At 72.1% G+C, this 111,872-nt stretch carries 111 protein-coding genes and 1 riboswitch (2 of these 112 only partly in view); of the genes, 48 read left to right on the forward strand and 63 right to left on the reverse strand.

The window, feature by feature from the left end:
• The 3 genes from OG509_RS09935 to OG509_RS09945 all read left to right on the forward strand — a co-directional run.
• On the forward strand, positions 1-601 hold the 3' portion of the coding sequence (locus tag OG509_RS09935; RefSeq protein ID WP_406181795.1) for a sporulation protein. The gene continues 182 nt to the left of window position 1, outside the view; the window shows 601 of its 783 coding nt (coding positions 183-783); its start codon lies off the left edge, out of view; it ends in the stop codon at positions 599-601.
• Positions 602-646: 45 nt separating this feature from the next.
• Positions 647-1,180: a YbhB/YbcL family Raf kinase inhibitor-like protein gene (locus OG509_RS09940; RefSeq protein WP_406181797.1), complete on the forward strand. Its 534-nt coding sequence runs from the start codon at positions 647-649 to the stop codon at positions 1,178-1,180.
• A gap of 149 nt (positions 1,181-1,329) precedes the next feature.
• Positions 1,330-1,833: an HNH endonuclease gene (locus tag OG509_RS09945; protein ID WP_030162330.1), complete on the forward strand. Its 504-nt coding sequence runs from the start codon at positions 1,330-1,332 to the stop codon at positions 1,831-1,833.
• Between the two features lie 51 nt (positions 1,834-1,884).
• Here the strand turns inward: OG509_RS09945 and OG509_RS09950 are convergent, their stop codons facing one another.
• From OG509_RS09950 to OG509_RS09965, 4 genes are all read right to left on the reverse strand, one after another.
• Positions 1,885-2,655 (reverse strand): sulfite exporter TauE/SafE family protein, encoded by a 771-nt coding sequence (locus OG509_RS09950; protein WP_406187521.1) that lies wholly within the window; start codon positions 2,653-2,655, stop codon positions 1,885-1,887.
• Between the two features lie 105 nt (positions 2,656-2,760).
• Positions 2,761-3,747 carry an SPFH domain-containing protein gene (locus tag OG509_RS09955; RefSeq protein ID WP_387292444.1) on the reverse strand — a complete coding sequence of 329 codons (987 nt, stop codon included), beginning with the start codon at positions 3,745-3,747 and terminating at the stop codon, positions 2,761-2,763.
• 101 nt (positions 3,748-3,848) lie between these two features.
• Positions 3,849-4,277 carry an NfeD family protein gene (locus tag OG509_RS09960; protein ID WP_385591360.1) on the reverse strand — a complete coding sequence of 143 codons (429 nt, stop codon included), beginning with the start codon at positions 4,275-4,277 and terminating at the stop codon, positions 3,849-3,851.
• A 105-nt stretch (positions 4,278-4,382) separates the two neighbouring features.
• Complete coding sequence (locus tag OG509_RS09965; RefSeq protein WP_030162321.1) at positions 4,383-5,183, reverse strand: ABC transporter ATP-binding protein; 801 nt, start codon at positions 5,181-5,183, stop codon at positions 4,383-4,385.
• A gap of 145 nt (positions 5,184-5,328) precedes the next feature.
• Between OG509_RS09965 and OG509_RS09970 the strand changes: the two genes are divergently transcribed.
• Entirely contained in the window at positions 5,329-6,111 is a 783-nt protein-coding gene (locus OG509_RS09970; protein WP_385591363.1) for a hypothetical protein, read from the forward strand.
• 76 nt (positions 6,112-6,187) lie between these two features.
• Here OG509_RS09970 and OG509_RS09975 read toward each other — a convergent pair whose 3' ends face one another.
• The 3 genes from OG509_RS09975 to OG509_RS09985 all read right to left on the reverse strand — a co-directional run bounded on the left by OG509_RS09975 (position 6,188) and on the right by OG509_RS09985 (position 8,349).
• The gene (locus OG509_RS09975; protein WP_406181801.1) at positions 6,188-6,433 is read right to left on the reverse strand and encodes a chaplin; all 246 of its coding nucleotides are present in this window, start codon (positions 6,431-6,433) and stop codon (positions 6,188-6,190) included.
• 151 nt (positions 6,434-6,584) lie between these two features.
• Positions 6,585-7,226, reverse strand: a complete 642-nt coding sequence (locus OG509_RS09980) for a response regulator (protein WP_406181803.1) — start codon at positions 7,224-7,226, stop codon at positions 6,585-6,587.
• A complete protein-coding gene (locus tag OG509_RS09985) occupies positions 7,219-8,349 on the reverse strand; it encodes a GAF domain-containing sensor histidine kinase (RefSeq protein ID WP_406187522.1) in 1,131 nt (376 codons plus the stop codon). Before OG509_RS09985 ends, OG509_RS09980 begins: the two co-directional genes overlap by 8 nt.
• Positions 8,350-8,836: 487 nt before the next feature.
• Here OG509_RS09985 and OG509_RS09990 point away from each other — a divergent pair, with 487 nt between their 5' ends.
• Positions 8,837-9,550, forward strand: coding sequence for a transglycosylase SLT domain-containing protein (locus tag OG509_RS09990; RefSeq protein WP_406181805.1), 714 nt, complete (start codon positions 8,837-8,839; stop codon positions 9,548-9,550).
• A 107-nt stretch (positions 9,551-9,657) separates the two neighbouring features.
• Here the strand turns inward: OG509_RS09990 and OG509_RS09995 are convergent, their stop codons facing one another.
• Complete coding sequence (locus OG509_RS09995; protein ID WP_406181807.1) at positions 9,658-12,174, reverse strand: FHA domain-containing protein; 2,517 nt, start codon at positions 12,172-12,174, stop codon at positions 9,658-9,660.
• A 253-nt stretch (positions 12,175-12,427) separates the two neighbouring features.
• On the opposite strand from OG509_RS09995, the gene OG509_RS10000 reads away from it, so the two are divergent.
• Positions 12,428-13,951: a streptophobe family protein gene (locus tag OG509_RS10000; protein ID WP_406181809.1), complete on the forward strand. Its 1,524-nt coding sequence runs from the start codon at positions 12,428-12,430 to the stop codon at positions 13,949-13,951.
• Between the two features lie 234 nt (positions 13,952-14,185).
• A complete protein-coding gene (gene serB, locus OG509_RS10005; RefSeq protein WP_406181811.1) occupies positions 14,186-15,385 on the forward strand; it encodes a phosphoserine phosphatase SerB in 1,200 nt (399 codons plus the stop codon).
• Between the two features lie 105 nt (positions 15,386-15,490).
• Here serB and OG509_RS10010 read toward each other — a convergent pair whose 3' ends face one another.
• The 4 genes from OG509_RS10010 to OG509_RS10025 all read right to left on the reverse strand — a co-directional run bounded on the left by OG509_RS10010 (position 15,491) and on the right by OG509_RS10025 (position 17,929).
• The gene (locus OG509_RS10010) at positions 15,491-16,012 is read right to left on the reverse strand and encodes a SixA phosphatase family protein (RefSeq protein ID WP_406181813.1); all 522 of its coding nucleotides are present in this window, start codon (positions 16,010-16,012) and stop codon (positions 15,491-15,493) included.
• A 114-nt stretch (positions 16,013-16,126) separates the two neighbouring features.
• Entirely contained in the window at positions 16,127-16,342 is a 216-nt protein-coding gene (locus OG509_RS10015; RefSeq protein WP_406181815.1) for a hypothetical protein, read from the reverse strand.
• A 148-nt stretch (positions 16,343-16,490) separates the two neighbouring features.
• Positions 16,491-16,610: an SGM_5486 family transporter-associated protein gene (locus OG509_RS10020; RefSeq protein ID WP_267880934.1), complete on the reverse strand. Its 120-nt coding sequence runs from the start codon at positions 16,608-16,610 to the stop codon at positions 16,491-16,493.
• A 5-nt stretch (positions 16,611-16,615) separates the two neighbouring features.
• Complete coding sequence (locus OG509_RS10025; protein ID WP_406181818.1) at positions 16,616-17,929, reverse strand: CynX/NimT family MFS transporter; 1,314 nt, start codon at positions 17,927-17,929, stop codon at positions 16,616-16,618.
• Between the two features lie 66 nt (positions 17,930-17,995).
• Between OG509_RS10025 and OG509_RS10030 the strand changes: the two genes are divergently transcribed.
• Positions 17,996-18,667 (forward strand): FadR/GntR family transcriptional regulator, encoded by a 672-nt coding sequence (locus OG509_RS10030; RefSeq protein WP_406181820.1) that lies wholly within the window; start codon positions 17,996-17,998, stop codon positions 18,665-18,667.
• Between the two features lie 22 nt (positions 18,668-18,689).
• On the opposite strand, the gene OG509_RS10035 is transcribed toward OG509_RS10030, so the two are convergent.
• The 3 genes from OG509_RS10035 to fabG all read right to left on the reverse strand — a co-directional run bounded on the left by OG509_RS10035 (position 18,690) and on the right by fabG (position 20,861).
• Positions 18,690-19,130: a hypothetical protein gene (locus OG509_RS10035; RefSeq protein WP_406181822.1), complete on the reverse strand. Its 441-nt coding sequence runs from the start codon at positions 19,128-19,130 to the stop codon at positions 18,690-18,692.
• A 235-nt stretch (positions 19,131-19,365) separates the two neighbouring features.
• Positions 19,366-20,136 carry an enoyl-ACP reductase FabI gene (fabI, locus tag OG509_RS10040; RefSeq protein ID WP_048476759.1) on the reverse strand — a complete coding sequence of 257 codons (771 nt, stop codon included), beginning with the start codon at positions 20,134-20,136 and terminating at the stop codon, positions 19,366-19,368.
• Between the two features lie 5 nt (positions 20,137-20,141).
• A complete protein-coding gene (fabG, locus tag OG509_RS10045; RefSeq protein ID WP_030300576.1) occupies positions 20,142-20,861 on the reverse strand; it encodes a 3-oxoacyl-[acyl-carrier-protein] reductase in 720 nt (239 codons plus the stop codon).
• 146 nt (positions 20,862-21,007) lie between these two features.
• Here fabG and OG509_RS10050 point away from each other — a divergent pair, with 146 nt between their 5' ends.
• From OG509_RS10050 to tyrS, 3 genes are read left to right on the forward strand one after another with little or no spacing between them, the layout of a single operon-like run.
• Complete coding sequence (locus OG509_RS10050; protein ID WP_406181824.1) at positions 21,008-22,570, forward strand: TldD/PmbA family protein; 1,563 nt, start codon at positions 21,008-21,010, stop codon at positions 22,568-22,570.
• Positions 22,567-23,970: a metallopeptidase TldD-related protein gene (locus tag OG509_RS10055; RefSeq protein WP_406181826.1), complete on the forward strand. Its 1,404-nt coding sequence runs from the start codon at positions 22,567-22,569 to the stop codon at positions 23,968-23,970. Before OG509_RS10050 ends, OG509_RS10055 begins: the two co-directional genes overlap by 4 nt.
• 57 nt (positions 23,971-24,027) lie before the next feature.
• Positions 24,028-25,293, forward strand: coding sequence for a tyrosine--tRNA ligase (gene tyrS / locus OG509_RS10060; protein ID WP_385591706.1), 1,266 nt, complete (start codon positions 24,028-24,030; stop codon positions 25,291-25,293).
• A gap of 81 nt (positions 25,294-25,374) precedes the next feature.
• Here the strand turns inward: tyrS and OG509_RS10065 are convergent, their stop codons facing one another.
• Positions 25,375-25,653 carry a GlsB/YeaQ/YmgE family stress response membrane protein gene (locus tag OG509_RS10065; protein ID WP_406181829.1) on the reverse strand — a complete coding sequence of 93 codons (279 nt, stop codon included), beginning with the start codon at positions 25,651-25,653 and terminating at the stop codon, positions 25,375-25,377.
• 234 nt (positions 25,654-25,887) lie between these two features.
• Here OG509_RS10065 and OG509_RS10070 point away from each other — a divergent pair, with 234 nt between their 5' ends.
• A complete protein-coding gene (locus tag OG509_RS10070) occupies positions 25,888-26,166 on the forward strand; it encodes a DUF3099 domain-containing protein (RefSeq protein WP_385591712.1) in 279 nt (92 codons plus the stop codon).
• A 146-nt stretch (positions 26,167-26,312) separates the two neighbouring features.
• Positions 26,313-26,567 carry a hypothetical protein gene (locus OG509_RS10075; protein WP_406181831.1) on the forward strand — a complete coding sequence of 85 codons (255 nt, stop codon included), beginning with the start codon at positions 26,313-26,315 and terminating at the stop codon, positions 26,565-26,567.
• 44 nt (positions 26,568-26,611) lie between these two features.
• Here the strand turns inward: OG509_RS10075 and moaA are convergent, their stop codons facing one another.
• From moaA to OG509_RS10090, 3 genes are all read right to left on the reverse strand, one after another.
• Positions 26,612-27,601, reverse strand: a complete 990-nt coding sequence (gene moaA, locus OG509_RS10080) for a GTP 3',8-cyclase MoaA (RefSeq protein WP_406181833.1) — start codon at positions 27,599-27,601, stop codon at positions 26,612-26,614.
• Positions 27,602-27,796: 195 nt separating this feature from the next.
• Entirely contained in the window at positions 27,797-29,434 is a 1,638-nt protein-coding gene (locus OG509_RS10085; RefSeq protein WP_406181835.1) for a cation acetate symporter, read from the reverse strand.
• Positions 29,431-29,808, reverse strand: a complete 378-nt coding sequence (locus tag OG509_RS10090; RefSeq protein ID WP_385591701.1) for a DUF485 domain-containing protein — start codon at positions 29,806-29,808, stop codon at positions 29,431-29,433. The genes OG509_RS10085 and OG509_RS10090 overlap by 4 nt, the downstream gene beginning before the upstream one ends.
• Positions 29,809-30,085: 277 nt before the next feature.
• On the opposite strand from OG509_RS10090, the gene OG509_RS10095 reads away from it, so the two are divergent.
• Positions 30,086-31,627 (forward strand): S8 family peptidase, encoded by a 1,542-nt coding sequence (locus OG509_RS10095; protein ID WP_406181837.1) that lies wholly within the window; start codon positions 30,086-30,088, stop codon positions 31,625-31,627.
• A gap of 76 nt (positions 31,628-31,703) precedes the next feature.
• Here the strand turns inward: OG509_RS10095 and OG509_RS10100 are convergent, their stop codons facing one another.
• The 7 genes from OG509_RS10100 to OG509_RS10130 all read right to left on the reverse strand — a co-directional run bounded on the left by OG509_RS10100 (position 31,704) and on the right by OG509_RS10130 (position 38,983).
• A complete protein-coding gene (locus OG509_RS10100; protein ID WP_406181839.1) occupies positions 31,704-32,747 on the reverse strand; it encodes a zinc-dependent alcohol dehydrogenase family protein in 1,044 nt (347 codons plus the stop codon).
• 19 nt (positions 32,748-32,766) lie between these two features.
• Entirely contained in the window at positions 32,767-33,477 is a 711-nt protein-coding gene (locus tag OG509_RS10105; protein WP_406181841.1) for a lysoplasmalogenase, read from the reverse strand.
• Entirely contained in the window at positions 33,474-34,376 is a 903-nt protein-coding gene (locus OG509_RS10110; RefSeq protein WP_406181843.1) for a sterol desaturase family protein, read from the reverse strand. Before OG509_RS10110 ends, OG509_RS10105 begins: the two co-directional genes overlap by 4 nt.
• A gap of 383 nt (positions 34,377-34,759) precedes the next feature.
• Entirely contained in the window at positions 34,760-35,983 is a 1,224-nt protein-coding gene (locus OG509_RS10115; RefSeq protein WP_406181844.1) for an amidohydrolase family protein, read from the reverse strand.
• Positions 35,980-37,287 carry an amidohydrolase family protein gene (locus OG509_RS10120; RefSeq protein ID WP_406181846.1) on the reverse strand — a complete coding sequence of 436 codons (1,308 nt, stop codon included), beginning with the start codon at positions 37,285-37,287 and terminating at the stop codon, positions 35,980-35,982. Before OG509_RS10120 ends, OG509_RS10115 begins: the two co-directional genes overlap by 4 nt.
• 12 nt (positions 37,288-37,299) lie before the next feature.
• Positions 37,300-38,184: an SDR family NAD(P)-dependent oxidoreductase gene (locus OG509_RS10125; RefSeq protein WP_406181848.1), complete on the reverse strand. Its 885-nt coding sequence runs from the start codon at positions 38,182-38,184 to the stop codon at positions 37,300-37,302.
• A gap of 1 nt (position 38,185) precedes the next feature.
• Positions 38,186-38,983 carry an acetoacetate decarboxylase family protein gene (locus tag OG509_RS10130; protein WP_406181850.1) on the reverse strand — a complete coding sequence of 266 codons (798 nt, stop codon included), beginning with the start codon at positions 38,981-38,983 and terminating at the stop codon, positions 38,186-38,188.
• A gap of 125 nt (positions 38,984-39,108) precedes the next feature.
• On the opposite strand from OG509_RS10130, the gene OG509_RS10135 reads away from it, so the two are divergent.
• The 5 genes from OG509_RS10135 to OG509_RS10155 all read left to right on the forward strand — a co-directional run bounded on the left by OG509_RS10135 (position 39,109) and on the right by OG509_RS10155 (position 42,751).
• On the forward strand, positions 39,109-39,744 hold the full coding sequence (locus tag OG509_RS10135; RefSeq protein WP_406181852.1) for a TetR/AcrR family transcriptional regulator: 636 nt from the start codon (positions 39,109-39,111) through the stop codon (positions 39,742-39,744).
• Positions 39,745-39,819: 75 nt separating this feature from the next.
• Complete coding sequence (locus tag OG509_RS10140) at positions 39,820-40,797, forward strand: DEDDh family exonuclease (protein WP_406187523.1); 978 nt, start codon at positions 39,820-39,822, stop codon at positions 40,795-40,797.
• A gap of 64 nt (positions 40,798-40,861) precedes the next feature.
• On the forward strand, positions 40,862-41,095 hold the full coding sequence (locus tag OG509_RS10145; RefSeq protein WP_385581426.1) for a hypothetical protein: 234 nt from the start codon (positions 40,862-40,864) through the stop codon (positions 41,093-41,095).
• A gap of 95 nt (positions 41,096-41,190) precedes the next feature.
• Positions 41,191-41,985 (forward strand): SURF1 family protein, encoded by a 795-nt coding sequence (locus OG509_RS10150; RefSeq protein ID WP_406181854.1) that lies wholly within the window; start codon positions 41,191-41,193, stop codon positions 41,983-41,985.
• Between the two features lie 10 nt (positions 41,986-41,995).
• Positions 41,996-42,751, forward strand: a complete 756-nt coding sequence (locus tag OG509_RS10155) for an SDR family oxidoreductase (protein ID WP_406181856.1) — start codon at positions 41,996-41,998, stop codon at positions 42,749-42,751.
• 6 nt (positions 42,752-42,757) lie between these two features.
• Here OG509_RS10155 and amaP read toward each other — a convergent pair whose 3' ends face one another.
• The 5 genes from amaP to OG509_RS10180 are packed head-to-tail and all read right to left on the reverse strand — an operon-like array spanning position 42,758 to position 44,998.
• Positions 42,758-43,333 carry an alkaline shock response membrane anchor protein AmaP gene (amaP, locus tag OG509_RS10160; protein WP_406181857.1) on the reverse strand — a complete coding sequence of 192 codons (576 nt, stop codon included), beginning with the start codon at positions 43,331-43,333 and terminating at the stop codon, positions 42,758-42,760.
• Between the two features lie 4 nt (positions 43,334-43,337).
• Positions 43,338-43,940: a DUF6286 domain-containing protein gene (locus OG509_RS10165; protein ID WP_406181859.1), complete on the reverse strand. Its 603-nt coding sequence runs from the start codon at positions 43,938-43,940 to the stop codon at positions 43,338-43,340.
• A complete protein-coding gene (locus OG509_RS10170; protein ID WP_406181861.1) occupies positions 43,937-44,362 on the reverse strand; it encodes a hypothetical protein in 426 nt (141 codons plus the stop codon). Before OG509_RS10170 ends, OG509_RS10165 begins: the two co-directional genes overlap by 4 nt.
• 7 nt (positions 44,363-44,369) lie before the next feature.
• Positions 44,370-44,552: a hypothetical protein gene (locus OG509_RS10175; RefSeq protein ID WP_406181863.1), complete on the reverse strand. Its 183-nt coding sequence runs from the start codon at positions 44,550-44,552 to the stop codon at positions 44,370-44,372.
• 14 nt (positions 44,553-44,566) lie between these two features.
• Entirely contained in the window at positions 44,567-44,998 is a 432-nt protein-coding gene (locus tag OG509_RS10180; RefSeq protein WP_327363112.1) for an Asp23/Gls24 family envelope stress response protein, read from the reverse strand.
• Positions 44,999-45,196: 198 nt separating this feature from the next.
• Between OG509_RS10180 and OG509_RS10185 the strand changes: the two genes are divergently transcribed.
• Complete coding sequence (locus OG509_RS10185; RefSeq protein ID WP_406181865.1) at positions 45,197-46,150, forward strand: zinc-binding dehydrogenase; 954 nt, start codon at positions 45,197-45,199, stop codon at positions 46,148-46,150.
• 44 nt (positions 46,151-46,194) lie between these two features.
• Here the strand turns inward: OG509_RS10185 and OG509_RS10190 are convergent, their stop codons facing one another.
• The 3 genes from OG509_RS10190 to OG509_RS10200 form a co-directional block, all read right to left on the reverse strand.
• Entirely contained in the window at positions 46,195-46,974 is a 780-nt protein-coding gene (locus tag OG509_RS10190) for an enoyl-CoA hydratase/isomerase family protein (RefSeq protein ID WP_053692585.1), read from the reverse strand.
• Positions 46,975-47,136: 162 nt separating this feature from the next.
• The gene (locus tag OG509_RS10195) at positions 47,137-47,358 is read right to left on the reverse strand and encodes a helix-turn-helix domain-containing protein (protein WP_030163146.1); all 222 of its coding nucleotides are present in this window, start codon (positions 47,356-47,358) and stop codon (positions 47,137-47,139) included.
• A gap of 352 nt (positions 47,359-47,710) precedes the next feature.
• Entirely contained in the window at positions 47,711-49,309 is a 1,599-nt protein-coding gene (locus OG509_RS10200; RefSeq protein ID WP_385581451.1) for an ABC-F family ATP-binding cassette domain-containing protein, read from the reverse strand.
• Positions 49,310-49,558: 249 nt separating this feature from the next.
• On the opposite strand from OG509_RS10200, the gene OG509_RS10205 reads away from it, so the two are divergent.
• Together OG509_RS10205 and OG509_RS10210 are read left to right on the forward strand one after the other, a co-directional pair.
• Positions 49,559-50,449 (forward strand): neutral zinc metallopeptidase, encoded by an 891-nt coding sequence (locus tag OG509_RS10205; RefSeq protein WP_406181868.1) that lies wholly within the window; start codon positions 49,559-49,561, stop codon positions 50,447-50,449.
• Between the two features lie 60 nt (positions 50,450-50,509).
• Complete coding sequence (locus tag OG509_RS10210) at positions 50,510-50,905, forward strand: VOC family protein (RefSeq protein WP_406181870.1); 396 nt, start codon at positions 50,510-50,512, stop codon at positions 50,903-50,905.
• 39 nt (positions 50,906-50,944) lie between these two features.
• On the opposite strand, the gene OG509_RS10215 is transcribed toward OG509_RS10210, so the two are convergent.
• Both OG509_RS10215 and OG509_RS10220 read right to left on the reverse strand, forming a co-directional pair.
• Positions 50,945-52,414, reverse strand: coding sequence for a hypothetical protein (locus OG509_RS10215; protein WP_406181872.1), 1,470 nt, complete (start codon positions 52,412-52,414; stop codon positions 50,945-50,947).
• Positions 52,415-52,531: 117 nt separating this feature from the next.
• Entirely contained in the window at positions 52,532-53,662 is a 1,131-nt protein-coding gene (locus OG509_RS10220; RefSeq protein WP_406181874.1) for an alpha/beta hydrolase family protein, read from the reverse strand.
• Between the two features lie 355 nt (positions 53,663-54,017).
• Between OG509_RS10220 and OG509_RS10225 the strand changes: the two genes are divergently transcribed.
• The 7 genes from OG509_RS10225 to OG509_RS10255 all read left to right on the forward strand — a co-directional run bounded on the left by OG509_RS10225 (position 54,018) and on the right by OG509_RS10255 (position 62,586).
• Complete coding sequence (locus tag OG509_RS10225; protein WP_406181876.1) at positions 54,018-55,310, forward strand: anion permease; 1,293 nt, start codon at positions 54,018-54,020, stop codon at positions 55,308-55,310.
• 28 nt (positions 55,311-55,338) lie between these two features.
• The gene (locus OG509_RS10230; protein WP_030163133.1) at positions 55,339-55,560 is read left to right on the forward strand and encodes a hypothetical protein; all 222 of its coding nucleotides are present in this window, start codon (positions 55,339-55,341) and stop codon (positions 55,558-55,560) included.
• 124 nt (positions 55,561-55,684) lie between these two features.
• A riboswitch (cobalamin riboswitch) is annotated at positions 55,685-55,843 on the forward strand.
• A gap of 37 nt (positions 55,844-55,880) precedes the next feature.
• Positions 55,881-56,840, forward strand: coding sequence for a cobalamin biosynthesis protein (locus OG509_RS10235; protein ID WP_406181878.1), 960 nt, complete (start codon positions 55,881-55,883; stop codon positions 56,838-56,840).
• A complete protein-coding gene (locus OG509_RS10240; protein ID WP_406181880.1) occupies positions 56,837-58,381 on the forward strand; it encodes a cobyric acid synthase in 1,545 nt (514 codons plus the stop codon). Before OG509_RS10235 ends, OG509_RS10240 begins: the two co-directional genes overlap by 4 nt.
• Positions 58,382-58,460: 79 nt before the next feature.
• A complete protein-coding gene (locus OG509_RS10245; RefSeq protein ID WP_406181882.1) occupies positions 58,461-60,584 on the forward strand; it encodes a putative cobaltochelatase in 2,124 nt (707 codons plus the stop codon).
• Positions 60,584-61,183 carry a cob(I)yrinic acid a,c-diamide adenosyltransferase gene (cobO, locus tag OG509_RS10250; protein WP_406181884.1) on the forward strand — a complete coding sequence of 200 codons (600 nt, stop codon included), beginning with the start codon at positions 60,584-60,586 and terminating at the stop codon, positions 61,181-61,183. Before OG509_RS10245 ends, cobO begins: the two co-directional genes overlap by 1 nt.
• Complete coding sequence (locus OG509_RS10255; RefSeq protein ID WP_406181886.1) at positions 61,177-62,586, forward strand: cobyrinate a,c-diamide synthase; 1,410 nt, start codon at positions 61,177-61,179, stop codon at positions 62,584-62,586. Before cobO ends, OG509_RS10255 begins: the two co-directional genes overlap by 7 nt.
• A gap of 2 nt (positions 62,587-62,588) precedes the next feature.
• Here OG509_RS10255 and OG509_RS10260 read toward each other — a convergent pair whose 3' ends face one another.
• A complete protein-coding gene (locus OG509_RS10260; protein ID WP_406181888.1) occupies positions 62,589-63,314 on the reverse strand; it encodes a ZIP family metal transporter in 726 nt (241 codons plus the stop codon).
• A gap of 86 nt (positions 63,315-63,400) precedes the next feature.
• Between OG509_RS10260 and cobC the strand changes: the two genes are divergently transcribed.
• Both cobC and OG509_RS10270 read left to right on the forward strand, forming a co-directional pair.
• Positions 63,401-64,831, forward strand: coding sequence for an Rv2231c family pyridoxal phosphate-dependent protein CobC (gene cobC, locus OG509_RS10265; RefSeq protein WP_406181890.1), 1,431 nt, complete (start codon positions 63,401-63,403; stop codon positions 64,829-64,831).
• 151 nt (positions 64,832-64,982) lie between these two features.
• Positions 64,983-66,221, forward strand: a complete 1,239-nt coding sequence (locus OG509_RS10270; protein WP_406181892.1) for a CapA family protein — start codon at positions 64,983-64,985, stop codon at positions 66,219-66,221.
• A gap of 52 nt (positions 66,222-66,273) precedes the next feature.
• Here the strand turns inward: OG509_RS10270 and OG509_RS10275 are convergent, their stop codons facing one another.
• Together OG509_RS10275 and OG509_RS10280 are read right to left on the reverse strand one after the other, a co-directional pair.
• A complete protein-coding gene (locus tag OG509_RS10275; protein WP_406181894.1) occupies positions 66,274-67,197 on the reverse strand; it encodes an SCO1860 family LAETG-anchored protein in 924 nt (307 codons plus the stop codon).
• 306 nt (positions 67,198-67,503) lie between these two features.
• Positions 67,504-68,592 (reverse strand): amidohydrolase family protein, encoded by a 1,089-nt coding sequence (locus OG509_RS10280; RefSeq protein ID WP_406181896.1) that lies wholly within the window; start codon positions 68,590-68,592, stop codon positions 67,504-67,506.
• A gap of 78 nt (positions 68,593-68,670) precedes the next feature.
• Here OG509_RS10280 and OG509_RS10285 point away from each other — a divergent pair, with 78 nt between their 5' ends.
• On the forward strand, positions 68,671-69,738 hold the full coding sequence (locus tag OG509_RS10285) for a pyridoxal-phosphate-dependent aminotransferase family protein (RefSeq protein ID WP_406181898.1): 1,068 nt from the start codon (positions 68,671-68,673) through the stop codon (positions 69,736-69,738).
• A gap of 54 nt (positions 69,739-69,792) precedes the next feature.
• On the opposite strand, the gene OG509_RS10290 is transcribed toward OG509_RS10285, so the two are convergent.
• The 7 genes from OG509_RS10290 to OG509_RS10320 all read right to left on the reverse strand — a co-directional run bounded on the left by OG509_RS10290 (position 69,793) and on the right by OG509_RS10320 (position 76,565).
• Positions 69,793-70,500 (reverse strand): DsbA family oxidoreductase, encoded by a 708-nt coding sequence (locus tag OG509_RS10290; protein WP_406181900.1) that lies wholly within the window; start codon positions 70,498-70,500, stop codon positions 69,793-69,795.
• A gap of 56 nt (positions 70,501-70,556) precedes the next feature.
• Positions 70,557-71,066, reverse strand: coding sequence for a GNAT family N-acetyltransferase (locus OG509_RS10295; RefSeq protein WP_406181901.1), 510 nt, complete (start codon positions 71,064-71,066; stop codon positions 70,557-70,559).
• Positions 71,067-71,128: 62 nt separating this feature from the next.
• Entirely contained in the window at positions 71,129-72,577 is a 1,449-nt protein-coding gene (locus OG509_RS10300; RefSeq protein WP_406181902.1) for a peptidoglycan D,D-transpeptidase FtsI family protein, read from the reverse strand.
• Positions 72,578-72,639: 62 nt separating this feature from the next.
• The gene (locus tag OG509_RS10305; RefSeq protein WP_406181904.1) at positions 72,640-73,311 is read right to left on the reverse strand and encodes a response regulator; all 672 of its coding nucleotides are present in this window, start codon (positions 73,309-73,311) and stop codon (positions 72,640-72,642) included.
• The gene (locus OG509_RS10310; protein WP_406181906.1) at positions 73,308-74,591 is read right to left on the reverse strand and encodes a sensor histidine kinase; all 1,284 of its coding nucleotides are present in this window, start codon (positions 74,589-74,591) and stop codon (positions 73,308-73,310) included. Before OG509_RS10310 ends, OG509_RS10305 begins: the two co-directional genes overlap by 4 nt.
• Positions 74,592-74,660: 69 nt before the next feature.
• The gene (locus OG509_RS10315; RefSeq protein WP_406181907.1) at positions 74,661-75,659 is read right to left on the reverse strand and encodes a hypothetical protein; all 999 of its coding nucleotides are present in this window, start codon (positions 75,657-75,659) and stop codon (positions 74,661-74,663) included.
• 93 nt (positions 75,660-75,752) lie between these two features.
• Positions 75,753-76,565, reverse strand: coding sequence for an IclR family transcriptional regulator (locus OG509_RS10320; RefSeq protein ID WP_406181909.1), 813 nt, complete (start codon positions 76,563-76,565; stop codon positions 75,753-75,755).
• 146 nt (positions 76,566-76,711) lie between these two features.
• On the opposite strand from OG509_RS10320, the gene OG509_RS10325 reads away from it, so the two are divergent.
• The 4 genes from OG509_RS10325 (at position 76,712) to OG509_RS10340 (ending at position 80,071) form a co-directional block, all read left to right on the forward strand.
• Positions 76,712-78,241 carry an aldehyde dehydrogenase (NADP(+)) gene (locus OG509_RS10325; RefSeq protein WP_406181911.1) on the forward strand — a complete coding sequence of 510 codons (1,530 nt, stop codon included), beginning with the start codon at positions 76,712-76,714 and terminating at the stop codon, positions 78,239-78,241.
• Positions 78,242-78,282: 41 nt separating this feature from the next.
• Positions 78,283-78,504, forward strand: a complete 222-nt coding sequence (locus tag OG509_RS10330) for a hypothetical protein (protein ID WP_406181912.1) — start codon at positions 78,283-78,285, stop codon at positions 78,502-78,504.
• Between the two features lie 53 nt (positions 78,505-78,557).
• Entirely contained in the window at positions 78,558-79,772 is a 1,215-nt protein-coding gene (locus OG509_RS10335; RefSeq protein ID WP_406181914.1) for a TerD family protein, read from the forward strand.
• 113 nt (positions 79,773-79,885) lie between these two features.
• Entirely contained in the window at positions 79,886-80,071 is a 186-nt protein-coding gene (locus OG509_RS10340; RefSeq protein WP_053688657.1) for a hypothetical protein, read from the forward strand.
• Between the two features lie 25 nt (positions 80,072-80,096).
• On the opposite strand, the gene OG509_RS10345 is transcribed toward OG509_RS10340, so the two are convergent.
• Both OG509_RS10345 and OG509_RS10350 read right to left on the reverse strand, forming a co-directional pair.
• Complete coding sequence (locus tag OG509_RS10345) at positions 80,097-81,536, reverse strand: alkaline phosphatase PhoX (RefSeq protein WP_406181916.1); 1,440 nt, start codon at positions 81,534-81,536, stop codon at positions 80,097-80,099.
• Between the two features lie 172 nt (positions 81,537-81,708).
• The gene (locus tag OG509_RS10350; RefSeq protein ID WP_406181918.1) at positions 81,709-83,223 is read right to left on the reverse strand and encodes a hypothetical protein; all 1,515 of its coding nucleotides are present in this window, start codon (positions 83,221-83,223) and stop codon (positions 81,709-81,711) included.
• A gap of 370 nt (positions 83,224-83,593) precedes the next feature.
• Between OG509_RS10350 and OG509_RS10355 the strand changes: the two genes are divergently transcribed.
• Both OG509_RS10355 and OG509_RS10360 read left to right on the forward strand, forming a co-directional pair.
• Positions 83,594-85,435 carry an endonuclease/exonuclease/phosphatase family protein gene (locus OG509_RS10355; RefSeq protein WP_406187524.1) on the forward strand — a complete coding sequence of 614 codons (1,842 nt, stop codon included), beginning with the start codon at positions 83,594-83,596 and terminating at the stop codon, positions 85,433-85,435.
• Positions 85,436-85,707: 272 nt separating this feature from the next.
• Positions 85,708-85,962: a hypothetical protein gene (locus OG509_RS10360; protein ID WP_406181920.1), complete on the forward strand. Its 255-nt coding sequence runs from the start codon at positions 85,708-85,710 to the stop codon at positions 85,960-85,962.
• 139 nt (positions 85,963-86,101) lie between these two features.
• Here the strand turns inward: OG509_RS10360 and dapD are convergent, their stop codons facing one another.
• Complete coding sequence (gene dapD / locus OG509_RS10365) at positions 86,102-87,082, reverse strand: 2,3,4,5-tetrahydropyridine-2,6-dicarboxylate N-succinyltransferase (RefSeq protein ID WP_030859004.1); 981 nt, start codon at positions 87,080-87,082, stop codon at positions 86,102-86,104.
• 9 nt (positions 87,083-87,091) lie between these two features.
• The gene (locus OG509_RS10370) at positions 87,092-88,366 is read right to left on the reverse strand and encodes an MFS transporter (RefSeq protein WP_406181921.1); all 1,275 of its coding nucleotides are present in this window, start codon (positions 88,364-88,366) and stop codon (positions 87,092-87,094) included.
• 85 nt (positions 88,367-88,451) lie between these two features.
• Between OG509_RS10370 and OG509_RS10375 the strand changes: the two genes are divergently transcribed.
• Positions 88,452-89,345 (forward strand): winged helix-turn-helix transcriptional regulator, encoded by an 894-nt coding sequence (locus OG509_RS10375; RefSeq protein WP_406181922.1) that lies wholly within the window; start codon positions 88,452-88,454, stop codon positions 89,343-89,345.
• Here the strand turns inward: OG509_RS10375 and OG509_RS10380 are convergent.
• From OG509_RS10380 to OG509_RS10420, 9 genes are all read right to left on the reverse strand, one after another.
• Positions 89,332-90,702, reverse strand: coding sequence for a DUF3616 domain-containing protein (locus OG509_RS10380; protein WP_406181924.1), 1,371 nt, complete (start codon positions 90,700-90,702; stop codon positions 89,332-89,334). The two genes, OG509_RS10375 and OG509_RS10380, sit on opposite strands and share 14 nt — an antisense overlap.
• A gap of 199 nt (positions 90,703-90,901) precedes the next feature.
• Positions 90,902-91,249 carry a metal-sulfur cluster assembly factor gene (locus tag OG509_RS10385; protein ID WP_385187655.1) on the reverse strand — a complete coding sequence of 116 codons (348 nt, stop codon included), beginning with the start codon at positions 91,247-91,249 and terminating at the stop codon, positions 90,902-90,904.
• Positions 91,246-91,710 carry a Fe-S cluster assembly sulfur transfer protein SufU gene (sufU, locus tag OG509_RS10390; protein WP_030160391.1) on the reverse strand — a complete coding sequence of 155 codons (465 nt, stop codon included), beginning with the start codon at positions 91,708-91,710 and terminating at the stop codon, positions 91,246-91,248. Before sufU ends, OG509_RS10385 begins: the two co-directional genes overlap by 4 nt.
• 22 nt (positions 91,711-91,732) lie before the next feature.
• Positions 91,733-92,989 (reverse strand): cysteine desulfurase, encoded by a 1,257-nt coding sequence (locus OG509_RS10395; RefSeq protein WP_030858993.1) that lies wholly within the window; start codon positions 92,987-92,989, stop codon positions 91,733-91,735.
• Complete coding sequence (gene sufC / locus OG509_RS10400) at positions 92,986-93,759, reverse strand: Fe-S cluster assembly ATPase SufC (protein ID WP_030160387.1); 774 nt, start codon at positions 93,757-93,759, stop codon at positions 92,986-92,988. Before sufC ends, OG509_RS10395 begins: the two co-directional genes overlap by 4 nt.
• Before the next feature lie 7 nt (positions 93,760-93,766).
• Complete coding sequence (locus OG509_RS10405) at positions 93,767-94,084, reverse strand: bifunctional 3-phenylpropionate/cinnamic acid dioxygenase ferredoxin subunit (protein WP_030858990.1); 318 nt, start codon at positions 94,082-94,084, stop codon at positions 93,767-93,769.
• Positions 94,084-95,262 (reverse strand): Fe-S cluster assembly protein SufD, encoded by a 1,179-nt coding sequence (sufD, locus tag OG509_RS10410; protein WP_406181927.1) that lies wholly within the window; start codon positions 95,260-95,262, stop codon positions 94,084-94,086. Before sufD ends, OG509_RS10405 begins: the two co-directional genes overlap by 1 nt.
• Positions 95,263-95,331: 69 nt before the next feature.
• Complete coding sequence (sufB, locus tag OG509_RS10415; RefSeq protein ID WP_134074939.1) at positions 95,332-96,747, reverse strand: Fe-S cluster assembly protein SufB; 1,416 nt, start codon at positions 96,745-96,747, stop codon at positions 95,332-95,334.
• Positions 96,744-97,487 carry a metalloregulator ArsR/SmtB family transcription factor gene (locus OG509_RS10420; RefSeq protein WP_030160379.1) on the reverse strand — a complete coding sequence of 248 codons (744 nt, stop codon included), beginning with the start codon at positions 97,485-97,487 and terminating at the stop codon, positions 96,744-96,746. The genes sufB and OG509_RS10420 overlap by 4 nt, the downstream gene beginning before the upstream one ends.
• Before the next feature lie 362 nt (positions 97,488-97,849).
• Between OG509_RS10420 and OG509_RS10425 the strand changes: the two genes are divergently transcribed.
• From OG509_RS10425 to OG509_RS10440, 4 genes are all read left to right on the forward strand, one after another.
• Entirely contained in the window at positions 97,850-98,776 is a 927-nt protein-coding gene (locus OG509_RS10425) for an ABC transporter ATP-binding protein (RefSeq protein WP_406181929.1), read from the forward strand.
• Positions 98,773-99,540, forward strand: coding sequence for an ABC transporter permease (locus tag OG509_RS10430; RefSeq protein WP_406181931.1), 768 nt, complete (start codon positions 98,773-98,775; stop codon positions 99,538-99,540). Before OG509_RS10425 ends, OG509_RS10430 begins: the two co-directional genes overlap by 4 nt.
• 84 nt (positions 99,541-99,624) lie before the next feature.
• Complete coding sequence (locus OG509_RS10435) at positions 99,625-100,773, forward strand: hypothetical protein (protein ID WP_406181933.1); 1,149 nt, start codon at positions 99,625-99,627, stop codon at positions 100,771-100,773.
• Positions 100,774-100,798: 25 nt separating this feature from the next.
• Entirely contained in the window at positions 100,799-101,767 is a 969-nt protein-coding gene (locus OG509_RS10440; protein ID WP_406187525.1) for a COX15/CtaA family protein, read from the forward strand.
• 27 nt (positions 101,768-101,794) lie between these two features.
• On the opposite strand, the gene OG509_RS10445 is transcribed toward OG509_RS10440, so the two are convergent.
• The 3 genes from OG509_RS10445 to OG509_RS10455 all read right to left on the reverse strand — a co-directional run bounded on the left by OG509_RS10445 (position 101,795) and on the right by OG509_RS10455 (position 104,373).
• A complete protein-coding gene (locus tag OG509_RS10445; RefSeq protein ID WP_406181935.1) occupies positions 101,795-102,922 on the reverse strand; it encodes an amidohydrolase family protein in 1,128 nt (375 codons plus the stop codon).
• A 119-nt stretch (positions 102,923-103,041) separates the two neighbouring features.
• On the reverse strand, positions 103,042-103,386 hold the full coding sequence (locus tag OG509_RS10450; protein ID WP_406181937.1) for a hypothetical protein: 345 nt from the start codon (positions 103,384-103,386) through the stop codon (positions 103,042-103,044).
• A gap of 39 nt (positions 103,387-103,425) precedes the next feature.
• Positions 103,426-104,373, reverse strand: a complete 948-nt coding sequence (locus OG509_RS10455; protein WP_406187527.1) for a heme o synthase — start codon at positions 104,371-104,373, stop codon at positions 103,426-103,428.
• A 255-nt stretch (positions 104,374-104,628) separates the two neighbouring features.
• Between OG509_RS10455 and tkt the strand changes: the two genes are divergently transcribed.
• The 5 genes from tkt to pgl all read left to right on the forward strand — a co-directional run bounded on the left by tkt (position 104,629) and on the right by pgl (position 111,320).
• Positions 104,629-106,734, forward strand: coding sequence for a transketolase (gene tkt, locus OG509_RS10460; RefSeq protein ID WP_406181939.1), 2,106 nt, complete (start codon positions 104,629-104,631; stop codon positions 106,732-106,734).
• 35 nt (positions 106,735-106,769) lie between these two features.
• Complete coding sequence (gene tal / locus OG509_RS10465) at positions 106,770-107,888, forward strand: transaldolase (protein ID WP_406181941.1); 1,119 nt, start codon at positions 106,770-106,772, stop codon at positions 107,886-107,888.
• Positions 107,889-107,893: 5 nt separating this feature from the next.
• The gene (gene zwf / locus OG509_RS10470) at positions 107,894-109,420 is read left to right on the forward strand and encodes a glucose-6-phosphate dehydrogenase (protein WP_328925079.1); all 1,527 of its coding nucleotides are present in this window, start codon (positions 107,894-107,896) and stop codon (positions 109,418-109,420) included.
• Positions 109,417-110,451 (forward strand): glucose-6-phosphate dehydrogenase assembly protein OpcA, encoded by a 1,035-nt coding sequence (opcA, locus tag OG509_RS10475; protein ID WP_406181943.1) that lies wholly within the window; start codon positions 109,417-109,419, stop codon positions 110,449-110,451. Before zwf ends, opcA begins: the two co-directional genes overlap by 4 nt.
• Positions 110,452-110,537: 86 nt before the next feature.
• Positions 110,538-111,320: a 6-phosphogluconolactonase gene (gene pgl / locus OG509_RS10480; RefSeq protein WP_406187528.1), complete on the forward strand. Its 783-nt coding sequence runs from the start codon at positions 110,538-110,540 to the stop codon at positions 111,318-111,320.
• A gap of 85 nt (positions 111,321-111,405) precedes the next feature.
• Here the strand turns inward: pgl and pgi are convergent, their stop codons facing one another.
• Positions 111,406-111,872, reverse strand: partial view of a glucose-6-phosphate isomerase gene (gene pgi / locus OG509_RS10485; RefSeq protein WP_406187529.1) — the end only. It continues 1,189 nt past the right edge of the window; 467 of the gene's 1,656 nt are visible here — the last part of the coding sequence; the start codon falls outside the window, past its right edge — the gene reads right to left on this strand; its stop codon occupies positions 111,406-111,408.

A 111,872-nucleotide genomic window follows, 5' to 3' on the forward strand; every position in this document is an offset into this window, starting at 1 on the left:
GGGCAACGACCAGGAGTACAAGCAGGACATCGTCTTCACCAAGCAGCGCCTCGGCGGTGCCTTCCAGGTGCAGCCGGGCGCCCTGCACGTGGTGCCGTTCGGCCTGGAGATCCCGTGGGAGACGCCGATCACCCACTTCGGGGGCCAGCACCTGCACGGCATGAACATCGGGGTCAGCACCGAGCTGGAGATCGCGCGCGCGGTGGACGCCGGCGACCTCGACCCGATCAACGTGCACCCGGTGCCGGCGCAGCAGGCGATCCTGGACGCCTTCCGTCAGCTCGGCTTCAGCTTCCGCAGCGCGGACATGGAGCGCGGGCACATCCGCGGGACCCGCCAGACGCTGCCGTTCTACCAGGAGATCGAGTTCCTGCCCCCGGCGCAGTACCGCGGGCTGAACCAGGTCGAGCTGACCTTCGTCTCGGACGGCCGCGAGATGGACGTCGTGCTGGAGATGGACAAGAAGTCGGGGCTGTTCTCCGAGGGCAGTGACACGTACCGCTGCTTCCAGGTGGGGCTGCAGTCGTACCAGGGGACCGATTGGGCGGCTTACCTCAACCAGTGGATCGCGTCCGTGGGTTCGCAGCGCAACTGGTTCTAGGCTCGGCCCGATACCGGTACTGGTTCGCGATCAGGAGGTTCAGCAGTGGCCGAGCAGAGCAGGGCGCCGCTTCCGCACGATTTCCACCCTCAGGTGCACGCGTTCTCGGTGGAGAGCGCGGATCTCGAGCCCGGTGGTGAGCTGGGCGACGCCCAGGTGCTGAAGGGCGGGAACGTCTCTCCGCAGCTGCGGTGGGAGGGGTTCCCGGAGGGGACGAAGAGCTTCGCCGTGACGTGCTTCGACCCGGATGCCCCGACGGGCAGCGGGTTCTGGCACTGGGTGCTCTTCGATCTGCCCGCTTCGGTCACCGAGCTGCCGGCCGGGGCGGCCAGCGGGAAGTTCGAGGGGCTGCCCGCCGGGGCCGTGCACGTACGGAACGACTACGGCACGAAGGACTTCGGCGGGGCGGCTCCGCCGGCCGGGGAGCGGCACCGCTACGTGTTCACCGTCTACGCGGTGGACCAGGAGAAGCTGGGCCCCGGTGCGGACGTCTCGCCGGCGGTCGTCGGATTCAACCTGCGGTTCCACTCGTTGGGACGGGCGCAGCTGATCGGTGAGTACGAGGGCCCCGCGAGCTGATCGTTCGCCGTGCGTTTGCCCGGTCCTGGTCTAAAGGCGGCCAGGACCGGGCATTTTTATTGCGTTGTCCCGCGTGGCGCGCGCGGCCAGAGTGGTTGCGGGCCCAGCCGCCGGTGTGGTCGCGGGCCTGCACACGGGAGGTGGGCGAGATGCGGGACACGCTGGTGCTGAATGCGAGCTTCGAGCCGCTGTCGACGGTGACGCTGAACCGGGCTGTGGTCCTGGTGCTCCAGGACAAGGCCGTGGTCGAGCAGTCGCACCCGGAACTGCGTGTGCGCGGTGCCTCCCTGGATCTTCCGCTGCCCCGGGTGATCAGGCTGTGCCGGTACGTACGGGTGCCGTTCCGAAGACATGCTCCCTGGTCGCGGAGGGGGGTGCTGGTCCGGGACCAGCACCGGTGCGCGTACTGCGGGAAGCGCGCGACGACCGTGGACCACGTGCTGCCGCGGGCCCAGGGCGGTGGGGACACGTGGTTGAACACGGTGGCCTCCTGCGCCGAGGACAATCACCGCAAGGCGGCCCGGACTCCGGAGGAGGCGGGGATGCCGCTCCTCCGGAAGCCCTTCGTACCGTCTCCGGCGGATGCCATGCTGCTGGCCCTGGGGGTGGGGGGCCGTGAGGCGCTGCCCGAGTGGCTGGAGCGTTCCGCCTAGTACGGCCGGATGACCGCAGGTGCGATGGGCGACGTATTTCCCGTACGTCGCTCAGCGCAGCAGCAGCTGGACGATGGCGAGCACGCCGACCACGACGATGACCCCGCGGAGCACGGTCGGGGAGAGGCGGCGGCCGACCTTGGCGCCGATCTGGCCGCCGAGGGTGGAGCCGACGGCGATCAGGACCACGGCCGTCCAGTCGAACTCGGCGACGAAGAGGAAGAAGACGGCCGCGATGCCGTTGACGAGGGCGGCGAGGACGTTCTTGACGGCGTTGATGCGCTGGAGGTCCTCGTGGAGCGACAGGCCCATCAAGCCGACGTAGAGCACGCCCTGGGCGGCGCCGAAGTAGCCCCCGTACGCGCTGGCGAACAGCATTCCGGTGAGCAGGACGGGGCCGCCGTCGGGGTGTCCGGGTTCGGTGCCGGCGGCTTCCTGACGCCTGCGCAGGGCCGCGGCGAGGCGGGGCTGGAGGACGACCAGCACGAGGGCGAGTCCGATGAGGACGGGCACGATCGTGTCGAAGGAGTCCGACGGCAGGGTGAGGAGCAGGACGGCGCCCGCGAGTCCCCCGACGAGACAGACGGAGCCGAGCCGCAGGATGCGGCCGCGCTGGCCCTGGAGCTCCTTGCGGTAGCCGATGGCTCCGCTGATGGAACCGGGCACCAGGCCGAGGGTGTTGGACACGTTGGCGGTGACCGGCGGGAGTCCGGTGGCGAGCAGCACCGGGAAGGTGATGAGGGTGCCGGAGCCGACGATGGTGTTGATCGTGCCGGCGCCGATGCCGGCCGCGAACACCGCGAGTGATTCCCAGGGGGACATCGAGAGCAGAGACATGGACTGAGCCATCCCCTTTGCATGAGTGAGTCGCCTCCCCGCCATGAAGGTCGAGGGGCCTCACTGATCATGCAGGAGGGGACGGGCCGGTCAGTCGATGGGGGGCTGTTCGCGGCGCTCGGCGGCGGCCTTGTCGGCCGCGCCGGCGCCGTTGCCGCCGTCCTTGCCGGAGTTCTGCGGGTTGAAGCCCGAACCTCCGCCCATGGGGCCGAAGTTGCCCATGGCTCCCGAGAGGCCCTTGAGGGCGTCTCCGATCTCGCTGGGCACGATCCAGAGCTTGTTGGCGTCGCCTTCGGCGATCTTCGGGAGCATCTGGAGGTACTGGTAGGCGAGGAGCTTCTGGTCCGCGTCTCCGGCGTGGATGGACTCGAAGACCGTACGGATGGCCTGCGCCTCGCCCTCGGCCTTCAGTGCGGCGGCCTTGGCCTCACCCTCGGCGCGCAGGATGGAGGACTGCTTCTCACCCTCGGCGCGCAGGATCTCGGACTGCCTGACGCCCTCGGCCTGGAGGATCGCGGCGCGCTTGTCGCGGTCGGCGCGCATCTGCTTCTCCATCGAGTCCTGGATGGAGGTCGGCGGCTCGATCGCCTTGAGCTCGACGCGGTTGACGCGGATGCCCCACTTGCCGGTGGCCTCGTCGAGGACTCCGCGCAGGGCGGCGTTGATCTCCTCGCGGGAGGTCAGGGTCCGCTCCAGGTCCATGCCGCCGATGATGTTGCGCAGGGTGGTGACGGTGAGCTGCTCGATGGCCTGGATGTAGCTGGCGACCTCGTACGTCGCGGCCCGCGCGTCGGTCACCTGGTAGTAGATGACCGTGTCGATGTTGACGACCAGGTTGTCCTGGGTGATGACCGGCTGCGGCGGGAACGGCACGACCTGTTCGCGCAGGTCGATGCGGTTGCGGATGGAGTCGATGAACGGGACGACGATGTTGAGGCCCGCGTTGAGGGTGCGCGTGTAGCGGCCGAAGCGTTCGACGATGGCGGCGCTGGCCTGCGGGATCACCTGGATCGTCTTGACCAGTGCGATGAAGACCAGAACCACCAGAATGATCAGGACGATGATGATCGATGACATGCGGTTCCCCGTGCCCTTCCGGCTGTCCGTGCTGCCCCGTTGATCGGAGTCTCGCAGACCCCGGGGCCGCGGGTCGGCTGCTTGGCTCAAGCTCGACAAGCTCACATGACGATCGCGGTGGCTCCGTCGATCTCCACGACGTCGACCTGCTGGCCCGGTTCGAAGATGCTGTCCGCGTCGAGGGTGCGGGCGGACCAGACCTCGCCGGCGAGTTTGATCCGGCCCCCACTGCCGTCGACGCGTTCGAGGACGAGCGCGCTTCTGCCCTTCAACGCGTCGATTCCGGTGCGGTGTTGGGGCCGCTGCTCACGGTGGTGGTTGGCGATCGAGCGGACGACGGCGATGAGCGCCACCGCGACGATCACGAAGACCAGGACCTGGGCGACCACTCCCCCGCCGAACGCCGCCGTGACGGCGGCGGCGACCGCGCCGACGGCGAACATGCCGAACTCGGGCATCGCCGTCAGGACGAGCGGAATGCCCAGTCCGACCGCGCCGATGAGCCACCAAAGCCACGCGTCGATGTTCACATGGTCATGGTAGGTCGGGCGGACGCGGTCGGGACAGGGTGCGACGGCGCACGGACGGGCAGTACGGGCGCGCCCGTACGAGCGGTGCCCGTACCGCCGGCCGTACTAGCGCAGCGGGAGGCCCTGGGCGGTCCAGCGGTCGCTGTCGTTGCGCTCAACGACCAGGGGCAGGCCGAAGCACAGCGAGAGGTTGCGCGAGGTCAGTTCGAGGTCGATCGGGCCCGCGGTGACGACCTTGCCCTGGCGGATCATCAGGACGTGGGTGAAGCCGGGGGCGATCTCCTCGACGTGGTGCGTGACCATCGCCATGGACGGCGCGAGCGGGTCGCGGGCGAGGCGGCCGAGGCGGCGTACGAGGTCCTCGCGGCCGCCGAGGTCGAGGCCGGCGGCGGGCTCGTCGAGGAGGAGCAGCTCGGGGTCGGTCATCAGGGCGCGGGCGATCAGGGTGCGCTTGCGCTCGCCCTCGGAGAGGGTGCCGAACTTCCGGTCGAGGTACTCCGTCATGCCGAGGCGGTCGAGGAAGGCGCGGGCGCGCTGCTCGTCGATCTCCTCGTACTCCTCCTGCCAGGTCGCCGTCATGCCGTACGCGGCGGTGAGGACGGTCTGCAGGACGGTCTGGCGCTTGGGGAGCTTGTCGGCCAGGGCGATCCCGGCGACGCCGATGCGCGGGCGCAGCTCGAAGACGTCGCTGCCGGGCTTGCCGAGGGTGCTGCCGAGGATGGTGGCGGCGCCCTTGGTGGGGAAGAGGTAGCTGGAGGCGAGGTTCAGCAGCGTGGTCTTGCCGGCGCCGTTGGGGCCGAGGATCACCCAGCGCTCCCCCTCCTTCACCGACCAGGAGACCTGGTCCACCAGAGCCCGGCCCTCGCGGACCACGGATACGTCCACCAGCTCCAGAACATCGCTCATGAGCGTGTTGTCTCCCCTTGCAGTCTCGGTTTCGTCTGTGCACCGGTAGGCGCAGCCCCAGGGGAAAACCTACGCCACTCGGCGAGGGGTCCGGGCGTCAGGTTGGCCGCGGGGGCCGATCCGGGGTGATCCGTAAAGTGGGGGAATGCTTTTCGAACCACGTTCAGGGCGGTTGGCCGCCTGGGGGAACGCACTGCTGGCCGGTTTGGTCTCGCCCGACGAGGCCGTGTTGTCGATCGTGGGCGAGGACGCCGTGCACCGGGTGGAAGGGTTGCCGGGCGAATCGGGTCCGGTGGGCCTGACGCTGGCGCTCGGCCGGATGCGGGCGCTGGGGGTGACCGGGCTGCGGGTGGCGCTGCCGGCGCCGGGGCATCCGCTGGGGCTGAGCGGGCCGGCCGAGTTCAACGCTCGGGCGCTGGAGGCGGAGGAGGCGGTGGTCGCGGTGGGCGCGGCGGTGGGTCTGGTGCCGGAGGTGGCCGAGGCCGGGCCGCGGGGGGACGTGCACGTCTCGGTGACGTGGCACTGCCTGCCCGTACGGGAGGCCCCGCCGGCGGACGTGCCGTCGCTCGGTGAGGCGGAGCGGGAGCTGGCGGAGGCGCTGCGCGAGGCGACGGTGGTGCTGACCCGGCTGGACGTGGCGGGGTCGGGGCCGGTGGCGGAGGCCGCGCTGTCGGCGTACCGGGCGCGGGCGGACGCGGGGCGGGAGGTGCTGGCGCCGGGGTATCCGCCGCGGGCGGTACGGGTGCTGGCGCTGGCGCAGCGGGTGGACCTGCTGGTGTCGCTGGCGTACGAGCACGGGCCGGGCGGCGCGGTGGCCGCCTCGGAGATGGCGGCGCGGGCGGAGGCGTTGCGGCCGGTGGAGCGGGTGGCGCGGCGTGCGCTGGTCGCGGCGTACAACTCGGCGGTCGAGGAGCGCGAGCGGGGCTAGCGCCGCTGTCCCGGATGCACCGCGGCCCCGCTTCCCGGGGAGAGGTGGGGGAAGCGGGGCCGGTGGGTGGGGCTGGTCAGGCGTTCACGCCGGTGTTGCCAAAGGCGCCGTTCAGCAGGCCGATCACCGAGACCGTGTTGCCGACCACGTTCACCGGGACGTGGACGGGGACCTGGAGCAGGTTTCCGGAGGCGACGCCGGGCGAGCCCACGGCCTGGCCCTCGGCCGACGCACCGCCGTGCGCCGAGGAGACACCGGCGGCCGCGGCAAGGAGGCCGCCCGCGATCACGGTGACGGCAGTGGCCTTCTTGATGTTCTTCACGTTCTTCGTCCTCCAGTACGTCTGCCGCGGCCAGCCGCCGCGGCACGTCATGAAGAACGGTCATCGGACGAACGGGATACGCCATGTGGGCGACATCCACCCGACAGTATGAATCTTCGAATCGGAGCTGGAGGGTCCGTTCCGGCCGGGTTCAGTCCGTGATTCCGTGCCTGACCGCCCACAACGCCGCCTGGGTGCGGTCCGCGAGGTCCAGCTTCATCAGGATGTTCGAGACGTGCGTCTTGACCGTCTTCTCCGACAGGACCAGCGCGCGGGCGATCTCCCGGTTGGACCGGCCGTCCGCGATCAGCGACAGCACCTCCTGTTCCCGTTCGGTCAGGGAGCCGGCCCGGCTCGACGACGGCGGTCCCTCCTGGGAGAGCAGGGCGTCCGCCACCTCCGGCTGGAGCAGTACGTGGCCGGCGTGGACGGAGCGGATGGCTCCGGCCAGGGCGTCGGGGTCGATGTCCTTGTAGACGTATCCGGCGGCGCCGCCCCGCAGGGCCGGGACCACCGTCCGCTGCTCGGTGAAGCTGGTGACGATCAGCACCCGCGCCGGGTTCGCGAGCGCGCGCAGTCTGCGCAGGGCCTCGATGCCGTCGGTGCCCGGCATCTTGATGTCCATCAGGATCACGTCGGGCCGCAGCTCCTCGGCGCGGGCCACGCCCTCCTCCCCGTCGGCGGCCTCCCCGACCACCTCGATGTCGTCCTGGACCTCCAGGAACGTACGCAGGCCGCGGCGGACCACCTGGTGGTCGTCCACCAGCAGAACGCGGATGGGCGTGTCAGCCACCGGGGACCTCCATCTCGATCGTGGTGCCCGTACCGGGCTCCGAGTGCACGGTGAGGCGGCCGCCGACGCCGCTCGCCCGGTCCCGCATGGAGACCAGGCCGAGGTGGCGTCCGGCCGCGCGGATCGAGGAAGGGGAGAAGCCGCTTCCGTTGTCCGTGACGGTCAGCACGGCTCCCGCGGCCCGGCGGGCGAGGGTGACCTCGACGCGGTCGCCGCCGGAGTGCCGCAGGGCGTTGTGGAGGGCCTCCTGGGCGACCCGGAGCAGCGCCTCCTCCTGGGTCGCCGGGAGGGCCCGTACGCCGTCACAGGTGAAGGTGACGTGCGCGGTGTGGGCGCGGTCGAGTACGTGGACCTGGTCGCGGAGGGTGGCGACCAGGCCGTCCTCGTCGAGACCGGCCGGGCGCAGCTCGGTGACGGCGGAGCGCAGCTCGTCGGCGGCCTCCGCGGCGAGGGCGGCGACCTGCTGGAGCTCGCCCTTGGCGCGGGCCGGGTCGCGGTCGACGAGGGCGGCGGCCGCCTGGGCGGTCAGGCGGAGCGAGAAGAGCTTCTGGGCGACGGCGTCGTGCAGCTCGTGGGCGAGGCGGGAGCGCTCCTCGGCGATCGTGAGCTCGCGGCTGCGCTCGTAGAGCCGGGCGTTGGTGAGAGCGATCGCCGCGTGCTGGGCGAGGAGGGCGAGGAGCTCCTCGTCCTCCTCGGTGAAGCCGCCGGGGCACTTCTTGTTCGCGAGGAAGAGGGCGCCGAGGGTCTCCTCGCCGTCGCGGACGGGCTGGCCGAGGAAGTCGGACATCTCGGGGTGGGCGGGGGGCCAGCCCTCGAAGCGGGGGTCCTTGCGTACGTCGGCCAGCCGCTCGGGGCCGTCCTGGTGGAGCATCGCGGCGAGGATGCCGTGCTGGCGGGGCAGCGGGCCGATCCGGCGCCACTGCTCCTCGCTGATGCCGTCCACGACGAACTGGGCGAAGCCGCCGTGGTCGTCCGGGACGCCCAGGGCCGCGTACTCGGCGTCGAGCAGCTGGCGGGCGGAGACGACGATCGTGCGCAGGACGTCGCGGACCTCCAGCCGTCGGCTCATGGCGAGGAGCGCGGTGCTCACGGCGGCGAGGCCGCCGCGGGGGCCGCCGAACACGGGACTACCAGTCATGGGCTCACCGTACTCGCGGCTCTGACCTGCGGGATCGGGCTCGGGCCCTAGGCCCGGGGGCGGTGTGCCCTCCTCCTGTGGGAGGGGGCCCGGGGGGCCGTCTCTGCCCTGGGGATGAGCGTGGTGGCGGGCTTGTGGTCCTCAGGGTGGAGAATTCCGTTACGGATTGCATTGCTGTCGCAACGCTTGGTGAGACCGTTACGTGGCCGATGTGAGCCCGGGCATAGGACCCACGTCACTTACGAAGGCGCCTAGTGGACACATAAAGACCGTGTCAGCGCTGCCACGCCTAGCGTCCGGCCTGGAATTCCGCGCCCGTCGGCGCCCCCTGATCCACTAAGCGGGATCGTACGTCACACCTTTGCCAGGCCATTTTGCCGCCGCTAAGAATTGCTCCCGTCGCACAGCGCCGCGGATCCCGGATCCGAGCGGCGCTTTCCTGCGGCTCCCCGATTCGAAGAGGTTGCTACGCATGTCCAAGACCAGCACCCCCGGCCACAGTCGTCGTATGACGAAGGCGCACAAGATGTCCTTCGCCGCGTTCGCCACCATCGGCGCCGCCGCCCTGGCCGCCACCGTCGTCCCCGCCGGCACCGCCGACGCCGGTACGACCGTGACCGCCGCCCCCGTGGCGTGGACCCAGGCTGTCGAGGGTGTCCAGGCCAAGACCGTGCAGCACCTCAGCGCCCAGACCAAGCTGGCCACGGACGCCGCGAAGGTCGAGGCCGCGATCAAGGCCAAGGCCGTCGCCGCCCAGGCCAAGGCCGACGCCGCGAAGGCGAAGGCCGACGCCGAGGCCAAGGCGAAGAAGGACCGCGAGGCGAAGGCGGCTGCCAGCCGTTCCACCGTCCGCAAGCCGGTCTACGCGAACAACCTTGACGGCTGGATCAAGGAGTCGCTGGCGATCATGAAGGCGCACAAGATTCCGGGCACGTACAACGGCCTGTACAAGAACATCATGCGCGAGTCGAGCGGTAACCCGCGGGCGATCAACAACTGGGACATCAACGCCCAGAACGGCATCCCCTCGAAGGGCCTGCTCCAGGTCATCAAGCCGACCTTCCTCGCGTACCACGTCCCCGGCACCCCGCTGGACCAGTACCACCCGGTCGCCAACATCGTCGCCGCGGCCAACTACGCCGCCGACCGTTACGGCTCGATCGACAACGTCAACAGCGCCTACTGAGGGCGACTGGCGTAGCGACCCCCATGCGCCTCAGGGCGGCACCCGGTATCCGGGTGCCGCCCTGAGGCGTTTCGTGCGGGGAGCGGGCCGACCGGCGGCCGCCGGCGCTAGTTGCGCATGACCTCGGGCTCGTGGCGGCGCAGCAGCTTCTGCACCGCGAAGCCGCAGGCCACACCGATGAGCAGCAGGATCGTGATGTTCACGCCCCACTGGGCGATGGAGTGCTCCCACAGCGGGTCGGTGTTGGTCGGGTTCTGCTGGTCCCACGGCGGCATGAGCTTGCCGAGGTCGAGCGTGGTGCCCGCGGCGGCGACCGCCCAGCGCGAAGGCATCAGCCAGGCGAACTGCTCCAGGCCCGGCGAGTCGTACACCTGGAAGAGGATGCCGGTGAAGACGACCTGGACGATCGCGAACATGACCAGCAGCGGCATGGTCTTCTCGGCGGTCTTCACCAGCGAGGAGATCACCAGGCCGAACATCATCGACGTGAAGCCGAGCGCGGTGACCGACAGGCAGAGCTCGACGGCCGGGGGCATGATCAGGCCCTCGGCGGGCAGGTCGCGCGGGACGAAGCCGATGGCGCAGATGACCACGCCCTGGATGGCCGTGATGAAGCCGAGGACGATCACCTTCGACATGAGGTACGCCGACCGGGACAGGCCGGTGGCGCGCTCGCGCTCGTAGATGACGCGTTCCTTGATCAGCTCACGGACCGAGTTCGCGGCGCCCGAGAAGCACATGCCCACGCACAGGATCAGCATGATCGTGCCGGCGTCGCCGTTGAACCGGGACGGCGGCTTCGGCGGCGCGAGGCCGAAGGTCGCGGGGATGACCGTCGAGACCACGCCCAGGACCGCGGGCAGGATCAGCATCAGGGCCAGGAAGCCCCGATCGGACGCGATCACCGAGACGTAGCGGCGGATCAGGGTCCACAGCTGGTCGCCCCAGCCCTGCGCCTTCGGCGGCATCATCTGCTGGATCGGCGCCATGGCGACCTGCTGCGGGGCGACCGAGTCGAGGTCGGCGGCGTACAGCTGGTAGTGCTGCGAGCCCTTCCAGCGGCCGGCCCAGTCGTAGTCGCGGTAGTTCTCGAACGCCGAGAAGACGTCCGCCCACGTGCTGTAGCCGAAGAAGTTCAGCGCCTCGTCCGGCGGACCGAAGTACGCGACCGAACCGCCCGGAGCCATGACCAGCAGCTTGTCGCACAGCGACAGCTCGGCCACGGAGTGCGTGACGACGAGGACGGTGCGGCCGTCGTCGGCGAGGCCGCGCAGCAGCTGCATGACGTCGCGGTCCATGCCCGGGTCGAGGCCGGAGGTGGGCTCGTCGAGGAAGATCAGCGAGGGCTTGGTGAGGAGCTCCAGGGCCACGGACACGCGCTTGCGCTGACCACCGGAGAGCGAGGTGATCTTCTTGTCCTTGTGGATGTCGAGCTTGAGCTCGCGCAGGACCTCGTCGATGCGGGCGGCGCGCTCGGCCTCGGCGGTGTCGCCGGGGAAGCGGAGCTTGGCCGCGTACTTGAGGGCCGTGCTGACCTTCAGCTCCTTGTGCAGGATGTCGTCCTGCGGGACCAGGCCGATGCGCTGGCGGAGCTCCGCGAACTGCTTGTACAGGTTGCGGTTGTCGTAGAGGACGTCGCCCTCGTTGGCGGGCCGGTATCCGGTCAGCGCCTTGAGCAGCGTCGACTTTCCGGAGCCGGAGGGGCCGATGACGCCGATGAGCGACTTCTCCGGGACGCCGAAGGTGACGTCCTTGAGGATCTGCTTGCCGCCGTCGACCGTGACCGTGAGGTGGCGGGCCGAGAAGGAGACGTCACCGGTGTCGACGAACTCCTCGAGCCGGTCGCCGACGATCCGGAACGTCGAGTGGCCGACGCCGACGATGTCGTTCGGGCCGAGCAGCGCGGTGCCGGACTTGGGCAGCGGCTGGCCGTTGACGTAGGTGCCGTTGTGGCTGCCGAGGTCGTGGATCTCGAAGCGGCCGCCCGCGGAGCGGAACTCCGCGTGGAGGCGCGAGACCTGGAGGTCCGATACGACCAGCTCGTTCTCCAGGGCACGGCCGATCCGCATGACGCGGCCGACGGCGATCTGGTGGAACGTGGTCGGGCTGCGGTCACCGCCGTAGGCAGGGGCCGCACCCTGCTGCTGCGGGATGTGCGGCTGCTGCGCCTGCTGGTGCTGCTGCGGCTGCTGCTGCCAGGCCTGCTGCTGCGGCTGGTGGCCCTGCACCTGGGCCGGGGCCTGGTACGCCGGAGCGGCCTGCTGGGCCGGGGCCTGGTAGGCGGGCGCCGGGGCCTGGTAGGCCGGAGCGGCCTGCTGCGGCGCGGCGGCGGCCGCTGCGCTCAGATTCAGCCGCGGGCCGTCGGTGGCGTTGCCCAGGTGCACCGGCGTACCGGGCACGAGCTCCGTCTGCTGGACCCTCGCGCCGTGCACGTAGGTGCCGTTGGTGCTGCCGTGGTCCTCAATGCCCCAACCCCGGCCGTTCCAGGCGATGGTGGCATGCCGCCACGACACCCGGGCGTCGTCGATGACCACGTCTCCCTGGGGGTCGCGCCCCAACGAGTACGACCTGGACGGATCGAGCGTCCAGGTCCTTCCATTCAATTCCAGTACGAGTTCCGGCACTCCAGCCCCACTTAAGTCCCCCGAGAATCCCCCTGACGCCAGGGAGTCCGACGTCAGGGAGTCTAGGGATGGCGAACATCCGGGGGAACTATTTCAGGCCTGCGGCCACATGTGGAATCGGGGCCTTCCCGGGGCGTCTACGCCTGCCCGTTGACGGGGGCGAAAGTCACCCGGAGAGTGAGATACGGGACTTCTCACCCTGTCCGACCCCGTCCCGCTCGGCACGCACGCTCGACACGCACCGGGGGTACGCATGCGCCGCATTCGCTGGGGAGACGTGGTCCTGTCGGGCATCGCAGCCACCGGCTGGGCCCTCGTCGCCATGGCCGGGGTCGCCGCCCTGGGGCTGCACCTGTTGGGCGCCGACGCCGCGGGAGGCTCGCTCGGGGCGATGACCGCCGCCGTGGTGGTCCTCGCGATCGGCGGCACGGTCACCCCGTCGGGAGACATGTCCGTCCTCGGGATCACCGGGCCGGGCGCCCAGTCCTCCCTGGACATCATGCCGCTCGGGGTGGGACTGGCCGGGGCGCTGGCCTTGGCCCGGATCTTCCTGCGCTCGATCCGGACCGGGGCGCCCCGCGGGGAACTCGCCGCCCGCGCGGCCGCGGTGGCGGTGCTGCTCGTCGCCGCGGCGGGCGGGCTCGCCCGGGCCGGGCACGAGGTGGTCACCCTGGACGGGCCTCGGCTGCCGAGGACGCCGCCGAAGGTGGTGGTCCCGGGGATCGGGGACGTCGGCGGGCTGCTCCCGGACCGCATCGGGGACCTGATCGACACCCGGGCCCGGGTGGGGTTCTCGGTGGAGACCGGGCCGACGCTGCTGGGCGCGGGGGTGTGGGCGCTGTCCGTACTGGCGGTGGCGCTGCTCGCTTCGCGGCATGGGCCGGCGGCGTTCGCGCGGCTGCGGCCCGCGGTGTCGGCGCTGGTGACGGTCCTGCTGGTGGCGGTGGCGGCCGGGCTGGCGGCCGCGGTGTGGGCGGCCGCGGGCGACGAGCATCCGGGGCGGATCCTGGGCGCCGCACTGCTGGGGGCGCCGAACGGGGCCTGGACGGGGGTGCTGCTGGGGCTTCTCGTACCGTTCGACGGCCGGGCCACCGGCGCGCTGGGCCGACTGCTGCCGGATCCGCTGGACGATCTGCTGGGGGAGTCGGCGCGGGAGCCGGTGACGGTGTCCCGGCTCGCGGAGTACGACGGGCGGGTCTGGCTGCTGGTCGCGGGGGTGGGGCTGCTGCTGCTCTGCGCCGGTGTGCTGGCCGCCGTACGGACTCCGGGGCGCGGGATCGCGGCGTGCGCGGTGCGGCTGGCGGCCGTCACCGGGGTGGCGGCGGCGATGCTGGTGCTGCTGACCGGGGTGTCGGTGGACAGCTCGCTGTCGGTGCTCGGCGTGGATGCGGTGGACGCCGGGGTGGTGCTGTGGGGGGACACGCTGTACGCGGTGGCGCTCGGGGCGGCCTGGGGTGCGGTGGCGGGCGGGGTGGGGGCCCTGCTGGCCGGGCGCCGCCGTCCGCCGCAGCCGGTGCCGGTGTCCGGGGCAGGGCGCGGTGGGGCGGCCGGAGCGGCCCCCGACGCGCCGACGGCCCCGTACCGGCCCCCGCCGGGGCGGCCGCACCCGTACGCCCGTCCGGGGCCCGAGCCCTACGCGGAGCCGGACGGCTCCTGGGACGTCACGGTCACCCGGCTGCCCCGCCGGCCCGCCGGCCGGCCGGCACCGCGCCACCGCCCGCCGTTCACCCCGCCTCCGCCCCCTCCCCCGCCGCCACCGCTGGGGCCCCCGGGCTGAGACACCGGGAGAGGAGAGGAGCGGAGCGTATCGAATCGAACACGCTCGGCCACCACTGTGCCCCGAGGGCCCACGACACCTCCCCGTCGGCCCGCATTCACCTCGCCGCAACTCCCCCGCCGTCCCCCGGGTGCCTGCGAGCGGCGGCGCCGGAGGGCGCTGCGCCGGAAAATGGTTCCGGCAGGTGGGACGGGGGTCCGAGCATGTGGGACGGGAAGATACGGTGAGGGCACCATGAGCGCTTCGCAGACCTCCGACGTCCCCACCCTCCTCGTCAAGATCTTCGGCAAGGACCGTCCCGGGATCACCGCCGGGCTGTTCGACACCCTCGCCGCCTACTCCGTCGACGTCGTCGACATCGAGCAGGTCGTCACCCGTGGCCGCATCGTCCTGTGCGCCCTCGTCACCAAGCCCGCCGACAGCGGCGAGGGCGAGCTGCGGGCCACCGTCCACAGCTGGGCCGACTCGCTGAAGCTGCAGGCCGAGATCCTCTCCGGTACCGGTGACAACCGGCCGCGCGGCAGCGGCCGTTCGCACGTCACCGTGCTCGGGCATCCGCTGACCGCCGAGTCCACGGCCGCCATCGCCTCCCGGATCACCGCGACCGGCGGCAACATCGACCGCATCTTCCGGCTCGCCAAGTACCCGGTGACGGCCGTCGAGTTCGCCGTCTCCGGCGTGGAGACGGAGCCGCTGCGCACCGAGCTGGCCACCTCCGCCTCCCACATCGGCGTCGACGTGGCCGTGGTCTCGGCCGGGCTGCACCGCCGGGCGCAGCGCCTGGTCGTCATGGACGTGGACTCGACCCTGATCCAGGACGAGGTCATCGAGCTGTTCGCCGCGCACGCCGGCTGCGAGGCCGAGGTCGCCGAGGTGACCGAGCGGGCCATGCGCGGGGAGCTGGACTTCGAGCAGTCGCTGCACGCCCGCGTGAAGCTGCTGGCCGGGCTGGACGCCTCCGTCGTGGACAAGGTCCGCTCCGAGGTGCGGCTGACGCCGGGCGCCCGGACCCTGATCCGCACCCTCAAGCAGCTCGGCTACCAGGTGGGTGTGGTCTCCGGCGGGTTCACCCAGGTGACGGACGATCTGCAGGAGCGGCTGGGCCTGGACTTCGCCTCGGCCAACACCCTGGAGATCGTCGACGGGCGGCTGACCGGCCGGGTCACCGGCGAGATCGTGGACCGGGCCGGCAAGGCGCGACTGCTGCGCCGCTTCGCTGCGGAGGCCGGCGTACCGCTGGCCCAGACGGTGGCCATCGGTGACGGCGCCAACGACCTGGACATGCTGAACGCGGCCGGGCTGGGCGTGGCGTTCAACGCCAAGCCGGTGGTCCGCGAGGCCGCGCACACGGCGGTGAACGTGCCGTTCCTTGACGCGGTGCTGTACCTGCTCGGGATCACCCGGGAAGAGGTCGAGGCCGCGGGCCTGACCTGAGCCGCCCGCGCGGACGAGGAGCGGACGAGGACGGGCCCCGGCGGATCGATCGCGCCGGGGCCCGTCCTCGTACTCGTACCTGCGTCGTGGCGCTCGCGCGCCCGCTCAGTGGTCCTTGGGCGTCCAGTAGTCCAGCAGCGTGCCCACCCCGTGCTCCACGGACTTCCAGGAGCCGGTGAAGGAGACGACGGCCAGGGCGGCGGTGGGGAACCCGGTGCGGGTCATACGGGCCAGGGTGTCGCCCTCCGCACGGCCCGAGAGGGCGTCGGCGAGGGCGTGCATGCCCGGGTTGTGGCCGATGACGAGGAGGTCCTTGACCTCGTCGGACGTCTCGTTCAGGAGGGCGATGAGCTCGCCCAGCGAGGCGTCGTACAGCCGCTCCTCGTAGTGGGTCTTCGGCCGGTGCGGCATCTCCTGGACGGCGAGCTTCCACGTCTCACGGGTGCGGGCGGCGGTGGAGCAGAGGGCCAGGTCGAAGGTGATGCCGGTCTCGGACAGCTTCAACCCGGCGGCCGGTGCGTCCTTGCGGCCCCGTTCCGCCAGCGGGCGCTCGTGGTCGGACACCTCGGGCCAGTCGGCCTTGGCGTGCCGGAGGAGGACGATCCTGCGGGGTGTGTCGGCGCTCATGACTCCCAGCTTCGCATGAATCGGGCCATGGGGCGCAGGGTGTTGGGGGCTCGGTGGCGGTGTGCCGCAGGGCTCGGCGGCAGTCGGCCGCAGGGCTCGGCCGCACGGAGCCGGTCAGCCGACGACGCGCAGGATCTGCTCGGTGACCTGGAGGATCGCGGAGGTCTCGCCGGTGGCGGCATGGGCCTGGCCGGAGCCGGCGAGGAGCAGCAGCAGGAGGCCGAAGGCGAGCGCGGGCAGGGCCAGCGCCCACCAGTGCAGCCGGGTGCTGGCGCCGTGGACTCGGGGACCGGGGCCGGGGATGTGCTGGGGAGTTGTGGGGGCCGACATGGCCGCCTCCGTGGGTACGCGGGGTGGGACTGGCTCGCTCTCTTCGAATCTATGGATTCGAAGGCGCGGTGCCCATCCGGGACACACCCCAGTCGACCCTGACCCTGACCCCCTAGGGGTTGGGGGGTTACCCCTACCCCTGGACGGGTCAGGGGGAGACGACGCTCGCGATGACGGAGATGATCACGGTCACGACCAGCATCGCGCCCAGCACCAGGCCGAGCTTCTTGTGGCTGTTCTGCGGGTTCGGTTCGAGTACGGGCGACATGCCGCTCAGTCTCGCATGCCGCATTCGTCCTCGATCGTGCGGTCCCGGCCGGCCAGGACGCCCAGCGCGATCTGCGGGACCAGCAGGGCCGCCATGACGGTGAGCGGCAGGTCCCAGCCTCCGCTGTGCTGGTAGAGGGCGCCGATGAGGAGCGGTCCGGGGATGGAGATGAGGTAGCCGACGCTCTGGGCGAAGGCGGACAGCTTGACCACGCCGGCCGGGGACTTGGCGCGCAGCCCGATCATGGTGATGACAAGGGGGAAGGCGCAGTTGGAGACGCCGAGCAGGAGGGCCCAGGCCCAGGCTCCGGCGGCGGGGGCGAAGTGGAGGCCGGTGTATCCGACGAGGCCGAAGAGGCCGAGGGTGACGGCGATGGCCCCCTGGTTCTTCATCCGGCCGGCCAGGTTGGGGATGACGAAGGCGAGCGGGACGCCCATGACCATGGTGACGGCGAGCAGGACGCCCGCGGTGGAGGCGGAGACCCCGGCGTCGCGGAAGATCTGCGGGAGCCAGCCCATGGTGATGTACGCGCCGGTGGCCTGGAGGCCGAAGTAGCAGGCCAGGGCCCAGGCGGTGCGGCTGCGGACGATCTTCGGGCCCGCGTCCGCCCGTACGGTCGCGGCGGCCCGGGAGTCCGCGGCCCGCTTCTGGCGTCGGGCAGCCGCCGCGACGGGCAGCCAGGGCAGTACGGCGACCAGCGCGAGCACGGCCCAGACCAGCAGGCCCGTGCGCCAGCTGCCGCCGAGGGCGGAGGTCATGGGCACGGTCACGGCGGCGGCGAGCGAGGTGCCGAGGGCCAGGGCCATGGAGTACAGGCCGGTCATGGTGCCCACGCGGTCCGGGAACCAGCGCTTGACGATGACCGGGAGCAGCACGTTGGTCAGGGCTATGCCCGCCAGGGACAGGGCGCTGGCGGCGAGGAAGCCGGCGGCGTTGTGCGTGAACGGCCGGATCAGCAGCCCGGCGGCGACGGCGGCCATGCCGGCGCAGACGACGGCGGCCGGGCCGAAGCGGCGGGAGAGCCGGGGCGCGGTGACGCCGAAGACGGCGAAGCAGAGGGCGGGTACGGAGGTGATCAGTCCGGCGACGGTGCCGCTCATGCCGAGGCCCGTGCGGACCTCCTCGAAGAGGGCGCCGAGGCTGGTGATGGCGGGCCGCAGGTTGAGGGCGGCCAGCACGATGCCGACGATGAGGACCGGGCCGAGCCAGGTGGGGTCCGGTTGGACTTGCGGGCTCGCGGGGGCGGCGGAACGGGAGGGTGCGGGTACCGTGCGCGCGGCCTCGGGTCGGTTCAGGGTCTGGATTTCTTCGTCGGGCATTACCCCATCATAGAATCATGGGATGATTGATTGTCACGCTCGGACCGGACTCGGACAGGAACCCGCATGCCGCTGACCTCGCCCCGGCGCTCCGCGCTGGTCGACCAGGTGATCACCCAGCTCCGGAACCAGATCACGTCCGGCGAATGGCCCGTCGGAGCCCGCATCCCCACCGAGCCGGAGCTGGTGGAGCTGCTGGGCGTCGCCCGCAACACCGTCCGGGAGGCCGTCCGGGCGCTGGCGCACAACGGACTGCTGGACATCCGCCAGGGCTCGGGGACCTACGTCATCGCCACCAGCGAGCTGGCCGGGGTGATGCACCGCCGCTTCGCCGGCGCCGACCCGCGCCACATCGCGGAGCTCCGCTCGACGCTGGAGTCCGCCGCGGCCCGGATGGCGGCGGAGCGGCGCACCGAGCGGGACCTGGGGCAGCTGGACGCGCTGCTGGCGCGGCGCGAGGAGGCCTGGGCGAGCGGGGACGCGGAGCGGTTCGTGGCGGCGGACGTCGCGCTGCACATGGCGGTGGTGGCGGCCTCTCACAACGAAGTGCTCATCGAGCTGTACGCGGACCTCGGCGACCTGGTGGCGGACTGGCTGCGCACGGACGTGGGTACGGAGCTGGACCCTGCGGCGCACCTGGACCACGCCCGGCTGATCGAGGCCATCCGGCGCGGGGACGGGGATGCGGCGGCCTCGGAGGCGGCGGGTTACCCGTTCGTGTGCCTCGGCAGGAAGTAGCCCTCGCGGGAGGGGCCCGGAGTCACGGCCGCTGGTGGGTCACCCAGGCCGAGCGGACCTCCTTCCAGCAGCGGCTGGTGAGCTCGATGCGGCCGGCCGGCGCCAGGGCGACGGCGGCGCTGTCCGCGTCCACGTCCCACCAGCGGTCGCACTCCACGTGCAGGCGCAGGAGATCGGTCTCCGGATAGCTGTTGAGGCAGGTGGCCGACACCTGCGAGCCCTCGATCACGGTGTCGCAGTCGGCGCCGAACAGCTCGCGACCGGCGGGCGGCCGGGGCCGTACGGGCGGCTCCGCGGGGAGCTCGTCGAGGTCCACGGCGGCGGGCTCCACGACGGCCACCGCCTCCGGCCCCGACAGCGCTTCGCCCCCCTCGGACCGCGCGTCGGCCCCCGGGATCAGGAATCCCGTCAGGACCACCGAGGTGACCAGCAGCGATACCGCTCGGCTCCGCCTCGCGCGCACTCCCGTACCTCCTCCCCGCACGAGCCGAGAAGATCCCGGCCCGGTCAGTTTGCAGGCATCTGTCCTGGTTTTCGACTCGGGAAGATCCGGTCGGAGGGCGAAAATCTGATCGAGTGCCCGGCCGGAACCCCCGCCCCCACCCGCGGATACGGCGGCGGCCGCGCCTCCCGGAAGGGAGACGCGGCCGCCGCCGTACGGACGTACGAGTACCGCTGCGTACCTGTCGGTACCTCGCTCAGGCACCCATCGCGTGCAGGCCGCCGTCCACGTGGACGATCTCGCCGGTGGTCTTCGGGAACCAGTCCGACAGCAGGGCCACGACGCCCTTGCCCGCCGGCTCCGGGTCGCTCATGTCCCACTCCAGCATCGAGCGGGAGTTCCAGACGTCCGCCAGCTCCGAGAAGCCCGGGATGGACTTCGCGGCCATCGAGCCGATCGGACCGGCCGAGACCAGGTTGCAGCGGATGTTCTCCTTGCCCAGGTCACGGGCGAGGTAGCGGCTGGTGGCCTCCAGCGCGGCCTTGGCCGGGCCCATCCAGTCGTACTGCGGCCAGGCGTACTGCGCGTCGAAGGTGAGGCCGACGACGGCCGCGCCCTCCGCCGGGAACAGCGGCTTGCAGGCCATGGTCAGCGACTTCAGCGAGAACGCCGAGACGTGCATGGCGGTCGCGACGGACTCGAAGGGGGTGTTCAGGAAGTTGCCGCCGAGGGCGTCCTGCGGGGCGAAGCCGATGGAGTGCACGACCCCGTCGAGGCCGCCGAGCTCCTCGCGGACGAGGCCCTCCAGACGGGCCAGGTGCTCGTCGTTGGTGACGTCGAGCTCGATCACCTTGACCGGCTTCGGCAGCTTCTTGGCGATGCGCTCGGTCAGCGTCGGGCGCGGAAACGCGGTGAGGATGACCTCGGCGCCCTGCTCCTGGGCCAGCTTGGCGGTGTGGAAGGCGATGGACGACTCCATCAGCACCCCGGTGATGAGGATGCGCTTGCCGTCGAGAATTCCGCTCATGGTGATCAGTGACCCATGCCCAATCCGCCGTCAACGGGAATGACGGCTCCTGTGATGTACGCGGCGTCGTCGGACGCCAGGAAGCTCACGGCTGCCGCGATCTCCTCGGGCTGCGCGTAGCGGCCCAGGGGCACCTGGCCGACGATGCCCGCGCGCTGCTCGTCGGTGAGCACCTTCGTCATGTCGGTGTCCACGAAACCGGGGGCCACGACGTTGAAGGTGATGTTGCGCGAGCCGAGCTCACGGGCGAGCGAGCGGGCGAAGCCGACCAGCGCCGCCTTGGAGGCCGCGTAGTTGGCCTGGCCCGCCGAGCCCAGCAGCCCGACGACCGAGGAGATCAGGACGACGCGGCCCTTCTTGGCACGGAGCATGCCACGGTTCGCGCGCTTGACCACCCGGAAGGTGCCGGTGAGGTTGGTGTCGACGACGGACGCGAAGTCCTCCTCGGACATGCGCATCAGCAGCGTGTCCTTGGTGATGCCGGCGTTGGCCACCAGCACCTCGACCGCGCCGTGCGCGTCCTCGATCTCCTTGTAGGCCTGCTCCACCTGCTCGGAGTCGGTGATGTCGCAGCGGACCGCCAGGACGCCGAGCGCGGTGAGCTCCTGCGGCGGCTCACCCGACCGGTACGTGATCGCGACCTTGTCGCCGGCCTGCGCGAAGGCTCGGGCGATGGCGAGGCCGATGCCCCGGTTTCCTCCGGTGACGAGAACCGAGCGGCTCAACGGATCACCCTTTCGACTAGCTGTCTGAGTACCAGAAACCTATAGGCCGGGCCCCCCGCACGCAGAATCGATCTCCCACAGGGCCTCGGTACGGGCTCTGTCGAGTCCCTACAGAAAGATGTAGGCACAAGAGCCCCGAGCGCGACATGATCGAGGCGACCGGCCCCGACCCCGGGAGGACTACCGTGCCCCATTCCATCGACGCGGCCTTCACCGCGCTGCCCCTGCGGGCGCTCGCCGACGCGGCGCTCGCCCGGGCCCGCGCGCTGGGCTGCGACCATGCCGACTTCCGGCTCGAACGGATCCGCAGCGCCGCCTGGCGGCTCCGGGACGCCAAACCCTCGGGCAGTTCCGACACCACCGACCTCGGGTACGCGGTCCGCGTGGTGCACGGGGGCAGCTGGGGGTTCGCCTCCGGTGTGGACCTGACCATGGACGGCGCCGCCAAGGTGGCCTCGCAGGCCGTGGCCATGGCGAAGCTGTCCGCGCAGGTCATCAAGGCCGCGGGGTCGAACGAGCGGGTGGAGCTCGCCGACGAGCCGGTGCACGCCGACAAGACGTGGATCTCCGCGTACGACGTGAACCCGTTCGAGGTACCCGACGCGGAGAAGGCGGCCCTGCTCGCCGACTGGAGCTCGCGGCTGCTGGCCGCCGACGGGGTGGCGCACGTCGACGCCTCGCTGCTCGCCGTCCACGAGAACAAGTTCTACGCCGACACCGCCGGCACCATGACCACGCAGCAGCGCGTACGGATCCACCCGCAGCTCACCGCGGTCGCCGTGGACGCGACCACCGGCGAGTTCGACTCGATGCGCACCATCGCCCCGCCGGCCGGGCGCGGCTGGGAGTACCTGACCGGCACCGGCTGGGACTGGGACGCCGAGCTGGAGCAGATCCCCGGACTGCTCGCCGAGAAGATGCGGGCGCCGAGCGTCGAGGCGGGGCGCTACGACCTGGTCGTGGACCCGTCCAACCTGTGGCTCACGATCCACGAGTCCATCGGCCACGCCACCGAGCTCGACCGGGCGCTGGGTTACGAGGCGGCGTACGCGGGGACCTCCTTCGCCACCTTCGACCAGCTGGGCAAGCTCAAGTACGGCTCCCCGGTCATGAACGTGACCGGTGACCGCACCGCCGAGCACGGTCTCGCCACCGTCGGCTTCGACGACGAGGGCGTCCAGGCGCAGAGCTGGGACCTGGTCAAGGACGGCACCCTGGTCGGCTACCAGCTGGACCGCCGGATCGCGAAGCTCACCGACCTGGGCCGCTCCAACGGCTGCGCCTTCGCCGACTCCCCCGGGCACGTGCCCGTCCAGCGGATGGCCAACGTCTCGCTCCGGCCGGATCCGGGCGGGCTGTCGACCGAGGACCTGATCGGCGGGGTGGAGCGCGGCATCTACGTCGTCGGCGACCGCTCCTGGTCGATCGACATGCAGCGCTACAACTTCCAGTTCACCGGGCAGCGGTTCTTCCGGATCGAGAACGGCAAGCTGGCCGGTCAGCTGCGCGACGTCGCCTACCAGGCCACGACCACCGACTTCTGGGGGTCGATGGAGAAGGTCGGCGGCCCCCAGACCTACGTCCTGGGCGGCGCCTTCAACTGCGGCAAGGCCCAGCCGGGCCAGGTCGCTGCCGTCTCGCACGGCTGCCCGTCCGCGCTGTTCCGCGACGTGAACATCTTGAACACCACGCAGGAGGCCGGCCGATGAGCACGCTTTCGAACGGACGCAGCAAGCCCCACGAGATCGTCGAGCGGGCGCTGGAGCTGTCCACCGCCGACGGCTGCGTCGTCATCGCCGACGAGGAGTCGACGGCCAACCTGCGCTGGGCGGGCAACGCGCTCACCACCAACGGCGTCACCCGCGGCCGGACCCTGACGGTCATCGCCACCGTCGACGGCAAGGAGGGCACGGCCTCGGGGGTCGTGTCGCGCTCCGCCGTGACCGCCGCGGACCTGGAGCCGCTGGTCCGGGCCGCCGAGGCCGCCGCCCGCGGCGCCGGACCCGCGGAGGACGCCCGGCCGCTGGTCACCGGGACCCCGGCCTCGCCCGATTTCACGGGGGCCCCGGCCGAGACCTCCTCGGCGGTGTTCGCGGACTTCGCCCCGGCGCTCGGCGAGGCCTTCGCCCGGGCCCGCGCGGGCGGCCGGGAGCTGTACGGCTTCGCCAACCACGAGCTGGTCTCCACGTACGTCGGCACCTCGACCGGGCTGCGGCTGCGCCACGACCAGCCGAACGGCACCCTGGAGCTCAACGCCAAATCCCCCGACCGGCAGCGCTCGGCCTGGGCCGGCCGCTCCACCCGGGACTTCAAGGACGTGGACCCGACCGTGCTGGACGCCGAGCTCGCCGTACGGCTGGGCTGGGCGGAGCGGAAGATCGACCTGCCCGCCGGTCGGTACGAGACCCTGCTGCCGCCGACCGCGGTGGCCGACCTCCTGATCTACCAGATGTGGTCCGCGGCGGCCCGGGACGCGGTCGAGGGCCGGACGGTGTTCTCCAAGCCCGGCGGCGGCACCCGGCTCGGCGAGAAGCTGTCGCAGCTGCCGCTGACCCTGCGCAGCGACCCGAACGCGCCGGGCCTGGAGTCCGCGCCGTTCGTGATCGCGCACAGCTCGGGCGACGACGCCTCGGTCTTCGACAACGGCCTGCCGGTACCGGCCACCGAGTGGATCCGGGACGGCGAGCTGGCCCGGCTGACCACGACCCGGCACAGCGCGGGCATGACCGGGATGCCGGTCGCGCCGGGCTTCGGGAACCTGATCCTGGACGGCGGCGGCGACCGCTCGCTGGAGGAGATGGTGGCCTCCACCGAGCGGGGTCTGCTGCTGACCTGCCTCTGGTACATCCGCGAGGTCGACCCGGCGACGCTGCTGCTCACGGGCCTGACCCGGGACGGCGTCTACCTGGTGGAGAACGGCCAGGTCGTCGGCGAGGTGAACAACTTCCGGTTCAACGAATCGCCGGTGGACCTGCTGTCGCGGGCCTCCGAGGCGGGCCGGACCGAGAAGACCCTGCCGCGCGAGTGGAGCGACTGGTTCACGAGGGCCGCGATGCCCGCGTTGCGGATCCCCGATTTCAAAATGAGCTCGGTCAGCAAGGGTGTCTGACCACCTAGACTGAGCTTTTGGCGTGACGCATTTCCCATCTGAAGGAGTCGAGAGACCGTGACGGACATCGTCGACGAACTGAAGTGGCGTGGGCTCTTCGCCCAGTCCACCGACGAAGAAGCGCTGCGCAAGGCGTTCGCGGACGGTCCGGTCACCTTCTATTGCGGCTTCGACCCGACGGCGGCCTCCCTGCACGTGGGACACCTCGTGCAGGTGCTGACCGTACGCCGGCTCCAGCAGGCCGGGCACCGGCCGCTGGCGCTGGTCGGCGGGGCCACCGGTCAGATCGGCGACCCGCGGCCGACCGCCGAGCGGACGCTGAACGACCCGGAGACGATCGCGAACTGGGTGACCCGGCTTCGGGGCCAGATCGAGCCGTACCTGTCCTTCGAGGGCGAGAACGCCGCGATCATGGTGAACAACCTGGACTGGACGGCGGGCATGTCCGCCATCGAGTTCCTGCGTGACATCGGCAAGCACTTCCGCGTCAACAAGATGCTGACGAAGGACTCGGTCGCCAAGCGCCTGGAGTCCGACCAGGGCATCAGCTACACCGAGTTCAGCTACCAGCTGCTCCAGGGCATGGACTTCCTGGAGCTGTACCGGCGCTACGGCTGCACCCTCCAGCAGGGCGGGTCCGACCAGTGGGGCAACCTGACCGCCGGTCTCGACCTGATCCACCGCCTGGAGCCGCACGCCGAGGTGCACGCGCTGGCGACCCCGCTGATGGTCAAGGCGGACGGCACCAAGTTCGGCAAGTCCGAGAGCGGGTCCGTCTGGCTCGACCCGGAGATGACCACCCCGTACGCGTTCTACCAGTTCTGGCTGAACGTGGACGACCGGGACATCTCCACCTACATGCGGATCCTCTCCTTCAGGTCCCGCGAGGAGCTGGAGGAGCTGGAGGCGCAGACCGCCGAGCGGCCGCAGGCGCGCGCCGCCCAGCGGGCGCTGGCGGAGGAGCTGACCACCCTGGTGCACGGCGCCGACCAGTGCGCGGCCGTGATCGCCGCGTCGAAGGCGCTGTTCGGCCAGGGCGAGCTGGCGGACCTGGACGAGGCCACGCTGGCCGCGGCCCTGTCCGAGCTGCCGCACGTACAGGTCGCCGAGCCCGGCCTGGTGGTGGACCTGCTCGCGGAGACCGGGCTGGTGGCGAGCAAGTCGGCCGGCCGCCGGACCGTGAAGGAGGGCGGCGCCTACGTGAACAACGCGAAGGTCACCGCCGAGGACGCGGTCCCCGCCAAGGAGGAGCTGCTGCACGGGCGCTGGCTGGTGCTGCGCCGCGGCAAGAAGAACCTGGCGGCGGTCGAGGTCACGGGCTGACGCCCGGGGCCTGACGCCCGAGCGCGGCGGAGGGGCCGGTACGGACGAGTCGTCCGGCCGGCCCCTCCGTCACGCCGCCCCTCAGGTCATCTGCTTGCTGCCGCCCTTGAGCGACTTGTAGACCATCTCACCGAGAGCCACGATCAGCACTGCTCCGGCAAGTTGCAGCAGGTGCCGGGTCCAGTCGATGCCCCTGGTCTCCCCGACGCCGATCCACACCGCGACGGCGTTGCCGAGGATGCCGCCGACGATACCGAACAGGGTGGTCAGCCAGAGGGGCTGATGCTGCTTGCCCGGCAGGATCGCCCGGGCTATGAGGCCCAGCACGAAACCGACGATGATCGCCCACAACCATGACATGTCGAGCCTCCTCGTGGCGCGTTGTGCGCATGTGGGCCCAGTTTCGACCCGTACGGCGTACTGCGCATTTCGGACAGCCCCATTCGGGGGACACCCCCTCTCCTCGCCACGGGGCGGGCGGCGTACGGTGGGAGGAGTTCGGACCGGGGAGTGTCCGGCAGGCGGATCGGGCGGTGGAGCGTGGAGCGGAAGAAGCGGAACGGGGCCGAGGTCTTCCGGATCACCGGAGCCCGGATGGGCCTCGACGAGGACGTGCGGGGACGGCAGCGCCGGTACGTCATCTCGATGGCGATCAGGACGCTCTCGGTGCTGGCCACGGTGATCCTGTGGAACGTGGAACGTCACGTGGCGATCGTGACGCTCATCGCGGGCGGGCTGCTGCCGTACGTGGCCGTGGTCATCGCCAACGCGGGGCGCGAGTCGACCCCCTCGCTGCCCTCGCACTTCATCCCGTCACCTGTGCGTCCGGCACTGGACGCGGGAAACCTCAAGAAAAGCTCAGATCAATCATGAAGTTCCGGTGCACTGCACCGGGTCCTGCGTGACATACTGCCTACGCGCTCCGCATCCCCCGTCGGAGCGACGGACCGACGCCGGGCAGCTCCCCCCGTGGCTGCTCGGCGTCGCCTTTCCGTGGCAGGGGTTTGTAGGGTTGAGGCGTGAACTCCCCTGACTCCCCCGACTCCCCCCAGGCGCCCGCGCCCTCCTGCTCGGCCAAGGGCTGCCGCGACGCGGCCGTCTGGGTCCTGGCGTGGAACAACCCGAAGCTGCACACGCCGGAGCGCCGCAAGACCTGGCTGGCGTGCGAGGAGCACCGGGAGCACCTCTCCCAGTTCCTGGGGGTCCGCGGGTTCCTCAAGGACGTCGTGAAGCTCGACGAGTGGGTGCAGCCGGAGGGCTCGGAGCGCCCGTAGCGGCCGGAGCGGCTTCGGCGAGCCGGCCGACGGCGCGGCCGCCGTCAGCCGCCGATCGCGGACATCGGCCGGTCGGGCTGGAGGAAGGACGGGTCGTCGAGTCCGGACCCGGCCTTCTTGCCCCACATCGCCACCTTCCACAGGCGGGCGATCTCCTCGTCCGGGGCGCCCGAGCGCAGCGCGGCGCGCAGGTCCGACTCCTCGGTGGCGAACAGGCACGTACGGATCTGGCCGTCGGCCGTGAGCCGCGTACGGTCGCAGGCCCCGCAGAACGGGCGGGTGACCGAGGCGATGACGCCGACGGTGGCGGGGCCGTCGTCGACCACCCAGCGCTCGGCCGGGGCGGAGCCGCGCTCCTCGGCGCCTTCCTCGGTCAACGTGAAGCGGGTGCGCAGCGAGGCGAGGATGTCACCGGCGGTGATCATGCCCTCGCGCTTCCAGCCGTGCTGGGCGTCGAGCGGCATCTGCTCGATGAAGCGGAGCTCGTACTCGTTCTCCACGGCCCAGGCGAGCAGGTCGGGGGCCTCGTCCTCGTTCAGGCCCGGCATCAGGACGGCGTTGACCTTGACGGGGGTCAGGCCGGCCTCGCGGGCCGCGGCCATGCCGTCGATGACGTCGCGGTGGCGGTCACGCCGGGTGAGGGTCTTGAAGACCTCGGGCCGCAGGGTGTCCAGCGAAACGTTTACCCGGTCCAGTCCGGCGGCCTTGAGCGCCTGTGCGGTGCGCTTGAGTCCTATGCCGTTGGTGGTCAGGGACATCCGGGGGCGCGGCTCCAGGGCCGCGCACTGCTCGACGATGCCGACCAGGCCGGGCCGGAGCAGCGGTTCACCGCCGGTGAAGCGGACCTCGGTGATCCCGAGCTGCGTGACGGCGATCCGGATCAGCCGGACGATCTCCTCGTCGGTCAGCAGATCAGACTTTCCGAGCCACTGCAGACCCTCCTCGGGCATGCAGTACGTGCAGCGCAGATTGCACCGATCGGTGAGTGAGACGCGCAGGTCAGTGGCCACGCGGCCGTAGGTGTCGAGAAGCATTTCGGGCCCCCTCCCTGTCCGGTCCATAGAGACGTCCGCGCCACTTCGGCTACATGCCTGGCGCTGTATTCGAGCCTACGCGACGGCTGTGAGGCGTAGGGATGCCCAAATGAACGAGACGCGGCGTGGCCGCGTCGTAGAGAAGTACGACGCGGCCACGTTGCGTGCTCGGCTCATCTCATGATGAGCACGGTGTCAGTGAGCGCCCGTTCCCGTAAGGGAGCGGACCTCAAGCTCCGCGAACTTCTGGGGGTCGGCCTTCTCCTTGGCCAGGACGGTGCCCAGCCAGCCGAGCAGGAAGCCGAGCGGGATCGAGACGATGCCCGGGTTCTCCAGCGGGAACCAGTAGAAGTCGGCGTCCTTGAACATCGAGGTGGGCTTTCCGGAGACGACCGGGGAGAAGAGCACCAGGACGACCGCGGAGACGAGGCCTCCGTAGATCGACCACAGCGCGCCCTGGGTGCTGAACCGCTTCCAGAAGAGGCTGTAGAGGATCGTCGGCAGGTTGGCGGAGGCGGCGACCGCGAAGGCGAGGGCGACGAGGCCGGCGACGTTGAGGTCGCGGGCCAGGGCCCCGAGGCCGATGGCGACGGCGCCGATCACGACCGTGGACCAGCGGGCCGCGCGGACCTCCTCCTGCTCGGTGGCGTTGCCCTTGCGGATCACGTTCACGTACAGGTCGTGGGCGAAGGACGAGGAGGAGGCGAGGGTGAGCCCGGCCACGACCGCGAGGATGGTGGCGAACGCGACCGCGGAGATCACGGCGAGCAGGACCGCGCCGCCCGTGGAGCCGGCTCCGCCGCCGACTTCCTGGGCGAGCAGCGGGGCGGCGGTGTTGCCGGCCTTGTTGGAGGCGAGGATGTCGGTGCGCTTCAGCAGGGCCGCGGCGCCGAAGCCGAGGGCGATGGTCATCAGGTAGAAGGCGCCGATGATGCCGATGGCCCAGTTCACGGACTTGCGGGCGGCCTTGGCCGTGGGCACCGTGTAGAAGCGGATCAGGATGTGCGGCAGGCCGGCGGTGCCGAGTACGAGTGCGATGCCGAGCGAGATGAAGTCCAGCTTCGTCGTCGCGTCCTTGCCGTACTTGAGTCCGGGCTCCAGGAACTTGGCGCCCTGACCGCTGTTCTCGGCCGCCTTGCCCAGCAGGTCGGAGATGTTGAAGTTGAACTTCAGCAGTACCAGGAAGGTGATGAGCAGGGCGCCCGCGATGAGCAGGACGGCCTTGATCATCTGGACCCAGGTGGTGCCCTTCATGCCGCCGATGGTGACGTACAGGATCATCAGTACGCCGACCAGTGCGACGACGGCGACCTTGCCGCTGTCGCTGGTGATGCCGAGGAGCAGCGAGACGAGCACGCCGGCGCCGGCCATCTGGGCGAGCAGGTAGAAGATCGAGACGACGATGGTGGAGGTGCCGGCCGCGGTACGGACGGGCCGCTGCCGCATCCGGAACGCGAGCACGTCGCCCATCGTGTAGCGGCCGGAGTTGCGCAGCGGCTCGGCGACGAGCAGCAGGGCGACCAGCCAGGCCACGAGGAAGCCGATGGAGTAGAGGAAGCCGTCGTAGCCGAAGAGCGCGATGGCGCCGGCGATGCCGAGGAAGGACGCGGCGGACATGTAGTCGCCGGAGATGGCCAGGCCGTTCTGGAAGCCGGTGAACTGGCGGCCGCCCGCGTAGAAGTCGGCGGCGTCCTTGGTCTGGCGGCCGGCCCAGATCGTGATGATGAGGGTGGCGACGACGAACAGCCCGAACAGGGTGATGATCAGCGGCCGGTGCTCGGTGGCGCCTGCGGCCACGTTCCCCGCGAGGTGGAGGGGGAGGGTGTCGCTCATTCGCCGGCCTCCATCCGCGCCTTGATGGCCGCGGCCTTCGGGTCGAGCTTCGCGGCGGCGTGCCGGGAGTACAGCCAGGCGATCAGGAAGGTCGTCGCGAACTGGGCGAGGCCGAGCACGAGGGCGACGTTGATGTTGCCGAAGAGCTTGGTCCCCATGAACTCGCCGGCGTAGCTGGACAGCAGGACGTAGAGCAGGTACCAGGCGATGAAGGCCACGGTGAGCGGGAAGGCGAAGGACCGGTAGGAACTGCGCAGTTCGGCGAATTCGGCGCTCTGCTGGACGGCGGTGAACTCTTCGGCCGTGGGGCTCGCCGTGAGGCTCGCCGCGGGCGTTCCCGCGCTGCCGTGCGGCGGCGCTGCTTCGGTGGTCACGGGGGGCTCTCCTTGTGACGCGGGTGCGGTGGGGACGACGGACAAAACAACCTCCGTGTGGGGGGGGACGGTGGCGCTGATCCCCCCTTGTCAACGGCACGTACGGCGCGTCGGGATGGTTCAACACCCGTTGATTCTTCGGATGATTCTTCGGAATCTGATTTCGTCGAACTGATGGCGGAAAGTCGTACGTCGGCACTAGGTTCGCTTGTCATGAACCCGCCGTCCGGCGCGACCCCGCGCGGACGGCTTCTTTCACGGATGATGTGGAGAACCCATGGCTCATCTGGGACCCGGCCGCCGGCGAATCGCCGTTCCGGTCGGCCTGGCGCTCACCGCCTCGCTCGCCTTCCTGCCCTCGGTCGCGGCCTCCGCCGCCCCGCTGGGCAACACGGCGGGTACGGCGGCCGCGGCGAAGCCCGACACCACCGGCCCCAAGCTCTCGTACGTCGCGAACCTGACCACGTACGCATCGGTGAAGGCCGCGAAGAAGGCCGTCGAGCGGGCCGGTGGAACGGTGGTGACGTCCTATGAGCAGATCGGGGTCGTCGTCGCACACTCCCAGAACCCGGACTTCGCCAAGCAGCTGCGCGTGCAGCGCGGCCTGTTCGTGTCGGTCGGCGCCACCCGGACGGCCCCCCTCCAGACGGTGGCGACCACCGAGGAGGGCACGACGCAGAAGCTCAGCGCGGCGGACGCCGCCAAGGCGGCGGCGACGGCCACGGACGGTCAGGAGCCGCTGGAGCCCAACCAGTGGGACCTGCGGGCGATCAAGGCCGATCAGGCGCACAAGATCAACGATGGCAGCCCGGACGTCACCGTGGGCGTCATCGACACGGGTGTCGACGACACCCACCCGGACCTCGCCCCGAACTTCTCCAAGGGCCAGTCGGCCAACTGCGTCGGCGGCGTCGCGGACACCACCGACGGTGCGTGGCGCCCGTACCCCGACGGCAGCGACCACGGCACGCACGTGGCCGGAACCATCGCGGCCGCGCGCAACGGCATCGGCGTCGCGGGTGTCGCGCCGGGCGTGAAGGTCGCCGCGATCAAGGTGAGCGAGCCGGGCACCAGCCTGTTCTTCACCGAGGCGGTCGTCTGCGGCTTCATGTTCGCCGCCGAGAAGGGGATCGAGGTGACCAACAACAGCTACTACGTCGACCCGTGGCTCTACAACTGCAAGGCGGACGACGACCAGAAGGCGCTGGTGGAGGCCCTCGGCAGGGCGACCAAGTACGCCGAGCGCAAGGGCGTGCTCAGCGTGGCCTCGGCGGGCAACTCGAACCACGACCTGGCGTCGAACGCCATCGTCGACGACACGAGCCCGGACGACGCCACCCCGGTCCCGCGCACGATCGACCCGCACGTCTGCCTGGACATCCCCACCCAGCTCCCGGGTGTGGTCACGGTGAGCGCGACCGGCGACCAGGGCTTCCGGTCGTACTACTCCAGCTTCGGGCTGGGCGTCGTCGACGTCGCCGCCCCCGGCGGCGACAAGTGGCAGGTTCCGGCCACCCCGGACGCCAACGGCCGCGTGCTGTCGACCGTGCCGGGCGGCGGCTACGGATACAAGCAGGGCACCTCGATGGCCGGACCGCACGTGGCGGGCGTGGCGGCGCTGCTGAAGAGCGCGCACCCGAAGGCCACGCCGTCGCAGCTCCAGGCCATGCTGAAGGCCCAGGCCACGAAGACGGCCTGCCCGGAGAAGCTCTACGACGCGACGGGCGCGCTGGTCGACGCCACCACGTGCCAGAGCAAGTGGGGCCAGACCGGGTACTACGGCTACGGCGTGGTGGACGCGCTCAAGGCCGTGAAGTAGCGCCTCGACCGCTTGAACGGGAGGGGCCGGCCCAGGGGATTCCCCCCGGGCCGGCCCCTCCCGCCGTTCGCCACCGTCAGGGCTTGATGAGCACCTTCAGCGCGCTGCGGTCGTCCATCGCGCGGTAGCCGTCCGGGACCTCGTTCAGGGACACGGCCCGGTCGAAGACGGGCGCCGGGTCGATCGCGCCGCTCAGCACGTCCTCCAGCAGCTCCGGGATGTACGCGCGCACGGGCGCGACGCCGCCGCGCAGGCTGATGTTGCGGTCGAACATCACGCCGAGGTCGAGGCCGGTGCCGCTGCCGTGCGGGACGCCGACGTAGCCGATGGCCCCGCCGTCGCGGGTGATGTTCACGGCGGTGCGCATGGACTGCTCGGTGCCGACGGCCTCGATGACCGCGTGGGCACCCTGGCCGCCGGTGAGCTCGCGGACGGCGGCCTCGGCGGCCTCCCCGCGCTCGGCGACGACGTCGGTGGCCCCGAAGAGCTTGGCTATGTCCGTACGGACGGTGTGGCGGCCCAGTGCGATGATCCGCTCGGCGCCCAGGCGCTTGGCGGCGAGGACCCCGCACAGGCCGACCGCGCCGTCGCCGACGACGGCCACCGTGGAGCCCTTGCGGACGCCCGCGCCGAGGGCGGCGTGGTGCCCGGTGCCCATGACGTCGGAGAGGGCCAGCAGGCCGGTCAGCAGGTGGTCGTCGGAGACGGCCTCGGCGGGCAGCTTCACGAGGGTGCCGTCGGCGTGCGGGACGCGGACGGCCTCGCCCTGGCCGCCGTCGAAGCCGACGGAGCCCCAGAAGCCGCCGCCCACGCAGGAGGTGTACAGGCTCTCGGAGCAGTAGTCACAGGTGCCGTCGGACCACATGAAGGGGGAGACGACGAGGTCGCCGGCCTTCAGACCGGACACGGCCGAGCCGGTCTCCTCGACGACGCCGAGGAACTCGTGGCCGATGCGCTGGCCGGGCTGGCGCGCGGCCTCGCCGCGGTAGGCCCACAGGTCGCTGCCGCAGATGCAGGCACGCAGGACGCGGACGACGGCGTCCTCGGGGCGCTGGATCGCAGCGTCGGGCACCTCCTCCACGCGGATGTCGTGCGGGGCGTGGATGACGGTGGCGCGCATGGGTGTGCAGCCCTCCGGATCAGTTGGTTGAGTCTTGTATGACCGTCCTACGGTACGCCTGCGTCGGAGCGAGCGCGCCGGTGGCCAGCAGGTACTGGGCGGCGACGTAGGTGGCCATGATCCAGAAGTCGGGGCGCGGCAGCTGCGGCCAGTCGGCGACCCCGGTGGCGATCAGCGTGTCGGAGATCAGGAACAGCGCCCCGCCGAGGCCGGCGCGCAGGCCGAGGGCGCTGGAACGGTAGGCCATGGCGGTGAGGAGCAGGCTGTACCCGGCGACCGGGATGCGCAGGTCGGCCGGGAGGTCCTCCCAGAGCAGCGCGACGGTCCCGACGAGCGCCAGGGCGTACGCGCCCCCGAGCGCGGGATGCGTTCTGCCCCGGCCGAAGAGCACGAGGTAGCAGACGTGCCCGGCGGCGAAGGAGCCCATGCCGACGAGGAAGGCGGGGTCGGCATCGAAGAGGAGGGCCAGGTCCCCGCCCCACCCGAAGAGCAGGGCCGCGATCAGCAGCCGGGGCGCCCGTCTCGTGATCACGTACGCGACGAGCAGCGGCATCAGCAGCGGCTTGGCGAGGACGTGCCCGAGGTGCCAGCCGGCCAGCAGCGAGCCGAGGTCGAGGGCGGTGGCGACGGCGAAGGCGCCGAGCAGGACGCGAACGGCGGCGCCGGCTCCCTCGGGTACGGGCCGCGCCCAGGAGGGCGTACGGAACGCACGGGAGTCGGTGTCGCTCACGCGGCGTGCTCCGAGGTCTTCGCGGGGGCGGCGGACCCGGCGGACTCGGCCGCCTCGGCCGCCACCGGGGCGGCGGGCTGCCAGCCGGGGCCGCGGAAGACGCGTCCGGCGCGCTCGCGCCAGCTGCGGGCGGCGCGGACGTCGCGGGCGATGGCGGCGTACTCGTGGGTGGCGACGCGCAGGGGGTTGTAGGTGCTGATGTTCTTGGTGAGCCCGTAGACGGGCTGGTCGGTCTCCCCCACCCATGAGCCGAACATCCGGTCCCAGACGATCAGGATCCCGCCGAAGTTGCGGTCCAGGTAGCCGCCCTGGGAGGCGTGGTGGACGCGGTGGTGGGAGGGGGTGTTGAAGACGTACTCGTAGGCCCGCGGGAGCTTGCCGATGCGCTCGGTGTGGACCCAGAACTGGTAGAGGAGGTTGATGCCGTAGCAGAACGGGATCGCGGCCGGGTGCACGCCGAGGGCGACCATCGGGAGGTAGAACCACCAGGTAGTGGCGCTGGTCCAGGGCTGGCGCAGGGCGGTGGTGAGGTTGAAGTTCCGGCTGCTGTGGTGGACGACGTGGCAGGCCCACAGGATGCGGATGACGTGGTGGAGCCGGTGCTGCCAGTAGTAGAGGAAGTCCTGGACCAGCAGCATCAGCAGGGCGGTCCACCACAGGAACGGGACGCGCAGCGGGGTCAGTTCGTAGACCGCCGTGAAGACCGCGACGACCGGGATCTTCCAGAGCAGGTCGAAGCCGATGCTGCCGATGCCCATGGCGACGCTCGTCGCCGCGTCCTTGGCGTCGTAGCCGGCGGCGTCCTCGTCGGGATGGAGCCGGTAGCTCACCACCTCGATGACGGTGAGCAGCACAAAGGCGGGTATGGACCACAGCACGACATCGGGCAGGTTCGGCATGCCCGCACCATAGAGCGGGTTCGGGGGCTCCGCCAGGGGTTGTTACCGATCGGTATCCATCGGGGTTACCAGCGGTTCGCGCGATGATCTCCGGGCCGGGGGAAGGGCGGGCGGATGACGGGCTTGGAGACGGTTCTCCTACGCGTGGCGGGGACCGTGGCGGGGGCGCCGCTGAAGTCCCTCCTGACCCGGCCCCCGGGCGCGGGCCCGGCCCCGACTTCGCGGCGGATCTGGACCCGACGGCGCTTGCGGCCACCCTCCCGGGCTTCGGCGCCCGGGCCGACGTGGAACTGGTCCGACGGTGGGGCGGGTTGGCTCGACCGGAGCGCGCCGGAGCGGCTCAAGGCCATTGCCTGAGCCGCCCCGGCAAGGGGCACGGCAGGTCACCAGATGCGGACCGAGCCGCCCTTGGCGAAGGCCGGGCTCGTGGCTTCCGGGGGGATCGTTTTCAGGGGTTCCGCGATCTCCGCGACCGTCGGGCCGTGCTTGGCCGCGAGGCCGTCCAGCAGGGCCAGGTCGAAGCCGTACACGCGGGCCGCGTTGCCGCCGGCCATTGCGGCCACCTCATCCCTCGGGAGGCCCGCGTAGGCGATGCGGAGGCCCTCGCGGGAGAACGGGGTGGTGCCCTCGTCGTGGGGGTAGTCGCTGCCCCACATGATCTTGTCGAGGCCGATACGGTCCCGCAGCGGGACCTCGTGGGGGCGCATGAAGCTGGCCCCCACGAAGCAGTTGTCCCGCCAGACCTCGCTCGGGCCCTTGCCCATCGACTCCGCCAGACCCGCCCCGAATTTGGACTCGGCCGTGGCCGAGGCCGCGACCAGGCGGCCGTGGTAGTAGTCCAGCATGTCGAGCACACCCGGGATCCAGCCCGAGCCCTGCTCCGTCAGGACCAGCTTCAGGCCCGGGTGGCGGCGGAAGGCGCCGCCGAAGATCAGGTGCCACAGGGCGCGGTGCGAGAACCAGGTCGTCTCGACCATGAAGACCGCCCTCGCGGCCGGTTCGTCGCCGAGCGGCGGCGAGGCCGAGCCGCCGTGGTGGTTGACCGGGACGTCCAGCTCGTCGCACACCGCCCAGATCGGGTCGTACGCGGCCGAGTACAGCTCGGGCACCGACGAGCCGGGCGGGACGCCGGGCAGCAGGATGCCGCCCGTCAGGCCGGCCTCCCGCGTGCGGCGGATCTCCTTCACCGCCGCGTCCACGTCGTTGAGGAGGATCTGCACCACGCCCGCCCGCCTGCCCGGAGCGTCGGCGCAGAAGTCCGCCAGCCAGCGGTTGTGCGCCTGGAGCCCCGCCCAGCGCATCGTGTACTCCGCGGCCGTCGGCGGCTGGGCCATCAGCGAGGCCTTGGGGAAGAACGGCGGGATCGTGTTCGGGAAGACCACCTCCGCCACGATGCCGTCCGCCTCCAGCTCGGCGAGCCGGCGCGCCGAGTTCCAGTTGCGGTCCGCCGTGTCCGCGAGGAGGTCCTCGTACGGGTTCACGTAGGTGGCCGCCCAGGCGTCGAACTCCTCGTGGTACCGCTTCTCCAGGTACGGCTTGTAGTCCAGCAGGTCCGCGCCCGCGTGGCAGTCCGCCGAGATGACCGTGTACCGCTCCGTGTCCGTCATCGGTCCACCCCCAGGGCGGGGAAGTCCTCGCCCGTCAGCCAGTGTCGGCCGGTCTCCCGCGAGCGGGCCCAGGAGGACTCCACGGACGCCTGGTCGGCCGACTGGCCGAGCTCCGCCGGGGTCGGGCCGATCCGGCGGGCGAGCGGGGCCAGCTTCCGCGTGTCGAAGCCGAAGACCTCGGCCGCCGCCAGCCCCAGCATCCTGCGGGTCTCGCCGACCGGGATGTCGTGGAAGGTGTTCTTCAGCCAGGTCCGGGTGGACGGCCAGGTCCCCTCGGGGTGCGGGAAGTCCGAGCCCCACAGGATGTTGTCCACGCCGATCTCGTAGCGCTGGGCGAGCTCGCGCCGCTTGGTGTTCGTCGCGCAGATGAACACCTGGCGGTCCAGGTACTCGCTCGGCGGGCGCTTGAGCTCCTCGAACGGCGACAGCTTCTTGCCGCCGTGCGCGCCGAGGTAGAGCCGGTCCATGAACCACAGCTGGTTCGGCAGCCACCAGCAGCCCGACTCGGCGACGCCGAACCGCAGTCCCGGGTGCCGTTCGAAGACCCCGGACCAGAGCAGGAACCACAGCGGGCGGGACGGCCACCACGTGACCTCGGAGACGAAGATGCCCAGGTGGTCGCCGTACTCGTGGCGCGGCGAGGACCCCGAGTGGGTGACGATCGGCATCCGCGTCTCGGCCGCCGCCGCCCACACCGGGTCGTAGCGGCGGTCGTGGTACGGCGCCTTGTCCACCCACATCGCGGGGATCATCAGCGCGCCCAGCCCGGACTCCTTGGCCCGGTGTATCTCGGCGACGACCTCTCTCGGCTCGCCCGTGATGGGCAGCAGGGCGACGCCGCAGTGCCGCTCGGGGGTCTCGGAGACGAACTCCGCCAGCCAGCGGTTGTGCGCCTGCGCGCCCGCCATGCCGAGCTCGGGGTCCTGGTCGCCGGAGAGCCCGAGGCCCACCCCGAAGGGGGCGGCGGTCTGGCTGTCCACGGCGTCGGCGTCGGGGAAGACGACCTCGCCGGCGACCCCGTCGCCGTCGAGCTCCTTCAGGCGCTGCGCCGTGTCCCAGCCGCCCCTGAGGCCTTCCTCGTGGTCGTGGAACCACTTCTCCGCGAAGGCCTCGTTGCGGACGCCGAGGCGCGTGGCCTCGGCGCGGCGGACGCCCTGCTGGCCGAGGAACTCGTCGAACCGGGGGTGGAAGCGGGAGTCGAGGTACGGGCGGTACTGCTCGGTCGGCAGTCCCGCGTGGCAGTCGGAGGAGATGATCAGGTACGGATCTTCGTACGCGCTGCTGTCGTTCACGGTCTCACTCACTGCAAACGCTCCTCAGTCGAGGATGAAGCTCTCCAGGTAGGCGGGGTCGGCGCGGTCGAGCATCGACTGCGACCGGGCGCGGATCTGCCGGTCACTGTGCTCGCTCGCCGGGAGCATCCAGAAGCGGTCGGCGCGGATGCCGTCGACGACGTGCTCGGCGACCTCCTCGACCGGGGTGAAGTCCACCTCGTGGCCGGCCTGCTTCATCGCGGCCTCGTACTGGTCGAGGCTGCGGTACGGGGTCTTGCGCGGCCGCTGCTTCGCGTACCGCTCGGGCCGGTTGCGGTGCGACTCCCACAGCCCGGTGCGCAGCATGTGCGGTCCGGGGAACAGGACGGAGGCGCCGATGGGCGCGCGTTCCGCCTTGAGGTGGGCGTACAGCGACTCGGTCATGGTGACGACGGCCGCCTTGGTGACGGCGTAGACGGAGGCGGTGGGCAGCGGGGCGATGCCGCCGTCGCCGGAGGAGGTGTTGACGACGTGGCCGGGGCCGCCGCCCGCGATCATGCGCGGGACGAAGGCCTGGATGCCGTGGAAGACGCCCCAGACGTTGACGGAGAAGGCCCACTTCCAGTCGTTGGGCTCGTGCTCCCACATCCGGCCCTCGGCGCCGGAGCCGACGCCCGCGTTGTTGCAGAGCACGTGCACGGCGCCGAAGGCGTCGTACGCGGCGTCGGCCAGCGCGATCACGGAGTCGCGGTCACTGACGTCGACGGGCCGGGCCAGCACCTGGGCGCCGTCGGCGGTCAGCTCGTCGGCGGCCTTGCGCAGGGCCCCCTCCTCCACGTCGGCGAGGACGACCTTCAGCCCCTCGGCCGCGAAGCGGCGGGCCATCGCGAGGCCGATGCCGCTCGCGGCGCCGGTGACGACGGCCACCTGTCCGGGTTCGAGCCGCATGTCACACGCTCCCCTCGGGCGGGCCGTCGAGGATCTGCATCGGGTCGTCGTAGCGCTGGTGGACGTACGGGAGGAGGGCCCGGGCGCTGACGCGCTCGACGACGCGGCCCTTCTGGTCGGTGGTCTTCTCGCCGATGGTGATCTCCACGATCCGGCGGACGGGGAGGTCGGCGACGGGGTCGAACATCGACTCGCGCAGGACCACGTCACCGGTGACGTGCTCCAGCTTGCGGACCTTCTCGTTGCGGGTGACGTGGACGAGCACCGGGTCGGCGTCGAAGCCCGAACCGTCCACCGCGGGGAGGAACTTGAAGTAGAAGTCGGTCTTGGCGGCGGGCTCGGGCAGCGGCAGTTCGCGGTCCACCGCCCCGCGCACCTCCACGAAGGCGATCCCGTGCCGGGCCAGGGAGGCCCGTACGACGAGGCCCTCGCGCTCGACGTCGACCTCGCCCAGCTTCTTCGGCTCGCCGAAGACCTCGCGGCCGCCGATCAGGGCCCGCTCGTGGGTCATCGGCATGACCAGCGGGTACCAGCCCTCGACCCCGTCGTGCTGGGCGGCGACGGCCACCGAGCCGGCGCCGAGGGGGTAGCCGGGCAGGTCGACCTTGCTGATGTTGGCCCGTACGAGGGGCCGCTCGGCGGGCTTGAGCGGCGGCGGCAGGACGGCCGCCACCACGTCCGGGTCGCTCTCCCAGACCGCCACCACTCCGGTGGACCAGATGTCGGGGAGCCGGGAACTCTTCTCGCGCGACGCCGTGATCTCGGCCTCGGTGCGCGCTCCGTACCGTACGCGTGCCATGTCTCGCACCATCCCTCGTCCTTGAGCGGATCGGTCCTGTAACACAGTTACACCGCCACCGATGAAGGGTAAAGACCCCTACACGGACCAGAACTGACGATCCGACAGATTGGCGGGAGACGGCCATGGCCAGAACCGCGCTCACCCGTGACGAGGTACTGGCGGCGGCCGCCTCCCTGGTCAAGCAGCACGGCCCGGCCGCCCTCACCATGCGCAAACTCGCCGCCGAGCTGGGCACGGCGGTGACCTCCATCTACTGGCACGTCGGCAACCGCGAATCACTGCTCGACGCCCTCGTGGAGCGGACCGTCCAGGAGATGGGCGCGATACGGCCGGCCGGCCGCACCCCCGTCGAGCGGATCCTGTCCGTGGCCCGGACCCTGCGCCGCGAACTGCGCGAGCGGCCGCACCTGATCGCGATGGTCCACGAACGCGGCCTCACCGAGCGGATGTTCCTTCCCGCCCAGCAGGCCCTGGTCCACGAGGTGCACGCGGCCGGGCTGCGCGGGGCGCGGGCCGCCGACGCCGTGCGCGCGGTCCAGTTCCAGATCGTCGGGTACCTCCTCGTGGAGCGCAACCGCGAGCGCTCCCCCACCCAGTCCCCCGCCGAGAGCGACCTCTGGGACCCCGCCGTGGCACCCGACGACCCGGAGCTCGCCCGCGCCCTCGCCCGCCCGGCCGACCCGGAACGGCTGTTCCTGCTCTCCCTGCGCGCCCTCGTCCGCTCCCTGCTGGCATCCCCGAACCCGCCCCCGCGGTAATCCGGTTTGCGGACCCCGCGCCCGGGCCGGCCGAACCCGTCGGGCACCGGGTGTCAGTCCGTGCCGATATCCTCTGTGACCATGCTCGACGACCGTACGACCGCAGAGACGACGTGGCCGACCGCGTACCCAGAGGGGTACGCGGTCGTCGACGTGGAGACGACCGGGCTCGCTCGCGACGACCGGATAATCTCCGCCGCCGTCTACCGGCTCGACGCGCAGGGCAATGTCGAGGACCACTGGTACACCCTGGTCAACCCGCAGCGGGACCCGGGTCCGGTCTGGATCCACGGGCTGACCAGCGACATGCTCCAGGACGCTCCGCTCTTCAAGGACATCGCCGAGGAGTTCGCGGGCCGGCTCGCGGACCGGGTGCTCGTCGCGCACAACGCCATGTTCGACTGGCAGATGATCGCCCGGGAGTACGCGCGGGCCGCCGAGACCGCGCCGGTCCGTCAGCGGCTGTGCACCATCGCCCTGTCGAAGGAGCTGAACCTCCCGCTGCCCAACCACAAGCTGGAGTCGCTCGCCGCGCACTTCGGCGTGGTCCAGCAGCGCGCCCACCACGCGCTCGACGACGCCCGCGTGCTCGCGGAGGCGTTCCGTCCGTCGCTGCACGCCGCCGCGCGGGACGGCGTACGGCTGCCCCTGCTGGAGTGCCGGCCGCTGACCGAGTGGTCGGACTCCCCCGTCACCCCGCGGATCGGCCACCAGGCCTCGTACGGGGGCGCCGGCTGGCGGCCCTCGCGCAAGCGGCCGCCGTGTCCGCACCCGAACCCGGGGCGCTTCGAGGACGGCAAACCGCTCAAGCAGGGCATGCGGATCGCCTTCTCGGGTGACACCTCGGTGGACCGGGAGCTGCTGGAGGACCGGGCGATCGAGGCGGGGCTGCACGTCGCCACGAGTGTGTCGCGGCTCACGAGCCTGCTCGTGACGAACGACCCCGACTCGGCCACCTCCAAGACGGTCAAGGCGAAGTCCTTCGGTACGCCGGTGGTCGACGAGGCGGCCTTCACCCAACTGCTGCGGGACGTGGCTGCGGCAGACGGGTGAGCGTCGGGCGACTCGCCCGGCGCCCGCTTTCCCGTCCCGCCCGTCCGGTCCCACCCTGTGGCGCATGGCACGTTGTGAGGTCTGCGGAAACGATTACGGCATGTCCTTCGAGGTGCACGCGCAGGGCAGCGTGCACGTCTTCGACTGCTTCTCCTGCGCCATCCACCGCATGGCGCCCATCTGCGAGCACTGCCGGGTGCAGATCATCGGGCAGGGCGTCGAGGTCGGGGACCAGTGGTTCTGCGGGGCGCACTGCGCCCGCGCGGAGGGGAAGGTGGGCATCGTCGACCGCGTGTGACCCTCCCCTCCCCCCGTCCCTTCCCGTCTCCCTCCCCGACCCCGGACGGCCACCCGGCCGCCGGGGTCTTCTCGGCTGGGGGTACCGTCGTGGGCGTGTACCGCTTTGTGCTGACCCGGCAATGGGTGTGCCTCACCCTCATCGCCCTCGCCCTCATCCCCGCGATGATCAAGCTGGGGTTCTGGCAGTACCACCGCCATGAGCACCGGGTCGCGCAGAACGAGCTGATCGCGGCGAACCTGTCCGCGAAGCCGGTGCCCATGACCGAGGTGACCTCCCCCGGCCACCAGGTCCCGCGGGCCGACTTCTGGCGCGCCGTCACCGCCACCGGTACGTACGACACCGCGCACGAGGTCGTCGTACGGATGCGCACCGACAACGACGACAAGGTCGGCTTCCACGTCCTGACCCCGCTGGTGCTCGCCGACGGCCGGGTGGTCCTGGTCAACCGCGGCTGGGTGGCGGGCGGCGACGACCCGCGCGCGTACCCGCCCGTACCGGCCGCGCCCGCGGGCGAGGTGACCGTCACCGGGCGGCTGAAGGCCGACGAGACGAGCGGCGGCAGCGGCATCAAGGACCGCAAGGGCCTGCCGGACCGCCAGGTGATGCTGATCAACAGCGCCCAGCAGGCGGAGTACCTGGGCAAGCCCGTCCTCGGCGGCTACATGGAGCTCACCGCTCCGGCCCCGGCGGGCGGCAGCCCCGAGCCGGTCGCCGACCCCGACCACGACTCGATCGGCCCGCACATGGCGTACGCCGTGCAGTGGTGGCTGTTCGCCGCGTCGGTTCCGGTGGGCTGGCTGGTGCTCGTACGGCGCGAGAAGCGCGACCGCGCGGCGGCCGCGGCGGCCGGCGCCACCCCCGAGCGGGAGCCGGCACCGACGGCGTAGCGTGTCGGGCATGGATCTTGGACTGAAAGACCGTGTCTACGTCGTCACCGGAGCCACCCGCGGCCTGGGCTTCGCCTCGGCCCGCGAACTGGCGGCGGACGGCGCGAAGGTGATCGTGACGGGCCGCGACGCGACGCGCGCCGCCGAGGCGGCGGCCTCGCTGGGTCCGAACGCCGTGGGCGTCGCCGCGGACAACTCCGACCCCCAGGCGGCGGCCGCGCTCGTCGCCACCGCGAAGGAACGCTTCGGCCGCCTCGACGGCATCCTCATCAGCGTCGGCGGCCCCGCCCCCGGTTCGGCGGCGAGCAACACCGACGAGCAGTGGGCGGCGTCGTTCGAGTCGGTCTTCCTGGGCGCGGTACGCCTGGCCCGCGCGGCGGCGGCCGAGCTGGGCGAGGGCGGGGTCATCGGCTTCGTCCTGTCGAGCTCGGTCTACGAGCCGGTCCAGGGGCTGACCATCTCCAACGGCCTGCGGCCGGGGCTGGCCGGCTTCGCCAAATCCCTGTCGGTGGAGCTCGGACCGCGCGGCATCCGCGTGGTCGGGCTGCTCCCGGCCCGGATCGACACCGACCGCGTCCGCGAGCTCGACGCCCTGTCGGGCGATGCGGCGGCGGCCCGCGCGGCCAACGAATCCGGCATTCCGCTGCGGCGCTACGGCACCCCGGAGGAGTTCGGCCGCTCGGCGGCGTTCCTTCTCTCGCCCGCGGCCTCGTACCTGACGGGCGTCATGCTCCCGGTCGACGGCGGCGCCCGCCGCGGCTTCTGACGCCCCCTAGGTCACGCGCCGGGCCCGGTGGGAGGTGATCCGGAAGCGGGCCTCCGCGGGCAGTTCGGGGAGGCCCGCCGACCGGCGGGCGTGGCTCAGCACCGGCCCGGCCAGCTCCGCCAGGGCGTCGGCCGGGACGGCGTGCGGCTCCAGTTCCAAGTCCACCCGCAGCTTCGGGGCCGTGCGCCGGCTCCGGCGCCCCTGCCGGCCGCGCAGGACGACGCTGCACCGGGCGACCCCGTCCAGCGCCCCCGCCTCCGCGGCCACCGCCTCCTCCAGGGCCCGCCCGCGCAGCACCGCGAACGCCCCGTCGCCGGTGTCCACCGCCACCGCGGGCAGCCGCGAGCGCCGCAGCTGCGCCAGCAGCCACCACAGCGCGAGCACCACGCACACCCCGAGCCCGGCGAGCACCGCCCACCACCACCAGCCCTCGGCGTGCCAGTACCGCTCACGGGTCGCCGCGGACAGCAGCGGCTCGTGGCGGCCGCCGAGCGGCCGCAGCGCCGTCAGCACCGCCACCCCGGCGGCCAGCAGCACGGCGCCGATGATCCCGAGCAGGATCCGGTTCACCGTCCCGAGCATCCGCTCACCCCTTCCCGACGGGGGCCCGGGTGACCCGTACCCGCGACCGCGGCGCGTGCGCGAGGCCCAGTTCCCCGATGCCGACGGCCAGGACCTCCTCCAGGTCGGCCCGTACGTCGTCCAGCTCGCGGAAGTGGGACTGCGCCCGCACCGCGACGCGGGACCGCCGCACCGCGACCCGTGCCGAGCGCACCCCGGACACCTCCATGGCCCGGTCCCGGAGCACCAGCGCGGCGGCCTTCCGGCCGAGCCCGGCCCGTACCCCGGCGGCCGGCTCCGGCGGCCGCATCGGCAGGAGCCCGCGGAGCCCGGGGGTCAGCGCGAGGAACAGGAGCACCGCCCCGACCATGGCGAGGACCCCGGCGCCGATCAGCACCTCCGGGTCGGCGGGGGTGTGCCGCTCCAGCTGGTGGGCGAGTTCCCCACGCCACTGCATGCCGGGGCGGCCGGCCCGTACTGCGGCGAGGTCGTACAGGAACAGGCCCGCCACTCCGAGCACGGCCAGTGCCGTCAGCGCGGACGGGATCCGCCGGGCGGACCGGAAGCGGCGGACGCGGGCCGGGGCCGCTTCCCGGGGCGGGGCTTGGCCGGGGTCGGGCGCCGTCACCGCAGCTTCCGGTCCCGTACGGCGGCGGTGCGGGTGTGCGCGGAGTGCAGGTGCTCGATGTCGATGTCCACCTCGGGTACGGACATGGCGGCGCACTCCTCGATGCGGCGGACCACTTGACGGCGTACGGCCGCACACTGGGCGGCGAGGTCGGAGGGGTATTCGAGCTCCAGGCTCACCCGTACCCGGGCGATGTCGTGGTGCACGGTGACGGTGGCGTGGGGGGCGGCCTGCCCGGTGGCGGCCCCGGCGGAACCGGGGGCGCCCGCGGGCCCGACGGCCCGGGGCGGCCCGTCCGGCTGTGCGGCGAGCGCCTCCCGGGCGGCCTGGGCCGCGATCTTGGCGACGACCCGGTCGGCGATCCGGGTGGCCCCCCGTTCAGCGGGGGGCGCGTGTGGGGGAACCACCCGTGGCGTGGTCATCGGGGCCTCACCTGTCGCGGTCGCGGGGGCGGAAGAAGGCGCCGGGTTCCAGATCCCCGTCCAGGAACCGCCCGACGATGAAGCCGATGGCGCCGAGCGCCGCCACCAGCAGGAAGGCCCCGAATCCGCCGAAGTATCCGGCGAACGCGAGCGCCATGCCGGCGAAGAGGCCGGCGACGGCCATCCTCATGGGGGGCTCCTCCTTCACTGGAGTCGGGACTCCGGCTCCTCGTCGGGCTCGTCGGGCAGCTTCACGTCGCTGACCGCGATGTTGACCTCGACGACCTCCAGGCCCGTCATCCGCTCGACCGCCGAGATGACGTTCTCACGGACGGCCCCCGCGACGTCGCGGATCGACACGCCATAGTCGACGACGATCTCCAGGTCGAGGGCGGTCTGTACTTCGCCGACCTCGGCCTTCACCCCGCGCGTGGCCGATGATTTCGCTCCGCCGGGCACCCGGTCGCGGACGGCGCCGAAGGTGCGGGAGAGGCCGCTGCCGCTGCCCATGGCGTGGACGCCGACCACCTCGCGCGCGGCGAGTCCTGCGATCTTCTCGACCACCCCGTCCGAGATGGTGGTGCGGCCACGGTCGGCCGGGTTGCGTGAGGCACCCCCGGATGTGGATTCGGTCATCGCGTGTCCCTTCGCGCGGATTGGACTCACTCCGGACCACGGTATGCGCGGTGCTCCGGCGGCGCACCGGGACTACGCCGGTCGGCCGGGAACGGATGCCCTTCACCCCTTGACCTCAACTGCGGTTGAGGTCGGAGAGTGGGCAAGCAAGTGATCAAGGCCGCGAGGCCGTTTTCGGACAGGGCAGGGGGAAGCGTCATGCGGGCGGTACGGGTGGACGGGTACGGCGGTCCGGAGGTCCTGGTGCCGGTGGAAGTGCCGGATCCGGTGCCGGGGGCGGGCGAGGTGGTGGTCCGGGCCGAGGCCGTGGACACGATCTTCGTGGAGACCCAGATCCGCGGGGGCTGGGGCGAGTCCTTCGGCATCCACCCGCCGTACGTGCCGGGCGGCGCGGCCGCCGGCACCGTCGTCGCGGTGGGCGAGGGGGTGGACCCGGGCTGGCACGGGCGCCGGGTGGTGGCGGCCCCGGGGACGAAGGGGACGTACGCGGAACTGGTCCGGGTCCCGGTGGAATTCCTGGTCCCGGTCCCGGACGGGCTGGAGACGGCGGAGGCCGCGGCGCTGGCGCACGACGGGGTGACCGGATCGGGCATCGTCGAGGGCGTCGGCATCAAGGCGGGCGAGCGGGTGCTGATCCTGGGCGCGGCCGGCGGGATGGGCACGCTGCTGGTGCAGTTCGCGGTGGCCGCGGGGGCGTACGTGGTGGGGGCGGCGCGGGGCGAGCGGAAGCTGGCGCTGATCCGGGAGCTGGGCGCGGACCGGGCGGTGGACTACACGGAGCCGGGGTGGACCGAGGCGGTCGGCGGCCTGGTGGACGTACTGCTGGACGGGGTCGGCGGCGAGCTGGGCCTGGCCGGATTCGGGCTGGTCCGCGACGGCGGACGGGTCTCGGCGCACGGCGCCCCCAGCGGCGGCTTCACCGCGCTGGACCCGGCGCAGGCGCAGCGCCGCGGGATCGCGCTGCGCGGGATCGCCGAGGTCCAGTTCCCGCCGGCGGAGATCACCCGCCTGGCGGGCTTCGCCCTGGCCGAGGCGGCGGCGGGGCGGCTCCGCCCGGTGATCGCGCGGCGGTTCCCGCTGGCGGAGGCCGCGCGGGCCCACCGTGCGATGGAAGCCCGCGAGATCCCGGGCAAGGCCCTGCTGATCCCTTGACGGGCCCACCGGGGTCCGGGGGCGGGAGCCCCCGGAACTCCGGGTCAGTCCGAGAGGCCGGCCAGGTCGCGCAGGCGGCGGGCCTGGGCGGCGCGCTCCGCCGAGCGCTGGGCGTCGTAGGGCCGGGATCCGGCATCGCGGAGCAGGGCCTTGGTCTCGATGACGGCATCGCGCGGCGGAGCCAGCAGCGCCGTCGTGAGGTCCTGCACCGCCGCGTCCAGCTCATCGGCCGGTACGACCAGGTTGGCCAGCCCGACCCGCTCGGCCTCCTCGGCATGCACGAAGCGGCCCGTCGCGCAGATCTCCAGCGCGCGGGCATAGCCGACCAGCGAGGTCAGCGGCTGCGTCCCGGCCAGGTCGGGCACGAGACCCAGGCTGGTCTCGCGCATGGCGAACTGCACGTCGTCCGCGACCACGCGCAGGTCACACGCCAGCGCGAGCTGGAAGCCGGCGCCGATCGCATGGCCCTGTACGGCGGCGATGGAGACGATGTCGTTGCGCCGCCACCAGGTGAATGCCTCCTGGTACTCGGCAATGGTGGAGTCGAGCAGCTCGTCCGAACCGCGCGCCAGATCGAGGAAGGACGGCTCACCCTCGAAACCCTCGGGGGTGAACGCCTGCCGGTCGAGTCCGGCGGAGAAGGACTTGCCCTCACCGCGCAGCACCACGACCCGGACGGTGCCCGGCAACGACCTTCCGGCCTCCGCCAACGCCCGCCAGAGCGCGGGGGACTGAGCGTTTCGCTTGGCCGGATTGGTCAGTGTCACCGTCGCGACCGAGTCGTCCACGGTGAGCCGTACGCCGTCCTTGTCGAGCAGAGCCATCGGTGTGCCTCCGGTGTGCAGTCGGCCGCAATCCCGGCCTAAGTGACTGCACAGTAACCACCCAGTCGACCGGACGGCCGACCGGGGGTCACCGAAGGAACTACGGTGTGGGCAGGCGAGCGTGATCCACCCCGGATCCGGGCCTGACGGCCTGGATCGGGGTCAGGCCGAAGCCGCCTTCTTGCCGCGCGTCGCGCCACCGCGACCACGCAGAATGACTCCGGACTCACTGAGCATCCGGTGGACGAATCCGTAGGACCGGCCGGTTTCCTCGGCCAGCGCACGAATACTCGCACCGGAGTCGTACTTCTTCTTCAGGTCTGCCGCGAGCTTGTCGCGCGCGGCGCCGGTTACCCGGCTGCCCTTCTTCAGAGTCTCGGCCACCCGTGCCTCCTCATGGGAAGTGCGCTCTGGACTTCTCATGATCACCCCTCCCCGGCTTCCTGGCCACCCATTCAGCAAGGTCGGTACGACGACATTTCCCGAGTCGTGGACACATCAGCAGAACGGAATCTTCTCTTCCGCTGCATGACGTCCGTCACACTTCTCCGCCCTCACCGGGAATCTCCAGGTCAGGGGCCGATCAACGGAAAACGGCGGCCCCGGCTGCGTACCCGGGCGGGCACGGCCGGGGCCGTCGTACAGAGCGCAGAGGTACGAGACCGTCTCACTCAGATGATGGATCACGCCTGAGCCGAATGATCCATAAGGAACTGGATCACCGGCTCCGGGAGGATCAGGCGAGCGCGACGAGGTCCCGGTAGTCCGGGCCCCAGAGGTCCTCGACGCCGTCCGGGAGCAGGATGATCCGCTCCGGCTCCAGCGCCTCGACCGCGCCCTCGTCGTGCGTGACGAGGATGACCGCGCCCTTGTACGTGCGCAGCGCGCCCAGGATCTCCTCGCGGCTGGCCGGGTCCAGGTTGTTGGTGGGCTCGTCGAGGAGCAGCACGTTCGCGGAGGAGACGACCAGCGTGGCCAGGGCCAGACGGGTCTTCTCGCCGCCGGAGAGGACCCCGGCCGGCTTGTCCACGTCGTCACCGGAGAAGAGGAAGGAGCCGAGCGTCTTGCGTACGGCGACCAGGTCCAGGTCCGGCGCGGCCGAGCGCATGTTCTCCAGGACGGTGCGCTCGGGGTCGAGCGTCTCGTGCTCCTGGGCGTAGTAGCCGAGCTTGAGGCCGTGGCCGGGGGTGACCTCGCCGGTGTCCGGCTTCTCGGTGCCCGCGAGCAGCCGCAGCAGCGTGGTCTTGCCGGCGCCGTTGAGGCCGAGGATGACGACGCGGGAGCCCTTGTCGATGGCCAGGTCGACGTCGGTGAAGATCTCCAGGGAGCCGTACGACTTCGACAGGCCCTCGGCGGTCAGCGGGGTCTTCCCGCAGGGCGCCGGGTCCGGGAAGCGCAGCTTGGCGACCTTGTCGGAGACGCGGACGGCGTCCAGGCCGGCGAGCAGCCGGTCGGCGCGCTTGGCCATGTTCTGGGCGGCGACGGTCTTGGTGGCCTTGGCGCGCATCTTGTCGGCCTGCGAGTTCAGCGCCGCGGCCTTCTTCTCGGCGTTCTGGCGCTCGCGCTTGCGGCGCTTCTCGTCGGCCTCGCGCTGCTGCTGGTAGAGCTTCCAGCCCATGTTGTAGATGTCGATGACCGAACGGTTGGCGTCCAGGTAGAAGACCTTGTTGACCACGGTCTCGACCAGGTCGACGTCGTGGGAGATCACGACGAAACCGCCGCGGTAGTTCTTCAGGTAGTCGCGCAGCCAGACGATCGAGTCGGCGTCGAGGTGGTTCGTCGGCTCGTCGAGGAGCAGGGTGTCGGCGTCCGAGAAGAGGATCCGGGCGAGCTCGACGCGGCGGCGCTGACCGCCGGAGAGGGTGTGCAGCGGCTGGCCGAGGACCCGGTCGGGCAGGCTCAGGGCGGCCGAGATGGTCGCGGCCTCGGACTCGGCGGCGTATCCGCCCTTGGTGAGGAACTCGGTCTCCTGGCGCTCGTACTGCTTGAGCGCCTTCTCGCGGGTGGCGCCGGCGCCGGTGGCGATGCGCTCCTCGTTCATGCGCATCTTCTTGAGCAGGACGTCGAGACCGCGGGCGGACAGGATCCGGTCGCGGGCCAGGACGTCGAGGTCGCCGGTGCGCGGGTCCTGCGGGAGGTAGCCGACCTCGCCCGAGCGGGTGATGGACCCGCCCGCGGGCTGGCCCTCGCCGGCGAGGCACTTGGTGAGCGTGGTCTTGCCCGCTCCGTTGCGGCCGACCAGGCCGATGCGGTCGCCCTTGGCGATGCGGAAGGAAGCGGACTCGATGAGGACGCGGGCGCCGGCGCGCAGCTCGACGCCGGTGGCGGTGATCACGGAAATACTCCAGGGCGGGGGGACGGCGGAAGGGGGGCAGGACGCGATGCTTCGACGCCGCTAATCCGCGAGGAGATTTGCCATGGGATTCATTCTACCGGGGGTGCGCAACCGGTTTGGGGGCACGCCCGGCCCTTGACGGGTCCCCCGTTCGGCGGAGGGACCGCCCCGGTGGGCCGCGGCACGTATCAGGATGGACCGGGTGATACTCGCCGCAGGGGCGGCCCCGTTGAATCGAGGCGGTGCGGGATGCAGTTCGACGACGACGCCAACCTGGACACATCCGAGGTCAAGGACGTGCGCAGCAGCCGCGTACCGGGCGGGCGGGCGACGATCGGCGGCGGCATCGCGGGCCTCATCGCACTGATCCTCGGGCTGATCTTCGGTGTGGGCCCGGACCAGCTGGGACTGTCCTCCGGGAACCCGGAGCCGGCGGTGACCTCCTCGTCCGTCAGCGAGGTGCAGCAGGCCTGCAGGACCGGCCGGGACGCGAACACGCGGGAGGACTGCCGGCTGGTCGCGGTCGTCAACAGCACGCAGGACTTCTGGAAGGACGAGTTCACCCGGCGCGGCGGCCGGTACACCCGGGCGTCGACGGTCTTCTTCACCGGCCGCGTGAACACCGCCTGCGGGGCCGCCACCTCGGCGGTCGGCCCCTTCTACTGCCCGGCCGACCGGCAGGTCTACCTGGACCTGGGCTTCTTCGACGAGCTGCGGACGAAGTTCGGCGCGAGCGGCGGCCCCTTCGCCCAGGCCTATGTCGTCGCGCACGAGTACGGGCACCACATCCAGAACCTGACCGGAACCCTGCAGAAGGCCCAGGACGGGCGGCAGGGCGCGAACAGCAACGCGGTCAAGGTCGAGCTGCAGGCCGACTGCTACGCCGGGGTGTGGGCGCACAACGCGACGAAGACTCCGGACGAGTCCACGGGCCGGCCGCTGATCACCAGCCTGACCGACCAGGACATCAAGGACGGCCTGGACGCGGCCGCCGCGGTCGGCGACGACCGGATCCAGGAGAAGTTCCAGGGCCGGGTGACCCCGGAGTCCTGGACGCACGGCTCGGCCCAGCAGCGCCAGCAGTGGTTCTACCAGGGCTACCGCACGGGCGACATGGCCCAGTGCAACACCTTCCGCTGACGGTCGGCGGCGCCTGCCATGCTGTGACGCAGGTCACCGTCACAAGAGGGAGTGGTCGTCATGGCAGGCGTTCCGTCCATCTGTCCCACACTGCGTTATGGCGACGCGAAGGCTGCCATCAAGCTGCTGACCGAGGCCTTCGGCTTCAGTCAGGTCGCGGTGTACGAGGGCGAGGACGGCTCGGTGATGCACGCGGAGCTGTCCTACGGCAACGGCCTGGTGATGCTGGGCAGCAAGGGCACCGGCAGCGTGTTCGACAAGTCCATGGGGGACGGCGGGCCCGTGGGGGTCTACGTGGTGGTCGACGACGTGGACGCCCATCACCGGCGGGCCGCGGAGCACGGCGTGGAGATCCTGATGGAGCCCACCGACCAGGACTACGGATCCCGCGACTACATGGCCAAGGACGCCGAGGGCAACATCTGGAGCTTCGGGACGTACGCGCCGCAGGTCTGAGACCCGCGGCGCGTTCCTCCGTACGGACCGCCGCGGGTACTACGCGCCGCCGGTGTGGACCTGGAAGGCGGCCCGGCGGACCGCCTTGGCCAGGGCCGGATCCGGGTGCGCGGCCGCCAGGGCGACCAGGACCTGGACGGTGCGCGGATGGCCGACCGCGCGGACCTCGTCCAGCAGCCGCGGGACGGTGGTCCGGACGGCCGAGTCGAGGTGGCGCGCCAGCAGGTCCGCCTCGCCGTGGTCGGCGATGGCGGCCGCCGTGTCCACCCAGAGCCAGGTCGTCTCCTCGGCGGTGAGCACGTCCTGGGCCTCGTCGGGATCGACCCCGTCGTGCTCGGCGAGCCAGAGCAGGGCGTAGGGCCGCAGGGCCGCGTCGCGCACGGCGGCGCGCACCTCGGGTTCGGCCGGGGCGCCGACCACGCGCAGGGCCTCGAAGGCGAGCCCGCGCAGCAGGGCGTCCTCGCCGCGGGCGGCGTGGAGCAGTTCGCTGACGGCGTGGCCGACGGGCCGGGCGGCGAGCCAGGCCTGGTACTCGGCGCGGGCCGGTCCGGGGGTGAGCCGGGCGCAGCCGTGCAGCATCGCGGCGGCGGACTGCTCGATGTTCCCGGCGGGGCTCTGCGCGGCGACGCAGATCTGTTCGAGCTTGACCCAGACGGCCCAGCTGCCGAGCGGGGTGAGGGCGGCCTGCGCGGGGCCGAGGGTGACGGCGTCGACGGCGGCGAGCCCGCCGAGCGCCCAGCGCAGCAGCCGCGCGAGCGGGACGGGCGCCGTGTGGCCGATGGCCTCGGGGGCGGTCTCGGGCTCGGCCGCCGAGTCGGTGGCCGGTGTCCCGTCGGCGGGCGGGGTCTCGCGCGCGGGGGCGTCGTACGGGATCTCGCAGCGCTCGTCGCGCAGTTCGGTGACCCGCTGCCCGAGCAGGTCCAGCAGGTCCGGAACGGTCACGGGACCGGCGGACAGCTGGAGCAGGGACAGCAGTTGGGGCATCGCCTCGACCACCTCCGCGACGACCGCGGGAGCGATGTCGGCGGGGGCCGGGTGGACCAGCGACCAGGCGTCGAACAGGGCCACCCAGCCGCGCAGTACGGCGGTGTCGTCCCGGTCCCAGGCGCGCAGCCGCCAGCCGGGCCTGGCCTGGCCGCCGTGCACCTCGACGAGGCCCGCGAGCCGGGCGCGGTCCCATCCGACCCGGATCTGCCCGTGTGTCAGGTTCAGCTCACCGGCGGCGCGTTCGACGTCGGCGGCGGGCAGCGCTCCCGCCGGGGCGGGCCTGCCCCCGTCGCCGGCACCGAGGTTGAGCTCGGCCCAGCGGGCGAGCCGTACCGCGTCGGCCAGCGAGGCCCGGGCCCGCCGCGCGAGTTCGGCCGTGGCCGGGGTGCCCGCCGGGGGCCGGGAAGCGGGACGGGCGCGTCGGTCGGTCACCGCCTTGCGGGCCGCGGCGACGGAACGCGGGGAGACGAGTCGGAGTCTGGAGTCGCGAGCCAACTGCTCATCAGGCTTTCGGGACGTCACGGAAGCAGTCTCGCCCGTCACCGGCCGAAAGCCCAAACGGAACCAGCCATTATCGCCACTCGGCAGGAGGACATACCGGGATAATGCCCCCTCCCTGTCCCGTCCGGCACACGGCCTTCACATAAGAGGGGTGAGAAAGCGCCTCAGGGCCTCCTCGTATCCGGCCGGATCCGCGTTCCACATGGCCCCGTGCGGGGCTTCGCGGACGGTCCGCAGCGTGACCAGGTCGGGGCGGGCGGCGGCGAGCCGGCGCGAGGGCTCCCAGGGGGCGAGCGTGTCGTCCGGGCCGTGGAAGATCAGGACCGGGACGCGCAGCGCCGCGGGGTCCGAGCCGGGCGCCGCCCGGTCGGTGCGCAGCCCGGCGCGCCCCTCGGCGGCCCGTACCGCGAACGGGACCAGCGCGGCCGGGGTGCGGCGGGCGGCGATGAGCGCGCGCAGGGTGGTGTGCCAGTCGAGCACCGGCGAGTCCAGTACGAGCCCGGAGATCCGGTCGGCGAGCGCCGAGCGCTCGGCGGCGTGCAGGGCCATGGCGGCCCCGGTGGACCAGCCGTGCAGGACGACGCGGCGGGCGCCGTAGCGCACGGCGTAGCGGATGGCGGCGTCCACGTCCCGCCATTCCGATTCACCGAGGTGGCCGAGACCGTCCGGTGAGGCGGGGGCCCCGAGGTCGCCGCGGTAGGCGAGGTCGAGGACGGGCATCCGCTGGCGGTGCAGGAACGGCATGACCACCATCGGGTGCTCGCGGCCGGCACCGAGCCCGTGCACGGTGATCACCCAGGTGTCGCGGGCGGCGGGCACGAACCACGCGGGCAGTCCGCCGAGCTCGCCGGGGACGTCCACGTCGGCGTGGTCGAGCCCGAGGGCGGTACGGGGGTTCCCCACGTGGACCTCGGGGGTGAGGGTGACCCGGGCGCCGGGGTCGAGGCTGCCGTGGGTGACGGCGAGGAGCCTGCGTACGACGGTGTCCGGGCCGTGGTCGACCCCGTCGAGCACGGACCCGACCACGGCGTGCACCCCGGGGGCGCAGAGCCCGTACGCACCGGGGCGCAGGGAGGCCAGCGAGCGGGTCAGCGTGATCTGCCCGGAGCCGATGGAGTGGACGCTGAGCCGCGGCCCGCCGGGCAGGGGGCGGCCGGGCTCGTGCCGCAGGGCGGCGTCGGCGGCGTACCGGCCGGCCGCGACCGCGGCGGCGCCGGCCCCGACGAGAGTGGTCGCGACGGCCGCGGCCGTCGCTGTGGCGGAAGGCACGGCTCCAGTGTCGGGGCGGGAGGGCGAGCGGGCCACTGGAGCGGAATGCTCCGATTGGGGCCGGACGGGGGCGGGAAGAGATGCCCGGGCGGTCCGGCGGGCCCGCGGGCCGAGAGTGATCTACATCTCCCCCCGAAGCCCTCCGGGGCGGGCCCGGGGGCCTCGGATCCCTTGTGGAGCCACGCGGTTACCCGCCGTTGACGTGCATTAATCGCCGTATCAGCCGCAAAATGGGGATGAAGGTCCCGATGACACGATGGTCCAGTACACCGCTCCGCCCGAGTCAGTTCACCTTCCGTTCATCCAGGTTGCCTACGGTCGCCGAGCCACTGACGTCAAACAGAAGCCTGGGTAAATGGAGCACATAACGCTTCTCCTCGGGATCGTGATCATCACCGCTCTCGTGTTCGACTTCACGAACGGTTTCCACGACACAGCCAACGCGATGGCCACCACCATCTCGACCGGCGCCCTCAAGCCCAAGACGGCGGTGGCCATGTCCGCCGTGCTCAACCTCGTCGGCGCGTTCATGTCCGTGGAGGTCGCCAAGACGATCTCCAAGGGCCTGGTCAACGAAGAGGGCATCCAGCCAGAAGTGATCTTCGCGGCCCTCGTCGGCGCGATCCTCTGGAACCTCGTCACCTGGCTGGTCGGACTCCCCTCCAGCTCCTCCCACGCGCTGATGGGCGGCCTGGTCGGCGCGGCCGTCGCCTCCGCCGGCCTCGGCGCCGTCAACGGCGGCACGCTCGTCACCAAGGTGCTGCTCCCCGCGGTCGCCGCGCCGATCGTGGCCGGTGTGGCCGCGATGCTGGCGGCCAAGGTCACGTACAAGCTCGGCGGCAAGGTCGGTGGCAAGACCGCCACCAAGGGCTACCGCGCCGGGCAGATCGCCTCGGCCGGTCTCGTCTCCCTCGCGCACGGCACCAACGACGCGCAGAAGACGATGGGCATCATCACCCTGGCGCTCATCGCCGGCGGCGCCCTGGACTCCGGCGCCAACCCGCCGGTCTGGGTCATCATCTCCGCCGGCATGGCCATCGCCCTGGGCACCTCCCTGGGCGGCTGGCGCATCATCCGCACCATGGGCAGCGGCCTGACCGACCTCCAGCCGCAGCAGGGCTTCGCCGCCCAGACCTCGGCCGCGAGCGTCATCCTGGCTTCCTCCACCCTCGGCTTCTCCCTCTCCACCACCCACGCGTGCTCCGGCGCCGTCATGGGTGCGGGCCTGGGCCGCAAGGGCGGCGTGGTCCGCTGGTCCACCGCCACCCGCATGTTCATCGCTTGGGGCCTGACCCTGCCGGCCGCGGCCGCCGTCGCCTCCGGTGCCGAGCTGGTCATGCGCACCGGTGACGTCGGTGTCGCCGCCGTCGCGCTCTTCCTGATCGCCTCCTGCGTCGCCATCTGGGTCATCTCGCGCCGCCAGGTCGTCGACCACAGCAACGTCAACGAGGTGCAGCCGGCCGTGGCCGAGGAGCCGGGTGTCGTCACCACGGCCATGGCCGCCGTCACCGTCCCGCCGACCGTGGCCGCCGAGGCCGCTGCCGAGGCGGCCGCCGGTACGACCGCCGCGGTCACGGACGAAGCCCTGAAGGCCACCATCCCGGCGGCCGCTCCGACGACGCCCGCGGCTCCCGCCGCAGCGGTCTGACCCCGAGAACGACAGAGGAATCCGCAGTATGAAGATCGACTGGGCAGCACTCGGCTCCGTCTTCGGGGTCAGCCTCTCCGCCACCGTCGGCCTCGTGGCCCTGTTCACGCTGGGCCTGGTGGGCCTCTCCAAGCACGAGGCCGCCACCGAGCAGGGCGGCACCGCCACCCTCGCCCGCAGCGGCGCGTACGCCTCCTTCGCGCTCGTCGCGGCGGCCGTGGGGTACGGGATCTACCTGATCATCAGCTGACCTGATCCGACCGATCGGGGCACGACGTGCCAAAGCTCCCTCCGGGTTTCCCGGGGGGAGCTTTCGTACGTCCGTGACCCGTGTCTGTGACCTGCCTCGCCGCAGGTCAACGGCGAGTTGACGGGCCTTCGCGGTGCGTGGTGGACTGCCCGAGCCAATACGGCGGCATGGAGAGGAAGTCCGGTGCGAATCCGGCGCGGTCCCGCCACTGTCACCGGGGAGCACGCGGCATGTGCGCCGTGCGCCCCGGGAGCCAGGAACTCCCACCGCCGGACACGTCGAACCAGGGCGCGGACCCTGAGTGAGGACATACCTGCACCATGCGTGCCGACCGCGTCTTCGCGTACGGCGCCACGGCGGGCCTGATCGGCGACCGGATCCTCGGTGATCCGCGCCGAGGGCACCCCGTGGCCGCCTTCGGACGAGCCGCCGCCGCCGTCGAGCGCGCCCTGTGGCGCGACGACCGCGGCCGGGGCGTCATACACACCCTCCTGTGCGCCGGGGGCGCGGCCGCCGTCGGCGCGCTGGGCGCCCGCGCCGCGCGCTCCCGGCCCGCGGCCGCCCGTATCGCCCTGACCGCGGCGGCCACCTGGGCCGTCGTCGGCGGCACCTCGCTGGGCCGGGAGGCCCGCGCCATCGGCGGGGCGCTCGCCGCCGGGGACGCCGAGGTGGCCCGCGAGCGGCTGCCGCACCTGTGCGGGCGCGATCCCCAGGCCCTGGACGAGCAGCAGATGGCCCGCGCCGTCGTGGAATCGGTCGCCGAGAACACCTCCGACGCGGTGGTCGGGGCCCTGGTGTGGGGCGCCGTCGCCGGTGTCCCGGGGCTGCTGGCCTTCCGCGCCGTGAACACCCTGGACGCGATGGTCGGCCACAAGTCGCCGCGCTACCTGCGCTACGGCTGGGCCTCGGCCCGGCTCGACGACCTCGCGGGCTGGCCGGGCGCCCGGCTGACCGCCCTGGCCGCCGTACTGGCCGGGCCCGACCGGCGGGGAGCCGTACGGGCCTGGCGGGCGGACGCCGCCGAGCACCCGAGCCCGAACGCCGGGCCCGTGGAGGCCTCCTTCGCCGGGGCGCTCGGCGTACGGCTGGGGGGCACCCTGGCGTACGGGGGGCGGGTCGAGCACCGGGCCGTGCTGAACGGCGAGGCGGGGAGGCCGGTGCAGGTCGCGGACATCGAACGCGCGGTGCGGCTGTCGCGTCAGGTGACGTGGCTGGCGCTGGGGGCGTGTGTGGCACTGCGCTGTGCGGTGTCGCACGGCATACGGAAGGGACGCGGATGAGCGGCGGGAAGCTCGGCGGGGGACTCCTCGTCGCGGGCACCACATCGGACGCGGGCAAGAGCGTGGTCACGGCGGGCATCTGCCGCTGGCTGGCCCGGCAGGGCGTGAAGGTGGCGCCGTTCAAGGCGCAGAACATGTCGCTGAACTCGTTCGTGACGCGCGAGGGCGCCGAGATCGGGCGCGCGCAGGCGATGCAGGCGCAGGCGGCGCGCGTGGAGCCGACGGCGCTGATGAACCCGGTGCTGCTCAAGCCCGGCAGCGACCGCAGCAGCCAGGTGGTGCTGCTGGGCAAGCCGGTGGGCGAGATGAGCGCCCGGGGCTACCACGGCGGGCGGCAGGAGCAGCTTCTCGGTGTCGTCACGGACTGCCTGGAGCAGCTACGGGGCACGTATGACGCCGTGATCTGCGAGGGGGCGGGCAGTCCGGCCGAGATCAACCTGCGCCGGACCGACATCGTGAACATGGGCATCGCGCGGGCCGCGCGGTTCCCGGTGGTCGTGGTCGGGGACATCGACCGCGGCGGGGTCTTCGCCTCGTTCTTCGGGACGACGGCGCTGCTGTCGCCGGAGGACCAGTCGCTGATCGCCGGATACATGGTCAACAAGTTCCGCGGCGACGTGTCGCTGCTGGAGCCCGGCATGGAGATGCTCCGCTCCCTGACCGGGCGCGGGACGTACGGCGTCCTCCCGTTCCAGCACGGTCTGGGCATCGACGAGGAGGACGGGCTCCGGGTCTCCCTGCGGGGCGCGGTGCGCGAGTCGGTCGTGGCCCCGCCGGTCGGCGAGGACGTGCTGCGGGTCGCGGTGTGCGCGGTGCCGCTGATGTCGAACTTCACGGACGTCGACGCGCTGGCGGCGGAGCCGGGCGTGGTGGTGCGGTTCGTGGACCGGGCCGAGGAACTGGCCGACGCGGACCTGGTGGTGGTGCCGGGCACCCGGGGCACGGTGAAGGCCCTGGAGTGGCTGCGCGAGCGCGGCCTCGCGGACGCGCTGCTGCGGAGGGCAGCGGAGGGCCGGCCGGTGCTGGGCATCTGCGGCGGCTTCCAGGTGCTCGGCGAGCACATCGAGGACGAGGTCGAGTCGCGGGCGGGCTCGGTGGACGGGCTGGGCCTGCTGCCGGTGCGGATCCGCTTCGAGCGGGAGAAGACCCTGGCGCGGCCTTCCGGGACCGCGCTCGGCGAGGCGGTCGACGGGTACGAGATCCACCACGGGGTGGCCGAGGTCCTGGGCGGGGAGACGTTCATCTCTGATGACGGTGGACGCAGACTGGAAGGTTGCCGGGTCGGCTCGGTGTGGGGGACGCACTGGCACGGCTCGCTGGAGTCGGACGGCTTCCGGCGGGCGTTCCTGCGCGAGGTGGCCTCGGCGTCGGGCCGCCGCTTCGTCCCCTCCCCGGACACCTCGTTCTCCTCCCTCCGGGAGGAGCAACTGGACCTGCTGGGCGACCTGATCGCCGAGCACGCGGACACCGACGGCCTGCTCCGCCTGATCGAGGGCGGCGCCCCCACGGGCCTCCCGTTCCTCCCCCCGGGCGCCCCGTGACGGCGGCGGCCCGCGTTCGCGGCGGCCCGCGCCCGCACATCCGTACCCGTACCCGTACCCGCACAGAGAGAGGCATCGCATGAGCACGCCCTACCCGTTCACCGCAGTGGTCGGCCAGACCGACCTGCGGCTGGCGCTCCTGCTCAACGCCGTGAGCCCGGCGGTCGGCGGCGTCCTCGTGCGCGGCGAGAAGGGGACCGCGAAGTCCACCGCCGTCCGCGCGCTGTCCGCGCTGCTGCCGCAGGTCGACGTCGTCCCCGGCTGCCGTTTCTCCTGCGCCCCCGCCGCCCCCGACCCGGCCTGCCCCGACGGCCCCCACGAACCCGGCCCCGGGACCGCCCGGCCCGCGCGCATGGTCGAGCTGCCCGTCGGCGCCTCCGAGGACCGGCTCGTCGGCGCCCTCGACATCGAACGGGCCCTCGCCGAGGGGGTGAAGGCCTTCGAGCCCGGCCTGCTCGCCGACGCGCACCGCGGGATCCTGTACGTCGACGAGGTCAACCTCCTCCACGACCACCTCATCGACCTCCTCCTCGACGCCGCGGCGATGGGCGCCTCCTACGTCGAGCGCGAGGGCGTCTCCGTACGCCACGCCGCCCGCTTCCTGCTCGTCGGCACCATGAACCCCGAGGAGGGCGAGCTGCGCCCGCAGCTCCTCGACCGGTTCGGGCTCACCGTCGAGGTGGCGGCCTCCCGCGAGCCCGCCCAGCGCGTCGAGGTGGTGCGCCGGCGGCTCGCGTACGAGGACGACCCGGCCGCCTTCGCCACCCGCTGGGCCGGTGACGAGCAGGACGTCCGCGCCCGCATCGTGGCCGCCCGCGCCCTGCTCCCGAAGGTCCGCCTCGGCGACGCCTCCCTGCTCCAGATCGCCGCGACCTGCGCCGGATTCGAGGTCGACGGCATGCGCGCCGACATCGTGATGGCCCGCACCGCGACCGCGCTGGCCGCCTGGGCCGGGCGGAGCGACGTACGCAAGGAGGACGTGCGGCAGGCCGCGCTGCTGGCGCTCCCCCACCGGCGGCGCCGCAACCCCTTCGACGCGCCGGGCCTCGACGAGGACAAGCTCGACGAGATCCTGGACCGGTTCCCCGACGAGGAGCCGGAGAACGAGCCCGACCCGGAGCCCGAGGGCCCGGACGACAGCGGTCCGCAGGACGGCGGCCCGGACGGCGGGGGCGGCGGGGTCCCCCCGCAGGGCGGACCCGAGGCGCCCGAGACCCCGCAGGGCTCCGAGGCGCAGGACGACCCGGCCCCGTCGGCCCCGGACGCGCCGGAGGCCCCCGCCCCCCAGCCCGCCTCCCAGGACGGCGCCGCGCCCGAGCAGGCCGCGGTACGGGCGGCCGAGCCGTTCCGGACCAAGATGCTCAGCGTGCCCGGCCTCGGCGAGGGCGCGTCCGGGCGGCGTTCGCGCGCCCGCACCGCGCACGGCCGGACCACCGGCGCCCAGCGCCCCCGCGGCCACCTGACGAAGCTGCACCTCGCCGCGACCGTCCAGGCCGCCGCCCCGCACCAGAAGGCGCGCGGGCGCACCGGGCGCGGGCTCGTCGTCCGCAAGGACGACCTGCGCCAGGCCACCCGGGAGGGCCGCGAGGGCAACCTGGTCCTGTTCGTGGTCGACGCCTCCGGCTCGATGGCGGCCCGGCAGCGCATGGGCGCGGTCAAGGGCGCGGTGCTCTCGCTGCTGCTGGACGCCTACCAGCGCCGGGACAAGGTCGGTCTGATCACCTTCCGGGGCGCCGCCGCCGAGCTCGCGCTGCCGCCCACCTCCTCGGTGGACGCGGCCGCGGCCCGGCTCGAACAGCTGCCGACGGGCGGACGCACCCCGCTCGCCGCCGGCCTGCTCAAGGCCCACGAGGTGCTGCGGATCGAGCGGCTGCGCGATCCCAGCCGCCGCCCGCTGCTCGTGGTCGTCACCGACGGGCGGGCCACCTCGTCCGGTTCGACGGGATCGTCCGGTTCTGCCGGTTCCGCCGGCGGGGACCCGCGCGAGCTCGCGGGCCGCAGCGCCCGGCTGCTCCAGGCCGAGGGCGTCGCGTCGGTGGTCGTGGACTGCGAGTCGGGGCCGGTCCGGCTGGGGCTGGCCGGCGTACTGGCCACCGACCTCGGCGGGCCCGCCGTCACGCTCGACGGGCTGCGGGCCGACTCGCTGGCAGGGCTCGTCAAGAACGTACGTACCGCATCGGACACCCACAGGAGGGCCGCGTAATGCCGCAGGGACAGCCGACCGTCGTTCCGGACGACGGACTCACGACGCGCCAGCGCCGCAACCGCCCGCTCGTCTTCGTCCACACCGGCCCGGGCAAGGGCAAGTCGACGGCGGCCTTCGGGCTGGCGCTGCGCGCCTGGAACCAGGGCTGGCCGATCGGGGTGTTCCAGTTCGTCAAGTCGGCGAAGTGGAAGGTCGGCGAGGAGAACGCGCTCAAGGTGCTCGGCGCCTCCGGCGAGGGCGGCTCGGTCGTCTGGCACAAGATGGGCGAGGGCTGGTCCTGGGTCCAGCGGGACGCGCAGCTGGACAACGAGCAGGCGGCCAAGGAAGGTTGGGAGCAGGTCAAGCGTGACCTGGCCGCCGAGACGCACAAGCTGTACGTGCTGGACGAGTTCGCGTACCCGATGCACTGGGGCTGGATCGACGTCGACGAGGTCATCGAGGTGCTGCGCAGCCGGCCCGGCACCCAGCACGTGGTGATCACGGGGCGCAACGCGCCGGAGAAGCTGGTGGAGTTCGCGGACCTGGTCACGGAGATGACCAAGGTCAAGCACCCGATGGACGCCGGCCAGAAGGGCCAGAAGGGCATCGAGTGGTGACTTCGCTCCACATCCCCCGGCTGGTCATCGCCGCGCCGTCCTCCGGCAGCGGCAAGACCACCGTCGCCACGGGCCTGATGGCGGCCTTCTCGGAGCGCGGCCTCGCCGTGTCCCCGCACAAGGCCGGGCCCGACTACATCGACCCCGGCTACCACGCACTGGCCACGGGCCGGCCGGGGCGCAACCTGGACGCGTTCATGTGCGGACCGGAGCTGGTCGCTCCGCTGTTCGCGCACGGGGCCGCGGGGTGCGATCTCGCGATCGTCGAGGGCGTGATGGGCCTGTACGACGGGGCCGCGGGGCGGGGTGAGCTGGCGTCGACGGCGCAGGTGGCGAAGGTGCTGCGGGCGCCGGTGGTGCTGGTGGTCGACGCCTCGTCGCAGTCGCGGTCGGTGGCGGCGCTGGTGCACGGCTTCGCTTCGTTCGACCCGCAGGTGCGGCTGGGCGGCGTGATCCTGAACAAGGTCGGGTCCGACCGGCACGAGGCGATGCTGCGGGAGGCGCTGGAGGAGGCCGGGATGCCGGTGCTCGGCGTCCTGCGGCGGGCCCCTCAGGTCGCCGCGCCCTCGCGGCACCTGGGCCTGGTCCCGGTCGCCGAGCGGCGCACCGACGCCCTGTCCTCGGTCGCCGCCCTGGCGGACCAGGTCCGGGCGGGTTGCGATCTGGAGGCCCTGATGGCCCTGGCCCGGACGGCGCCTGCGCTGGCCTGCGAGGCCTGGTCGCCGGAACGGGCCCTGTTCGGCGCCGACGGGCAGGACCCGGCCCCGCAGGCGCGGGGGTTCGGGGGCGGCGGCGCCGCACCCGTCATCGCCGTCGCGGGCGGGCCGGCGTTCACGTTCTCGTACGCCGAGCACGCCGAGCTGCTCACCGCCGCCGGAGCGAAGGTCGTCACCTTCGACCCGCTCAGGGACGAGGCCCTGCCCGACGGAACCACCGGCCTGGTGATCGGCGGCGGGTTCCCCGAGGTGTACGCCCCCGAGCTCGCCGCCAACGCGCCGCTCCGCGAGGCCGTCGCCGGCTTCGCCGCGGCCGGCGGGCCCGTCGCCGCCGAGTGCGCCGGGCTGCTGTACCTCGCCCGCTCCCTGGACGGCAAGCCCATGTGCGGGGTGCTCGACGCCGACGCGCGCATGTCGGAGCGCCTGACCCTCGGCTACCGCGAGGCCGTGGCGGTCTCGGACAGCGCCCTCGCCGCCACCGGCACCCGGCTGCGCGGCCACGAGTTCCACCGCACGGTGATCGAGCCCGGTGCCGGCGCCGCCCCCGCCTGGGGGTTCACGCGTCCCGAACGCCGGGTCGAGGGCTTCGTACAGCAGGGCGTGCACGCGAGCTACCTGCACACGCACTGGGCGGCGGAGCCCTCCGTGGCCCTTCGGTTCGCGGAAGCCGCGGCGCGGGCCAGGTGAGTTCAGTCCGCGAGGCCCACCACCAGCCAGATCCCGGCCACCCCGCCCACCGTGCACATCAGCGTGGACAGGGCGGGGTGCTTGTGGTGCGCCTCCGGCAGGATCTCGGCGGCCGCCAGGTACAGCAGGGCGCCGCCGAAGAAGCCGAGGTACGCCCCCAGCGGTTCCTCCGGAAGGGTGAACAGCAGAGTGGACACCGCGCCCAGTACGGGGGCCACCGCGTCCGCGAAGAGCATCATCACCGCCTTGCGGCGGGCGTTCCCGTACAGCCGGGTGAGCGTGTACGTGTTGAACCCGTCGGCGAAGTCGTGCGTGATGACGGCCAGCGACACGGCCACGCCCATCCCGCCGCCGACCTGGAAGGCCGCGCCCAGGGCCACGCCGTCGGCGAAGCTGTGGCCGACCATGGCCGAGGCCGCCGTCAGCCCGACCTCGGGGACGCGGCCCCCGTTCTCGGCGCCGTGCGCGGCCTGGCGTACCGCCAGCAGGCGTTCCACGACGTGCGCGATCAGGAACCCGGCCACGAAGAGCAGCAGGGCGAGCGGGACACCGAACACCTTGCGGCCGGCCGCGTGCAACGACTCGGGCAGCAGGTCGAGGCCCACGACGCCGAGCATCAGCCCGCCGGCCAGGCCCAGCACGAGGTGGCGGCGGTCGGTGACGCGTTGCGCCGTCCACCCGCCCGCCAGGGTCATCAGGAACGCGCCCAGCGCCACGATCACGGCCATGTGCCCCTGAATACCGACTCCTCGCCGTGTGCGCACGTGTGCGCGCGGGCGGCGGGACACGAACCATTGACGACTACGGAGGGGGCATGATCCCGGTGGGCGAGTACGCGACGCAGCTGGTGGTCGGGGTCGGCGGACGCGCGGGGGTGTCCGTGGCGGAGGTCTGCGCCCTCGTCGAGGAGACGCTGCGCGGGGCCGGGCTGGCCGCCGGGGCGGTGAAGGCGCTGGCCACGGTGGAGTCGAAGGCGGGCGAGGCGGGGATCACGGGCGCGGCGGAACGTTTCGGCGTACCCCTGCTCAGCTATCCCGCCGAGGAGCTGGCCGGCATCCTCGTACCGCACCCCTCCGACGCGGTGCGCGATGCCGCCGGGACCTCCTCGGTGGCCGAGGCCGCGGCGCTCGCGGGCGGCGGGGAACTGCTCGTACCGAAGCGCCGGTCGGTGGCGGCGACCTGTGCCGTGGCCACGGCACAGGCGCACGACCTGCGCCATCACGGGGACGCGGAGGTGCGCGGCGACGGCGGCGCGCTGGTGGACCTCGCGGTCAACGTACGGGCGCACACCCCGCCGGACTGGCTCAAGCAGCGCATCGCGGCCTCGCTCGATGCCCTCTGCGCCTATCCCGACGGGCGGGCGGCCCGCGCGGCGGTGGCCGCTCGGCACGGACTGCCGGTCGATCGGGTGCTGTTGACGGCGGGGGCCGCGGAGGCGTTCGTACTGATCGCACGGGCCCTGGGGGCGCAGCGGCCGGTGGTGGTGCACCCGCAGTTCACGGAGCCGGAGGCGGCGCTGCGCGACGCGGGGCACACGGTGGAGCGGGTGGTGCTGCGGGCGGCGGACGGGTTCCGGCTGGATCCCGCGGCGGTGCCCGAGGACGCGGACCTGGTGGTGATCGGCAATCCGACCAACCCGACGTCGGTCCTGCATCCGGCGGCGGTGCTGACCGCGCTGGCCCGGCCGGGCCGGATCCTGGTCGTGGACGAGGCGTTCATGGACGCGGTCCCGGGTGAGCGGGAGGCGCTGGCCGGGCGGACGGACGTGCCGGGTCTGGTGGTGCTGCGGAGCCTGACCAAGACGTGGGGGCTGGCGGGGCTGCGGATCGGCTACGTGCTGGCCGAGCCGCAGGTGATCGCGAAGCTGGCGGCGGCGCAGCCGCTGTGGCCGGTGTCGACGCCGGCGTTGGTGGCGGCGGAGGCCTGTGTGGCCCCGGCGGCGCTGGCGGAGGCGGAGGCGGCGGCCCGGCAGATCGCGGTGGACCGGGCGCATCTGCTGGCGGGGCTCGCGGAGTTCGAGGAGATCTCCGTGTCGGGGGTGGCGGAGGGCCCGTTCGTCCTGATCCAGGTGGCGGGCGGCGCGGAGATCCGCGCCCGGCTGCGCGCCCTCGGCTTCGCGGTCCGCCGCGGGGACACCTTCCCGGGTCTGGACCAGTCCTGGCTGCGGCTCGCGGTCCGCGACCGGGCCACGACGGGCAGCCTCCTCCAGGCCCTGGACCACGCCCTGGCGCTCACGGCGCGCTGATCCGGGCCCCCACCCGTTCCCACCTGCGGCGGGCGGCCCGCACTCCTGACCTGCGATGCCGGGGCTATCCGGAGGCTGCGGCTCCGTTGGCGGGGCGGCCGGAGGTAGGCGATGATCTCGGCATCAGCAGGGAAGCCCCGGGGGGTCCGGAATGAAGACATCAGCCAGCACGGCTTTGGCCGTGGCCGCGGTGGCGGCCATAGCCGGCGGGATCCTCGCCCTGCCGAGCCTGCTCGACCACGGCAAGGACGCCGGCGAGCAGCAGCTCCGGGCCAAGCCCGGCCAGGGCAAGGCCGGCCAGGACAAGGCGAGTCCCACGGCGCCCGCCGGCGCCAAGCCGTTCACGCTGGTCGCGACCGGCGACATCATCCCGTACCCGTCGATCGTCCAGCGGGCCGCGGACGACGCCCGGGGCAGCGGCCAGAGCCACGACTTCCGGAAGATATTCGCGGGGGTCAAACCCCTGGTGGCCGCCGCCGACCTGGCGATATGCCACCACGAGATACCGTACGGCCGGCCCGGCGGCCCCTACACCGGATATCCCGCCTTCAAGGCCCCGCACCAGCTGGCCGACGCCCTGAAGGACGCCGGGTACGACAGCTGTTCGACCGGCTCGAACCACACCCTGGACGACGGCTACGACGGTCTCGTCCGCACCCTGGAGCACCTCGACCGGGTCGGCATCAAGCACGTCGGCTCGGCCCGCAGCGCCGATGAGGCCAAGGCCCCGGCGGTGCTCTCCGCCGGCGGCGCCAAGGTCGCCCAGCTGGACTACACGTACGGGACGAACGGCATCCCGGTCCCGGCCGGCAAGCCCTGGTCCGTCAACCTGATCGACCAGAACCGGATCATCGCCGACGCCCGCGCGGCCCGGGCGGCCGGCGCGAACGTCGTCGTCCTCAGCGTCCACTGGGGCACCGAGTGGCAGACGGCTCCCGACCAGCAGCAGCGCGATCTGGCGCAGGCGCTGACCGCCTCGCGCGGCTCGGACGGGCTCCCCGACATCGATCTGATCATCGGGACGCACAACCACGTGCCGCAGCCCTACGAGAAGATCAACGGCACGTGGGTCGTCTTCGGCATGGGCGACCAGGTCGCCAGCTTCTACGAGGCCGACCAGGCGCGCGGCAACATGTCCTCGATCCCGCGCTTCACCTTCACTCCGTCGGCCGCCCACCCCGGCCGCTGGGACGTGACCAAGGCCGAGTACCTCACGCAGTACTCGGACATGAACCCGCCGTTCCGCGTCGTCTGCACCTCCTGCGCCGCCTCCGACCCGGGGCTCGGGGCCGCCACGAAGTCCGCGTACGCCGCCGTCGACAAGCAGGTCGGCGAGGCGGTGCTGGCGCGCGGAGCGGACAAGCAGGGCCTGGAGCGCGCCACCCGCTGAGCGCCCCGGGGCCATCTCCCGTGCGAGGCGGCGAGGTTACGAGGCGGTGAGGTTACGAGGTGCGGCCGCGCCGGGTCACGACCAGTGCGGCCGCCCCGATGCCGAGCAGGACCAGCGCACCGCCCGCGACGTACGGGGTCACCGAACCGCCGCCGGTCTCGGCCAGGTTGGCCTCGGTGGTGATGCCGGTACCGGTGCCGGAGACTCCCGCCTGCGGCTTGATGTCGGAGTTCGCCGAGGGTTCGGGGGCCGGCGCCCCGGCGGGGGATTCGCAGTGCGCCTCGGCGAGCACGACCTCGCCCTCGACCTGAGCCACGTTCAGGTCCAGCGGGTTCACGGACACCTTCAGCCGGAGCGCGGCCGCGGCGGCCGTGGTGGAGGTGGTCTGGGTACCGGAGAGCTCCAGGCTGACCATGCCGACCTTGGGGATCTCCACCTTGGTCGGGCCGCCGGTCGAGAGGGTGACCTTCTTGCCGAGCACGGTGACAGAACCCAGCACGTTCGAGCTGGCCACGGGCTTCTTGCCCGCCTCGCACACGGCCTTGGAGGTGACCTTCTCCACCTGGATCAGGGAGAGCACGGGCAGCCCCGGCACGTGCACCTTGGCGTTGGCCAGGTTGGCCTCCGCCTCGGCGCGGTTCTTGTCGGCGGTGGCCTCGGAGGTGGCCACGTCGGCGCGCAGCACGCTCACCGGCTGCCCTCCCTCGACCCCGTCCAGGGTCACGGACAGGGCGGTCTTCTGTGCCGTCGCGGGGGCGCTGACCTCGTTGAGGGTGGTCGTCAGCGGCACGTGGACGGTCTTGTTGAGCAGGCCCACGTCGAGGCCGGCACGCAGGACGACCGCACCGGCCTTGCCCTCGCCCCCGCCGGTGGAGCCGCCGCCTCCGGTGGCGAGGGCGGGCGGGGCGGTGAGCAGGGCGACCGCTCCGGTGGCGATCAGGACGGCTGCGGGCATGCGGAAGGTGTTGCTGTTCAAGGTGGTGGAACCCCCGGGGAGATGGGAGCCGTCGCGCCGCCAATGGGGGACATCGCGCGCCGACGGCCTCTAACCCTGGGAATCTTTACGCACGGAGAGTGAACGGGTGACAACCTGAAGTGAGTTCATCCCAAAGGGTGGTTTCCGTGCGCGCATTCGATTAACTACGCATCACGAGGAACGGGAGTTCTTTTCCGCCACACAGATGTGGAGAACACGCCGACGCCGGTGCCCGGGCGGCCGTTCACAACGACCACCGGGCCACCGGCGTCACGCGACACGTCAACCGGAGTGTCAACTCCGTCCTCAGGCGCGGACCTTGCCGTTCACGACGACGCGCCGCGGCTGCGCCAGCGCCCGTACGTCGGCTCGCGGGTCGGCGTCGTAGACCACGAGGTCCGCCGGCGCCCCCTCGGACAGGCCCGGCCTGCCCAGCCACTCGCGCGCCGCCCACGTCGTCGCCGAGAGGGCCTCAAGGGCCGGGATCCCGGCCCGCACCAGCTCCGCGACCTCGGCCGCGACCAGGCCGTGCGGCAGGGAACCCCCCGCGTCGGTGCCGACGTACACGCCGATGCCCGCGTCGTAGGCGGCCCGCACGGTGTCGTAGCGGCGCTCGTGCAACCGCCTCATGTGCGCCGACCAGCGCGGGAACTTGGTCTCGCCGCCCGCCGCCATCTTCGGGAACGTCGCGATGTTCACGAGCGTCGGGACGATCGCCACCCCGCGCTCCGCGAACAGCGGGATGGTGTCCTCAGTGAGCCCGGTGGCGTGCTCGATGCAGTCGATGCCCGCCTCGACCAGGTCGCGCAGCGAGTCCTCCGCGAAGCAGTGCGCGGTGACGCGGGCGCCGAGCCGGTGCGCCTCGGCGATGGCCGCCTCGACCTCGGCCCGCGGCCAGCAGGGCGCCAGGTCCCCGACCTCGCGGTCGATCCAGTCACCCACCAGCTTGACCCAGCCGTCGCCGCGCCGCGCCTCGCGGCCCACGTACGCGACGAGGTCGGCCGGCTCGATCTCGTGGGCGAAGTTACGGATGTAGCGGCGTGGGCGGGCGAGGTGGCGGCCGGCCCGGATGATCTTCGGCAGGTCCTCGCGGTCGTCGATCCAGCGGGTGTCGGAGGGGGATCCGGCGTCGCGGATGAGCAGGGTGCCGGCGTCGCGGTCGGTCAGGGCCTGGCGTTCGGCGGTCTCCGCGTCGACCGGGCCGTGGGCGTCGAGCCCCACGTGGCAGTGCGCGTCCACCAGACCGGGCAGGGCCCAGCCGGACACCGTGGTGATCTCCCGGGCCCCGTGCGGCCGTTCGTACGAGATCCGGCCGCCGACCACCCAGAGCTCGTCGCGCGCGTCGTCGGGTCCGACGAGCACACGCCCCTTCACATGCAGCACGTCATCGGTCATGTTCCGCACTGTACGTGCGGTCTCGGTACGCTCGTGCGGGTAGACCCCGGACGCAGCGGACGAAGAGAGAGCACCACCGTGACGCACCCCCTGCTGGACCTCCCGCCGCTCACGGCGGAGCGCTTCGCGTCGATCGAGCAGGGGGTCGCGGACCTCCTCTCCACCCGGCACGAAGTGGTGATCACCCAGGGCGAGGCGCTGCTGCCGCTGGAGGGGTGTATCCGGTCGGGGGCACGGCCCGGTTCGACGGCGCTGAACGTGGTGACCGGCCCGTACGGCAACACCTTCGGCAACTGGCTGCGCGACTGCGGTGCGGGCGTGGTGGACCTGGCGGTGCCGTTCGACACGGCGGTGACGGCCGAGCAGGTGGCCCGGGCGCTGGCCGAGCACCCGCAGATCGACTTCGTCTCGCTGGTCCACGCGGAGGCGGCGACCGGGAACACCAACCCGGTGGCGGAGATCGGCGAGGCGGTGCGGGCCCACGGGGCGCTGTTCATGCTGGATGCGGTGGCTTCGGTGGGCGCGGAGCCGCTGCTGCCGGACGCGTGGGGCGTGGACCTGTGCGTGATCGGCGCCCAGAAGGCGATGGGCGGCCCGGCGGGGGTCTCGGCGGTGTCGGTCTCGGACCGCGCGTGGGCCCGCTTCGCGGAGAACCCGGCCGCCCCGCGCCGTTCGTACCTCTCCCTCCTGGACTGGAAGGAGCGCTGGATCGGCGCGGGCCGGGGGGCGCTGCCGCACGCCCCGGCGCAGCTGGAGATGCTGGCGCTGGAGGCCTGCCTGGACCGGATCGGGGCCGAGGGGCTGTCGGCGGTGATGGCCCGGCACGCCGCCGCCGCGGCGGCGACCCGCGCGGGCGCGCAGCCGCTGGGCCTCGCCCCGTACGTCACCCGCCCCGAGGAGGCGGCTCCCGTGGCCACCACGCTCCGCGTACCGGAGGCCTCCCTGGTGGCGGCCAAGGCCCTGGCCGCCGCCCCCGCGGCCCCGGTTTCGGCGGCCGGGGAGATGATCCGCGTCAACCACTACGGCCGGGCGGCATCCCTCGATGCGGTCCTCACGTCCCTGACGGCCCTGGCCACGGCCCTCGGGACGGACCCCGCCGATGCCCTGGCCGCCGCGGAGGCCGCCTGGTCGGAAACCCTGCACTGACCGGGTTGCCCGGGGCCGGAGCCGCGGGCAACCCGGGGCCGGGCCGCGCCTTGGTCAGGACCGGGGGACCGGGCAGGCGCCTTCCGGGGTGCAGGCCTCGGCTTCGGCGGCGGGCTCGGGGACCTCGCGGCCGGCCCAGGCCTGTTCCAGGGCCTGGGTGAACACCTCGGCGGGCTGGCCGCCGGAGATCCCGTAGCGGCGGTCGAGGACGAAGAACGGCACGGCGTTGGCGCCGAGTTCCGCCGCCTCGCGCTCGTCCGCCCGCACCTCGGCGGCGTAGGCGGTGTCGTCCGCGAGGACCGTACGGGCCTCCGCCTCGTCCAGGCCCGCCTCGACCGCGAGGGCGACCAGCACCTCGGCGTCGAACACCGACCGCTCCTGCGCGAAGTTCGCCCGGTAGGCGAGGTCGAGCAGCTCCTCCTGGCGGCCGCGGGCGGCGGCCAGGTGCAGCAGGCGGTGGATGTCGAAGGTGTTGCCGTGGTCGCGGCCGTCGGTGCGGTACGTCAGCCCCTCCGCCCGCGCGCTCGCGGCGACGTGCTCCTCCATGCCGCGCGCCTCTTCGAGGGTGCGGCCGTACTTCTTGGCTAGCATCTCCAGGACCGGCGCCGTCGTGCCCTTGGGGCTGTTCGGGTCGAGCTCGAAGGACCGGAAGACGACCTCCACCTCGTCGCGGTGCGCGAACTCGGCCAGCCCCTTCGTGAACCGGGCCTTGCCGATGTAGCACCAGGGGCAGGCGATGTCGCTCCAGATCTCGACGCGCATGATCCTTTTCTCTCCTTGTTCCGGGACGGGACGTCCCGTGATGGGCGGTTTCGGGTTCAACCACCTGTCGGGGCGTCGCATTCCCCGGACCCGACGCTGAGCCACAGCGTGAGGTGCGAGCCGGACCGCTCCGCACCCGCCGGATCCGGGTGCCAGCCCTGCCGGGCGTAGAAGGCCTGGGCCCGGAGGTTGTGTTCGTAGACCTCCAGCCGGACCCGGCCGATCCCGGCCCGCCGCCACGCGTCGACGCAGGCCGCGTGCAGGGCGGCCCCGGTGCCCCGGCGCCAGTGGACCGGGTCCACGTGCAGCTGGGTGAGCGTCGTCTCGCCGTCCGCCGTGCGGAAGGCGGCGACCCCCGTGAGCTGCCCGTCCTGCTCGGCGCACAGCACCCCGCCCTCGCCCGCGGCCCGGGCGACCGCCAGCGACCAGCCCTCGCGCGTCCGCGCGAGTTCGGCCTCGCCGGCGTAGGCGTCCTCGGGGATCCGGCCACGGTAGTAGGTGGCCCGGGCCCGGGTGTGGAGGGCCGCTATGGCATCGAGATCTGCGGACAGCGCGGTTCTGATCATGGGAAAGAAAACGCGCCGGGAGCCATGTCGGTTCCCGGCGCGTCGTGGAGCGGTCGGCGCGGCTACTTCTTCAGCCACGCCTCCATCATCTTCTGGGCGATGGGGGCGGCGAGCTTGCCGCCGCCGATCTCGGAGCGGTCGGTGTCCGAGTTCTCGATCACCACGGCAACCGCGATCTGCTTGCCGCCGAGCTTGCCGTACGAGGTGAACCAGGCCAGCGGCGGCAGGCTGTTGTTCACGCCGCGCTGCGCGGTACCGGTCTTGCCGCCCACCTCGGCGCCCGCCACCTGCGCGGGCTTGCCGCCGCCCTCGGTGGCGACCGTCCGCATGGCGTCCTGGAGCATCGAAGCGGTCCTGGCCTTCATGACCTGCTCGGACTTCGGGTCCTTGAAGCTCTCCAGCACGTTGCCGTTCGCGTCGGTGACCTCGGAGACCGAGTGCGGGGCGACGAGCTTGCCTCCGTTCTCGATCGCGGCGGTCACCATCGCCATCTGGAGCGGGGTGGCCTGCACGTCGAACTGGCCGATACCGGTCTGTGCGACCTGGTCGACGGACATCTTGTTCGTCGGGTACTTGCTCGCCGGGCGGGCGGTGACGGGCGTCGCGATCTCGGTGTTGAAACCGAGCTTCTCGGCCATCGCCCGCATCTTGTCCTGGCCGAGCTTGTGCGCCAGCTCCGCGAAGACGTTGTTGCAGGACAGCCGCAGCGCGGTGCGCGCCGAGACGTTGTTGCAGGCCGCGGAGCCCGCCTCGCTGGGCAGCTGGGTCCGGGTCCCGGGGATCGTGTACGGGTCCGGGGTGCCGGTCGGCGCGTCGAGGTTGGTGACCAGCCCGTTCTCGATGGCCGCCGCGAGGGTGACCAGTTTGAAGGTGGAGCCGGGCGCCTGCGGCTTGCGCAGGGCCACGTTCTCCAGGGCCTTGCCCTTGTCCTCGATCAGCTTCTCCCAGGCGGCCTTGTCGTTGGCGCCGGCGATGCTGCCCGGATCGAAGGAGGGGTTGTTCACGATGGCGAGGATCTCGCCGGTCGCCGGGTCGATGGCGACGGCGGCGCCCTGCTTGCCCTGGAGCGCGTCGTACGCGGCCTTCTGCACGTCCTTGTCGACGGTGGTCAGCACGTTGCCCGGCGCTGCCCGCTTGTTGGTGAGCATGTCCATCACCGTCTTGAGCCGGTCGTCGGACCCGTTGAGGATCTTCTTGTAGACGCCCTCCAGCATGCTCGTGCCGAAGGCCTGGGAGCTGTAGCCGGTGAGCGGCGCGTAGAGCGGGCCGTCGACGTACGTGCGCTTGTAGCCGAAGTCCTTTCCGTCCGTCTTCACCGAGCCGGTGATCGCCTCCCCGCCCACGATGATGTTGCCCAGCGGGTTCTCGTACTGCCCGATGAGGTTCCGCCGGTTGTTCTCGTTGTCCGCGAGGGCCCGGCCTTGGTAGGCCTGCACCCAGGTGACCCGCACCAGAAGGGCCAGCACCAGGAGCAGACAGAAGACCGACGCACGCCTGATCGTTTTGTTCATCCCCCAGAAGGACGCGCCAAGGCCCCCGAGCGTTCCGCTCTGCCCCGATTGTGGCCGGGTTCTCAGCCTTTCTTCATGAAGCCGCCCTCGTAGGCCGCGATGACCGCCTGGGTGCGGTCGCGGGACCCGGTCTTGGAGAGGACCGCGGCGACGTGGGTCTTGACCGTCTGCGGGCCGACGCCGAGGCGGTCGCTCATCTCGTGGTTGGACAGTCCGGTGGCCATCAGGCGCAGTACGTCGGCCTCCCGGTCGGTGAGCCGCGCCACCCAGGGGGCGGCGGGGCCCCGGCCGCCGGGCGCGTGGGACGCGGCCAGGGCGCGGACGGCCGCCGGGAAGAGCAGGCTGTCGCCGCGGGCGACGAGGCGGACCGCGGCGATCAGCTCGTCGGGCTCGGCCCGCTTCAGGAGGAACCCGGCGGCGCCCGCGCGCAGCGCGTCGTAGACGTACGCGTCGTTCTCGAAGGTGGTGACGACCACGATCCGGGGCGGTTCTGCCAGGGTGGCGATGATCTGCTCGGTGGCCCGGATGCCGTCGATCTCGGGCATCCGGACGTCCATCAGCACCACGTCGGGGGCCAGGGAGCGGACCAGCGGGACGGCCTCGGCACCGGTGGCCGCCTCGCCGACGACCTCCAGATCGGGTTCCGCTTCGAGGATGACCCGCAGGGCGGTGCGGACCATCCGCTCGTCGTCGGCGAGCACGATGCGCAGCGGCGGCCGGCTCCCGGCGGTCATCGGGAGCCCGCGCCGAGCGGGAGGACGGCCCGCAGCCGCCACTGCCCCCGGTGCGGGCCGGCTTCGACGCGGCCGCCGAGCAGGGTGGCCCGCTCGGCGGCGCCGCGCAGCCCGCGCCCCCCGGTGGTACGGGGCTGCGGCCCGGCGGGGCCCGGTGGATTGGTCATGGTGATCTCCAGTTCACGAAGGGTGCCCTCTTCGGTGTCCCGTACGGCGATCCACAGTCCGACGGGGCCCGTGCCGTGGCGCAGGGCGTTGCTCAGGCCCTCCTGGACGATCCGGTACGCCTCGCGGGAGGCGATCGCCGGGAGCTGCTCCCAGTTCCCGGCCGGTCCGGGGTCCTGGTGGACGGTGACGGCGGTCCCGGCGGCCCGGGTGCGGGCCAGCAGCCCGTCGAGGTCGGCGGCGAGGGTCGGGGCGGGCGCGGCGTCGGACCGGGCCGGGTCTGCGTCCCGCAGCAGGCCGAGCACGGCGTCGAGCTCGCCCACCGTCCGCCGGGTGGTGTCCTCGATCGCGGCCAGTGCCTCCCGTACGAACCCGGGGTCGCTGTCGAGCACCCGCCGGGCGGCGACCGCCTGGAGGCTGACGGCGCTCAGGGCGTGCCCGACCGCGTCGTGCAGCTCCCGGGCCAGCCGGTTGCGCACGGCCAGGTCGGCGGCCCGCTCCTCGGCCGCGGCGAGCCGGTCCGCCGCCGTCGGCCCGAGCAGCACGGGGGCCATCCGGGCCAGCAGCGCACCGGCCGCGGCGGCGCACAGGGCCAGCCCGCCCAGCAGCCCGATCCCGAGCAGCGGGGCGACGTACGGCGCGGCGCCGGTGCTGAGCCGGCCCAGCCCCAGCTCGGCGCTCCGCAGCCCGCTCACGAACGGCAGCGCGATCAGCACCACCGCCATGGGCGGTACCGCGAGGCTGATCCCGCTGAGCACCGCGCCGACCCCCAGGTGCAGGGTCCACCAGGCCGAGGTCCGCCCCCGCGCCGCCCAGGACCGGGCCGGCCCCGCGGCCAGCCGCTCGCCCGGCACCCCGCACAGGGCCCGTACGGCTCCGGCCGACAGCGGCCGGACGAGCCCGAACACGGCGGTGGCGGCGGCCAGCGGCAGGGACAGCCCGTACGAGGCGAAGGTCACCGGGATCGAGCTGAAGAAGCCGCCCTGGCCGGCCCAGACGCCGACCACCACCTGGGCGAGGAGGAAGTACGGCATCAGCAGGGCCCCGCCGAGGACCAGGTGCACCCAGCGCAGCCGGGCCCGCGCCCCCAGCACCAGGCCCACACCGGCCCGCATCCCCGTCCCCATCCCGTCGCCCCCGGAATCCCGCCGACCTTGCCCTTTCCACCGCCCCCGTCGGCCCCGTCACGCAGTGCGGGGGCGTGAGGCGAGGAACCGGGCCAGGACGGCTGCGGCGAGCAGGCCGGTGATCATCTGGCCAGCGTAGGTCAGGACCATCCCGACGGTGACCTCCTTCGCGGGATCGACGGTGCCCATGGTGGAGATCAGCAACCACAGCCCCCAACTCGCCGCGGCCGCCGCCCCGGTCCATGCGACGGCCAGCGCCCACCGGGCCTGCCGGGCCCCGCCCCGGGCCAGGTTCACGGCTCCCGCCCCCGCGACCAGAGCGCACATCCCGTAGGTGGCGAACACCACGCCCGTTTCGGGGGTGAACTGCGCGATCTGTGACGCGCTGAGCCAGGCCGTACCTCCGAAGGCCCAGGTGAACTCCACCGCTGCCACGGCCACGGCCAGCGCCGCGGCGGCTCCCGCCACCACCCCCGTGGGTGACGGGAGCCGCTCCCCCTGGACGCCCTGCCACAGGCTGCCCCAGCGCTCCCGCGCATAGGGGACGAACAGCGCGGCCAGGGCTATGGCCTGCACGATGAAACCGCCGTAGACGACGTTGAACACCCAGGGGTCGAGGAAGGGCTCCCTGGCCGCCTGCGCGGCCGCGTCCGGCCCCAGCCCCACCGCCCTCACGAGGAGTTGGCCGGGGAAGGCCACGACGATCGGCACGAGCAGTCCGGTGGCGAGGAACACCGGAAGGGTCAGCAGCCATGACGGCACCCGTCTGCCCCAGGGCCGGGTGAACACCAGCACGAGCACGATGACGGCCGCGTCCATGACCAGCGTGACGGCGTTCGCCACCTTGAAGAACATCCCCGGTCCCAGCAGCACGCTGCCGTCCGGTATCCCGATGCGGCTCCCCGCCACCCAGGCTCCCTTGAGGCACAGGTACGGCACGGTGGCGGCCAGAGCCGCCGCCCCCAGGACCCTGCGCCCGGTCCCCGGGCCGGCACCCGTCGACTGCGCCGCGACCGTGCCCGCCGTCTCGTTCGAGTTCACCGCTCGTGTGTTCATGCCTCAACGGTCCCGTCTCCGCCGGCCCGCCACCTCCCCCTCGAAGGGGAACCGCCTCCCCCGCCCGGGGGAGGAACCTCCCCGTCCACCGCCTCACATGCGCCGGGTCGCCACCGAGAGCCGGTCCCGCGCCTCGAACAGCGCCGCCTTGATCCGCTGTTCGTGATCCTCCGTCAGCCGGGCCACCGGGATCGAGCAGCTCACCGCGTCACGGGCCGGCGTCCGGTACGGCACCGCCACCCCGAAGCAGCGCAGCCCGAGCGTGTTCTCCTCCCGGTCCACCGCGTAACCCTGCTCCCGTACCAGCGCCAGCTCCTCCACGAGCTGCTCCCGGTCGGTGATCGTGTGCTCGGTGACCGCCTCCAGCCGCCGCGGCAGCAGCGCCCGTACCTCCTCGTCGGAGTGGGTCGCCAGCAGCGCCTTGCCCAGCGCGGTCGAGTGCACGGGCAGCCGCCGACCGACCCGTGTGAACGGCCGCAGGTAGTGCTGGGACGGGCGGGTGGCCAGGTAGACCACGCTCGTGCCGTCCCTGCGGGCCAGGTGGATGGTCTCGGTCGTGTCGTCGGAGAGCCGGTCCAGGGTGGGCCGGGCCGCGGCGACGACCTCGTCCCCGTCGATGTACGAGCTGCCGACGAGCAGGGCCCGTACGCCGATGCCGTACCGCGTGCCCGTCGCGTCCGTCTCCACCCACCCCAGGTTCACCAGGGTGCGCAGCAGCATGTAGAGGCTGGACTTGGGCAGCGAGAGGTCGTGCTGGATCTCGGCCAGGCTGTGCAGTCCGGGCCGGGCCGCGAAGTGCTCCAGCAACAGGACCGTACGGACGGCCGATTTGACGGCCGCCGGCGCCCCCGGGCCCTCGGACCCTTCCGATTGCGCGCCGGATCCGCCCGGTTCACCAGTGGTCATTCGCCTTCTTGCCCCTCTTGTCCCTTGTCAACGCGGAAGACCCGGAAATAGAGTCCGGAACGGATGTGATCATCCATCCATCGGAACGGCGTTCAGAATACTGAACGCCACCGCGCGGGTCAGCGAGATCCAGGAGGCAGTGCGCCATGGCAGCAACACCAGTCTGGAGTGTGGACCCCCGCACCGGGAAGCAGCGCGAGCAAGTTGCCGTCGAAGCCACGTCCGGCGAGGTGGACGAGGCCGTACGCGCCGCCCACGCGGCCCGCGCCGCCCTCGGCGACCGCACCGCCCGCGCGGCCTTCCTGCGCGCGGCCGCCGAGCTGCTCGACGAGGCCGCGGCCCACGTGATCGAGGCCGCCGACGCAGAGACCGCCCTCGGCCCGGGCCGGCTCACCGGCGAACTCGCCCGCACCACCGGCCAGCTGCGGGCCTTCGCCGACGCCGTGGACGAGGGCGCGTACCTCGACATCCGCATCGACCGCCCCGATCCCGGCGCCGTCCCGCCCCGCCCCGAGCTGCGCCGCTACAAGGTGCCGCTGGGCGTGGTCGCGGTCTACGCCGCCTCCAACTTCCCGCTCGCGTTCTCCGTCCCCGGCGGGGACACCGCGAGCGCGCTGGCCGCCGGCTGCCCGGTGGTCGTCAAGGCGCACCCCGACCACCCGGCCACCTCCGAGCTGTGCGCCTCGCTGCTGCGCCGGGCGGCCGTGGCGTCCGGGCTGCCGGCCGAAGTGGTCGCCGTCGTCCACGGGTTCGACGCGGGCCTGGAGCTGATCCGCCACCCGCTCGTCTCCGCCGCCGGATTCACCGGTTCCATCCGGGGCGGGCGGGCGCTGTTCGACGCGGCCGCCGCCCGGCCCGTCCCCATCCCCTTCCACGGCGAACTCGGCTCCCTCAACCCCGTCGTGGTCACGCCCGCGGCCGCCGCCGAGCGCGCCGAGGAGATCGCCGCCGGACTCGCGGGCTCGGTCACCCTCGGGGTCGGCCAGTTCTGCGTCAAGCCGGGCCTGGTCCTGGTCCCCGAGGGCGCGGACGGCGACCGGCTGACCGGCGCGCTGACGAAGGCGCTCGGCGAGACCGAGCCGGGTGTCCTGCTCGACCACCGGATGCGGGAGAACTTCATCTCCGGCGTGCGCGAGCGGGCCGCGCTGCCCACTGTCTCCGCGCCCGTCACCCCGGGCTCCGGCGGCGAGCACACCGTCGGCGCGGGGTACCTGACCGTGCCGGCCGCGAGCCTGCTGGAGGGCGGCGCGTACGAGGTGCTGCTGGAGGAGTGCTTCGGACCGGTGACCGTGGTCGTACGGTACGCGGACCAGGGCGAGGCGGGGTCGGTGCTCGGCCGGCTCCCCGGGAACCTGAGCGCCACGCTCCAGCTCTCCGCGGCCGAGACCGACGGCGGCCCGGGCCCGGCGGCGGAGCTGATCGCGCAGGTCACGGCGCTGGCCGGGCGGATCCTGGTCAACGGCTGGCCGACCGGGGTCGCGGTGGCCCCGGCCCAGCACCACGGCGGCCCGTACCCGGCGGCGACCTCGCACTCCACCTCGGTCGGCGGCACCGCCGTCGAGCGCTGGCTGCGGCCGGTGGTCTACCAGTCGGTGCCGGACCCGCTGCTTCCGGCGGAGCTGCGCGAGGCGAACCCGCTGGGACTGCCGCGCCGGGTCACGCCCCCCGCCCCGTAAATCCGTTGCCCGCCCCGGGCGCGCGGGGCAGGCTGCCGGTCATGCCGAGACCTCACGGATTCACGTACGAACAGCGCGCCGACGCCAGCGTGGTCATCACGCACCAGGGGCGGGCCGCGAGCACCCTGCGCGGCGGCCGGGCCGAGAAGTTCCTCGCCGAGGTGGAGTCCGGCGACGCGCAGCTCGTGATGGCCCGCTGGACGGGCGCGTACAAGTTCGGCAACGAGCGGACGGCGAGGAACCACCCCCGCAACCGGCGCTGAAATCTGCCGCGAGGGTAAGGGAACGGCAAAGCGCCTCCGGTCGTTCTCCGGGCATGACCGCTATGACCCCAGGTTCCAACCTGCCGCTCAACACCGTCCGTGTGACGGTGGACGTGGCTGCCCCGGTGCGGCTCGACGTGTCGGGACTGCTCCTCGCGGCGGACGGCAAGGTGCGCTCCGACGCCGACTTCATCTTCTACAACCAGCCGTCCGGGCCCGGTGTCAGCTACCGGTCCGGCGGCGGTGCGGCGCCGGACTCGATCACCGTCGACACGGGCGCCCTGCCGCCGGGCATCGAGCGGATCGTGGTCACGGCCAGCCCCGACGCCGCAGGTCAGACGTTCCAGGGCATCGAGCCCACCGCCACCGTGCGGCACGCCGAGACCGGCGCGGTGATCGCCTCCTTCACCCCGCCGCAGCTCGGTGCCGAGACCGCGCTCGTGGTCGTCGAGGTCTACCAGCGCGGCGGCGTGTGGAAGGTGCGCGCGGTCGGCCAGGGGTACGCGAACGGCCTCGCCGGGATCGCGACGGACTTCGGGGTCTCCGTGGACGAGGAGCCCACCCCGCCGCCCGCCGCGCCCAGAGCGACCGCGGCTGCCCTCGCCGCGCCCGCCCCCGTCACGCCCGCCGCGGCTCCGCCTGCCCCGGCCGCCCCGCCCGCCGCCGCCCCGGCCGCCGCGCCCGGCACCGGGAAGATCAACCTCGACAAGGGCCGGGTCAGCCTCCAGAAGAACCAGACCGTCTCGCTCGTCAAGAACGGCCGCCCGCTGCTCTCCCAGGTGAAGATGGGCCTGGGCTGGGAGCCGGCGTTCCGCGGCCGGGACATCGACCTCGACGCCTCCGTGATCGCGTACGGCCCGCAGCGCAACCACATCGACAGCTGCTACTTCGGCAAGCTGTCCATCCTGGGCGGCGCCATCAAGCACTCGGGCGACAACCTCACCGGCGAGGGCGCCGGGGACGACGAGGTGATCGTCGTGGATCTCGGGCGGCTGCCCGCCGAAGCCACGGGCCTGGTCTTCACGGTCAACTCCTTCTCCGGCCAGAAGTTCAGCGAGGTCGCCAAGGCCTACTGCCGCCTGATCGACGCGGCGAGCGGGGAGGAGCTGGTGCGCTTCGACCTCACCGGTGCCGAACCGCAGACCGGGGTCATGATGGCGAAGCTGATTCGCCAGTTCTCGGGCGAATGGGAGATGACGGCCATCGGAGAGTTTGTGAAGTCCCGCACAGTGCGCGGAATGGTCAAGCCCGGCTCGCAGACACTCTGAGCAGGTGGGCGGGCACATGGAGCGACCGTGACCGGGCGGCCGGAGGGCCGAGGTGATGGATTCCACCCTTAATAGGTGGGTGCCTGTCAGTGCCCGCCCGTAGCCTTGAAAGCATGTACAGCACACTCCGGCCCGCGGGTCCCGCCCGCCCGTCCGCCGCAGAGGCGAACGAGGCGATACGGCACCTCGTCGAGACCCGGGTGGACGACGAGTGGCCCTCCGAGGCGTACGAGTTCCTCCTGGAGGAATGGGCCGCCGCCAGCCGCACCGATATCGCCGAGGTCGCCGCCGCCCAGTGAGGGCGGCGGCGCAGCCGTCCCTGCGTCAGTGCGCGCGGCGCCAGGGTCCGGTGATGGCCAGCATGATGCCCGGTTCCTGGATGTTGGCGTACAGCGTGCGCCCGTCCGGGGAGAAGCAGACACCGGTGAACTCGGAGTACTCCGGCTCCTGCGCCGTCCCCATGTTCAGCTCGTTGCGCGCCAGCGGGTACGTGCGCCCCGAATCGGTCGCGCCGAACAGGTGCTGCAGGCCGCTGCCGTCCTCCGCGATGACCAGGCCGCCGTACGGGGAGACCGTGATGTTGTCCGGGCCGTCGAAGGAACCGTCCTTGGCCGGGTCGTCGTTCACCCCGAGCACCACCGTCAGCCGGATCGTGCGCCGCTTCGGGTCGTAGAACCACACCTGGCCGTCGTGGGCCGTGCCCGGGCTCTCCTCGCGGGCGTACGAGGAGACGAAGTACGTGCCCCCGTCGGCCCACCACATGCCCTCCAGCTTGCGGGCGCGGGTCACCGTGCCCTCCCCGAACTGCTTGCGCACGGACACCGTCCGCGCGTCGCGGTCCGGCACGGTCACCCAGTCGACCCCGTAGACGGTGCCGATCTTCGTCGCGCGCGAGAGGTCGTCGACGAACCGGCCCGCGCTGTCGAAGCACTTGGCGGCGGCGAGCACGCCGGCGTCGGCCGCGAGGGTACGGAGCCTGCCGCGCCCGTGGCGGAAGCCGCTCGGCGGCGTCCAGCGGTAGAGCAGCCCGTTGGGGCCGGAGGCGTCCTCGGTCAGGTACGCGTGGCCGTGGCGCGGGTCGATGACCACGGCCTCGTGGGCGTACCGGCCGAAGGCCTTGACCGGCTTCGGGTCGCGGTTGGCACGGCGGTCGTGCGGGTCGACCTCGAAGACGTATCCGTGGTCCTTGGTCATGCCGTTCTTGCCGGCGAGGTCCTCGGTCTCCTCGCAGGTCAGCCAGGTGTCCCAGGGGGTGGCGCCGCCCGCGCAGTTGGTGGACGTACCGGCGACGCCCACCCATTCGGCGACCTCGCCGCCGCGGCGGACCTCGACGACCGTGCAGCCGCCGGCCGCGGCCGGGTCGTAGACGAGGCCCTCGGTGAGCGGGACGGGGTGCGCCCAGTCGGCCCGCTTGCCCTTGAGCTCGTGGTTGTTGACGAGGAGGGTGACCCCGCGGTGGCCCTCGAAGGCGGCCGTGCCGTCGTGGTTGGAGGGGGTGGACTCGCCCGAGTCGAGGGTGGTGACCCCGCTGTGGGTGATCACGCGGTAGCTGAATCCGGCGGGGAGGGCGAGCAGTCCGGCCGGGTCCGCGACGAGCGGGCCGTAGCCGGGCTCACAGGGCCGGCCGTGCTCGTCGCGCCGCGTGCTGTCGTCGGCCGCCAGCGCTCCCGGGGCGGTGGCGAGTGCGCCGACCGTCCCGGTGAGCGCGACTCCCGCGCCGGCGATGACGGTGCGGGCGGTGAAGTCTCTACGGCTGAGCGGCATCGGGTCTCCAGGGGTGGGGAGGTGGTGCGCCTGTCGTGCGGTCGTCGGCGCACAGGCTCCCGTCCGCACGTGAACGGCGGCTGAACTACCCGCGAAGGAGGGCCGGATCCCTGACGGGCGGCCCGGCGGCCGCCCCCATCCGCCCCTGTCCGCCCCCCATCCGCCCCCATCGTCAGGTCTGGCGCGAACGGGCCTTGAACGCCGCCTTGCGGGCCTCCTTGGCGGCCTTCTTGTCCGGGTGCATCCGGCCCATCGCCTCCAGCACGTACGCCGTCGCCGGGTGGTTCACCCGCCAGACCTGGTCGAAGAACCCCGTGTGGTGCTCGGTCAGCGACCGCATCAGCAGCGGCAGTTCCGCCGTCTCCCCGTCCGCCGCGAGCTGCGCCGCGATCGTGTCGACGGTCAGCCAGAACACCATGGCCCCGTCCGGCGCCGGTACGTCGGCCACCCCGCGCTCGGAGAGCCAGACCCGGGCGAGCCCGCCGAGCTCCGGGTCGTCGAGCACCGCGCGGACCGCCTGCTCGGCCTCCGGACCGGCCGGGGCCAGGGCCTGCTGGCAGCGCAGCCGGCGCAGCGGGCCGCCCTCGTCGGCGCCCCGGGCGGCGGCCAGCAGTTCGGCGACGGCGTCGGGCAGTTCGCGGCCGGACAGCCACTGCTCGATCTCGGCCTGGGCCGCGCCCTCGGGGTATCCGGAGACCGCGTCGAGCAGCGCGTCCGCGCCCTTGTCGGCCAGTTCGCCGACGGCGGGGGCGGTGACCCCGGCCTCCAGCAAGCGGGCGCGGATCCCGTACAGGCCGAGCGGGGTCAGCCGTACCAGCCCGTACCGCGAGACGTCCTCGTCGTCGGCCTCTGCGGCAGCCGAACCCGCCGCGGCGAACTCCTCGTCGTCCGCCTCCGCCATCAGCGCCTCGTCCACGGGCCGGAACTCGACGAGCCCGATCGGCTCCAGCTGCCGGAACTGGTCGTCGAGGCGCATCATCGCGTCCGAGACCTGCTCCAGCACGGCGTCGGTCGGCTCGCCCATGTCCTCGGGGATGACCATCGAAGCGGCGAGCACCGGCAGCGGAATCGGTCCGTCCGAGGCCCCGTGCTCGGAGACGGTGAGCAGGTAGAGGTTGGCGAGGACCCCGTCGAGGAAGTCCGCCTCGCGACTCGGGTTCCAGTCCAGCCGGTCGAAGTCGATCTCGCCGCCCTCGTCCAACGCGTCGACGAGGTCGTCCAGATCGGGCACGGCCGCGTCCGCGAGCACGGTGTCCAGCGCCGCCAGCCACAGGCCGAGCACGTCGCCGGGGGCGCCGCCGGTCACCAGGGCCAGGTCCTCGCCCGGTACGGCGGTGCCGAACTCCTCGTCGCCGTCCTCGTCCCCGGCCCCGTTGTCCCCGGCCCCGTTGTCGCCGTCGCCGGGGTCGGCCACGTCGACGAGGCCGGTGTCCACGGCCACCCGCCAGGCCTGGCTCGCGAGCATCGGGCCTTCCTCGTCGGCGGGGCCGAAGCCCAGCGCGGCGGCGGCCTCGGGCAGCTGCGCGGCGGCGAGTTCGCCGCCGGCGTCCACGCGGGTGTGCGGTCCGGCCCAGCGGGCCAGCCGTACGGCGCGGGCGAACAGCGGGGCGACGAGGGCGTGGCGGGCCAGTTCCGCATCGGAGGGCAGCCGGACCGGCGGCAGCGTGGGGTGCGGCTCTGCGGACATGGGGCGGTCTCCTCGCGAACGCGGTGGGGCGGTGGGGCGGTGGGGCACGGCCCCGCGGGACGGTGGTGCGGCTCCCCGGGGCGCCGGTCCGGCCGCCACGGGCGGCCGTCCGGCGCACCAGCGTAGACGCATATCGGGCGCTCCCGGGGGGCCATCTCCTTTGGTTCATCCCACAGTCAGCTTCCGTATCCCCTGGAGACCTTGACAACTTCCCTGGTCACACAGGAAATTGACGCGCGTAGATCTATGGGGAACCTCTGGGATTCCTGCGGATCGCCCGCGGCCCGGCCGCACGACCTCCGCACGTATCCCGCCAAACGCACGCAACACCCCTCTCGCTTTCGTCTTCCACACACCGGAGTTCTTGACCATGCGCTCCTCGCATCCCCGTTCCGCCGCCGTCTCGGCACTCGTCGCCACCGCCCTGGCCACCGGTCTGCTGGCGGGCACCGCCGACGCGGCCGAAGGCACCGCGTCCGCCGAGCCGATACACATCCACGACATCCAGGGCACCACCCGCATATCGCCGCTCAGCGGCAAGCAGGTCGCCGATGTCACCGGCATCGTGACGGGCGTTCGCACGTACGGCTCGCGAGGCTTCTGGATGCAGGACCCGGACGCCGACGACAACGACGCGACCAGCGAGGGCATCTTCGTCTTCACCAGCTCCGTCCCGACCGTCGCCGTCGGCGACGCGGTCAAGGTCTCCGGCCTGGTCGGCGAGTACGTCCCCGGCGGCGTCTCCTCCGGCAACCAGTCGGTCACCCAGATCTCCAAGCCGGCCGTGACCGTCGTCTCCTCGGGCAACGCGCTGCCCGAGGCCACCGCGATCAACGAGTACAACGTGCCCGCCGAGTACGCCCCGGCGGGCGACCCGGCCGCCGCCGGCAGCATCAACGGCCTGACCCTGGAGCCCTCGCGCTACGCCCTGGACTTCTACGAGTCCCTTGAGGGCATGAACGTCAAGATCGGCACCTCGCGGGTGGTCGGCGCCACCGACCCGTACTCGGAGCTGTGGGTCACGGTGAAGGGCTGGGAGAACACCGCCAAGCGCGGCGGCACCCTCTACGGTTCGTACGAGTCCCAGAACACCGGCCGCCTGCAGATCCAGCAGCTGGCGCCCCTCGCGCAGCAGCCCTTCCCGGTGGCCAACGTCGGCGACAAGCTGACCGGCACCACCGAGGGCCCGCTGGACTTCAACCAGTTCGGCGGCTACACCCTGGTGGCCCGCGCCCTCGGCACGGTCAAGGCGGGCACCCTCGCCCCCGAGAAGACCAAGGCGCAGGCGGCGAACGAGCTCGCGGTGGCCACGTACAACGTGGAGAACCTCGACCCGAGCGACCCGCAGGAGAAGTTCGACAACCTGGCGAAGGCCGTCGTCGCGAACCTCGCCTCGCCCGACATCCTGGCCCTGGAGGAGATCCAGGACGACAACGGCGCCAAGAACGACGGCACGGTGTCGGCGGAGCAGACGCTGACGAAGTTCACGGCGGCGATCGCGGCGGCCGGTGGCCCGGCGTACCAGTGGCGCACCATCAACCCGGAGAACAACAAGGACGGTGGCGAGCCCGGCGGCAACATCCGCCAGGTGTTCCTGTTCAACCCGGCCCGCGTCTCCTTCACGGACCGCGCGGCGGGCGACTCGGTGACCCCGACCGGCGTGACGCAGGTGGACGGCAAGGCCGCCCTGACCCACTCCCCCGGCCGGATCGACCCCGCGAACCCGGCGTGGGCCGACAGCCGCAAGCCGCTGGCCGGCGAGTTCGTCTTCAAGGGCAAGACGGTCTTCGTGATCGCCAACCACTTCGGCTCCAAGGGCGGCGACGAGGGCCTGACCTCGGTCCACCAGCCGCCGGTGCGCTCCTCGGAGGCCAAGCGACTGCTCCAGGCGCAGGCCGTGAACGGCTTCGTCAAGCAGCTCCTGGCGGCCGACAAGCACGCGAGCGTCCTCGCCGTCGGCGACATCAACGACTTCGAGTTCTCCGGGACGGCGCAGGCGCTGGAGGACGGCGGGGCGCTGTACTCGGCGATCAAGTCGCTGCCGAAGGCGGAGCGCTACTCGTACGTGTACCAGGGCAACGCGCAGGTGCTGGACCAGATCCTGACCAGCCCGGCGATCAAGAACTTCACGTACGACAGCGTGCACATCAACGCGGAGTTCTCGGCGCAGAACAGCGACCACGACCCGCAGGTGCTGCGCTTCCGCCCGTAACCGCGGTGCGCCCCTGACCGGCAGGGCCCCCGGAAGCCGTCCACTCCCGGGGCCCTGCCACGCTTCCGGCCGTGATCTTCCTTCGCGCGCAGCCACGAGGGCTGCAAGCTGAGACTGGCGCACTGAGCGGAGGCGCCGGAGGACACCTGGGGAGAAGTCAGGACTTTCGCCCCTGGCGTGACGCTCGCCACATCTCCACCCATTCGGCCCGGGTTGTGGTGTTGAGTGGCCCCACGCTCGACCATGTCCCCCCGTATCCCCCGGAGGACCGCGTGTTCCCCTCCATCCCCCTCGCCCAGGAAATCGGCCTGGCCGTCCTGATCGTGGCCGCCCTCGTGTGGGTGCTCGGCCTCGGGCACATGCTGTGGGACGCCCGCTCCCACCACCCGGAGCCGGGCGCGTACGAGGGCATCGCGGTCATCCCGGCCCAGCGCAGCACCGCCACGCACCCGATGGAGTCGGTCGAGCTGACCGAGGCGGAGGAAGAGGCCTTCGCCGGCCTGATCCGCACCATCCCCCTCCACTGAACTCCCACGTCCCCCCGCGCTCGGGGCGGGAGGACGTTCCGGAGCCGGAAGAAACGCGACGCCCTCACCGCCCCTAGCCGGGGTGATGAGGGCGTCGTGGCCGTACCGGGGCCGCCGAGGCTGCCGGGGCCCGGGGGCGTCAGTTGTGGGAGTGGAGGACCTCGTTCAGGCCGCCCCAGACCGCGTTGTTCGGGCGGGCTTCGACCGTGCCCGTGACCGAGTTGCGGCGGAAGAGGATGTTGCTCGCGCCCGAGAGCTCCAGGGCCTTGACGATCTGGCCGTCCGGGAGGGTGACGCGGGTGCCCGCGGTCACGTACAGGCCGGCCTCGACGATGCACTCGTCGCCCAGCGCGATGCCCACGCCCGCCTCGGCGCCGATCAGGCAGCGCTCGCCGATCGAGATGATCTGCTTGCCGCCGCCCGAGAGGGTGCCCATCGTCGACGCGCCGCCGCCGATGTCGGAGCCGTCGCCGACCACGACGCCCGCCGAGATGCGGCCCTCGATCATGGAGGTGCCGAGCGTGCCGGCGTTGAAGTTGACGAAGCCCTCGTGCATGACGGTGGTGCCCTCGGCGAGGTGCGCGCCCAGGCGGACCCGGTCCGCGTCGGCGATGCGCACGCCCTTGGGGGCGACGTAGTCCGTCATCCGCGGGAACTTGTCGATCGAGGTGACCTGGAGGTACAGGCCCTCGGCGCGCGCGTTCAGCCGTACGGCCTCCACCTGGTCCACGGCGACCGGGCCCAGCGAGGTCCAGGCGACGTTGGCCAGCAGCCCGAAGACGCCGTCCAGGCTCTGGCCGTGCGGCTTGACCAGGCGGTGGCTGAGCAGGTGCAGGCGCAGGTACGCGTCGTGCGCGTCCAGCGGCTTGTCCTCCAGGGAGGAGATCACGGTACGGACGGCTACGACCTCGACGTCGCGGACGGCGTCCAGGCGGATCGCCTTGGCCGCGGCGGCCCCCAGGAGCTGCACGGCCTGATCGGCGGTGAGGCGCTCGGTGCCGGCCGGGCCGGGCTCGGCGACCAGCTCGGGGGCGGGGAACCAGGTGTCGAGGACGGTGCCGTCGGAGGCGATGGTGGCAAGTCCGGCGGCGACGGCGCCGGTGGTACGCGTAGCAGTCATGCCCGAAACCTAACCGGCGACGGCCCGAGGTTGCGAACCGGTCTCATGTGCCGGTCGCGCCGCGTGTCGCACCCCACCCGGCTCTCCGCGCCTCGCCTCGCGCCGTGACGCGTACAGCACCGCCCCGCCCGCACCCGCCGCCAGCGCCGCGCACAGCGGCCACAGCAGCCCGGGGGCGGCCGCGTACAGGGCTCCGCCCAGCGGCGGCCCGAGGACGACGCCGCTGACCGAGATTCCCGCGTACAGGCTCTGGAACCGCCCGACGGCGTGCTCGGGCGCCTGGTCGGCGACGTAGGCGGTGGCGGTGGTCTTGTACAGGATCTCCCCGAGGCTGAGCAGCACCATCATCACCACGGCACCGGCGACTCCCGCGCCGGCCAGTAGCGCCGCGTACCCGGCCCCGACGAGCACGATCCCGGTGCCGATGACGGGCAGCGGCGGCCGGGCGCGCAGCGCGACGGCGGCCGGGAGCTCCAGCAGCAGGATGACGCCCCCGTTGAGGGCGATGACCAGGCCGAAGGCGCGGACGTCGAGGCCGTGGTCGGCGAGGTAGACGGGGAAGGCCGAGTACTGCTGGCGGTAGACGAGGTCGGTCACGAGGATGGCGCCGAGCAGGACGAGTACGGCGGGCCGGGCCCGCAGCTCCTCCCACACGCCGCGGCCCAGACCCCCGTCCGGGGCCGCGGCGCCGGGGCGGGAGGCGCTGCGGGAGGCTCCGCGGGCCGGGACGACCCGCGCGGTCCAGAGCGCGAAGAAGAGGGTCCCGAGGCCGTCGGCGACGAAGAGCCAGTCGTACGAGAGCCCGGTCGCGAGCAGGGCTCCGAGGGGCGGGCCGAGGGTGAAGCCGCCGTTGGAGACGCAGCGGACGACGGCGAAGGCCTGTCGGCGGGCCCCCTCGGGGACGGTGACGGCGACCAGCGCGGAGTTGGCGGCCCGGACCACGCCGGAAGCGTACTGGGCCAGCGGCAGGGCCGCGTACAGCCCGGCGGTGGGCAGCAGCGGGAAGGACATCAGGGCGAGGCCGCCGGCGGTGGAGGCGGCGAGCAGCACGCGGCGGTGGCCGAAGCGGTCCCCGTACCAGCCGCCGGTGAAGTTCCCGGCGACGAGGCCGATGCCGCCGATGCCGGTGACCAGGCCCGCCTGGGCGGCGCCGAGGCCGCGCGGGCCGGTCAGGTACAGGAAGACGAAGACGAAGGTGAAGCTGACGAGGGCGTTGACGAACACCCCGGCCGCCAGCAGCCACACCACTCGCGGCACGTCCTTGAAGCCCTGCGCCATTCCCATGTCCGCCCCCGAACCCAAGTTAGTTCCCTTTGGGAACGGACTATGTCAGCATGACAGCCTTGGGTCAACGGACAAAGGAGTGCCCATGGCCCAGCGCACGCACCTCGACGACGCGGACTGCGCCATCGCCCAGGCCCTCGACGTGGTGGGCGACTGGTGGACGCTGCTGATCGTGCGCGACGCCGCGCGCGGCGTGCACCGCTTCGACGCGTTCCAGCGCGAGCTGGGGGTGTCCCGCAAGGTACTGGCCGAGCGGCTGAAACTGCTGGTCGAAGCCGGGGTGCTGACGCGCGAGCCGTACCAGGAACGCCCGGTGCGGCACGAGTACCGGCTGACCCCGCGCGGGCGGGGGCTGCTGCCGGTCCTGGTGGCCCTCCAGGACTGGGGAGACACCTGGGTCCTGGGGGAAGGCGAGATGACGGCGACGACGCAGGAGTCCTCACGGGAGGCGGAACGGGTGCACGCGCTGCGCGGCGCGCGGCTGCCGGAGCTGGTGCTGCCGGACCGGTTCGGGGAGCTCCGGGATCCAGTGGCCGACACGCCGTTCACGGTCCTGTACTGCTTCCCCGGCGCGTACGCCCGGGCCGAGTCCTACCCGCCGGGATGGGCGGGGATCCCGGGGGCCAGGGGCTGCACGTTCGAGTCGTGTACGTACCGGGACCAGCTGGCGGAGTTCACGGCGGCCGGGGCGACGGTGCACGGGGTGTCGACCCAGCGGCCGGACGAGCAGCGGGAGTTCGCGCAGGCGGAGGGGCTGCGGTTCCCGCTGCTCTCGGACGCGGAGCTGTCGCTGACGGCGGCGCTGCGGCTGCCGACGTTCCGGGCCGCGGGGGTGAGCCGGCTGAAGCGGTTGACGCTGGTGGTGGACCGGGGGCGCGTGGTGCGCGAGGTGTTCTACCCGATCCAGGACATCGAGGCAGGCGTCGCGGCGGCGCTGACCGCCGTCCGCGACGCCGGCGGGGGCGTCAGTTCAGGGTGAACCAGGCCGCGCGGGACTTCTTCCATTCCGCGTGCGTCAGGTCCTTGGCCTCGATGCCGTCCCCGTACAGGTCGGCAGAGCCGCTGTCCGTGATCAGCTGGACCCGCGCGCCCGGCGCCGACAGGTCCGGTACGTCCACGATGGCCTCCCAGCCGCCCGGGTCCGTCGTCGGCAGGTCGGCCCGCTTGACCGGGGCGTGGCCGGCGAAGCCGTCCCACTGGTAGAGCGCGTACGGGTCCGAGTTGTCGTCCGCGGCCCAGGAGCCGGCCAGGATCAGGTACTGGTTCGCCGCGTTCTTGCGGATGTCGCGGATGGCGAGGCCGCCGAGGTCGAGCTCGATGCCCGCCCCGAAGGTGGCCTTGGAGCCGCTGGAGAGCACCTTGTCGAAGTTGGTCACCGGCACGACCAGCGCCTTGCCGCCCGGCACCGCCGGGGCCAGCGGGGCCCGGAAGCCCAGGTAGGCGGTGGTGGTCGAGCCCGGCGCGAACTCCAGCCCCTCCACGTTGAAGCCGTCGATCTGCTTGGGCGCCTCGCCGGCGGCCGTGCCGGCCGCGAAACCGTAGCGGTTCCCGTTCACCGTGTCCCAGGCCACCAGGTCGTCGCGGAGCTTCTTGTACGAGCGCCCGTACGCGAGCTGCGTGCCCGATCCGGAGCCGCTCACGGCGGTGGTGAACACCGTGTTCCGGGGCGCCTTGTACTCGCCGTCCTTGTTGTTGCCGAGCGAGCCCGTCCAGTAGATGGTGTTCCCGATCAGGGTCGCCCCCTCGATGTCCACCTCCTTGGTGACACCGAGCTGCGAGCTGAAGTCCCAGGTCCGGACCGGGGCCGCCGAGCGGGAACGGTCGTACAGGCGCAGCACGTTGCTCTCGTCGTCGGCCACTACGGTGTAGCCGCCGCCGACGTCCACGGCGGCCGAGGAGTCGGAGGCGCCGGTGAAGTAGCGGGCGTCGGCCGGGTTCTGCACGGCGGAGGAGGCGGCGTACGACAGGGTCTTGGTGGCGCTCTTGCCGCCCAGCCCCGCCACCTTGACGGTGAGGTTGGTGTAGCCGCGGCCGCGCGCGGCGACGGCCAGCCGGCGCACCGCCCCGGTCCCGGTGACGGTGACGTCTGCGGTCCCGGCGACCGAGGCCTTGCTGGACGCGGACGCGCTGACCGTCAGCGCTGACACGTCGGCGCCGCTCTGCCCCACGGTCACGTCGACCACGGGGTCGCCGACCGCGCCGACGGCGCCGGACAGGTACGAAGCGGACAGGCTGATGGTCGGCGTCCCGTACGTCACCGCCTGGGCCGGCGCGGCCGTGACCGTCCCGGCGACGACCAGCGCCGCGATCCCTGCGATACCAAGCTGCTTCTTCATCGGTGTCCCGTCCCCATGGGTCGAGCCGGGCGCGAACCACGTCACGCCGTGACGGCCGTCGAGCAGGTTCGGCCACCGTGGCCAACTCCCGGTGCACGTCAATCGTCCGCCGGACGAACACGGAGGGCCTCCCGGAAGCGCCCGGAGCACGCGAAGGGCCCCCGGCGCGGTGCCGGGGGCCCTTCGTGGAACGGGTGGCTCAGACGTTGAAACCGAGCGCGCGCAGCTGCTCGCGGCCGTCGTCCGTGATCTTGTCCGGGCCCCACGGCGGCATCCAGACCCAGTTGATCCGGAGCTCGCTCACGATGCCGTCCGTCGCCGACTTCGCCTGGTCCTCGATGACGTCCGTCAGCGGGCAGGCCGCCGAAGTCAGCGTCATGTCGAGGGTGGCGATGTTCGCGTCGTCGATGTGGATGCCGTAGATCAGGCCCAGGTTGACGACGTCGATGCCCAGCTCGGGGTCGACGACGTCGTAGAGGGCCTCGCGGACCTCTTCCTCGGTGGCCGGCTTGATCGACGCCTCGGGGGGCGTCGCGTTCTCGGTCATGCCGTCTTCCTCTCCGCGGCGTCGCCCAGAGCCTGGGCGGTCGCGTCCTTCCAGGCCATCCAGCTCAGCAGAGCACACTTCACGCGAGCCGGGTACTTGGAGACGCCGACGAACGCGACCGCGTCCTCCAGCACCTCCTCCATGGCCTCGTCGGGCTCGATCTTGCCCTTCGACTGCATCATCTCCAGGAACACGCCCTGGATCTTCTGCGCCTCGGCCAGCTCCTTGCCGACGAGCAGCTCGTTCAGCACGGACGCGCTGGCCTGGCTGATGGAGCAGCCCTGGCCCTCGTACGAGACGTCGGTGAGCGTCTCGCCGTCGTACTTCACGCGCAGCGTGATCTCGTCGCCGCACGTCGGGTTGACGTGGTGCACCTCGGCGTCGCCGTCGCGCAGGCCACGCCCGTGCGGGTGCTTGTAGTGGTCCAGGATCAGTTCCTGGTACATCGAATCCAGCTTCACTGCGTCGTCCTCGTCGCCCTCGTCAGCCGAAGAAGTTCCGTACGTGCTCCAGCCCGTCGATCAGCGCGTCGACATCGGCCGGAGAGGAGTACAGGTAGAAAGACGCTCGCGTGGTCGCGGGAATTCCGTAGCGCAGGCAGACCGGCCGGGCGCAGTGGTGTCCCACGCGGACCGCGATGCCCTGCTCGTCCAGGACCTGGCCGACGTCGTGGGGGTGGATGTCACCGAGCGTGAAGGAGATCGCGGCGCCGCGGTCCTCGGCCGTGGTGGGGCCGATGATCCGCAGGTCGGGGACCTCCAGCAGGCGCTTCACCGCGTACTCGGTGATCGCGTGCTCGTGCGCGGCGATCTTGTCCATGCCGATCGCGGTGAGGTAGTCCACGGCCGCGCCGAGGCCGACGGCCTGGGCGATCGGGGGCGTGCCCGCCTCGAACTTGTGGGGCGCCGGGGCGTACGTCGAGGCGTGCATCGACACGGTCTCGATCATCTCGCCGCCGCCGAGGAACGGAGGCAGGTCCTCCAGGAGCTCCTGGCGGCCCCAGAGCACGCCGATGCCGGTCGGGCCGCACATCTTGTGGCCGGTGAAGGCCACGAAGTCGGCGCCGAGCGCCTGGACGTCCAGCGGCATGTGCGGAGCGGCCTGCGAGGCGTCGATCAGCACCAGCGCGCCGACCTCCTGCGCGCGCCGGACGATCGCCTCGACCGGGTTGATCGTGCCCATGATGTTGGAGACCAGCGTGAAGGAGACGATCTTCGTCTTCTCCGTGATGACCTCTTCGATGTTGGACAGGTCGAGCCGGCCGTCGTCGGTGAGGCCGAACCACTTCAGCTTCGCGCCGGTGCGCTGCGAGAGCAGCTGCCACGGGACGATGTTGGAGTGGTGCTCCATCTCCGTGATGGCGATCTCGGTCTCGCGGTCGACCCGGTAGGGCTCGTCCGCCCAGCCGAGCATGTTCGCGACCAGGTTGAGCGACTCCGAGGCGTTCTTGGTGAAGATCACCTCGTCGCGGCTCGGCGCGTTGATGAAGGCGGCGACCTTGTCGCGAGCGCCCTCGTACAGCGCCGTGGCCTCCTCGGCGAGCACGTGCACGCCGCGGTGGACGTTGGCGTTGTGCTGCTCGTAGTACTCGTTCAGCGCGTCGAGCACCTGGCGCGGCTTCTGCGAAGTCGCAGCGTTGTCCAGGTAAACGATCTTCTTCCCGTCGTGGACCACACGATCCAGAAGGGGGAAGTCCTTGCGGATCGCCTCGATGTCGAGGAGGCCAGGCAGCTGTGTCACGCGGTTGCGCCACCCTTCACGTACTTGTCGTAGCCCTCGGCCTCCAGCTGGTCCGCCAGCTCGGCGCCACCGGACTCGGCGATGCGGCCGTTCGCGAACACGTGCACGAAGTCGGGCTTGATGTAGCGCAGGATGCGCGTGTAGTGGGTGATCAGCAGGGTGCCGACCTCACCGGTCTCGCGGACGCGGTTGACGCCCTCGGAGACGATGCGCAGGGCGTCGACGTCGAGACCGGAGTCGGTCTCGTCGAGGATCGCGATCTTCGGCTTGAGGAGCTCCAGCTGGAGGATCTCGTGGCGCTTCTTCTCACCGCCGGAGAAGCCCTCGTTGACGTTGCGCTCGGCGAAGGCCGGGTCCATCTGGAGCTGCTCCATCGCGGACTTGACCTCCTTCACCCAGGTGCGCAGCTTCGGCGCCTCGCCGCGGATGGCGGTGGCCGAGGTGCGCAGGAAGTTGGAGACCGAGACGCCGGGGACCTCGACCGGGTACTGCATGGCGAGGAAGACGCCGGCGCGGGCGCGCTCGTCGACGGACATCTCCAGGACGTCTTCGCCGTCGAGGGTCACGGTGCCACTGGTGATGGTGTACTTCGGGTGACCCGCGAGCGAGTACGCCAGCGTGGACTTGCCGGAGCCGTTCGGACCCATGATGGCGTGCGTCTCGCCGGCCTTGACGGTGAGGTCGACACCCTTGAGGATCTCGCGGGCGCCACTCGCCGAGTCACCGGTCTCGACGGAGACGTGCAGGTCGTGGATTTCAAGCGTTGCCATGGATACCTCAGGACTCCTGGGTGAGGGAGACGAGCACGTCGCCCCCTTCGATCTTTACGGGGTATACGGGAACCGGGCGGGTCGCGGGCAGACCGGACGGCTTGCCGGTGCGCAGGTCGAACGAGGACCCGTGCAGCCAGCACTCGATCATGCAGTCCTCGACCTCGCCCTCCGAGAGCGAGACGTTCGCGTGCGAGCAGATGTCGTTGATCGCGAACACCTCCCCCTCGGTGGAGACGATGGACACCGGCGTGCCGTCGAGTTCCACCCGCTTCGGGGTGTTCTCCTCCAGCTCGCTCAGCGCACAGGCCTTGACGTAGGTCATCAGACGGACGCCTCGAGCTCGGTCTCGATCTTGGCGAGCAGGCGCTCCTCGATGTCCGCGACACCGATCTGCTGGACGAGCTCGGCGAAGAAGCCGCGCACGACCAGGCGCCGGGCCTCGTCGGCCGGGATGCCGCGGGCCTGGAGGTAGAAGAGCTGCTCGTCGTCGAAGCGGCCGGTCGCGGAGGCGTGGCCGGCGCCGACGATCTCGCCGGTCTCGATCTCCAGGTTCGGCACCGAGTCGACCCGCGCGCCGTCCGTCAGGACGAGGTTGCGGTTCATCTCGTAGGTGTCGGTGCCCTCGGCGCTCTTCTCGATGAGGACGTCGCCGATCCAGACGGCGTGGGCACCCTCGCCCTGCAGCGCACCCTTGTAGACCACGTGCGACTTGCAGTGCGGGGCGTCGTGCGTGACCAGGAGGCGGTGCTCCTGATGCTGGTCGGCGTCCGTGAAGTACAGGCCGAGGAGCTCGGCCTCGCCGCCGGGGCCCGCGTAGCTGATCCGCGGGTGCAGGCGTACGACGTCGCCGCCGAAGGTGACCACGATCGACTTGAAGGTCGCGTCGCGGCCGACCAGCGTGTTGTGCTGGGAGCAGTGGACGGCGGTGGCGTCCCAGTCCTGCACGGAGACGACGGTGAGCTTGGCGCCGTCGCCGACGAGGAAGTCGACGTTGGCGGCGCGCACGCCGTCACCGGTGTGGTCGATGACGATGACGGCCTCGGCGAAGGCCTGGACGTCGAAGACGGTGTGCCCGAAGGTCGTGCCGCCCTCGCCGTGCAGCGAGACGCGCACCGGCTCGGTCAGGACGGCCTCCTTGGGCACGGTGACGACCGTGGCCTTGGCGAAGGACGTGAACGCCTGGGCGGCGATCCGGTCCACCGGGGTGCCGGCCTTGCCGATGCGCGCGTCGTCGCGCTCCACCGACTCGACGGTGACGCCCTCGGGCGCGTCGATCTGGGCCTTCATGGTGCCGTTGGCGACCGCGGTGCCGTCGTGCAGACCACGCAGGCGCGCCAGCGGGGTGAACCGCCACTCCTCCTCGCGGCCGTGGGGGACGGGGAAGTCCGCCACGTCGAAGGACGGGGGTGCGCTCATCCGGGTGGCGACGGTGGACTCGGCGGCCACCGCGATCGCGCCGGCGGTGGTCGAACCCGCCGGGATGTTCTGAGCCTCAGCCATGGCTGTCGTCTTGCTCGCTCTCGTGTCTACGTCTAAAGAATGTGCTGCGGGAGGGACGGTCGGTCGGGACTAGCCGACCGAGCCCTCCATCTGCAGCTCGATCAGCCGGTTGAGCTCCAGCGCGTACTCCATGGGCAGCTCGCGCGCGATGGGCTCGACGAAGCCGCGCACGATCATGGCCATGGCCTCGAACTCCGTCAGACCGCGGCTCATCAGGTAGAAGAGCTGGTCCTCGGAGACCTTGGAGACGGTGGCCTCGTGGCCCATGGAGACGTCGTCCTCTCGGACGTCCACGTACGGGTACGTGTCCGAGCGGGAGATCGTGTCGACCAGGAGCGCGTCGCAGAGCACGTTCGACTTGGAGCCGTGGGCGCCCTCGCCGATCTCGACCAGGCCGCGGTACGAGGTGCGGCCGCCGCCTCGCGCCACCGACTTGGAGACGATGTTCGAGGAGGTGTTCGGCGCCATGTGGACCATCTTGGAGCCGGCGTCCTGGTGCTGGCCCTCGCCCGCGAAGGCGATGGACAGGGTCTCGCCCTTGGCGTGCTCGCCCATCAGGTAGACGGCCGGGTACTTCATGGTGACCTTGGAACCGATGTTGCCGTCGATCCACTCCATGGTCGCGCCCTCGTACGCCACGGCGCGCTTGGTGACCAGGTTGTAGACGTTGTTCGACCAGTTCTGGATCGTCGTGTAGCGGCAGCGGCCGCCCTTCTTCACGATGATCTCGACGACGGCGCTGTGCAGCGAGTCCGAGGAGTAGATCGGGGCGGTGCAGCCCTCGACGTAGTGGACGTACGCGTCCTCGTCGACGATGATCAGCGTCCGCTCGAACTGGCCCATGTTCTCCGTGTTGATACGGAAGTAGGCCTGGAGCGGGATGTCGACCTTGACGCCCTTGGGCACGTAGATGAACGAGCCGCCCGACCACACGGCGGTGTTCAGCGACGCGAACTTGTTGTCGCCGACCGGGATGACCGTGCCGAAGTACTCCTGGAAGAGCTCCGGGTGCTCCTTGAGCGCGGTGTCCGTGTCGAGGAAGATGACGCCCTGCTCCTCCAGGTCCTCGCGGATCTGGTGGTAGACGACCTCGGACTCGTACTGGGCCGCGACACCGGCGACGAGGCGCTGCTTCTCCGCCTCCGGGATGCCGAGCTTGTCGTACGTGTTCTTGATGTCCTCGGGCAGGTCCTCCCACGAAGCGGCCTGCTTCTCGGTGGAGCGCACGAAGTACTTGATGTTGTTGAAGTCGATGCCGGAGAGGTCGGAGCCCCAGGTCGGCATGGGCTTCTTGTCGAAGAGCTTCAGGCCCTTGAGGCGGAGCTTCAGCATCCACTCGGGCTCGTTCTTCTTCGCCGAGATGTCCCGGACGACGTCCTCGGACAGGCCACGCTTCGCAGCGGCGCCGGCCGCGTCGGAGTCGGCCCAGCCGTATTCGTAGGTGCCCAGGCCATCGAGCTCAGGGTGAGCAGTCTCCGTGGTCATGCGGGGTTCCTCCCGGCCGTACTTGCAGATGCTGATGTGTCGTTCTGTGTGGTGCCCGCGCCTCGCGGGATGAAGGTGGTGCACACCCCGTCGCCGTGGGCGATCGTGGCGAGGCGCTGCACATGCGTCCCGAGCAGGCGGGAGAAGACCTCGGTCTCCGCCTCGCAGAGCTGCGGGAACTGCTCGGCGACATGGGCGACCGGGCAGTGGTGCTGGCAGAGCTGTTCACCGCTGTGCGGACCGGGAGCGCTCTTGGCCGTAGCAGCGTACCCGTCCGCGGTCAACGCCTTGGCAAGCGCCTCGGTGCGTTCCGCGGGGGCGGCGGCGTCCAGGCTTTCCCGGTAGGTCTCGGCCTGTGCGTCCATCCGCGCCCTGGCGAAGGCGGCGACGGCCGCCTCTCCCTGCTCGCCCCCGCCGGCGGCCTGCGCGATCCAGCGCAGTGCGTCCGCGGCGAGCGAGTCGTAGGACTGGTCGAACGCGTCGCGGCCGCAGTCGGTCAGCGCGAAGACCTTGGCGGGCCGGCCCCGGGTGCGCGCACCGTAGACGCGCTGCTCACGGGGCTCGACCACGTCGTCGGCGACGAGCGTGTCGAGGTGGCGGCGGACGGCGGCCTGGGTGAGGCCGAGACGCGCTGCGAGGTCGGCGACGGTCGAGGGACCGTGGTCCAGGATGGAGCGCGCGACCCGGTTGCGGGTTGACCGCTCCCCGGTAGCGAGTTCCCCCTGGGGGGTCTCGATCATCCGTTCGCCGTATTTCACAACGCCATTGTTGCGTAATTAGTCCGGCCCCGACAAGCCGTGACGGACGCCACCCCTGGTGGCCTCTATCACTAAGGGTTACCTAATTTCTCTACGCAGAGTTAAGTGGATGGCATTGCTCCGCACTCGTGCCGAGCCCTGGGGTACGCCGGTAAACGGCTCCCACCAGCAAGCCCTGCCCACGGCGTCCCGCCGGCACGGCACGCGTCGGATTTCAGAAAAGATCACCGAAACCGACTGGTCCATCCAGGCCGCGCACCCGAAAAAAGTCATCGGTACGCACGTCCGAAACCCCTCGACCCCGCGATCCGGAACCCCTTCCGCGGCTCCGTAGACTCACCCGCATGAGCAATGACCCCGCCGTGGAGATCCGCGGACTGGTGAAGCGGTACGGGCCGAAAACAGCCGTGGACGGTCTCGACCTCACCGTCCGCAAGGCCTCGGTCACCGCAGTCCTCGGCCCCAACGGCGCGGGCAAGACCACCACCGTGGAGACCTGCGAGGGCTACCGCCGCCCCGACGCCGGCACCGTCCGCGTCCTCGGCCTCGACCCGGTCGCCCAGGCCGAGGCGCTGCGCCCGCGGATCGGCGTGATGCTCCAGTCCGGCGGGGTCTACTCCGGCGCCCGCGCCGTCGAGATGCTGCGCCACATGGCCAAGCTGTACGCCGACCCGCTCGACGTGGACGTCCTGGTCGAGCGGCTCGGGCTGGGCGGCTGCGGCCGCACCGCCTACCGCCGCCTCTCCGGCGGCCAGCAGCAGCGCCTGGCCATGGCCATGGCCGTGGTCGGCCGCCCCGAGCTGGTCTTCCTGGACGAGCCGACCGCGGGGCTCGACCCGCAGGCCCGCCGGGCGACCTGGGAGCTCGTACGGGAACTGCGCGCCGACGGGGTCTGCGTCGTCCTCACCACCCACCACATGGACGAGGCCGAGCAGCTCGCGGACGAGGTCGCCATCGTCGACTCCGGCCGGGTCATCGCCCACGGCAGCCCCGAGCAGCTGTGCCGCGGCGGCGCCGAGAACACCCTGCGCTTCACCGGCCGGCCCGCCCTCGACCTCGGCTCGCTGCTCAAGGCGCTGCCCGACGGCACCGAGGCCGCCGAGCTCACCGCGGGCGTCTACCGGGTCACCGGCGCCGTGGACCCGCAGCTGCTGGCCACGGTCGCCTCCTGGTGCGCCCAGCACGGGGTGATGCCGAGCAGCCTGTCGGTGGAGCGGCACAGCCTCGAAGACGTCTTCCTCGAACTGACCGGTAAGGAGCTGCGCGCATGAGCGCCGGTACGTTCACCCCCGCCCCGGGGGCCGCGCCCATGTCCCGCATGATCCTGGCGCAGACTGCGCTGGAGACCCGGATGCTGCTGCGCAACGGGGAGCAGCTGCTGCTGACCGTGATCATCCCGGCGCTGCTGCTGGTGCTGTTCTCCGCCGTGGACATCGTGGACACGAACGCCGAGAAGTCCGTGGACTTCCTCGCGCCCGGCATCCTGGCGCTGGCCGTGATGTCCACCGCCTTCACCGGGCAGGCCATCGCCACCGGCTTCGACCGCCGCTACGGGGTGCTCAAGCGGCTCGGCGCCTCGCCGCTGCCGCGCTGGGCGCTGATGGCCGCCAAGACGCTGTCCGTACTGGTCACCGAGGTGCTCCAGATCGCGCTGCTGACGGCGATCGCCTTCGCGCTGGGCTGGTCCCCGCACGGCAACCCCCTCGCGGTCGCCGCGCTCGTCCTGCTGGGCACCGCCGCCTTCTCCGGGCTCGGGCTGCTGATGGCGGGCACCCTCAAGGCCGAGGCCACGCTGGCCGCCGCCAACCTGGTGTTCCTGCTGCTGCTGGTCGGCGGCGGGGTGATCGTGCCGATGGAGAAGTTCCCCGGAGCCGTGCAGTCCGTACTGGGACTGCTGCCGATCTCGGCGCTGTCCGACGGGCTGCGCGAGGTGCTCCAGCACGGCGCCGGGCTGCCGTGGCAGGACGTGGCCGTGCTCGCCGTCTGGGCCGTCCTCGGACTCGGCGCCGCCGCGAAGCTGTTCCGCTGGGAGTGAATCCCCTCCCCCGGACGTTGGCCTGGCAGGAGGATGGGCGCCGCCCCGTGGGGGCGGTGCACACCAGGACGCCGGGGGGCGGACATGGCGCAGCGGGAAGACGTTCTACGGCTGGACGCGCAATGGGCACGGATCCGGTCGGGGGCCGCACGAGCGGCGCCGGCCGAGGCCGAGGCGCTGCTGACGGAGTTGATCGGCGCGCTGCGCGAACCGGCGCGGACCGATCCGGAGTGCGCGGCGCGGCTCGGTCTGCGCCTGGGCGACCTGGCGGCCCGCCGGTTCGCCGGCGGTGACCGGGCCGGTGCCCTCTCGGCCGTGGAGGAGGGGCTGCGGCATGCGCAGCAGGCGGCCGGGCACGCCCCGGAGTACGCCCGCTGGTACGCCCGGGGCCTGATCAACCAGGGGGTCTGGCTGTCCTGGCCGCTGAGCGACGAGGTGCGGCTGCCGCGCTACCCGCTGGGCCCGGAGGCCGGGTCCGGCCCGGGCGCGATGGAGCGGGCGGCGGGCGAGCGCGCCCTGGAGCTGACCCGGGCGGCGGTCGAGGTGTGGGCGGGCCTGGACCAGCAGGATCCGGTCAACCGGCGCGGTCTCGCGCAGGCCAAGGTGTTCCTCGGGGACCGTCTCGCGGAGCTGGGCTCCGCCGAGGAGGCGGTGGCCTGGGCGGTGGACGCGGAGGGCGGTTTCCGCCACCTGCTGCTCGCGGCCCCCGGTGCGGAGGAGTCCCAGGAGGCGGAGGAGGCCCTCGACCACATCGGCCGCCAGCTCGAACTGCGGCTGCGCTTCCTGTCCTTCGACTCCCTGGTGAGCCTGCGCGCCCAGGGGCTGCTGCCCGAACCCCTGCTGCCCCAGGCCGTGGTGGCGGCCCGGATCCAGGGCGTGGCCGAGCCCGAGATCGCCGCCCGGCTGCACCTCGGCGCCGAACAGGTGCGCACGATGCTGGAGGTCACGCCCTGGCTCGCGGTGTGGCGCTTCGAGGTGCGCGGTCCTGACGGACTGTGGAACATACAGGAACATCCGTGGCACAGCGGAACAGAAGTAAGAAACAGGACAGCAGGGGACATAGGCGCCGAATTGATACGCGGGTTCGCGGCATCCGCCGACTACCCCGGCGACGGCGTCCCTTGGCGCGTCCATCTCTGGTGGCACGAGGAAGGCGACCCCGTGGGAGCCCGGTTCCGCATGGCCGTCGGGCCGGAGACGGCGCAGGGCGGACCTGCGGGCACCCCCTCGTGAAAGTTTGCACAAGGCTCCGCGTACGATAAGGGCCGTGTTGACCCCTCTCGCTTACCTCGCCAACCGCTGGACCCCGGCACCCCGGATCGTCCGGCGGGCCGCCCTCGCCGCCCTCGTCATGAGCGTGCTCATCGTCGTCACCGGCGGCGCGGTACGGCTGACCGGCTCCGGTCTCGGCTGCGACACCTGGCCCAAGTGCACGGACGACAGCCTGATCGTGACCCAGGAGCAGGGCTTCCACGGGGCCATCGAGTTCGGCAACCGCATGCTGACGTACGTGCTCTGCGCGGCCGTTGGCTGGTGCATCATCGCGGCCCGCTCGGCCAAGCCGTGGCGCCGGTCGCTGACGAAGCTCGGCTGGCTCCAGTTCTTCATCGTGATGGGCAACGCGGTCCTCGGCGGCATCACCGTCCTGACGGGGCTCAACCCGTACAGCGTGGCCGGGCACTTCCTGCTCGCCACCTCGCTGATCACGGTCACCACGGTCACCTGGCAGCGCACCCGAGAGGGCGACTCCGCTCCCCGGCCGCGCGTCCCCGGTCCGGTGCGCAAGCTCTCCTGGGCCCTGATCGCGACCACCCTGGTGCTGATCGCCGCGGGCACCGTGGTCACCGGTTCCGGTCCGCACGCGGGCGACCGCAGCGAGATCAAGCGAATGCCGTTCGACTGGGCGGCCACCGCCCACGTCCACGCGGTCTCCGCCTGGGTGGTCTGCGCGCTCGCCGTGGCCATGTGGCTGGTGCTGCGCGTGGTCGACGCGCCGATCGACACCCGGGCCCGCGCCCGTGACCTGCTGATCGTGCTGCTCGCGCAGGGCGGCATCGGCTACGTCCAGTACTTCACCCACGTGCCCGAGGCCCTGGTCGCCGCCCACATGCTCGGCTCCTGCCTGGTGTGGATCGCCGTCCTCCGCGTGGCGCTCAGCCTGCGGGAGCGGCCCGCGACGCAGGCGGAGATCCCGGCGCAGGCCGACCCGCAGCTCTCCTCGGTCTGAGCCGCGGGGGCCCCGCCCCCGCGCCGCTCACCCGCGCTCGTCCAGCCGGTAGACGCGGCGGGCATTGCCCGCCGCGACCATGCCCGCAACGCGTTCGGCGTCCCGCCAGGACCAGGAGCCCTCGCCGACCCAGCCGCCCAGCACCCGGCCCAGCGCCTCCCGGAACACCAGGGCGCCCACCGCGTGCAGCTCGGGCAGCCGGCGCCCGCCGCTGGAGAACAGCAGCTTGCCGAAGGGGGCCAACTCCAGCACCTCGGCCAGCACCCCCGCCGCCCGCGCGCCGCTCTGCCCGAGCGCCGCGCCCAGATCGGCATGGACGTGCGGGAAGGCCGCCGCCAGCTGGGCGGCGTGCCGGTGGTACGGGTATCCGCCGAGCAGCACCAGCCGGGTCCCGAGCCCTGCGGTGGCCCGTACGAACTCCGTCAGCAGCGCCGGATCGGCCTGCTCCGGCCGCTGCCCCGGCTCCCCCGCGCCCGCCCCGGTGTGCAGCTGGAGCGGCAGCCGGGTCGCCACCGCGCTCCACAGCAGGTGCCGAAGGAGTACCGGATCCCGTACGGCTCCGCCCCTGGGGCGCCGCGCCAGCCACCGGCCGGCCGCCCCGCGCACCTCCCCCGGACCGGGCGGCTCGGGGTCCCGCCCGAGCACCGCGGGGTACCCCGCGTCCGCGCCGCAGGTGAAGGCCACGGCCGCCGCGGCGGCGTGGTGGACGGCCTCGGCGAGGTTGGCGAGGAAGGCCGGGACCGTGCCGGAGGTGTCGGCGGCCTGCTCGGCCAGCAGCTCCAGCCGTACGACCTCGAAGGCGTCGGCGTTCCCCGCCAGCGCCAGCTCCTTGGGGACGGTGAGGTCGCCGGGCACTCCCGTGTCGACCAGATAGGCGGCGACGCCGGAGCCCCGCAGCAGCCTGCGCCCGGACTCGACCACACCCAGCTCGCGCCGCCGGGCCAGGTACCGGGCGGGGGCGCAGTGCGGCTCCAGCCCGAGCAGCGGCGGGCACCAGCGGCGCACCGCGAAACCGGTCTGGGTGTCGAAGAAGGTGGTCCCGGCGGCGGGCGGGCCGGCCGAGCGGATCAGCTGGGCCTCGAAGGTGCCGAGGCCCAGCTCCGTACGGAGCACTCCGTGGCAGTACTGGTCCACCAGGGGCGGCGTTTCGATCATCCGGGCATCCCGTTGCGGACGTGAGGAAGGGGCTTCCACACGTCCTAACGGGTGAGCGGGGTGTGAGGTGTTGCTCGCGCTGTTGACCGAGCGGCCACCTCTGGGAGAGGCCGCCGCGATCAGGCCGCCGGGTTCGCCGCCCCGCCGAGCTGGATGCCGGCCATCCGCGACCATTCGTACGGGCCGGTCCTGACACGGGCGGCGAACTCGCCGTCGAACTCCTCGTGGAGGGTCAGGCCGGACTTCTCGGCGGCCAGCCGGGCCACCGTGTACGTCGGGGCCACCAGGTCGCCCCAGCCGCCGTCCGTGCCGACGAGGACGATCCGGGTGCCGGACTGGCCGATGTGCGCGAGATGGCCCTCGGCGCCGCCGTGGTGCTTGGCGAACGCGCCGATCTGCCGGGCCAGCTTCGCGGCCTTCCGGTCCTGCTTCTTGTCTGCGGTGTCCGCCGTGGTGTCTGCCATGGACAGCATGCTACCGGCGGGTAATGAGCGGAGGAAGTATCAGCGGAGGAAGGGATCCACGGCCACCGCCACGAACAGCAGCGACACGTACGTGATCGACCAGTGGAACAGGCGCATCTCCTTGAGCTTCGCGCCCTTCACGCCCGACTTCGCCCGCGCGTGCAGCGCGTGCGCCTCCCACAGCCACCAGCCGCCGGCGGCCAGCGCGACCGCGGTGTAGAACCAGCCGGTGTACCCCAGCGGGGTCAGCAGCAGCGAGACCGCCACCATCACCCAGCTGTAGAGGACGATCTGTCGCGCCACGGCCTGGTTGCCCGCGACGACCGGCAGCATCGGGACGCCGACGCGCGCGTAGTCCTCCTTCACCTTCATGGACAGCGGCCAGTAGTGCGGCGGCGTCCAGAAGAAGATGACGAGGAAGAGGATGACCGCGGCCCAGGAGACCTCGTTCTTGACGGCGGACCAGCCGATGAGCACCGGCATGCAGCCCGCGATGCCGCCCCAGACGATGTTCTGCGCGGTGCGCCGCTTCAGCAGCATCGTGTAGACGACGACGTAGAAGAGGAGCGCCCCGAGCGCGAGCGCGGCCGACAGCCAGTTGACGAGCAGCCCGAAGAACAGGGTGGAGACCACCGCGAGCGTGATGCCGAAGGCCAGGCACTCGCGCGGGCTCACCATGCCGGTCACCAGCGGCCGCTGCGCGGTGCGGTCCATCAGCGCGTCGATGTCGCGGTCGATGTACATGTTCAGCGCGTTGGCGCCGCCCGCGGACAAGTACCCGCCGAAGCAGGTGGCGAGGACCAGCCACAGTGACGGCACGCCCTGTTCGGCGAGGAACATCACCGGCACTGTGGTGATCAGCAGAAGTTCGATGATCCGCGGCTTGGTCAAAGCCACGAAAGCCATGACCCGGGCCCCGAACGGCCGGTGACCGGGGCTCGTCCCGAGCACCCCCGCTGGACGGGATTCGACGGCCGTCACGCACACCCCTGACAGAGAAACCAGCAAGCTCCGGACATAAAGGTCCGCTGAAGGCTTGCACGTACCACGCCACTCTAGACGTTGCACTTACGTCGCCCCGCGCGGGGGTCGCCTCGTGTTGGTCCGATCGGAGCCGCCGACGTCATGACGGACTGCGGGCACTCGAATAGCTGCACGCCGTCACGGGGGTAGGCTCGGAATCGCGCCGGTGCACCGTTCGTCACCGGGTAACAGACATGTGGAGAGGAGCCCTGACCCACGGTGAGCACCAAGCCGACGACCACAGAGCTCGACTGGACCGATCTCGACCAGCGGGCCGTCGACACCGCCCGCATCCTGGCCGCCGACGCCGTCCAGAAGGTGGGTAACGGCCACCCCGGTACGGCGATGAGCCTGGCCCCCGCCGCGTACACCCTCTTCCAGAAGGTGATGCGGCACGACCCGGCGGACCCCGAGTGGGTGGGCCGCGACCGTTTCGTGCTTTCCGCGGGGCACTCGTCCCTCACTCTTTACACCCAGCTCTACCTCGGCGGCTTCGGCCTGGAGCTCGCCGACCTCGAAGCCTTCCGCACCTGGGGTTCCAAGACCCCCGGCCACCCGGAGTACGGCCACACGGCCGGCGTCGAGACCACCACCGGCCCGCTGGGCCAGGGCATCGCCAACGCGGTGGGCATGGCCATGGCCGCCCGCTACGAGCGCGGCCTGTTCGACCCGGAGGCCGCCCCGGGCGCCTCCCCCTTCGACCACATGGTCTACGCGATCGCGGGCGACGGCTGCCTCCAGGAGGGCATCTCCCACGAGGCGTCCGCCCTGGCCGGCCACCAGAAGCTCGGCAACCTGGTGCTGCTGTGGGACGACAACCACATCTCCATCGAGGGCGACACCGAGACGGCCGTCTCGGAGGACACCCTCAAGCGGTACGAGGCGTACGGCTGGCACGTCCAGCGCGTCGCTCAGCAGCCGAACGGCGACCTCGACCCGAAGGCGCTGTTCGAGGCCCTGGCCGCGGCCAAGGCCGAGACCGGGCGCCCGTCCTTCATCGCGATGCGCTCGATCATCGCCTGGCCGGCCCCGCACGCCCAGGGCACCGAGGCCTCGCACGGCTCGGCCCTCGGTGACGACGAGGTCGCCGCCACCAAGCGCGTCCTCGGCTTCGACCCGGAGAAGAGCTTCGACGTCTCCGCCGAGGTCCTCGCGCACACCCGCAAGGCGCTGGACCGCGGCCGCGAGGCCAAGGCCGCCTGGGAGAAGGACTTCTCCGCCTGGCACACCGCCAACCCGGAGCGCGCCGCCGAGTTCGACCGCATCAACGCCAACGAGCTGCCCGCCGGCTGGGAGGACAAGCTCCCCGCCTTCGAGACCGGCAAGGGCGTCGCCACCCGCGCGGCCTCCGGCAAGGTCCTCGAAGCGCTCGGCTCGGTCATCCCGGAGCTGTGGGGCGGCTCGGCCGACCTGGCCGGCTCCAACAACACCACGATCGACAAGCACTCGTCCTTCCTCCCGAAGGGCAACCCGCTGCCGGAGGCCGACCCGTACGGTCGCACCGTCCACTTCGGCATCCGCGAGCACGCCATGGCCGCGACCATGAACGGCATCGCGCTGCACGGCCACACCCGCATCTACGGCGGCACCTTCCTGGTGTTCTCCGACTACATGCGCAACGCCGTCCGCCTGTCCGCGCTGATGCACGTGCCGGTCACGTACGTGTGGACGCACGACTCCATCGGCCTCGGCGAGGACGGCCCGACGCACCAGCCGATCGAGCACCTCGCCTCGCTGCGCGCCATCCCGGGCCTGAACGTGGTCCGCCCGGCCGACGCGAACGAGACCGTCATCGCCTGGCGCGAGATCCTGCGCCGCCACACCAAGGTGTTCGGCAAGGGCGCCCCGCACGGTCTGGCGCTGACCCGCCAGGGCGTGCCGACGTACGAGCGCAACGAGGACGCCGCCAAGGGCGGGTACGTGCTCTTCGAGGCTGAGGGTGGCGACGCCCAGGTCGTCCTCATCGGCACCGGCTCCGAGGTCCAGCTCGCCGTCGCCGCGCGCGAGGCGCTGCAGGCCGAGGGCATCCCGGCCCGCGTCGTCTCGATGCCGTCCGTCGAGTGGTTCGAGGAGCAGGACCAGGCGTACAAGGACAGCGTCCTGCCGCCGTCCGTCAAGGCCCGCGTCGCGGTCGAGGCCGGGGTCGGCCTGACCTGGCACCGCTACGTCGGCGACGCCGGCCGGATCGTCTCGCTGGAGCACTTCGGCGCCTCCGCCGACGCCAAGGTGCTCTTCCGCGAGTTCGGCTTCACCCCCGAGGCCGTCACCGCCGCCGCCAAGGCTTCTCTCGATGAAATCGGTGGCATCACCGCCGCCGCGCGCTGACACCGGTACACGAACCAGTAGGAGATGCAATTCCCATGACAGACGCACTCAAGCGCCTCTCCGACGAGGGCGTGGCGATCTGGCTGGACGACCTGTCCCGCAAGCGCATCACGTCCGGCAACCTGGCCGAGCTCATCGACCAGTCGCACGTGGTCGGTGTCACCACCAACCCGTCGATCTTCCAGAAGGCGATCAGCAGCGGCGACGGCTACGAGCAGCAGCTCGCCGACCTCGCCGCCCGCAAGGTCACCGTCGACGAGGCCATCCGCATGATCACGACGGCGGACGTCCGCGACGCCGCCGACATCCTGCGCCCGGTCTACGACAGCACCGACGGCCAGGACGGCCGGGTCTCCATCGAGGTCGACCCGCGGCTGGCCCACAACACCACGGCGACGATCGCCGAGGCCAAGCAGCTGGCCTGGCTGGTGGACCGCCCGAACACGCTGATCAAGATCCCGGCGACCAAGGCCGGCCTGCCGGCGATCACCGAGGTCATCGGCAAGGGCATCAGCGTCAACGTCACGCTGATCTTCTCGCTGGAGCGCTACCGCGAGGTCATGGACGCGTACCTGGCGGGTCTGGAGAAGGCCAAGTCCGCGGGCCTGGACCTCTCGCTGATCCACTCGGTCGCCTCCTTCTTCGTGTCCCGCGTGGACAGCGAGATCGACAAGCGCCTGGACGCCGTCGGCACCGACGAGGCGAAGGCCCTGAAGGGCAAGGCGGCCCTCGCCAACGCCCGTCTGGCCTACGAGGCCTACGAAGAGGTGTTCTCCTCCGACCGGTGGAACGCCCTGGAGCGCGTCGGCGCCAACAAGCAGCGTGCGCTGTGGGCCTCGACGGGCGTCAAGGACCCGGCGTACAAGGACACCCTGTACGTGGTCGACCTGGTCGCCCCGAACACGGTGAACACCATGCCGGAGGCCACCCTGGAGGCCACCGCCGACCACGGTGAGATCACGGGTGACACCGTGCGCGCCACGTACGACCAGTCCCGCGCCGAGCTCGACGCGGTCGCGAAGCTGGGCATCTCGTACGACGATGTGGTGCAGCTGCTCGAAGACGAGGGCGTCGAGAAGTTCGAGGCGTCCTGGAACGACCTGCTGAAGTCCACCGAGGCGGAGCTTGAGCGCCTTGCCCCCACGGAGGCCTGAACACTTTGTCTGTGAACGGAGCGAACCCGCTTCGTGACGCACAGGACCGGCGGCTCCCGCGTATCGCGGGGCCGTCCGGCCTGGTCATTTTCGGCGTTACGGGTGACCTGTCGCGCAAGAAGCTGATGCCCGCCATCTACGACCTGGCGAACCGGGGGCTGCTGCCGCCGGGCTTCTCGCTGATCGGCTTCGCCCGCCGTGAATGGGAGCACGAGGACTTCGCCCAGGAGGTGTACGAGGCCGTCAAGCAGCACTCGCGCACCCCCTTCCGGGAGGAGGTCTGGCAGCAGCTGGTGCAGGGCTGCCGCTTCGTGCAGGGCGATTTCGACGACGACGCGGCGTTCGAGACCCTGAAGTCCACGATCGACGACCTGGACAAGGCACAGGGCACGGGCGGCAATTTCGCCTTCTACCTGTCCGTGCCGCCGAAGTTCTTCCCCAAGGTGGTCCAGCAGCTCAAGAACCACGGGCTGGCGCAGAAGGAGGGCTCCTGGCGGCGTGCCGTCATCGAGAAGCCCTTCGGGCACGACCTGAAGAGCGCCGAGGAGCTCAACAAGGTCGTCCACGAGGTCTTCCCGCGGGACGAGGTCTTCCGGATCGACCACTACCTCGGCAAGGAGACCGTCCAGAACATCCTGGCGCTCCGCTTCGCCAACACGATGTTCGAGCCGATCTGGAACCGGTCCTACGTCGACCACGTGCAGATCACCATGGCCGAGGACATCGGCATCGGCGGTCGGGCCGGGTACTACGACGGCATCGGCGCGGCCCGCGACGTCATCCAGAACCACCTGCTGCAGCTGCTCGCGCTGACCGCGATGGAGGAGCCCGGCTCCTTCCACCCCAAGGCGCTGGTGGCGGAGAAGCTCAAGGTCCTCACGGCCGTCGAGCTCCCCGAGGACCTGGGCAAGCACACCGTGCGCGGCCAGTACTCGGCGGCGTGGCAGGGCGGCGAGAAGGTCGTCGGGTACCTCGAAGAGGACGGCATCGACCCCAAGTCGAAGACCGACACCTACGCGGCCATCCGCCTGGAGATCAACAACCGCCGCTGGGCGGGCGTCCCGTTCTACCTGCGGACCGGCAAGCGCCTGGGCCGCCGGGTGACCGAGATCGCGGTCGTCTTCAAGCGGGCCCCGTACCTGCCGTTCGAGTCGGGCGCGACCGAGGAGCTGGGGCAGAACGCCCTGGTCATCCGGGTCCAGCCGGACGAGGGCGTGACGGTGCGCTTCGGCTCCAAGGTTCCGGGCACCTCCATGGAGGTCCGGGACGTGACGATGGACTTCGCGTACGGCGAGTCCTTCACGGAGTCGAGCCCCGAGGCGTACGAGCGGCTGATCCTCGACGTCCTGCTGGGTGACGCGAACCTCTTCCCGCGCCACCAGGAGGTCGAGCTGTCCTGGAACATCCTCGACCCGATCGAGGAGTACTGGGACAAGCACGGCAAGCCCGCGCAGTACCCGGCGGGAACCTGGGGCCCGGTCGAGGCGGACGAGATGCTCGCACGAGACGGACGGAGCTGGCGCCGGCCATGAAGATCGACCTCACGGAGACCACCTCCAGCAAGATCAACGCCGCGTTGGTGCAGGCGCGCCGGGACATCGGCACGCCGGCCATCGGCATGGTCCTCACGCTGGTGATCGTGACCGACGAAGAGAACGCGTACGACGCGCTCAAGTCGGCGAACGACGCGTCCCACGAACACCCTTCGCGGATCGTCGTCGTCATCAAGCGGGTCAGCCGCTCGCCGCGCAGCCGCCGCGACGCCCGTCTCGACGCGGAAGTCCGCGTCGGGGCGGACGCCGGCACCGGTGAGACGGTGGTGCTCCGCCTTCACGGTGAACTGGTAGACCACGCCCAGTCAGTGGTTCTCCCGCTCCTCCTGCCGGACGCGCCCGTCGTGGTCTGGTGGCCGGACGGTGCCCCGTCGGACCTGGCGGGCGATCCGCTGGGTGCGCTCGGACAGCGCCGGATCTCGGACACGTACGCCTGCGAGAACCCGGAGCAGGGGCTCGGGCAGCGGGCCGCGGCCTACGCCCCGGGTGACACGGACCTGTCCTGGACCCGGATCACGCCGTGGCGCTCGATGCTGGCCGCCGCGCTGGACCAGCAGTCAGTCAAGGTCGCCTCGGTGGTCGTCGAGGGCGAGGACGAGAACCCGAGCTGCGAGCTGCTGGCCATGTGGCTGGCGGACCGCCTCCAGGTGCCCGTCCGGCGTACGGTCTCGGGCGGTCCCGGCCTGACCTCGGTCCGGCTGGAGACCAAGGACGGGGACATCGTCCTGGACCGGGCGGACGGCTCGCTGGCGACGCTGTGCATGCCGGGGCAGCCCGACCGTGCGGTGGCGCTCAAGCGCCGGGACACGGCCGAGCTCCTGGCGGAGGAGCTGCGCCGGCTGGACCCGGACAACACCTACGAGGCCGCGCTGAAGTTCGGCGTGGCCAAGCTGGCCGCGGCGGCGCCTGCGGTCCCCGCTCCGGGCAAGGCCGAGGCCGCTCCGGCCAAGGCCGAGACCCCGGCCGCGAAGCCTGCGGCGAAGCCCGCGAAGAAGGCCCCGGCCAAGTAGCCAGTACCCGCTGCGCGGGGCGGGATCTCTTCCCGCCCCGCGCAGCGGACCCCGCACCCACGATCGACAAGGCGGCAGCAATGGGAATGACGACTCCCCAGGTCGTCGTCCACCGGGACAAGGAGCTGATGGCCCAGGCCGCGGCGGCCCGGCTCATCACCAAAATCGTCGACGCGCAAGCCGCCCGCGGCAGCGCCTCCGTCGTCCTCACCGGCGGCCGCAACGGCAACGGCCTCCTCGCCGCGCTGGCCACGGCCCCGGCCCGGGACGCCGTCGACTGGTCGCGGATCGACCTCTGGTGGGGCGACGAGCGCTACGTCCCCGCCGACGACCCCGAGCGCAACCACACCCAGGCCCGTGAGGCCCTCCTGGACTCCGTCCCGGTCGACCCGGCGCGCGTGCACGCGATGCCCGCCTCCGACGGCCCGTACGGGGCGGACGTGGACGCCGCGGCCGCCTCCTACGCGGCCGAGCTGGCGAAGGCCGCCGGGCCCGAGGACCACGGGCCGGTCCCCACCTTCGACGTCCTGATGCTGGGCGTCGGCCCGGACACCCACATCGCCTCGCTCTTCCCCGAGCACCCGGCCTCCCGCGAGACCGACCGCACGGTCGTCGGCGTGCACGGCGCGCCCAAGCCGCCGCCCACCCGGATCTCCCTGACCCTCCCGGCCATCCGGGCGGCCCGCGAGGTCTGGCTGCTGGCGGCGGGCGAGGACAAGGCCGGGGCGGTGGCCATCGCCCTCGGCGGTGCGGGCGCCGTCCAGGCCCCCGCCGCGCAGGCGTACGGCCGCTCCCGCACCCTGTGGCTGCTCGACCGCGCGGCCGCGGCGAAGCTCCCGACGGGCCTGTACCCGCCGGCCGCCTCCTGACCCGGCCCCGTACGCACACGGCCGAAGGGCCCGCCCCCGAACCGGGAGCGGGCCCTTTTGCGCATCCGTGGGCGGGCCTCCGGGCTCAGCCGCGGCCGCGCAGCTCCCGGTAGGTGGCCACGAGGGCCTTCGACGAGGCGTCCAGCCCCGGCACCTCCGCGCCGTCCGTCAGCGCCGGCTCGACCCGCTTCGCGAGGACCTTGCCGAGCTCCACGCCCCACTGGTCGAAGGAGTCGATGTTCCACACGGCGCCCTGGACGAACACCTTGTGCTCGTACAGCGCGATCAGCTGGCCCAGCACCGCCGGGGTGAAGTCCTGCGCCAGGATCGTCGTCGTCGGGTGGTTCCCCTTGAAGGTCTTGTGCGGGACCAGGGGCTCCGCCACGCCCTCCGCGCGGACCTCCTCCGGCGTCTTGCCGAAGGCCAGCGCCTGCGTCTGCGCGAAGAAGTTCGCCATCAGCAGGTCGTGCTGGTCCGCGAGGGTCGGCGGCAGTTCGCCGACCGGCCGGGCGAAGCCGATGAAGTCCGCCGGGATCACCTTCGTGCCCTGGT

Origin of the sequence: Streptomyces sp. NBC_01006 (genome assembly GCF_045162725.1) — a bacterium.
Lineage (GTDB): Bacteria > Actinomycetota > Actinomycetes > Streptomycetales > Streptomycetaceae > Streptomyces.

Bases quoted from the DNA above. Each gene is read 5' to 3' on its own strand.
- OG509_RS09945 (WP_030162330.1), top strand. From the start codon at position 1,330: ATGCGGGACACGCTGGTGCTGAATGCGAGCTTCGAGCCGCTGTCGACG.
- OG509_RS09950 (WP_406187521.1), bottom strand. From the start codon at position 2,655: ATGTCCCCCTGGGAATCACTCGCGGTGTTCGCGGCCGGCATCGGCGCC.
- OG509_RS09955 (WP_387292444.1), bottom strand. From the start codon at position 3,747: ATGTCATCGATCATCATCGTCCTGATCATTCTGGTGGTTCTGGTCTTC.
- OG509_RS09965 (WP_030162321.1), bottom strand. From the start codon at position 5,183: ATGAGCGATGTTCTGGAGCTGGTGGACGTATCCGTGGTCCGCGAGGGC.
- OG509_RS09970 (WP_385591363.1), top strand. From the start codon at position 5,329: ATGCTTTTCGAACCACGTTCAGGGCGGTTGGCCGCCTGGGGGAACGCA.
- OG509_RS09990 (WP_406181805.1), top strand. From the start codon at position 8,837: ATGTCCAAGACCAGCACCCCCGGCCACAGTCGTCGTATGACGAAGGCG.
- OG509_RS10000 (WP_406181809.1), top strand. From the start codon at position 12,428: ATGCGCCGCATTCGCTGGGGAGACGTGGTCCTGTCGGGCATCGCAGCC.
- serB (WP_406181811.1), top strand. From the start codon at position 14,186: ATGAGCGCTTCGCAGACCTCCGACGTCCCCACCCTCCTCGTCAAGATC.
- OG509_RS10010 (WP_406181813.1), bottom strand. From the start codon at position 16,012: ATGAGCGCCGACACACCCCGCAGGATCGTCCTCCTCCGGCACGCCAAG.
- OG509_RS10015 (WP_406181815.1), bottom strand. From the start codon at position 16,342: ATGTCGGCCCCCACAACTCCCCAGCACATCCCCGGCCCCGGTCCCCGA.
- OG509_RS10020 (WP_267880934.1), bottom strand. From the start codon at position 16,610: ATGTCGCCCGTACTCGAACCGAACCCGCAGAACAGCCACAAGAAGCTC.
- OG509_RS10025 (WP_406181818.1), bottom strand. From the start codon at position 17,929: ATGCCCGACGAAGAAATCCAGACCCTGAACCGACCCGAGGCCGCGCGC.
- OG509_RS10030 (WP_406181820.1), top strand. From the start codon at position 17,996: ATGCCGCTGACCTCGCCCCGGCGCTCCGCGCTGGTCGACCAGGTGATC.
- fabI (WP_048476759.1), bottom strand. From the start codon at position 20,136: ATGAGCGGAATTCTCGACGGCAAGCGCATCCTCATCACCGGGGTGCTG.
- OG509_RS10050 (WP_406181824.1), top strand. From the start codon at position 21,008: ATGATCGAGGCGACCGGCCCCGACCCCGGGAGGACTACCGTGCCCCAT.
- OG509_RS10055 (WP_406181826.1), top strand. From the start codon at position 22,567: ATGAGCACGCTTTCGAACGGACGCAGCAAGCCCCACGAGATCGTCGAG.
- OG509_RS10065 (WP_406181829.1), bottom strand. From the start codon at position 25,653: ATGTCATGGTTGTGGGCGATCATCGTCGGTTTCGTGCTGGGCCTCATA.
- OG509_RS10070 (WP_385591712.1), top strand. From the start codon at position 25,888: ATGGGCCTCGACGAGGACGTGCGGGGACGGCAGCGCCGGTACGTCATC.
- moaA (WP_406181833.1), bottom strand. From the start codon at position 27,601: ATGCTTCTCGACACCTACGGCCGCGTGGCCACTGACCTGCGCGTCTCA.
- OG509_RS10085 (WP_406181835.1), bottom strand. From the start codon at position 29,434: ATGAGCGACACCCTCCCCCTCCACCTCGCGGGGAACGTGGCCGCAGGC.
- OG509_RS10095 (WP_406181837.1), top strand. From the start codon at position 30,086: ATGGCTCATCTGGGACCCGGCCGCCGGCGAATCGCCGTTCCGGTCGGC.
- OG509_RS10100 (WP_406181839.1), bottom strand. From the start codon at position 32,747: ATGCGCGCCACCGTCATCCACGCCCCGCACGACATCCGCGTGGAGGAG.
- OG509_RS10110 (WP_406181843.1), bottom strand. From the start codon at position 34,376: ATGCCGAACCTGCCCGATGTCGTGCTGTGGTCCATACCCGCCTTTGTG.
- OG509_RS10115 (WP_406181844.1), bottom strand. From the start codon at position 35,983: ATGACGGACACGGAGCGGTACACGGTCATCTCGGCGGACTGCCACGCG.
- OG509_RS10125 (WP_406181848.1), bottom strand. From the start codon at position 38,184: ATGCGGCTCGAACCCGGACAGGTGGCCGTCGTCACCGGCGCCGCGAGC.
- OG509_RS10130 (WP_406181850.1), bottom strand. From the start codon at position 38,983: ATGGCACGCGTACGGTACGGAGCGCGCACCGAGGCCGAGATCACGGCG.
- OG509_RS10135 (WP_406181852.1), top strand. From the start codon at position 39,109: ATGGCCAGAACCGCGCTCACCCGTGACGAGGTACTGGCGGCGGCCGCC.
- OG509_RS10145 (WP_385581426.1), top strand. From the start codon at position 40,862: ATGGCACGTTGTGAGGTCTGCGGAAACGATTACGGCATGTCCTTCGAG.
- OG509_RS10155 (WP_406181856.1), top strand. From the start codon at position 41,996: ATGGATCTTGGACTGAAAGACCGTGTCTACGTCGTCACCGGAGCCACC.
- amaP (WP_406181857.1), bottom strand. From the start codon at position 43,333: ATGCTCGGGACGGTGAACCGGATCCTGCTCGGGATCATCGGCGCCGTG.
- OG509_RS10170 (WP_406181861.1), bottom strand. From the start codon at position 44,362: ATGACCACGCCACGGGTGGTTCCCCCACACGCGCCCCCCGCTGAACGG.
- OG509_RS10175 (WP_406181863.1), bottom strand. From the start codon at position 44,552: ATGAGGATGGCCGTCGCCGGCCTCTTCGCCGGCATGGCGCTCGCGTTC.
- OG509_RS10180 (WP_327363112.1), bottom strand. From the start codon at position 44,998: ATGACCGAATCCACATCCGGGGGTGCCTCACGCAACCCGGCCGACCGT.
- OG509_RS10185 (WP_406181865.1), top strand. From the start codon at position 45,197: ATGCGGGCGGTACGGGTGGACGGGTACGGCGGTCCGGAGGTCCTGGTG.
- OG509_RS10190 (WP_053692585.1), bottom strand. From the start codon at position 46,974: ATGGCTCTGCTCGACAAGGACGGCGTACGGCTCACCGTGGACGACTCG.
- OG509_RS10205 (WP_406181868.1), top strand. From the start codon at position 49,559: ATGCAGTTCGACGACGACGCCAACCTGGACACATCCGAGGTCAAGGAC.
- OG509_RS10210 (WP_406181870.1), top strand. From the start codon at position 50,510: ATGGCAGGCGTTCCGTCCATCTGTCCCACACTGCGTTATGGCGACGCG.
- OG509_RS10225 (WP_406181876.1), top strand. From the start codon at position 54,018: ATGGAGCACATAACGCTTCTCCTCGGGATCGTGATCATCACCGCTCTC.
- OG509_RS10230 (WP_030163133.1), top strand. From the start codon at position 55,339: ATGAAGATCGACTGGGCAGCACTCGGCTCCGTCTTCGGGGTCAGCCTC.
- OG509_RS10235 (WP_406181878.1), top strand. From the start codon at position 55,881: ATGCGTGCCGACCGCGTCTTCGCGTACGGCGCCACGGCGGGCCTGATC.
- OG509_RS10240 (WP_406181880.1), top strand. From the start codon at position 56,837: ATGAGCGGCGGGAAGCTCGGCGGGGGACTCCTCGTCGCGGGCACCACA.
- OG509_RS10245 (WP_406181882.1), top strand. From the start codon at position 58,461: ATGAGCACGCCCTACCCGTTCACCGCAGTGGTCGGCCAGACCGACCTG.
- cobO (WP_406181884.1), top strand. From the start codon at position 60,584: ATGCCGCAGGGACAGCCGACCGTCGTTCCGGACGACGGACTCACGACG.
- OG509_RS10260 (WP_406181888.1), bottom strand. From the start codon at position 63,314: ATGGCCGTGATCGTGGCGCTGGGCGCGTTCCTGATGACCCTGGCGGGC.
- cobC (WP_406181890.1), top strand. From the start codon at position 63,401: ATGATCCCGGTGGGCGAGTACGCGACGCAGCTGGTGGTCGGGGTCGGC.
- OG509_RS10270 (WP_406181892.1), top strand. From the start codon at position 64,983: ATGAAGACATCAGCCAGCACGGCTTTGGCCGTGGCCGCGGTGGCGGCC.
- OG509_RS10280 (WP_406181896.1), bottom strand. From the start codon at position 68,592: ATGACCGATGACGTGCTGCATGTGAAGGGGCGTGTGCTCGTCGGACCC.
- OG509_RS10290 (WP_406181900.1), bottom strand. From the start codon at position 70,500: ATGCGCGTCGAGATCTGGAGCGACATCGCCTGCCCCTGGTGCTACATC.
- OG509_RS10295 (WP_406181901.1), bottom strand. From the start codon at position 71,066: ATGATCAGAACCGCGCTGTCCGCAGATCTCGATGCCATAGCGGCCCTC.
- OG509_RS10300 (WP_406181902.1), bottom strand. From the start codon at position 72,577: ATGAACAAAACGATCAGGCGTGCGTCGGTCTTCTGTCTGCTCCTGGTG.
- OG509_RS10305 (WP_406181904.1), bottom strand. From the start codon at position 73,311: ATGACCGCCGGGAGCCGGCCGCCGCTGCGCATCGTGCTCGCCGACGAC.
- OG509_RS10310 (WP_406181906.1), bottom strand. From the start codon at position 74,591: ATGCGGGCCGGTGTGGGCCTGGTGCTGGGGGCGCGGGCCCGGCTGCGC.
- OG509_RS10315 (WP_406181907.1), bottom strand. From the start codon at position 75,659: ATGAACACACGAGCGGTGAACTCGAACGAGACGGCGGGCACGGTCGCG.
- OG509_RS10320 (WP_406181909.1), bottom strand. From the start codon at position 76,565: ATGACCACTGGTGAACCGGGCGGATCCGGCGCGCAATCGGAAGGGTCC.
- OG509_RS10325 (WP_406181911.1), top strand. From the start codon at position 76,712: ATGGCAGCAACACCAGTCTGGAGTGTGGACCCCCGCACCGGGAAGCAG.
- OG509_RS10330 (WP_406181912.1), top strand. From the start codon at position 78,283: ATGCCGAGACCTCACGGATTCACGTACGAACAGCGCGCCGACGCCAGC.
- OG509_RS10335 (WP_406181914.1), top strand. From the start codon at position 78,558: ATGACCGCTATGACCCCAGGTTCCAACCTGCCGCTCAACACCGTCCGT.
- OG509_RS10340 (WP_053688657.1), top strand. From the start codon at position 79,886: ATGTACAGCACACTCCGGCCCGCGGGTCCCGCCCGCCCGTCCGCCGCA.
- OG509_RS10345 (WP_406181916.1), bottom strand. From the start codon at position 81,536: ATGCCGCTCAGCCGTAGAGACTTCACCGCCCGCACCGTCATCGCCGGC.
- OG509_RS10350 (WP_406181918.1), bottom strand. From the start codon at position 83,223: ATGTCCGCAGAGCCGCACCCCACGCTGCCGCCGGTCCGGCTGCCCTCC.
- OG509_RS10355 (WP_406187524.1), top strand. From the start codon at position 83,594: ATGCGCTCCTCGCATCCCCGTTCCGCCGCCGTCTCGGCACTCGTCGCC.
- dapD (WP_030859004.1), bottom strand. From the start codon at position 87,082: ATGACTGCTACGCGTACCACCGGCGCCGTCGCCGCCGGACTTGCCACC.
- OG509_RS10370 (WP_406181921.1), bottom strand. From the start codon at position 88,366: ATGGGAATGGCGCAGGGCTTCAAGGACGTGCCGCGAGTGGTGTGGCTG.
- OG509_RS10375 (WP_406181922.1), top strand. From the start codon at position 88,452: ATGGCCCAGCGCACGCACCTCGACGACGCGGACTGCGCCATCGCCCAG.
- OG509_RS10380 (WP_406181924.1), bottom strand. From the start codon at position 90,702: ATGAAGAAGCAGCTTGGTATCGCAGGGATCGCGGCGCTGGTCGTCGCC.
- OG509_RS10385 (WP_385187655.1), bottom strand. From the start codon at position 91,249: ATGACCGAGAACGCGACGCCCCCCGAGGCGTCGATCAAGCCGGCCACC.
- sufC (WP_030160387.1), bottom strand. From the start codon at position 93,759: ATGGCAACGCTTGAAATCCACGACCTGCACGTCTCCGTCGAGACCGGT.
- OG509_RS10405 (WP_030858990.1), bottom strand. From the start codon at position 94,084: ATGACCTACGTCAAGGCCTGTGCGCTGAGCGAGCTGGAGGAGAACACC.
- sufD (WP_406181927.1), bottom strand. From the start codon at position 95,262: ATGGCTGAGGCTCAGAACATCCCGGCGGGTTCGACCACCGCCGGCGCG.
- sufB (WP_134074939.1), bottom strand. From the start codon at position 96,747: ATGACCACGGAGACTGCTCACCCTGAGCTCGATGGCCTGGGCACCTAC.
- OG509_RS10420 (WP_030160379.1), bottom strand. From the start codon at position 97,487: ATGATCGAGACCCCCCAGGGGGAACTCGCTACCGGGGAGCGGTCAACC.
- OG509_RS10425 (WP_406181929.1), top strand. From the start codon at position 97,850: ATGAGCAATGACCCCGCCGTGGAGATCCGCGGACTGGTGAAGCGGTAC.
- OG509_RS10430 (WP_406181931.1), top strand. From the start codon at position 98,773: ATGAGCGCCGGTACGTTCACCCCCGCCCCGGGGGCCGCGCCCATGTCC.
- OG509_RS10435 (WP_406181933.1), top strand. From the start codon at position 99,625: ATGGCGCAGCGGGAAGACGTTCTACGGCTGGACGCGCAATGGGCACGG.
- OG509_RS10445 (WP_406181935.1), bottom strand. From the start codon at position 102,922: ATGATCGAAACGCCGCCCCTGGTGGACCAGTACTGCCACGGAGTGCTC.
- OG509_RS10450 (WP_406181937.1), bottom strand. From the start codon at position 103,386: ATGGCAGACACCACGGCGGACACCGCAGACAAGAAGCAGGACCGGAAG.
- tal (WP_406181941.1), top strand. From the start codon at position 106,770: ATGACAGACGCACTCAAGCGCCTCTCCGACGAGGGCGTGGCGATCTGG.
- opcA (WP_406181943.1), top strand. From the start codon at position 109,417: ATGAAGATCGACCTCACGGAGACCACCTCCAGCAAGATCAACGCCGCG.
- pgl (WP_406187528.1), top strand. From the start codon at position 110,538: ATGACGACTCCCCAGGTCGTCGTCCACCGGGACAAGGAGCTGATGGCC.